110 protein-coding genes and 1 other RNA gene (2 of these 111 running past the window's edge) are annotated in these 111,174 nt (G+C 72.2%); 62 read left to right on the top strand and 49 right to left on the bottom strand.

From position 1 onward, the window contains the following. The 3 genes from GWK15_RS14085 to GWK15_RS14075 all read left to right on the top strand — a co-directional run. Positions 1-418: the 3' portion of a superoxide dismutase gene (locus GWK15_RS14085; RefSeq protein WP_168041957.1), read on the top strand. The gene continues 305 nt to the left of window position 1, outside the view; only the last 418 of its 723 coding nucleotides appear in the window; the start codon falls outside the window, past its left edge; the stop codon is at positions 416-418. A gap of 196 nt (positions 419-614) precedes the next feature. Next, positions 615-1,850: an argininosuccinate synthase gene (locus GWK15_RS14080; protein ID WP_168041956.1), complete on the top strand. Its 1,236-nt coding sequence runs from the start codon at positions 615-617 to the stop codon at positions 1,848-1,850. A 125-nt stretch (positions 1,851-1,975) separates the two neighbouring features. Further along, positions 1,976-2,422, top strand: a complete 447-nt coding sequence (locus GWK15_RS14075) for a hypothetical protein (RefSeq protein ID WP_168041955.1) — start codon at positions 1,976-1,978, stop codon at positions 2,420-2,422. A 9-nt stretch (positions 2,423-2,431) separates the two neighbouring features. On the opposite strand, the gene GWK15_RS14070 is transcribed toward GWK15_RS14075, so the two are convergent. Then, positions 2,432-3,388: a Bug family tripartite tricarboxylate transporter substrate binding protein gene (locus tag GWK15_RS14070; protein WP_168041954.1), complete on the bottom strand. Its 957-nt coding sequence runs from the start codon at positions 3,386-3,388 to the stop codon at positions 2,432-2,434. A gap of 133 nt (positions 3,389-3,521) precedes the next feature. On the opposite strand from GWK15_RS14070, the gene GWK15_RS14065 reads away from it, so the two are divergent. Then, a complete protein-coding gene (locus GWK15_RS14065; protein WP_168041953.1) occupies positions 3,522-4,091 on the top strand; it encodes a hypothetical protein in 570 nt (189 codons plus the stop codon). A gap of 14 nt (positions 4,092-4,105) precedes the next feature. Here the strand turns inward: GWK15_RS14065 and GWK15_RS14060 are convergent, their stop codons facing one another. Continuing rightward, on the bottom strand, positions 4,106-4,573 hold the full coding sequence (locus tag GWK15_RS14060; protein WP_168041952.1) for a YHS domain-containing (seleno)protein: 468 nt from the start codon (positions 4,571-4,573) through the stop codon (positions 4,106-4,108). Between the two features lie 100 nt (positions 4,574-4,673). On the opposite strand from GWK15_RS14060, the gene ffs reads away from it, so the two are divergent. From ffs to GWK15_RS14025, 7 genes are all read left to right on the top strand, one after another. Beyond that, positions 4,674-4,766: signal recognition particle sRNA small type (gene ffs, locus GWK15_RS14055), an RNA gene on the top strand. A 49-nt stretch (positions 4,767-4,815) separates the two neighbouring features. Continuing rightward, on the top strand, positions 4,816-6,750 hold the full coding sequence (locus tag GWK15_RS14050; RefSeq protein ID WP_168041951.1) for a DNA polymerase III subunit gamma/tau: 1,935 nt from the start codon (positions 4,816-4,818) through the stop codon (positions 6,748-6,750). Positions 6,751-6,769: 19 nt separating this feature from the next. Further along, positions 6,770-7,093, top strand: coding sequence for a YbaB/EbfC family nucleoid-associated protein (locus tag GWK15_RS14045; protein ID WP_168041950.1), 324 nt, complete (start codon positions 6,770-6,772; stop codon positions 7,091-7,093). Between the two features lie 64 nt (positions 7,094-7,157). Further along, a complete protein-coding gene (gene recR / locus GWK15_RS14040; protein ID WP_168041949.1) occupies positions 7,158-7,754 on the top strand; it encodes a recombination mediator RecR in 597 nt (198 codons plus the stop codon). Beyond that, complete coding sequence (locus GWK15_RS14035; RefSeq protein ID WP_338147253.1) at positions 7,754-8,851, top strand: alpha/beta fold hydrolase; 1,098 nt, start codon at positions 7,754-7,756, stop codon at positions 8,849-8,851. Before recR ends, GWK15_RS14035 begins: the two co-directional genes overlap by 1 nt. Further along, positions 8,851-11,226: a hypothetical protein gene (locus tag GWK15_RS14030; RefSeq protein WP_168041947.1), complete on the top strand. Its 2,376-nt coding sequence runs from the start codon at positions 8,851-8,853 to the stop codon at positions 11,224-11,226. The genes GWK15_RS14035 and GWK15_RS14030 overlap by 1 nt, the downstream gene beginning before the upstream one ends. Next, a complete protein-coding gene (locus tag GWK15_RS14025) occupies positions 11,223-12,131 on the top strand; it encodes a protein-L-isoaspartate O-methyltransferase family protein (RefSeq protein WP_168041946.1) in 909 nt (302 codons plus the stop codon). Before GWK15_RS14030 ends, GWK15_RS14025 begins: the two co-directional genes overlap by 4 nt. Before the next feature lie 93 nt (positions 12,132-12,224). Here GWK15_RS14025 and GWK15_RS14020 read toward each other — a convergent pair whose 3' ends face one another. Then, positions 12,225-12,437, bottom strand: coding sequence for a hypothetical protein (locus GWK15_RS14020; protein WP_168041488.1), 213 nt, complete (start codon positions 12,435-12,437; stop codon positions 12,225-12,227). Beyond that, positions 12,434-13,822, bottom strand: a complete 1,389-nt coding sequence (gene argH / locus GWK15_RS14015; RefSeq protein ID WP_168041945.1) for an argininosuccinate lyase — start codon at positions 13,820-13,822, stop codon at positions 12,434-12,436. Before argH ends, GWK15_RS14020 begins: the two co-directional genes overlap by 4 nt. Before the next feature lie 125 nt (positions 13,823-13,947). Here argH and GWK15_RS14010 point away from each other — a divergent pair, with 125 nt between their 5' ends. The 5 genes from GWK15_RS14010 to GWK15_RS13990 all read left to right on the top strand — a co-directional run bounded on the left by GWK15_RS14010 (position 13,948) and on the right by GWK15_RS13990 (position 17,840). Then, positions 13,948-14,439 carry a TlpA family protein disulfide reductase gene (locus GWK15_RS14010; protein WP_245211631.1) on the top strand — a complete coding sequence of 164 codons (492 nt, stop codon included), beginning with the start codon at positions 13,948-13,950 and terminating at the stop codon, positions 14,437-14,439. A gap of 148 nt (positions 14,440-14,587) precedes the next feature. After that, entirely contained in the window at positions 14,588-15,751 is a 1,164-nt protein-coding gene (locus GWK15_RS14005) for a hypothetical protein (RefSeq protein ID WP_168041944.1), read from the top strand. Beyond that, on the top strand, positions 15,748-16,344 hold the full coding sequence (locus GWK15_RS14000; protein WP_168041943.1) for a protein-S-isoprenylcysteine O-methyltransferase: 597 nt from the start codon (positions 15,748-15,750) through the stop codon (positions 16,342-16,344). Before GWK15_RS14005 ends, GWK15_RS14000 begins: the two co-directional genes overlap by 4 nt. A gap of 11 nt (positions 16,345-16,355) precedes the next feature. Next, a complete protein-coding gene (locus tag GWK15_RS13995) occupies positions 16,356-17,012 on the top strand; it encodes a hypothetical protein (RefSeq protein ID WP_168041942.1) in 657 nt (218 codons plus the stop codon). 117 nt (positions 17,013-17,129) lie between these two features. Further along, positions 17,130-17,840, top strand: coding sequence for a lipase family protein (locus GWK15_RS13990; RefSeq protein WP_168041941.1), 711 nt, complete (start codon positions 17,130-17,132; stop codon positions 17,838-17,840). Here the strand turns inward: GWK15_RS13990 and ccmI are convergent. The 7 genes from ccmI to GWK15_RS13955 all read right to left on the bottom strand — a co-directional run bounded on the left by ccmI (position 17,827) and on the right by GWK15_RS13955 (position 23,639). Beyond that, complete coding sequence (gene ccmI / locus GWK15_RS13985; RefSeq protein ID WP_168041940.1) at positions 17,827-18,636, bottom strand: c-type cytochrome biogenesis protein CcmI; 810 nt, start codon at positions 18,634-18,636, stop codon at positions 17,827-17,829. The genes GWK15_RS13990 and ccmI overlap by 14 nt on opposite strands. A 5-nt stretch (positions 18,637-18,641) precedes the next feature. Beyond that, complete coding sequence (locus GWK15_RS13980; RefSeq protein WP_338147252.1) at positions 18,642-19,073, bottom strand: cytochrome c-type biogenesis protein; 432 nt, start codon at positions 19,071-19,073, stop codon at positions 18,642-18,644. Positions 19,074-19,336: 263 nt separating this feature from the next. Further along, positions 19,337-19,921, bottom strand: a complete 585-nt coding sequence (locus tag GWK15_RS13975) for a DsbE family thiol:disulfide interchange protein (protein ID WP_168041939.1) — start codon at positions 19,919-19,921, stop codon at positions 19,337-19,339. Next, a complete protein-coding gene (locus GWK15_RS13970; RefSeq protein WP_168041938.1) occupies positions 19,918-21,876 on the bottom strand; it encodes a heme lyase CcmF/NrfE family subunit in 1,959 nt (652 codons plus the stop codon). Before GWK15_RS13970 ends, GWK15_RS13975 begins: the two co-directional genes overlap by 4 nt. Positions 21,877-22,141: 265 nt before the next feature. Beyond that, entirely contained in the window at positions 22,142-22,657 is a 516-nt protein-coding gene (gene ccmE, locus GWK15_RS13965; RefSeq protein WP_168041937.1) for a cytochrome c maturation protein CcmE, read from the bottom strand. A 50-nt stretch (positions 22,658-22,707) separates the two neighbouring features. Next, complete coding sequence (gene ccmD / locus GWK15_RS13960; RefSeq protein WP_168041936.1) at positions 22,708-22,851, bottom strand: heme exporter protein CcmD; 144 nt, start codon at positions 22,849-22,851, stop codon at positions 22,708-22,710. Next, entirely contained in the window at positions 22,848-23,639 is a 792-nt protein-coding gene (locus tag GWK15_RS13955; protein ID WP_245211668.1) for a heme ABC transporter permease, read from the bottom strand. The genes ccmD and GWK15_RS13955 overlap by 4 nt, the downstream gene beginning before the upstream one ends. A 130-nt stretch (positions 23,640-23,769) precedes the next feature. Here GWK15_RS13955 and GWK15_RS13950 point away from each other — a divergent pair, with 130 nt between their 5' ends. From GWK15_RS13950 to GWK15_RS13925, 6 genes are all read left to right on the top strand, one after another. After that, positions 23,770-24,051, top strand: a complete 282-nt coding sequence (locus GWK15_RS13950) for a YciI family protein (protein WP_338147251.1) — start codon at positions 23,770-23,772, stop codon at positions 24,049-24,051. A 157-nt stretch (positions 24,052-24,208) separates the two neighbouring features. Continuing rightward, complete coding sequence (locus GWK15_RS13945) at positions 24,209-24,631, top strand: EVE domain-containing protein (RefSeq protein ID WP_168041933.1); 423 nt, start codon at positions 24,209-24,211, stop codon at positions 24,629-24,631. Beyond that, entirely contained in the window at positions 24,628-24,987 is a 360-nt protein-coding gene (locus tag GWK15_RS13940) for a Rieske (2Fe-2S) protein (RefSeq protein ID WP_338147250.1), read from the top strand. The genes GWK15_RS13945 and GWK15_RS13940 overlap by 4 nt, the downstream gene beginning before the upstream one ends. Positions 24,988-25,235: 248 nt before the next feature. Continuing rightward, positions 25,236-25,607, top strand: a complete 372-nt coding sequence (locus GWK15_RS13935) for a hypothetical protein (protein ID WP_168041931.1) — start codon at positions 25,236-25,238, stop codon at positions 25,605-25,607. A gap of 175 nt (positions 25,608-25,782) precedes the next feature. Next, positions 25,783-27,714: an acetate--CoA ligase gene (gene acs, locus GWK15_RS13930; RefSeq protein WP_168041930.1), complete on the top strand. Its 1,932-nt coding sequence runs from the start codon at positions 25,783-25,785 to the stop codon at positions 27,712-27,714. Positions 27,715-27,716: 2 nt separating this feature from the next. Beyond that, positions 27,717-28,073 carry a hypothetical protein gene (locus GWK15_RS13925; RefSeq protein WP_168041929.1) on the top strand — a complete coding sequence of 119 codons (357 nt, stop codon included), beginning with the start codon at positions 27,717-27,719 and terminating at the stop codon, positions 28,071-28,073. Positions 28,074-28,085: 12 nt separating this feature from the next. Here GWK15_RS13925 and GWK15_RS13920 read toward each other — a convergent pair whose 3' ends face one another. Continuing rightward, on the bottom strand, positions 28,086-29,585 hold the full coding sequence (locus tag GWK15_RS13920) for a flavin-containing monooxygenase (RefSeq protein ID WP_168041928.1): 1,500 nt from the start codon (positions 29,583-29,585) through the stop codon (positions 28,086-28,088). A 110-nt stretch (positions 29,586-29,695) separates the two neighbouring features. Between GWK15_RS13920 and GWK15_RS13915 the strand changes: the two genes are divergently transcribed. Next, the gene (locus tag GWK15_RS13915; protein WP_168041927.1) at positions 29,696-30,889 is read left to right on the top strand and encodes an MFS transporter; all 1,194 of its coding nucleotides are present in this window, start codon (positions 29,696-29,698) and stop codon (positions 30,887-30,889) included. A 320-nt stretch (positions 30,890-31,209) separates the two neighbouring features. On the opposite strand, the gene hemW is transcribed toward GWK15_RS13915, so the two are convergent. Next, the gene (hemW, locus tag GWK15_RS13910) at positions 31,210-32,373 is read right to left on the bottom strand and encodes a radical SAM family heme chaperone HemW (protein ID WP_168041926.1); all 1,164 of its coding nucleotides are present in this window, start codon (positions 32,371-32,373) and stop codon (positions 31,210-31,212) included. A 38-nt stretch (positions 32,374-32,411) separates the two neighbouring features. Here hemW and GWK15_RS13905 point away from each other — a divergent pair, with 38 nt between their 5' ends. From GWK15_RS13905 to GWK15_RS13890, 4 genes are read left to right on the top strand one after another with little or no spacing between them, the layout of a single operon-like run. Continuing rightward, positions 32,412-32,804 carry an MAPEG family protein gene (locus GWK15_RS13905; protein ID WP_168041925.1) on the top strand — a complete coding sequence of 131 codons (393 nt, stop codon included), beginning with the start codon at positions 32,412-32,414 and terminating at the stop codon, positions 32,802-32,804. A 10-nt stretch (positions 32,805-32,814) separates the two neighbouring features. Next, positions 32,815-33,288 carry a YbaK/EbsC family protein gene (locus GWK15_RS13900; RefSeq protein ID WP_168041924.1) on the top strand — a complete coding sequence of 158 codons (474 nt, stop codon included), beginning with the start codon at positions 32,815-32,817 and terminating at the stop codon, positions 33,286-33,288. Next, on the top strand, positions 33,288-33,680 hold the full coding sequence (locus GWK15_RS13895; RefSeq protein ID WP_168041923.1) for an MAPEG family protein: 393 nt from the start codon (positions 33,288-33,290) through the stop codon (positions 33,678-33,680). The genes GWK15_RS13900 and GWK15_RS13895 overlap by 1 nt, the downstream gene beginning before the upstream one ends. A gap of 29 nt (positions 33,681-33,709) precedes the next feature. Beyond that, positions 33,710-34,090 (top strand): rhodanese-like domain-containing protein, encoded by a 381-nt coding sequence (locus GWK15_RS13890; RefSeq protein WP_168041922.1) that lies wholly within the window; start codon positions 33,710-33,712, stop codon positions 34,088-34,090. Positions 34,091-34,135: 45 nt separating this feature from the next. Here GWK15_RS13890 and GWK15_RS13885 read toward each other — a convergent pair whose 3' ends face one another. Both GWK15_RS13885 and GWK15_RS13880 read right to left on the bottom strand, forming a co-directional pair. Beyond that, on the bottom strand, positions 34,136-34,819 hold the full coding sequence (locus tag GWK15_RS13885; protein ID WP_168041921.1) for a hypothetical protein: 684 nt from the start codon (positions 34,817-34,819) through the stop codon (positions 34,136-34,138). A gap of 121 nt (positions 34,820-34,940) precedes the next feature. Continuing rightward, entirely contained in the window at positions 34,941-35,408 is a 468-nt protein-coding gene (locus GWK15_RS13880; RefSeq protein WP_209442186.1) for a MarR family winged helix-turn-helix transcriptional regulator, read from the bottom strand. 56 nt (positions 35,409-35,464) lie between these two features. Between GWK15_RS13880 and GWK15_RS13875 the strand changes: the two genes are divergently transcribed. Next, a complete protein-coding gene (locus tag GWK15_RS13875; RefSeq protein WP_168041919.1) occupies positions 35,465-36,616 on the top strand; it encodes a homogentisate 1,2-dioxygenase in 1,152 nt (383 codons plus the stop codon). A 4-nt stretch (positions 36,617-36,620) separates the two neighbouring features. Here the strand turns inward: GWK15_RS13875 and GWK15_RS13870 are convergent, their stop codons facing one another. The 7 genes from GWK15_RS13870 to GWK15_RS13840 are packed head-to-tail and all read right to left on the bottom strand — an operon-like array spanning position 36,621 to position 42,877. Further along, positions 36,621-37,223, bottom strand: a complete 603-nt coding sequence (locus GWK15_RS13870; protein WP_168041918.1) for an ABC-type transport auxiliary lipoprotein family protein — start codon at positions 37,221-37,223, stop codon at positions 36,621-36,623. Between the two features lies 1 nt (position 37,224). Then, the gene (locus GWK15_RS13865) at positions 37,225-38,274 is read right to left on the bottom strand and encodes an MlaD family protein (RefSeq protein WP_168041917.1); all 1,050 of its coding nucleotides are present in this window, start codon (positions 38,272-38,274) and stop codon (positions 37,225-37,227) included. Between the two features lies 1 nt (position 38,275). Next, positions 38,276-39,028, bottom strand: a complete 753-nt coding sequence (locus tag GWK15_RS13860) for an ABC transporter ATP-binding protein (protein WP_211844062.1) — start codon at positions 39,026-39,028, stop codon at positions 38,276-38,278. 2 nt (positions 39,029-39,030) lie between these two features. Next, positions 39,031-40,155, bottom strand: a complete 1,125-nt coding sequence (locus tag GWK15_RS13855) for an ABC transporter permease (RefSeq protein ID WP_338147249.1) — start codon at positions 40,153-40,155, stop codon at positions 39,031-39,033. A gap of 12 nt (positions 40,156-40,167) precedes the next feature. Then, positions 40,168-40,902 carry a TrmH family RNA methyltransferase gene (locus tag GWK15_RS26575; RefSeq protein WP_168041916.1) on the bottom strand — a complete coding sequence of 245 codons (735 nt, stop codon included), beginning with the start codon at positions 40,900-40,902 and terminating at the stop codon, positions 40,168-40,170. Then, the gene (locus GWK15_RS13845) at positions 40,899-41,900 is read right to left on the bottom strand and encodes an Ldh family oxidoreductase (protein ID WP_209442185.1); all 1,002 of its coding nucleotides are present in this window, start codon (positions 41,898-41,900) and stop codon (positions 40,899-40,901) included. Before GWK15_RS13845 ends, GWK15_RS26575 begins: the two co-directional genes overlap by 4 nt. Next, a complete protein-coding gene (locus GWK15_RS13840; RefSeq protein WP_168041915.1) occupies positions 41,900-42,877 on the bottom strand; it encodes a Bug family tripartite tricarboxylate transporter substrate binding protein in 978 nt (325 codons plus the stop codon). The genes GWK15_RS13845 and GWK15_RS13840 overlap by 1 nt, the downstream gene beginning before the upstream one ends. Positions 42,878-42,977: 100 nt before the next feature. On the opposite strand from GWK15_RS13840, the gene GWK15_RS13835 reads away from it, so the two are divergent. Further along, positions 42,978-44,153 carry an amidohydrolase gene (locus tag GWK15_RS13835; RefSeq protein WP_168041914.1) on the top strand — a complete coding sequence of 392 codons (1,176 nt, stop codon included), beginning with the start codon at positions 42,978-42,980 and terminating at the stop codon, positions 44,151-44,153. A 107-nt stretch (positions 44,154-44,260) separates the two neighbouring features. Here the strand turns inward: GWK15_RS13835 and GWK15_RS13830 are convergent, their stop codons facing one another. Beyond that, positions 44,261-45,436 carry a UxaA family hydrolase gene (locus GWK15_RS13830; RefSeq protein WP_168041913.1) on the bottom strand — a complete coding sequence of 392 codons (1,176 nt, stop codon included), beginning with the start codon at positions 45,434-45,436 and terminating at the stop codon, positions 44,261-44,263. A 13-nt stretch (positions 45,437-45,449) separates the two neighbouring features. Then, positions 45,450-45,734 carry a UxaA family hydrolase gene (locus GWK15_RS13825; RefSeq protein WP_168041912.1) on the bottom strand — a complete coding sequence of 95 codons (285 nt, stop codon included), beginning with the start codon at positions 45,732-45,734 and terminating at the stop codon, positions 45,450-45,452. 62 nt (positions 45,735-45,796) lie between these two features. On the opposite strand from GWK15_RS13825, the gene GWK15_RS13820 reads away from it, so the two are divergent. Further along, a complete protein-coding gene (locus GWK15_RS13820; protein ID WP_168041911.1) occupies positions 45,797-46,561 on the top strand; it encodes a GntR family transcriptional regulator in 765 nt (254 codons plus the stop codon). A 39-nt stretch (positions 46,562-46,600) separates the two neighbouring features. Next, positions 46,601-47,455 carry a branched-chain amino acid aminotransferase gene (locus tag GWK15_RS13815; RefSeq protein ID WP_168041910.1) on the top strand — a complete coding sequence of 285 codons (855 nt, stop codon included), beginning with the start codon at positions 46,601-46,603 and terminating at the stop codon, positions 47,453-47,455. 49 nt (positions 47,456-47,504) lie between these two features. Here the strand turns inward: GWK15_RS13815 and GWK15_RS13810 are convergent, their stop codons facing one another. Beyond that, positions 47,505-48,029 carry a biotin transporter BioY gene (locus GWK15_RS13810; RefSeq protein ID WP_168041909.1) on the bottom strand — a complete coding sequence of 175 codons (525 nt, stop codon included), beginning with the start codon at positions 48,027-48,029 and terminating at the stop codon, positions 47,505-47,507. A 20-nt stretch (positions 48,030-48,049) separates the two neighbouring features. Then, positions 48,050-49,249 carry a CaiB/BaiF CoA transferase family protein gene (locus GWK15_RS13805; RefSeq protein WP_168041908.1) on the bottom strand — a complete coding sequence of 400 codons (1,200 nt, stop codon included), beginning with the start codon at positions 49,247-49,249 and terminating at the stop codon, positions 48,050-48,052. 274 nt (positions 49,250-49,523) lie between these two features. Between GWK15_RS13805 and GWK15_RS13800 the strand changes: the two genes are divergently transcribed. The 4 genes from GWK15_RS13800 (at position 49,524) to GWK15_RS13785 (ending at position 53,207) form a co-directional block, all read left to right on the top strand. Then, complete coding sequence (locus GWK15_RS13800; protein ID WP_168041907.1) at positions 49,524-49,931, top strand: globin family protein; 408 nt, start codon at positions 49,524-49,526, stop codon at positions 49,929-49,931. A gap of 95 nt (positions 49,932-50,026) precedes the next feature. Further along, entirely contained in the window at positions 50,027-50,212 is a 186-nt protein-coding gene (locus GWK15_RS13795; protein WP_168041906.1) for a hypothetical protein, read from the top strand. Beyond that, positions 50,209-51,603 (top strand): amidase, encoded by a 1,395-nt coding sequence (locus tag GWK15_RS13790; RefSeq protein ID WP_168041905.1) that lies wholly within the window; start codon positions 50,209-50,211, stop codon positions 51,601-51,603. Before GWK15_RS13795 ends, GWK15_RS13790 begins: the two co-directional genes overlap by 4 nt. Continuing rightward, positions 51,600-53,207 carry a glycosyltransferase family 39 protein gene (locus GWK15_RS13785; protein WP_168041904.1) on the top strand — a complete coding sequence of 536 codons (1,608 nt, stop codon included), beginning with the start codon at positions 51,600-51,602 and terminating at the stop codon, positions 53,205-53,207. Before GWK15_RS13790 ends, GWK15_RS13785 begins: the two co-directional genes overlap by 4 nt. 184 nt (positions 53,208-53,391) lie before the next feature. Here GWK15_RS13785 and GWK15_RS13780 read toward each other — a convergent pair whose 3' ends face one another. Genes GWK15_RS13780 through GWK15_RS13765 form a run of 4 tightly spaced genes read right to left on the bottom strand, consistent with a single transcriptional unit; the run spans position 53,392 to position 58,199 of the window. Then, on the bottom strand, positions 53,392-54,735 hold the full coding sequence (locus GWK15_RS13780; RefSeq protein WP_168041903.1) for a tetratricopeptide repeat protein: 1,344 nt from the start codon (positions 54,733-54,735) through the stop codon (positions 53,392-53,394). Between the two features lie 37 nt (positions 54,736-54,772). Then, entirely contained in the window at positions 54,773-55,225 is a 453-nt protein-coding gene (gene dut / locus GWK15_RS13775; protein WP_168041902.1) for a dUTP diphosphatase, read from the bottom strand. Further along, on the bottom strand, positions 55,222-56,394 hold the full coding sequence (coaBC, locus tag GWK15_RS13770; protein WP_168041901.1) for a bifunctional phosphopantothenoylcysteine decarboxylase/phosphopantothenate--cysteine ligase CoaBC: 1,173 nt from the start codon (positions 56,392-56,394) through the stop codon (positions 55,222-55,224). Before coaBC ends, dut begins: the two co-directional genes overlap by 4 nt. A gap of 26 nt (positions 56,395-56,420) precedes the next feature. After that, positions 56,421-58,199: a hypothetical protein gene (locus GWK15_RS13765; RefSeq protein ID WP_168041900.1), complete on the bottom strand. Its 1,779-nt coding sequence runs from the start codon at positions 58,197-58,199 to the stop codon at positions 56,421-56,423. 48 nt (positions 58,200-58,247) lie between these two features. Between GWK15_RS13765 and GWK15_RS13760 the strand changes: the two genes are divergently transcribed. The 3 genes from GWK15_RS13760 to GWK15_RS13750 are packed head-to-tail and all read left to right on the top strand — an operon-like array spanning position 58,248 to position 61,106. Next, positions 58,248-59,666 (top strand): FAD-dependent oxidoreductase, encoded by a 1,419-nt coding sequence (locus tag GWK15_RS13760; RefSeq protein ID WP_168041899.1) that lies wholly within the window; start codon positions 58,248-58,250, stop codon positions 59,664-59,666. After that, complete coding sequence (locus GWK15_RS13755; protein WP_168041898.1) at positions 59,653-60,360, top strand: hypothetical protein; 708 nt, start codon at positions 59,653-59,655, stop codon at positions 60,358-60,360. The genes GWK15_RS13760 and GWK15_RS13755 overlap by 14 nt, the downstream gene beginning before the upstream one ends. Next, complete coding sequence (locus tag GWK15_RS13750) at positions 60,357-61,106, top strand: hypothetical protein (protein WP_168041897.1); 750 nt, start codon at positions 60,357-60,359, stop codon at positions 61,104-61,106. The genes GWK15_RS13755 and GWK15_RS13750 overlap by 4 nt, the downstream gene beginning before the upstream one ends. A gap of 312 nt (positions 61,107-61,418) precedes the next feature. Here the strand turns inward: GWK15_RS13750 and GWK15_RS13745 are convergent, their stop codons facing one another. Next, on the bottom strand, positions 61,419-62,120 hold the full coding sequence (locus tag GWK15_RS13745; protein ID WP_168041896.1) for a ribonuclease activity regulator RraA: 702 nt from the start codon (positions 62,118-62,120) through the stop codon (positions 61,419-61,421). Between the two features lie 158 nt (positions 62,121-62,278). On the opposite strand from GWK15_RS13745, the gene GWK15_RS13740 reads away from it, so the two are divergent. Together GWK15_RS13740 and GWK15_RS13735 are read left to right on the top strand one after the other, a co-directional pair. Continuing rightward, positions 62,279-63,514, top strand: coding sequence for a DUF2254 domain-containing protein (locus tag GWK15_RS13740; protein WP_168041895.1), 1,236 nt, complete (start codon positions 62,279-62,281; stop codon positions 63,512-63,514). A 100-nt stretch (positions 63,515-63,614) separates the two neighbouring features. Continuing rightward, a complete protein-coding gene (locus GWK15_RS13735) occupies positions 63,615-65,054 on the top strand; it encodes a DUF2252 domain-containing protein (RefSeq protein WP_168041894.1) in 1,440 nt (479 codons plus the stop codon). A gap of 6 nt (positions 65,055-65,060) precedes the next feature. On the opposite strand, the gene GWK15_RS13730 is transcribed toward GWK15_RS13735, so the two are convergent. Further along, on the bottom strand, positions 65,061-65,990 hold the full coding sequence (locus GWK15_RS13730) for a threonine/serine dehydratase (protein WP_168041893.1): 930 nt from the start codon (positions 65,988-65,990) through the stop codon (positions 65,061-65,063). Between the two features lie 127 nt (positions 65,991-66,117). On the opposite strand from GWK15_RS13730, the gene GWK15_RS13725 reads away from it, so the two are divergent. From GWK15_RS13725 to GWK15_RS13700, 6 genes are all read left to right on the top strand, one after another. Continuing rightward, positions 66,118-66,549, top strand: a complete 432-nt coding sequence (locus GWK15_RS13725; protein WP_168041892.1) for an HPr kinase/phosphorylase — start codon at positions 66,118-66,120, stop codon at positions 66,547-66,549. After that, the gene (rapZ, locus tag GWK15_RS13720; protein WP_168042115.1) at positions 66,549-67,487 is read left to right on the top strand and encodes an RNase adapter RapZ; all 939 of its coding nucleotides are present in this window, start codon (positions 66,549-66,551) and stop codon (positions 67,485-67,487) included. Before GWK15_RS13725 ends, rapZ begins: the two co-directional genes overlap by 1 nt. A gap of 5 nt (positions 67,488-67,492) precedes the next feature. Next, positions 67,493-67,927, top strand: coding sequence for a PTS sugar transporter subunit IIA (locus GWK15_RS13715; protein WP_456306856.1), 435 nt, complete (start codon positions 67,493-67,495; stop codon positions 67,925-67,927). A gap of 89 nt (positions 67,928-68,016) precedes the next feature. After that, on the top strand, positions 68,017-68,286 hold the full coding sequence (locus GWK15_RS13710) for an HPr family phosphocarrier protein (protein ID WP_209442217.1): 270 nt from the start codon (positions 68,017-68,019) through the stop codon (positions 68,284-68,286). Further along, complete coding sequence (gene ptsP / locus GWK15_RS13705) at positions 68,276-70,102, top strand: phosphoenolpyruvate--protein phosphotransferase (RefSeq protein ID WP_168041890.1); 1,827 nt, start codon at positions 68,276-68,278, stop codon at positions 70,100-70,102. The genes GWK15_RS13710 and ptsP overlap by 11 nt, the downstream gene beginning before the upstream one ends. 160 nt (positions 70,103-70,262) lie before the next feature. Then, positions 70,263-70,457: a hypothetical protein gene (locus tag GWK15_RS13700; RefSeq protein ID WP_168041889.1), complete on the top strand. Its 195-nt coding sequence runs from the start codon at positions 70,263-70,265 to the stop codon at positions 70,455-70,457. 172 nt (positions 70,458-70,629) lie between these two features. Here GWK15_RS13700 and addB read toward each other — a convergent pair whose 3' ends face one another. From addB to tsaE, 4 genes are all read right to left on the bottom strand, one after another. Beyond that, complete coding sequence (gene addB, locus GWK15_RS13695) at positions 70,630-73,656, bottom strand: double-strand break repair protein AddB (RefSeq protein WP_168041888.1); 3,027 nt, start codon at positions 73,654-73,656, stop codon at positions 70,630-70,632. Between the two features lie 263 nt (positions 73,657-73,919). Then, positions 73,920-74,648, bottom strand: a complete 729-nt coding sequence (locus GWK15_RS13690; protein WP_168041887.1) for a nucleotidyltransferase family protein — start codon at positions 74,646-74,648, stop codon at positions 73,920-73,922. Beyond that, the gene (locus GWK15_RS13685; RefSeq protein WP_168041886.1) at positions 74,645-75,634 is read right to left on the bottom strand and encodes an aminoglycoside phosphotransferase family protein; all 990 of its coding nucleotides are present in this window, start codon (positions 75,632-75,634) and stop codon (positions 74,645-74,647) included. Before GWK15_RS13685 ends, GWK15_RS13690 begins: the two co-directional genes overlap by 4 nt. Further along, entirely contained in the window at positions 75,631-76,089 is a 459-nt protein-coding gene (gene tsaE, locus GWK15_RS13680; RefSeq protein ID WP_168041885.1) for a tRNA (adenosine(37)-N6)-threonylcarbamoyltransferase complex ATPase subunit type 1 TsaE, read from the bottom strand. The genes GWK15_RS13685 and tsaE overlap by 4 nt, the downstream gene beginning before the upstream one ends. A 75-nt stretch (positions 76,090-76,164) precedes the next feature. Between tsaE and GWK15_RS13675 the strand changes: the two genes are divergently transcribed. Together GWK15_RS13675 and GWK15_RS13670 are read left to right on the top strand one after the other, a co-directional pair. After that, positions 76,165-77,184 carry an NAD(P)/FAD-dependent oxidoreductase gene (locus tag GWK15_RS13675; protein WP_168041884.1) on the top strand — a complete coding sequence of 340 codons (1,020 nt, stop codon included), beginning with the start codon at positions 76,165-76,167 and terminating at the stop codon, positions 77,182-77,184. Positions 77,185-77,270: 86 nt separating this feature from the next. Next, the gene (locus GWK15_RS13670) at positions 77,271-77,594 is read left to right on the top strand and encodes a hypothetical protein (RefSeq protein ID WP_168041883.1); all 324 of its coding nucleotides are present in this window, start codon (positions 77,271-77,273) and stop codon (positions 77,592-77,594) included. Here GWK15_RS13670 and GWK15_RS13665 read toward each other — a convergent pair. From GWK15_RS13665 to mntR, 10 genes are all read right to left on the bottom strand, one after another. Then, positions 77,591-78,487, bottom strand: coding sequence for a LysR substrate-binding domain-containing protein (locus tag GWK15_RS13665; protein WP_168041882.1), 897 nt, complete (start codon positions 78,485-78,487; stop codon positions 77,591-77,593). The two genes, GWK15_RS13670 and GWK15_RS13665, sit on opposite strands and share 4 nt — an antisense overlap. Before the next feature lie 68 nt (positions 78,488-78,555). After that, positions 78,556-79,158 carry a 2-hydroxychromene-2-carboxylate isomerase gene (locus GWK15_RS13660; protein WP_168041881.1) on the bottom strand — a complete coding sequence of 201 codons (603 nt, stop codon included), beginning with the start codon at positions 79,156-79,158 and terminating at the stop codon, positions 78,556-78,558. Between the two features lie 13 nt (positions 79,159-79,171). After that, positions 79,172-79,783 carry a LysE family translocator gene (locus GWK15_RS13655; RefSeq protein WP_168041880.1) on the bottom strand — a complete coding sequence of 204 codons (612 nt, stop codon included), beginning with the start codon at positions 79,781-79,783 and terminating at the stop codon, positions 79,172-79,174. Positions 79,784-79,786: 3 nt separating this feature from the next. Beyond that, a complete protein-coding gene (locus GWK15_RS13650) occupies positions 79,787-80,344 on the bottom strand; it encodes a pyridoxamine 5'-phosphate oxidase family protein (protein WP_168041879.1) in 558 nt (185 codons plus the stop codon). Next, positions 80,341-80,967 carry a glutathione S-transferase family protein gene (locus tag GWK15_RS13645; RefSeq protein WP_168041878.1) on the bottom strand — a complete coding sequence of 209 codons (627 nt, stop codon included), beginning with the start codon at positions 80,965-80,967 and terminating at the stop codon, positions 80,341-80,343. The genes GWK15_RS13650 and GWK15_RS13645 overlap by 4 nt, the downstream gene beginning before the upstream one ends. Then, positions 80,964-82,172, bottom strand: a complete 1,209-nt coding sequence (locus GWK15_RS13640; RefSeq protein WP_168041877.1) for an MFS transporter — start codon at positions 82,170-82,172, stop codon at positions 80,964-80,966. Before GWK15_RS13640 ends, GWK15_RS13645 begins: the two co-directional genes overlap by 4 nt. A 4-nt stretch (positions 82,173-82,176) precedes the next feature. Then, a complete protein-coding gene (locus GWK15_RS13635; protein WP_168041876.1) occupies positions 82,177-82,353 on the bottom strand; it encodes a hypothetical protein in 177 nt (58 codons plus the stop codon). A gap of 221 nt (positions 82,354-82,574) precedes the next feature. Further along, positions 82,575-83,753 (bottom strand): multidrug effflux MFS transporter, encoded by a 1,179-nt coding sequence (locus GWK15_RS13630; RefSeq protein WP_168041875.1) that lies wholly within the window; start codon positions 83,751-83,753, stop codon positions 82,575-82,577. Positions 83,754-83,938: 185 nt separating this feature from the next. Continuing rightward, positions 83,939-84,379: a MerR family transcriptional regulator gene (locus tag GWK15_RS13625; RefSeq protein WP_168041874.1), complete on the bottom strand. Its 441-nt coding sequence runs from the start codon at positions 84,377-84,379 to the stop codon at positions 83,939-83,941. Next, a complete protein-coding gene (mntR, locus tag GWK15_RS13620) occupies positions 84,376-84,828 on the bottom strand; it encodes a manganese-binding transcriptional regulator MntR (RefSeq protein WP_168041873.1) in 453 nt (150 codons plus the stop codon). Before mntR ends, GWK15_RS13625 begins: the two co-directional genes overlap by 4 nt. A gap of 81 nt (positions 84,829-84,909) precedes the next feature. On the opposite strand from mntR, the gene GWK15_RS13615 reads away from it, so the two are divergent. Beyond that, positions 84,910-86,235 (top strand): Nramp family divalent metal transporter, encoded by a 1,326-nt coding sequence (locus tag GWK15_RS13615; RefSeq protein ID WP_168041872.1) that lies wholly within the window; start codon positions 84,910-84,912, stop codon positions 86,233-86,235. A gap of 44 nt (positions 86,236-86,279) precedes the next feature. Next, positions 86,280-88,526 (top strand): heavy metal translocating P-type ATPase, encoded by a 2,247-nt coding sequence (locus tag GWK15_RS13610; RefSeq protein ID WP_168041871.1) that lies wholly within the window; start codon positions 86,280-86,282, stop codon positions 88,524-88,526. On the opposite strand, the gene GWK15_RS13605 is transcribed toward GWK15_RS13610, so the two are convergent. After that, the gene (locus GWK15_RS13605) at positions 88,492-88,950 is read right to left on the bottom strand and encodes an Lrp/AsnC ligand binding domain-containing protein (RefSeq protein WP_168041870.1); all 459 of its coding nucleotides are present in this window, start codon (positions 88,948-88,950) and stop codon (positions 88,492-88,494) included. The two genes, GWK15_RS13610 and GWK15_RS13605, sit on opposite strands and share 35 nt — an antisense overlap. 129 nt (positions 88,951-89,079) lie before the next feature. Between GWK15_RS13605 and putA the strand changes: the two genes are divergently transcribed. Beyond that, a complete protein-coding gene (gene putA / locus GWK15_RS13600; RefSeq protein WP_338147248.1) occupies positions 89,080-92,589 on the top strand; it encodes a bifunctional proline dehydrogenase/L-glutamate gamma-semialdehyde dehydrogenase PutA in 3,510 nt (1,169 codons plus the stop codon). Position 92,590: 1 nt separating this feature from the next. Here putA and GWK15_RS13595 read toward each other — a convergent pair whose 3' ends face one another. Together GWK15_RS13595 and GWK15_RS13590 are read right to left on the bottom strand one after the other, a co-directional pair. After that, positions 92,591-93,325 carry a metallophosphoesterase family protein gene (locus tag GWK15_RS13595; RefSeq protein ID WP_168041869.1) on the bottom strand — a complete coding sequence of 245 codons (735 nt, stop codon included), beginning with the start codon at positions 93,323-93,325 and terminating at the stop codon, positions 92,591-92,593. Positions 93,326-93,370: 45 nt separating this feature from the next. Further along, positions 93,371-94,045: a cyclic nucleotide-binding domain-containing protein gene (locus tag GWK15_RS13590; protein WP_168041868.1), complete on the bottom strand. Its 675-nt coding sequence runs from the start codon at positions 94,043-94,045 to the stop codon at positions 93,371-93,373. 222 nt (positions 94,046-94,267) lie between these two features. On the opposite strand from GWK15_RS13590, the gene GWK15_RS13585 reads away from it, so the two are divergent. The 11 genes from GWK15_RS13585 to GWK15_RS13535 form a co-directional block, all read left to right on the top strand. Further along, positions 94,268-97,003: a nitrate/nitrite transporter gene (locus tag GWK15_RS13585; protein ID WP_168041867.1), complete on the top strand. Its 2,736-nt coding sequence runs from the start codon at positions 94,268-94,270 to the stop codon at positions 97,001-97,003. A 19-nt stretch (positions 97,004-97,022) separates the two neighbouring features. Beyond that, positions 97,023-100,757 carry a nitrate reductase subunit alpha gene (locus tag GWK15_RS13580; RefSeq protein WP_168041866.1) on the top strand — a complete coding sequence of 1,245 codons (3,735 nt, stop codon included), beginning with the start codon at positions 97,023-97,025 and terminating at the stop codon, positions 100,755-100,757. Positions 100,758-100,762: 5 nt separating this feature from the next. Continuing rightward, the gene (gene narH / locus GWK15_RS13575; RefSeq protein ID WP_168041865.1) at positions 100,763-102,322 is read left to right on the top strand and encodes a nitrate reductase subunit beta; all 1,560 of its coding nucleotides are present in this window, start codon (positions 100,763-100,765) and stop codon (positions 102,320-102,322) included. Beyond that, complete coding sequence (gene narJ / locus GWK15_RS13570) at positions 102,319-103,026, top strand: nitrate reductase molybdenum cofactor assembly chaperone (RefSeq protein ID WP_168041864.1); 708 nt, start codon at positions 102,319-102,321, stop codon at positions 103,024-103,026. The genes narH and narJ overlap by 4 nt, the downstream gene beginning before the upstream one ends. 12 nt (positions 103,027-103,038) lie before the next feature. Beyond that, entirely contained in the window at positions 103,039-103,794 is a 756-nt protein-coding gene (gene narI, locus GWK15_RS13565; protein ID WP_168041863.1) for a respiratory nitrate reductase subunit gamma, read from the top strand. A 5-nt stretch (positions 103,795-103,799) separates the two neighbouring features. After that, the gene (locus GWK15_RS13560; RefSeq protein WP_168041862.1) at positions 103,800-104,627 is read left to right on the top strand and encodes a peptidylprolyl isomerase; all 828 of its coding nucleotides are present in this window, start codon (positions 103,800-103,802) and stop codon (positions 104,625-104,627) included. 7 nt (positions 104,628-104,634) lie between these two features. Beyond that, positions 104,635-105,177, top strand: a complete 543-nt coding sequence (locus tag GWK15_RS13555; RefSeq protein ID WP_168041861.1) for a hemerythrin domain-containing protein — start codon at positions 104,635-104,637, stop codon at positions 105,175-105,177. Positions 105,178-105,238: 61 nt separating this feature from the next. Then, positions 105,239-106,429, top strand: coding sequence for an efflux RND transporter periplasmic adaptor subunit (locus GWK15_RS13550; RefSeq protein ID WP_168041860.1), 1,191 nt, complete (start codon positions 105,239-105,241; stop codon positions 106,427-106,429). A 7-nt stretch (positions 106,430-106,436) separates the two neighbouring features. Beyond that, positions 106,437-109,592, top strand: a complete 3,156-nt coding sequence (locus GWK15_RS13545; protein WP_456306867.1) for an efflux RND transporter permease subunit — start codon at positions 106,437-106,439, stop codon at positions 109,590-109,592. A gap of 2 nt (positions 109,593-109,594) precedes the next feature. Continuing rightward, positions 109,595-111,073 carry an efflux transporter outer membrane subunit gene (locus tag GWK15_RS13540; protein ID WP_168041858.1) on the top strand — a complete coding sequence of 493 codons (1,479 nt, stop codon included), beginning with the start codon at positions 109,595-109,597 and terminating at the stop codon, positions 111,071-111,073. Continuing rightward, positions 111,070-111,174, top strand: the 5' end (the start) of a protein-coding gene (locus GWK15_RS13535; RefSeq protein ID WP_168041857.1) for a TetR/AcrR family transcriptional regulator. Its footprint extends 534 nt past the window's final position; 105 of the gene's 639 nt are visible here — the first part of the coding sequence; it begins with the start codon at positions 111,070-111,072; the stop codon falls past the right edge of the window. The genes GWK15_RS13540 and GWK15_RS13535 overlap by 4 nt, the downstream gene beginning before the upstream one ends.

The raw sequence follows: 111,174 nt of genomic DNA, 5'->3' as shown, positions 1-111,174 counted from the left end.
GGCCATCCGCAACAACGGCGGCGGCCACGCCAACCATTCCATGTTCTGGGAGATCATGGGCGGGGAAGGCGGCGAGCCGACCGGCGACCTCAAGGCCGCGATCGACCGCGACCTGGGCGGGATGGAGAAGTTCCGCACCGACTTCAACACCGCCGGCACGCGCGTTTTCGGGTCAGGCTGGGTGTTCGTCGCGGTGACGCCGGGGGGCAACCTCTCCCTGGTGTCGAAGCCCAACCAGGACACGCCGCTGATGGATGGCGGACGGGTGCTGATGGGCAACGACGTGTGGGAACACGCCTATTACCTGCGCTACCAGAACCGCCGGGCGGACTACCTGACCGCGTGGTGGAACGTGCTGAACTGGGAGAAGATCGCGGCGCGGTACGAGGCGGCGAAGAACGGGACGCTGCGCGTCTGAGGAAGGTCGGGGGAGGGGAACCTCCCCCGAGCCCCCTCCCTTCTTTGGTCACCTGGCGCCACCCCCGGCGGTCATACCAAATCGCAAAGAAGGTTGAGGGGGGTTCCGGGGGGAGAAGTTCTCTTCTCCCCCCGCCTTGCGTCCTCCGCCCCCGGGCGCCATACCCCCCCGGTTTTCCAAGACCTGGGAGCGCCCGATGCGCGTGAAGGACGTGAAGAAGGTCGTGCTCGCCTATTCCGGCGGGCTCGACACCAGCGTGATCCTCAAGTGGCTGCAGACCGCCTACGGCGCGGAGGTGGTGACCTTCACGGCCGACCTCGGCCAGGGCGAGGAACTCGGCCCGGCGCGCGACAAGGCGCTGCTGCTCGGCATCAAGCCCGAGAACATCTTCATGGACGACCTGCGCGAGACCTTCGTGAAGGACTTCGTCTTCCCGATGTTCCGCGCCAATGCGCTGTACGAGGGGATGTACCTGCTGGGCACGTCCATCGCCCGCCCGCTGATCGCCCAGCGCCAGATCGAGATCGCCGAGCAGGTCGGCGCCGACGCCGTCGCCCACGGCGCGACCGGCAAGGGCAACGACCAGGTGCGCTTCGAGCTGTCGTATTACGCGCTGAAGCCGGACATCAAGATCATCGCCCCGTGGCGCGAATGGGACCTGACCAGCCGCACCCGGCTGATCCAGTTCGCCGAGGAGCACCAGATCCCGATCGCGAAGGACAAGCGCGGCGAGGCGCCGTTCAGCGTCGACGCGAACCTCCTGCACAGCAGCTCCGAGGGCAAGATCCTCGAGGAACCGTGGGACGCGCCGGACGAGATGGTCTGGCAGCGCACCATCTCCCCGATGGACGCGAAGGACTCGGTCACCGAGATCACCATCGAGTTCGAGCGCGGCGACGCCGTCGGCATCAACGGTGAGCGCCAGTCCCCGGCCACGCTGCTGACGAAGCTGAATGCGCTCGGCAAGGAGAACGGCATCGGCCGGCTCGACCTGGTCGAGAACCGCTTCGTCGGCATGAAGTCGCGCGGCTGCTACGAGACGCCGGGCGGCACGATCCTGTATGTCGCGCACCGCGCGATGGAGTCCATCACGCTCGACCGCGAGGCCGCGCACCTGAAGGACTCGCTGATGCCGCGCTATGCCGAGATCATCTACAACGGCTTCTGGTTCGCCCCCGAGCGCCGGATGCTGCAGGCGCTGATCGACGAGAGCCAGAAGAGCGTGACCGGCACGGTTCGGCTGAAGCTCTACAAGGGCAACACCATCGTGACGGGCCGGCAGTCGCCGAACAGCCTGTATTCGATGAAGCACGTCACCTTCGAGGACGACCAGGGCGCCTACGACCAGTTCGACGCCCAGGGCTTCATCAAGCTGAACGCGCTGCGCCTGCGCCTCGGCGCCATGGCGGGCCGCCGCGGCGGCGCGCTGTAAGGACGACGCCGGGCGGGACGGCGCAGGCCGTTCCGCCCGCGGATGCTGCGTGACCGTGCCGCCGGCGCGGCGATAGCCTGCAGCGCCGGGGACCGCCCGCACCGACGGGTGCCGAGGGGGCGCGCATGGCAGATGGTTCCGACAGGCCGGGGCAGCGCCGGGCGTGGCTGCGCAGGCGTCTGCTGGTGGTGCCGCTCGGCGCGGCCGGCGCGGTGCTGGCCTGCGCGCCGCCGCCCGGTTGGACCGGCATCAACGACGCCGATCCGGCGGACGGCCCGGGTCGCGGCCGCGGCAAGGCCGCGATCACCGGCATGACGGACAACGACCCATCGGACCAGCCGGGCAAGGGGCGCGGCCTGCCCTTCAGCGGCACGTCCGACCGCGACCCGGGCGACCCGCCGCAGCATGGGCGGACGCGCCGCGCGCCGCCCTATACCGCCGTCACGGACGCTGACACCTCGGACACGCCCGGCCATGGCGTGAGCCGGATGCCGGGCACGCCGCCCTATTCGGGGATCAGCGATGGCGATCCGGGCGATGCGCCGGGACGCGGGCGCGGGCGGCGGCGCTGAGCCGCGGCGTCACCCATCCAGGCGGATGCCGGTCTCCTGCACCAGCCGCCGCACCATCTCCCCGTCGCGGCGCAGCACCGCGGCGAAGGCCTCCGCGCTGCCCGTGATCGGGTCGTTGCCGCTGGCGGCCAGGCGTTCGCGCGTCGTCGGGTCATTCGTCGCATGCGCCGCCGCGGCCTCGAAGCGGGCGATCACCTCGCGCGGCGTCGCCGCCGGGACGAAGAGGCCGTTCCACGACGTCAGGTCGAAGCCGGGGAAGCCGCTCTCGGCGATGGTGGGCAGGTCGGCCATGGTGCCGCGCCGTTCGGCCGAGGTCAGCGCGATGCCGCGCGCCCGGTTGTCGAGCACCAGCGGCCGCAGGCTGTTCGCCGTGCTGATCACCGCGTCGATGTTGCCCCCCGCGAGGTCGCGCGCCGCATCCGCCCCACCGCGATAGGGCAGGTGCTCCAGCGTGATCCCCGCCCGGTGCGCCAGCAGCGCGCCCGCCAGGTGCCCCACCGTGCCGATGCCCGGCGAACCGTAGGGAATGCCCGAGCGCCGCTTCGCCTCGGCGATGACGCCGGCGAGGTCGGTGGCGGGGAAGTCGCGCTTGACCACCAGCACGTAGGGCGCGGCCACCACCTGAGCGACCGGGGCGAAGGCGGTGGCGTAGTCGAAGGGCAGGCCGCGCTGGATCAGCGGCTGCACCACGAAGCCGAAGCTGTCGAAATACAGCGTCGTGCCGTCGGGCGGCGATGCCGCGACCACGCCCGCGCCGATCGCGCCGCCGGCGCCGGGACGGTTCTCGACCACGATGGTGGTGCCGAGGAATTCCGCCATCTTCGGCTGCAGCAGGCGCATCACCGTGTCGGATTGCCCGCCCGGGGCGAAGGGCACGACGACGCGGACCGGCCGCGACTGGGCGGCGGCGAGGCGCGGCGCGGCGAGCAGCGCGGCCCCGCCGAGCAGGATATTGCGACGGATCATGGCGGTTCTCCCGAACGGCGGCGAGCATTTGCCAGCGGCACGGAAACGGTCAAGCGCGGCCGTTTGTCCCCGCGCCGATTCCGGCGCGGCGGAAGATGCCCTACTGTCCGCGCACCGCATGACGAGGAAAGCCATGACCGCCACGACGATCCGTTCGCTCACCCTCGGCGCGCTGGCGCTGGCGGGCGTCCTGGCCGCCGCGCCGGCCGTCGCGCAATCCGTCTGCCCGGGCCGCCTGTCCGCCAACGCCTTCGCGCCGGTGCCGCGCAACGCGGCGATCGCGGTGCCCGACCGCGCCGGCACCGACAACGAGCGGCGGCTGCGCGATTCGGTCCTCGCCGCGCTGCGCACGGCCGGGCGGCAGGTGAACGCCGATGCGCCCTACATCCTGTCCTGGCGCGGCGGCATCTCGCAGGAAGGCGGCACGCAGCTCGGCTTCGGCGATACGATGCAGGACCGCACCTTCCGCGACGGGGACGACATCTCCTGGGCGCAGAACGTGCCGCGCGCGGGCGGCCGGCAGATCCCGACGCTGCGCGTCAGCGGCGTGGTGGAGCTGCGGGAGAGGTCCTCGAACCGCGTGGTGTGGACCGCGGTGCTGTCCTGCGAGCGGCACGGGACCGACGACGCCGCGCTCTTTGCCCACCTGGCCAATGCGGTCGCCCCCTGGATCGGCCAGCCGCTGGCCGGCCGGCCGTTCTGAGGCGCGGTCGAGCGCTACCGCGCCGCCAACCGGGGCCAGTTCGCGTCGGCGCGCGCGACGCGGCCGGGGATGTCGCGTTCCCAGCGGCGCTTGATCGCCTGGTCGTAGTTCAGGAACAGCCGCCCATCGACGATCCGCCAGGCCTGGGGATCGATCGGGGCGGTGTAACCCTCGCTGACCGCGAAGGCGCAGAAGCCGCCATAGGCCGGGGCGTAGCGGTCCGGATCGGCGGCGAACAGGTCCCGATTCGCCGCCGAGGCGAAGCGCCAGGTCGCCCCGCGCCAGTCATGCGTGAAGGCCGGGCTGCCCGCGATGGCGCGCCTTTCGGTGAAATAGGCGACGACATCGGTGCCGCGCACCGCGACGCCGTCCTCGGCGTTCACGGCGGGGGCTGGCGCCTGCGCCATCAACCTGGTGCCGATCGGCACGGCAAGCGTGGCGCCAGGGACCATCCAGAGCATCGTGCGGCGGCTGAGGGCCATGTGGGATCTCCTTCGATCCCGGGTTTCGCCCCCCGCCCGGACACGGTTACGGCACCCCCATTGGCGCGATGCCCCCCGGGCATGATATGGTGACCTCGGAAGGTCGGCGGCGGACGGGCTCCCCGCCAACCCGGTCAGGTCCGGAAGGAAGCAGCCGTAACGGGTTCTCGCCCGGGTCGCTTGCCGGCCTTCCACCCTTCAGCCACCCCGGCCCGGAGCGGCCGCGCCGCCCCAGGGACAGAATGGCCTCCGATCTCCTTGGCTTCCCCGCATCGAGCGACAGCGACGCGGCAGCCGAGGAAGGCCTGCCGGAGCCCCCTGCCCCCGAAGGCCCGGGCCTGTTCGGCGACCCCGCCCCGGCCGCCGCCCCGCCACCCGCCCCCGCACCGAAGCCCGTCGCCGCAGCGGCCACCGGCCCCTATCGCGTGCTGGCGCGGAAATACCGCCCGACCAATTTCGACGACCTGATCGGCCAGGAAGCCCTGGTCCGCACCCTGCGCAACGCCTTCGCCCAGGGGCGCGTGCACCACGCCTTCCTGCTGACCGGCGTGCGCGGCGTGGGCAAGACCACCACCGCGCGCATCATCGCCCGCGCGCTGAACTGCATCGGCCCGGACGGCAAGGGCGGCCCGACCGCTGACCCCTGCGGCGTCTGCCCCGAATGCCAGGCGATCCTGAAGGACCGCCACCCCGACGTGGTCGAGATGGACGCCGCATCCAACCGCGGCATCGACGACGTGCGCGAACTGCGCGAAGCCCTGCGCTTCCGCCCCGCCCAGGGACGCCAGAAGGTGTTCATCCTGGACGAGGTCCACATGCTGACCGACCAGGCCTTCAACGCGCTGCTGAAGTCGCTCGAGGAACCGCCGCCGTCGGTCACCTTCATCCTGGCGACGACGGAACTGCGGAAGGTGCCGGTCACCATCCGCAGCCGCTGCCAGACCTTCTCCCTGCGCCGCGTGCCCGTCGACATGCTGCGCGACCATTTCGGCCGCATCGCCGAGAAGGAAGCCGTCGAGGCCGAGGGCGAGGCGCTCGGCATGGTCGCGCGCGCGGCGGACGGGTCGGTGCGCGACGGGCTCTCGCTGCTCGACCAGGCGATCGGGCTTGCCGGCGGCGGCAAGGTCACGGCCGAGGGCGTGCGCGACATGCTCGGCCTCGCCGACCGCTTCATGGTCTTCGACCTGATGGAAGCGGTGATGGCCGGCGACATCGCCACCGCCATCGGCATCCTCGACCGCACGCATGAGGTCGGCGCGGATCCGCTCGCGGTGCTGCAGGACCTCGCGGAACTCACGCATCTGCTGACGCGCTTCCGCGCCGCCCCGGCGCTGAAGGACGACCTTTCCCTGCCCGAGGCCGAGCGCACGCGCGGCTCGGCGCTCGCGATGCGGCTGTCGGTGCCGACGCTCGGCCGCGCCTGGCAGATGCTGCTCAAGGGCATCGCCGAGGTGCAGCAGGAAGGCGTGGACCGCCGGGCCGCGGCCGAGATGGTGCTGATCCGCCTCGCCCACGTCTCCGACCTGCCGACGCCGGGCGAGATCGTGAAGCGGCTGATGGCCGAAGGCGGCACCGACGCCGCGCCGCGGCCCAATCCCGGCGGCGGTGGCGGCGGCCCCGCGCTGCGTGCGATGGCCGGCGGCGGCGCCGTCGCGGCGGTCGCGCCCGTCGCCGAACCCGCCCTGCCGCAGCCGCGCGAATGGCGCGAAGTGGTCGCCCTCGCCTCCGGCGTGAAGCCGCTGCTCCACGCCCACCTGCTGCACGACGTGCACCCCATCCGCGTCGCCCCGGGCCGCGTCGAGATCCGCCCGCGCCCCTCGGCACCGCGAGACCTCGCCGCGCAGCTCACCGCGCTGCTCATCGAGCGCACCGGCGCGCGCTGGACCGTCGCCATCAGCAACGAGGGCGGCGAATCGACCCTCGCCGAGCAGGGCCGCAGCGCCGAGCACGACCGCCGCGCCGCCGCGCAGTCCCACCCCCTCGTGCAGGCCATCCTCGCGGCCTTCCCGGGTGCGACGATCGAAGCGGTCCGCGACGCAACCGCCGACGATTACGGCCTGCCGCTGACCCCCGCCGCCGCCACCGCCGAACCCGACGACGGCGACGACGGCCGCGACTTCGCCCCGCCCGAGGCGGAATCCGCCTGGGACCCCGACGACCCCCCTTCCGACGACTGATGACGAGGCTGACGACCCGATGAAGAATCTCGGCAACATGCTCAAGCAGGCGCAGCAGATGCAGTCGCGCATGCAGGAAATGCAGGCGAAGCTCGAAGCGACCGAGGTCGAGGGCTCCTCCGGCGGCGGCATGGTCAAGGTGCGCCTGACCGGCAAGGGCGACCTGCGCCGCGTCTCCATCGACCCCTCCCTGATGAATGCCGACGAACGCGAGGTGCTGGAAGACCTGCTGGTCGCCGCCCACGCCGACGCGAAGCAGAAGGTCGAAGCCACCATGGCAGAGGAGATGCAGAAGGCCACCGCCGGCCTCTCCCTGCCGCCCGGCATGAAGCTGCCGTTCTGATTTCCGCCGCGCGCAGGCAGCCCCCGCCTGCGCGCGGCGAGCGCGACCTGAACGCGCGACCGCGATGATCCCGAACGACCCCATCGAGCACCTGATCACGCTGCTGTCCCGCCTGCCCGGCCTCGGCCGGCGCAGCGCGCGCCGCGCCGTGCTGCGGATGCTGATGGACCCGGCCGAACGCATGCTGCCGCTCGCGGACGCGCTGACCGCCGCCGCCGAAGCCGTCCGCCCCTGCGAGACCTGCGGCAACCTCGACGCCCATTCCCCCTGCGCGATCTGCGCCGACCGCCACCGCGACCACAAACTCGTCTGCGTCGTCGAAGGCGTGGCGGACCTCTGGGCCCTCGAACGTGCGCACGCGCACCGCGGCACCTACCACGTGCTCGGCGGCCTGCTCTCGGCCCTCGGCGGCACCGGCCCCGACGACCTCTCCATCACCCCCCTGCTCCGCCGCATCGAAGCCGAACACGTCGAGGAAGTGATCCTCGCCCTGCCCGCCACCGTCGACGGCGCCACCACCGCCCACTACCTGACCGACCGCCTGAAACCGACCGGCACCACCGTCACCCGACTGGCCCAAGGCGTGCCCATCGGCGGCGCCCTCGACGTGCTCGACGACGGCACGCTGGCGGCAGCGTTCAAGGCACGGCGGCCGCTGTGATGGGGAAGGTTGTGCCGCAGGGGGGCGCCGCCCCCCTGCACCCCCTGCCAAGGGCCGAAAGGCCCTTGGAACCCGATACTTGGGCGGTTGGAGGGAGGGGCTCGGAGCGACCGCTTGGCCCGGCGGTGCCGCGGAGCCCCTCCCTCCAACCGCCCAATTCATGGTGTCCAGAGGCCCTTAGGCATTTGGCGGGTGGGTGCGGGAGGGCAGAGCCCTCCCGCGTCGCGCCATCCCCCATCCCGCGCCGCCTCGCCCTGATCGCCGCCGCCTGTGTCCTCGCCGCGCCTGCCGTGCGCGCGGCCGAGGTCGCGCGTTGGTTCACGACGAGTGACGGGGTGCGGTTGCGGTATCTGGAGGCCGGTTCGGGGCGGATGGTGGTGTTCGTGCCGGGGTGGTGCATGCCGGCGCGGATTTTCGAGCCGCAGATCGAGGTCTTGTCGCGGCGGTGGCGGGTGGTGTCGCTCGACCCGCGTGGCCAGGGGCAGAGCGAGGTGCCGCGCGGGGGGTATGAGCCGACGCGGCGGGGGCAGGATATCCGGGACCTGTTGGCGCATCTGGGCGGGGGGCGTGTCGTGCTCGCGGGCTGGTCGCTCGGAGTGCTGGATGCGCTGTCCTATGTGGATATGGCCGGGGATGGGCGGCTCGCGGGGCTGGTGCTGATCGACAATTCGGTGGGTGAGGGCACGCCGCCGCCGGCGCGGACGCGGCCCTCGACCTTCTTCGCCAACCTGCGCCAGCGCCGGGACCAGACGGTGCGGGGCTTCGTGCGGGGAATGTACAAGACGCCGCAGGACGAGGCGTATCTCGATGAGATCTCGCGCCAGGCGCAGCGCATGCCGGTGGAGGCTTCGATCCGGCTGCTGTCGTATCCCAGGCCGCGGGAGTTCTGGCGCGAAAGTCTCTATGCCGTGCGGCGGCCGGTCTATTACGCGGTGACGCCGCGGCTGCGGAACCAGGCGGAGCTGGTTGCGCAGCGGCATCCGCAGCCGACGGTCGAGGTCTTCGACGGCGCCGGCCATGCGCTGTTCGTGGACGAGGCGGCGCGCTTCAATGCGTCCATGGAAGATTTCCTCGCACGCAAGGCGGCCTGGGCCTGATGCAATCCTTGTTTCCGCTGTTCCTGATCGCCGGCGCGGCCGTCGGCGTGGAGATCGCGCTCACCCGCTTCTTCGCCGTCGCGAGCTGGTCCGAGTATGGCTACTGGGTCATCTCGATCGCGATGACGGGGTTCGCCGTCTCGGGCGTGGTGATGGTGTTGGGGCGGGAGGCCTTCCTGCGCCATGCGCGGTTGCTGCTGCCGGGATTGCCGGTGGCGATGCTGGCGGTGGGTGGGGCGGGCTGGATCGGCGCGACGCTGAACGGGTTCAATCCGCTCGAGCTGCAGAACCCGTCGACGGCCGAGGCGCAGCTGGTGAACATCGCGCTGTATTACGCGGCGTTGTTTCCGTTCTTCTTCCTCGCGGGCCTGGCCGTGTCGCTGAACTTCGTCGTGCATGCCGGCGAGGTCGGGCGGGTCTACGGCTATGACCTGCTCGGCGCGGGCACGGGGGCGGTGCTCGCGCTGGTGCTGATGTTCGTGCTGCATCCGTTTGCGCTGGTGCCGGCGCTGCTGCCGCTGCTGGCGGTGGCGGCGATGATCTCGGGCGGGACGCGCTGGCGCATCGCGGCGCTGGTGGTGCTGGCGGGGACCGAGGCGGCGGTGCTGGGTTTCGCCGCGCCGCGGGTGAACGAGTTCAAGCCGATCTACGCGCCGCTGAACGTGCCGGACAGCCGCGTGGTGGCGGAGGTGCTCTCGCCGCGCGGCGTCTACCAGCTGCTCGACAACTTCACCGAGCGGCTGGACGTGGATGTCTCGAACAACGCGGGCACGATGGGCGTGCCGGCGCCGCCGCGGTCCTTCGGGCTGTATCGCGATGGGTCACGCATCGCCGCGCTGCCGATGGGCGCGCCGGAGGCTGCGCACGCGTCGGCGGCGCTCGATGCCGCGCCCTATGCGCTGATCGAGGGGCCGCGCGTGCTGGTGCTCGGCGGCGCGGGCGGCTTCCGGGCGGCGGAGGTGCTGCAGCTTGGCGCCGCGCATGTCACGGTGATCGAGCCCGAGCCGCTGCTGCGCCAGGCGCTGACGCAGGGCCTCGGGCCGGTGCAGCCGCTCGCGGCCGATGCGCGCGTGACAGTCTCCGCGGCGCATCCGCTGACCGCGACGGGGCGCTATGACCTGGTGGATGTGGCGGGGGATTTTCTCGGTGCCGACGACCAGAACCGCAACGTCTACACGGCCGAGGCGCTGGCGGGCTTCCTCGCGCGGCTCGAGCCGGGCGGGATGATCTCGGTTCCCGTCGGCATCCGCGAATTGCCGGTCTATGCGGTGCGCGTGCTGTCGACGGCGCGCGAGGCGCTGCGGATCGCCGGCGTGGCGGAGCCCGCGCAGCATGTCGCGGTGATCCGCAGCGCGTGGAATTTGCGCGTGCTGATCGCGCGCGAGCCCTTCGACGCCGCGCGCGTCGAGCGCCTGTCCGCCTTCGCGGCGGAACGCTCCTTCGACCTCTCCTACGCACCGGGCCTGCCCACGGAAGGGCGGGAAGTCTGGAACGACCTGCCGCCGGTCTCGCTGGAATCGAACACGGTGGAGCAGGGCGGCGACGCGCAGGACGCCGTCGCGCGGGAAGCCGCGCTGGTCCTCGCCGGCACGCCGCCCGAGGATGCCTTCGACCGTTCCCCCGTCACCGCCGACCGGCCCTGGCTGTCGCCGCTGGTGCGGCTGCCCTCGCTCGGTGCGGCGCTGGCGCGGATCGAGATCCTGCCGCAGCAGGAAATCGGCCTGCTGGTGAATGTCGCGGTGCTGGCGCAGGCGATCATCCTCGCGCTGGTGGTCTCGCTCCTGCCGCTGCTCGCGCGCGGGGCGCTGCGGGTGCCGCTGCCGGTCCTCGGCCGCGCGCTGGTCTATTTCCCGGCGCTTGGCCTCGGGTTCCTGCTGATCGAGATCGCCTTCATCGAACACGCCGCGCTGCTGCTCGGCGATCGCACCTCGGGCTTCGCGCTGGTGCTGACGACGATGCTCGTCTTCTCGGGCATCGGGGCGATGTGGGCGGGGCGCGTCGCGGCGCATGGCCGGGCGCTGCGCATCGCAGTGCTGGTCTCGGTCGGCTGCGCGCTGCTGGCGCTGTTCGGGGTGCGCGGGGCGGTGCTGGCCGCGCTCGACTGGCCCTGGGCGGTCCGCGCGGCGCTGCTGGTGGTCGCGCTGGCGCCGATCTCCCTTGCGTTGGGCTTCCCCTTCCCGCTCGGTCTCGATCGCTTCCAGAAGGAGGGGGCCGGGCTGCTGCCCTGGGCCTGGGCGCTGAACGGGGCCTTCTCGGTGGTCGCGACGCCGCTCGCGAATCTGTTAGGTCACGGGGCGGGCCTGTCCTGGCTGTTGGCGGCGGCAATCGTTTGTTACCTTGGCGCTGGAATCGCCTGGCCCAAGGAACGCCCATGACGCTCTCCCGCCGTCCCCTGCTGCTTGGCGCGCTCGGCGCGCTGGCGGCACCGCCGATCGCGCGCGCGCAGGGGAGCACTGCCTGGACGCGCGAGGCCTACCTGGCCGCGATGCGCGCCTCGGGCCGCGAGACCACCATCTCCGAGCAGAACTTCGCCGCCATCCAGGCGCGCAAGCCGGCGGCGATGCGGCGGATCGAATCCTACCTCAAGGCCCGCTTCAACGGCGAAGCCGACCCCGCCGTGCTCCGCGCCTTCGAGACGCTGCCGCGCGAATACTTCCACTGGAACTACGAAGGCCGCGCCAACGGCGCCTCCAACGCCTATGAGGCCGATCCGAAGCCCTGGGGCCTCGGCTACGGCTCGGCGCTGTCGGACTATCTCGGCCAGGCCTACATGACCCAGGCCTGCGCGCCGAAGCCCGAGCATGTGGTGCTCGAGATCGGCACCGGGTCGGGCTACCAGTCGGCGCTGCTGTCGCGCATCGTCGCGAAGCAGTACTCGATCGAGATCATCAACCCGCTCGGCAGCGCCGTGCAGCGGATCTTCGCCCCCCTCGGCTACAGCAATGTCGAGACGCGCGTCGGCGACGGCTTCTTCGGCTGGCCCGAGGTGCAGGGCGGCTTCGACACCATCATCGTGACCTGCGCCGCGCAATACGTGCCGCCGGCGCTGATCCAGCAGCTCAAGCCCGGCGGGCGGCTCGTGATCCCGATCGGGCAGCCGTTCAGGCGGGGGCAGTTCCTCTACATCTACACGAAGGACGAGGACGGGCGCGTGCGCAGCCGCAAGGATGTCGGCGTCTACTTCATCCCGATGACGGGCGCGATGATGAACCGGCCGCGGCCGGCGGGGGCGCCGAACCCCGAGCCCGCGGCACCCGCGGCACCCGCCTCGACGGATTGAGGCGGAACCGGAGGGGCGCCGCCCCTCCGGACCACCCCGCCAGAGGCCGAAAGGCCTCTGGACACCGTCACCTGGTGCCGGACTCCAACGGGGTCACCGCGGCGTCACCATCGTCGGCATCGCGGTCGGGCCGGCGCTCGGCGTCGTCGCCGGCGCCAGCGTGCCGTCCGGCCGGCGCTCCGGCGCCGGATACTGGCGCGGGTAGGTGATGGCCTCCTGCGGGCCCGGCGCGCGCACCGGGCCGACCTTGCCGCAGGCCGCCGCCAGCAGCACCAGGCCCAGCACGGCGAGCGCGGCGCGGCTCATGCGAGCTTCGCCTTCCACTCCGCCGCCATGGCCGCGACATTGGCCGGCGCCGTCCCGCCATAGGAGGTGCGCGACCGCACCGAGGCCGCGACCGACAGCACGTCGTAGACGCCTTCGTGGATGCGCGGCTCGGCCTCGCGCATCTCCTCGATGGTGAGGCCCGCGAGGTCGACGCCGAGGCCCTCGGCCTTCGCCACCAGCGCGCCGGTGACGTGGTGCGCATCGCGGAAGGGCATCTTCAGTTCGCGCACCAGCCAGTCGGCAAGGTCGGTCGCCGTCGAGAAGCCCGCGCCCGCTGCGGCGGCGAGCCGCCCGACATCCGGCTTCAGGTCGCGCACCATGCCGGCGACGGCGGCGAGCACCAGCGTCATGGTCTCGGCGGCGTCGAAGACGCCTTCCTTGTCCTCCTGCATGTCCTTGAAATAGGTCAGCGCCAGGCCCTTCATCACCGTCAGCAGCCCGACCAGCGCGCCGACCACGCGCCCGGTCTTGCCACGCACCAGCTCCGCCGCGTCCGGGTTGCGCTTCTGCGGCATGATCGAACTGCCGGTGGTGAAGGAATCCGACAGCTTCACGAACCCGAAATAGGGGTTCGTCCAGATCACGATCTCCTCGGCCAGGCGCGAGAGGTGCGTCGCGCACATCGAGCAGGCAAAGAGGAACTCGGCCGCGAAATCGCGCGACGCCACGGAATCGAGGCTGTTGCGCGTCGGCCCGTCGAAGCCGAGCGCCTTGGCCGTCATGTGCCGGTCGATCGGGAAGCCCGTGCCGGCCAGGGCGGCCGCGCCCAGCGGGCATTCGTTCATGCGCGCGCGGCAATCGCGCAGCCGCGACAGGTCGCGCGAGAGCATCTCGACATAGGCGAGGAAGTGATGGCCCAGCGTGACCGGCTGGGCCGGCTGCAGATGGGTGAAGCCCGGCATCACCGTGCCGGCATGTTCCTCGGCCCGCGCGACGAGGGCGCGCATCACGTCCTCGATCTGCCCCGACAGCCCGTCGATCGCGTCCCGCACCCACAGCCGCACGTCGAGCGCGACCTGGTCGTTGCGTGACCGCCCGGTGTGCAGGCGCTTGCCGGCGTCGCCGATCACCGCGGACAGCCGGGCCTCCACGTTCATGTGGATGTCCTCGAGCGCCTCGTCGAAGGGGAAGTCGCCCTTCTCGATCCGGGCGGCGATGTCGGTCAGCCCCCGGCGGATCGCCTCCTCGTCATCGGCGGAGATGATCCCCACATGCTTCAGCATCGCGGCATGGGCGAGCGAGCCGCGGATGTCCTGGCGCCACATCTTGCGGTCGAAGCCGATCGAGGCATTGATCGCTTCCATGATGGCGGAGGGGCCTTCCGCGAAGCGTCCGCCCCATTGCCGATTGGCGTTGCTGCTCACGTGCTTGTGCTCACCTTGGGGGGGTGTCTTTCGTGCTGGTTCCGACGCGCCGTTCCGTCCTCATGGCCGCCCCGGCGCTGGCGGCGGCGACCCTGATACAGGCGGGGCTTCCGGCCCGTCCAGCCATGGCCGCCCCCCACGGCATGAACCGGTTGCGGGAGAACGAGGCGGCGCTACCCGACCTCGCCTTCACCGACGCCGAGGGCCGGTCCAAGACCATGGCGGATTTCGCCGGACGAGGGGTGGTCATCAACCTCTGGGCGACCTGGTGCCCGCCCTGCGTGGCGGAGATGCCGGCGCTCGACCGCCTGGCCGCCGCCCTGGCGCGGGAAAACATCGATATCCTGCCGCTCTCCTCGGATCGCGGCGGGGCGCCGGTGGTGCAGGCCTTCTACGAACGGACTCAGGTCAGGAACCTGGGCGTCTGGCTGGACCCCCGCGGGGCGGCGGCGCGGGCCCTCGGCGCGCGGGGACTTCCCACGACCGTGATCGTGGACCGCGGCGGGCGGGAACGCGCGCGGCTCGAGGGCGACGCGGCCTGGGACGCGCCGGAGTTCCTCGCGCTCATCCGGCGGCTGACGGCGCGCGGGCCGGCCGAACCGCTGCGCGGGGCCTGAGGCAACCCGCCGCCTCGCGGGGCGTTGAACGGGCGGCGCACCCCCGCGCCGGATGGCCGGCGACGCGAAACACGTTGACAGAAGCCTGCTGGTCGCGAAATCGGGGCCGACCAGGATGACCAGCGCGCCCCCGACCCCTCCCTTGCCCGTGCGCCGGCGCCTCGTGCTGCACGTCCCGGGCTACGAGCCTCTCGACGCCGCCGCCCAGGCGCGACGGCTGGCGCGCACCGTCGGGCGTACCGCCACCTGCTGGGGCCTGCGGGGCGTGACCGGGCCCGCCACCGCCTCGGCGGACGGGGTGGTGCTCGCCTTCCCCGCCCGTCTCGTCGGGCCGGACTGGGAGACCGAGGCCGAGATCCGCATCCTCGACTGGCATGACCTCATCGCGCGGGACCTCGCCGTGCCGTTGCCCGCGCGGATCGGCGGCGGGCTGATCGCGCTCTGGGCGCTGCTGCTGGACGGGACGCTGGGGCGCTACGGCCGGGCGCATTGGCGCTACCTGATGTTCGTCGCCCTGCCGGTGGCGATGTTGCTCGGCGCGGTACTGGGGGGCGTCCTCGCGGCCGCGCTGGTCGGCGGCTGGGTGGGGCTCGCGGCCGGCGCCTCCGTGGCGGCGGGGCTGGTGCTTCTGGCGAACCGGCGGGCCCATCTGGGGCACCTGCTGGCCGACTGGGTCTTCGCCCGCGACCTCGCGCGCGGGACGCGCCCGGACATCGCCGCGCGCATCGGCCGCTTCGCCGCCGAGATCACCGCCGCCCGCCACCGCCGCGACGCCGAGGAGGTGGTCCTCAGCGGCCACAGCCTGGGGATGGTGCTGCTGGCCGAGGCGCTGGCGGCCTCGCTCGCGGCGGAACCGGCCCCGCCGCGCCCGGCGCCGCGGCTCGCCCTCGTCGGGCTCGGGTCCTCGCTGCTCAAGATCGCCCTGATGCCCGAGGCGACGGGCCTGCGCGCGGCGGTCGCGCGCATCGCCGCCGCGCCGGGGCTCGCCTGGCTCGAATACACCTCGCGGCGGGACCTGGTGTCCTTCCACCGCGCCGATCCGGTGGCCGTGCTGGGCCTTGCCGGGCGCGGGCCGCACATGGAACGCATCCATCCGCGCGCCATGCTCGACGCGCCGGCCTGGCGCCGCGTGCGGCGATCCATGCTGCGCGCCCACCGCATCTACGTGACGGGAAACATGCGTCGGTATTTCTACGACTGGGGAATGATCGCCTGCGGGCCGGGCGCGGTCGGACGCGACGCGGCGCCGGACCGGCTGCTCGGCGCCGATGGCGCGCTGGCCACCGCGACGGCCGGGGCGGCAGCCGCGTGACGCCGCTGATCGCGAAGCTGCTGCACGGCCTGTGCATGGTCGCCTGGTGGGTGATCCGCCGGCCCTTCGAGCGCAAGACGAAGCGCAACGTCATCACCCATGACGCGATGGACGTGCAGGAGAAGCTGTTGCTCGCGGTCTCCTTCACCGGGCTCGGCGTCATCCCGTTCATCTATATCGTCAGCGGCTTCCCGCGGTCGCTGAACCAGGATTTCTCGCCGCTCCGCGCGGTGCTCGGCCTGATGCTGTTCGTCGCGTCGCTCGGCCTGTTCTACGCGACGCACAAGGCGCTGGGCCGCAACTGGTCGGTCACGCTGAAGGTGCGGGAGGAGCACGCGCTTGTCACCGCCGGCGTCTACCGCTTCGTGCGCCACCCCATGTACACGGCCTTCTGGATGTGGGCGATCGCGCAGGCGCTGACGTTGCAGAACTGGGTCGCGGGCTTCGCCGGGATCGTGGGCTTCGGCACGCTGTATCTGTTCCGCGTCGGGCGGGAGGAAGCGCTGATGCGCGCGACCTTCGGCGCCGACTGGGACGCCTATGCCGCGCGGACGCCCCGCGTGATGCCCTTCGCGCGGCGGGGCTCGAAATGAGGGAAAGCCGGATGCGGGGGATCGGGCCTCAGGGCCGGCTGTTGCCGCGGCGTGGCATGCTGTCGGGCCTGGCCGGGCTCGCCATCGGCGGCTGCGCCCTGGGCGACGAGGACGACCCCCTGCCGGGACCGCCGCTCGGCCGCGTGCTGCTGCTGCGCGGCCTCGCCAACGTCTTCTCCACCGGGATGGACGAACTCGAGGAACGGCTGCGCGCGGCGGGCTACGACGCCACGGTGCACAACCACCTCGACTGGCGGGACGAGGCGGAGGAGACGCTGGCGCGCGCCCGCGCCGGGCAGGTGCCGCGCCCCTTCGCGGTGATCGGCCATTCGCTCGGCGCCGATGACGGCATCCGCCTCGCCGCGCGGGTCGGCCAGGCGGCGCAGATCGCCGACCTGCTCGTCACCTTCGACCCGGTGCTGGTCGGCACCGTGCCGCCGGGGCCCGCCTTCGTGCGCAACTACTACCAGACCACCGGCGTCTGGGGCCGCGGCCTGACCGCCGAACCCGGCTTCACCGGGGTGCTCGAAAACCGGGCAGTGTCGGGCGACAACCACTTCACCATCGACAAGGACCCGGAACTGCACCGCCAGGTCTTCGCGCTGCTCGAACAGCAGCGCACCCGCCTCGGCCTGCCGGCCCCGCGACAGCGGCGCCCGGCAACCTGATCCCGCGGGCGACGGACGCCCGCCTGCGGCGCGCCCGGCGTCCGAAGGCGCGATTGCCGCCACGATCCCGCCATCGCACCCAGGCAACCAGACGGCCCGTTCCGCTTTACGATTCGCATGACCGCCCCGTCCCCCATCCTGCCCCGGCGCGCCGCGCTGGCGGGCCTCCTGCTCCTCGGCGCCTGCGGGCCGACGCGGCTCGCCCCGCTCGCCGGGCCGCCGAAGGGGCGCGTCATCCTGGTGCGCGGCCTGGCCAACATGTTCTCGACCGGGCTCAACGTCATGACGGCCGAACTGCGCCAGGCCGACTACGACGCCAGCGTCCACAACCACGTCGAGGGCCGCCGCCTGGTCGAGGAGACCGTCGCCGCGGTCAACGCCGGCACCCTGCCGCGCCCGCTGGTGCTGATCGGCCATTCCTTCGGCGCCGATGAAGTGCTGCGGATGGGCGGGATGCTCGGCGCAGGGAACGTGCCCGTCGACCTCGTCATCACCTTCGATCCCACCGTGGTCGGCACCGCGCCGCGCGGGCCGAAGCGCGTGGTGAACTTCTACCAGGAACGCGACCCGCTGAGCCGCAAGGTCGAACCCGCCGCCGGCTTCGACGGCACCATCGAGAACCGGCTGGTCGAGGGCGAATCGCACCTCTCGATCGAGAAGGCGCGCTACCTGCACGCCGAGGTGCTGGCGATGATCGAGGGCATCCGCCCCGCCCCCGCCGCGCCCCCGGCCGTCACGCCGCTCATCACGGCACCACCGCCGCCGGCGCGGGCGGCGCGCCTGCCCGTGCCGCCGCGCCCGCCCGCCAGCCGCGTCAGGGCAGGCTAGACAGCCGCTGCGTCAGCATCGCCCGCCAGGGCGCATCCGCCGGCGTATCGGCCAACAGCGCCTGCCAGGCCGTCCGCGCGGCCTCCGGACGGCCGGCCTGCAGTTCCGCCAGCCCGAACAGGAACCGCAGCCGCGGGTCGTTCGGCGCCTCGCGCAGCCCGCGCTCGATCCAGGGCATCGCCGCGGCCGGGGCGTTGCGCTCGATCTCGGTCTCCGCGACCTCTCCCGCGAGGCCGGGGTCGAAGCGCGCCTCCAGCGCCGTGCGCCAGGCGGCGATCGCCGCCTCCGGCCGGCCTCGCGCCCGCTCCGCATTGCCCAGCAGCACATAGCCCTGCCAGGCCTGCTCGCTGCGCGGGTCGAGCGCGGCCAGCCTCTCCCGCAGCGTCGCGAGCAGCCTCTCGTCGCGCTCCTGCACCTCGGCGCGCATGGCATAGGTCGCCGAGGGCAGCCCCGGCGTGCCGCGCAGCAGATACAGCCCGACGCCCGCCGCCACGATCAGCGGCAGCAGCACCAGCGCGGCCATCGCCCCGCGCCCCGCCTGCGCCTCGCCCTCGGTCTGCTCGGCCGCCGCGATCAGCCGGCGCTGCACCTCGAGCGTCGCGGCCCGGTGGCCGGCCTCGTCCAGCCGCCCGACCTCCCTCTCGCGGTCGAGCTCGGCCAGCTGCGCGCGATACAGCGCCATGTCGGCCTCCCGCCGGCCGCGCGCGGCGCGCGGGCGCAGCAGCGCGGCGGCCAGCGGCATCAAGGCCGCGAGCGCGAGCAGGACCAGCGGTAGCCAGATGATGAAATCTTCCATGAGCCTCAGGCGCCGCCGCCATCCAGTTCCGCGAGACGCCGCCGCTCCGCCTCGGTCAGCGGCGGCGGCTCCACCGCACCCGCCCGCCGCCGGCGCGTCAGGATCACCGCCAGCCCACCCCCGAAGGCGATCACCGGCATCGCCCACAACAACGCCGTCACCGGATTGAAGGGCGGACGCAACAACACGAAGTCGCCATAGCGGTCATGGACGAAACGCATCACCGCCGCATCGTCGTCCCCCGCCTGCACCCTCTCCCGCACGATGCGCCGCAGGTCGCGCGCCAGGTCCGCATCGCTGTCCTCGATCGACTGGTTCTGACAGACCATGCACCGCAACTCGCGCCCGATCTGCTCGGCCCGGGACTCCAGCCCCGGATCCGCCAGGCGATCCTCCGGCCGGCCCACCGCGCCAAAGGCCGGACCGGCCAGGGCCACCAGCAGCGGGAGGCACCCGAGGATGCGGCGGAGCGGGGAGGGCCCTGCCCTCCCCGGAACCCCACCCGCCAAAGGCCTAAGGGCCTTTGGAAACCGATACATGGGTTGTCGGAGGAAGGGGCGCGGAGCAACCGAAGGGCCCGGCGCGCGCGCCATGCCCCTCCCTCCGACAGCCCATCTCATGGTGTCCAGAGGCCTTTCGGCCTCTGGTGGGGGGAGGTCCGGAGGGGGGCAAAGCCCCTCTCCGGCACCCGTCGCCATCCTCACGCGTATCTCCGCAGCAGTGGCCGCAGGTCCTTGTCCAGGACGTCGGGCGTGATCGGGCCGGCGAAGCGCCAGCGGATCAGGCCTTGGCGGTCGATCAGGTAGGTTTCGGGCACGCCGTAGAGGCCCCAGTCGATGGCGACGCGGCCGGGTTCGTCGGTGCCGAGTTTGCGGAACGGGTTGCCGTGGCGTTGCAGGAAGGCCTGCGCGTCGGCAGGCCGGTCCTTGTAGTTGATGCCGAGGATCGTCACGCCGTCGCGGGTGAGGCGCATCAGCTGCGGGTGTTCGACGACGCAGGGCACGCACCAGGACGCCCAGAAGTTCACCAGGATCGGCGCCGACAGGGGCGGGCGCAGGTCGGCCACGGTGACCGGCGGCAGCGTGCCGAGCGGCGGCAGGGTGAAGTCCGGCGGTTGGCGGCCGAGCAGGGCGGAGGGCACGCCGCGCGGATCGTATTCGCCGGTCTGCAGGCCGCGCAGCATGACCCAGAAGCCGGCCCCGGCCGCGGCGGCGAGGCCGAGCGGCGCGTAGAGCATCCAGCGGCGGCTGCGCGCGGGCGGCGGGGTGGCGGGCGTCTCGCTCATGCCGGGACCGTGGCGGCCTTGGGCGCGGGGGCCGCGACGCGCATGCGGCGGTCGGAGAGCGAGAGCATACCCCCGAAGGCCATGGCGAGCCCGCCGAACCAGATCCAGGGCGCGAAGGGGTTGTGGTGCAGGCGGAGCACCGCGGCGGTGCCGCGTTCCTCGCCGAGCACGGCATAGAGGTCGCGCAGCGCGTTGGTGTGGATGGCGGCCTCGGCCGTCGTCTGGTTGTCGACGATGAAGGTGCGGCGCTCGGGGGTCAGCACCGTCACGACCTTGCCGTCCTGCAACACCGTCACGGTGACGCGGCGCGCGCGGTAGTTCGCGCCGGTGACGTCGGAAAGCCCGTCCATGCGCCATTCATAGCCGGCGAGGCGCGTGCTCTGGCCGGGCTCGAGCTGCACCAGCGTGTCGGTCGCGACACCCATGCCGGCGACGCCGGCGATGCTGATGCCGACCGCGCCATGCGCGATGGCCGCACCCCAGGCTGCGCGCGGCAGGGCGAGCGCGCGCCGCCAGGCCTGGGCGGGCCGGCGGAACAGGCCGGTGCGGTCGGCGATGTCCGCCGCCGCGCCGATCACCAGCCAGGCGGCGAGCGTCATGCCCAGCACCGGCCACACCGGATACCCCGCGACGACGAGTGCCACGAAGCCGATCGCCAGGGCGGCGACCGCGGCCCACCACAACCGCTGCAGCGCCGCCCAGAGATCCGCGCGCTTCCACGGCAGCATCGCCCCGATGGGCATCGCGATCACCAGCGGGATCGCGAGCGGCGCCGTCGCCGTGTTGAAGAAGGGCGGCCCGACCGAGATCTTCGCCCCGGTCAGGATGTCCGCGAACATCGGCCACAGCGTGCCGGCCAGCACCACCGCCGCGATCGAGCAGAGCAGCAGGTTGTTCAGCACCAGCGCGCCCTCGCGCGAGATCGGCGCGAAGATGCCGGTGGGCGACAGCCGCGGCGCGCGCCAGGCGAACAGCGCGAAGGCACCGGCGACGTAGACCATCAGCAGCACGAGGATGAAGATGCCGCGCGACGGGTCGTTCGCGAAGGCATGCACGGAATTCAGCACGCCCGAGCGCACCAGGAAGGTGCCGAGCAGGCTCATCGCGAAGGCGAGGATCGCGAGCAGCACCGACCATACCTTCAGCGTGTCGCGCTTCTCCACCACGATCGCGGAATGCAGCAGCGCCGTGCCGGCGAGCCAGGGCAGCAGCGAGGCGTTCTCCACCGGGTCCCAGAACCAGTAGCCGCCCCAGCCGAGCTCGTAATAGGCCCACCAGGATCCCATGGTGATGCCGACCGTCAGGAAGCACCACGCACCCAGCGCCCAGGGCCGCACCCAGCGCCCCCAGGCCGCATCCACGCGCCCTTCGAGCAGTGCCGCCAGCGCAAACGCGAAGGTCACGGCATAGCCGACATAGCCGAAGTAGAGCGTCGGCGGATGCATCGCGAGACCCGGATCCTGCAGCACCGGATTGAGCCCGCGCCCGTCCATCGGCGGCGGCCAGACGCGCGTGAACGGGTTCGAGGTGAACAGGATGAACAGCAGGAAGCCGACCGCCACCCAGCCCAGCACGCCGATCACCCGCGCCTTCAGCGCCGTCGGCAGATGGCGCCCGAAGGCCGCCACCGCAGCCCCGCAGATCGACAGGATCAGCACCCACAGCACCATGGACCCCTCATGGTTCCCCCAGGTGCCGGAGAACTTGTAGATCAGCGGCTTCGCCGAATGGCTGTTGGCGACGACATTCGACACCGTCGTGTCATTCACCAGATACGCCCAGGCCAGGCAGCCGAACGCCGTCCCGATCGCCACCAGCTGCCCGAAGGCCAAGGGCCCCGCCGTCCCCATCAACCGCGCATCGCGCCGCTCGGCCCCCACGACCGGCAGCACCGACTGCACCACCGCCAGCACACAGGCCAGCGCCAGCGCGAAATGACCGAGCTCGGGGATCATGCGGGGGTGCTCCGGAGGGCGGCGGTGGCACGGGGGGCCAGCCCCCCGAACCCCCTGCCGGGAGGCGAAAGCCTCCCGGACCCTCGATTCCGATGGGCTGGGGGGCGGGAGGGGCCGAAGGGCGCGCGTATCGCCACAGGAGCGACATGCCCCTCCCACCCCCCAGCCCATTCAGGGAGGGGCCCGGGGAGCCTGTCGGCTCCCCGGCGGGGGTCCAGGGGGCAGAGCCCCCTGGTGCGACGACCGCCCACCGGCGTCACCCGCATCATCCCCCGCTCCGGCCTTCGGGCTGGCGTGGGGCGGTGTTCCAGGATGCCGCGGGTGGGGCGGCGCCTTGGGCGGGGTTCCAGTGTCCGGCGCGGCGCAGGGCGTCGGCGACTTCCGGGGGCATGTAGGTTTCGTCGTGGCGGGCGAGGACTTCGCTCGCGCGGAAGGTCCCGTCGGGCTGGAGCTTGCCGAGGGTGACGACGCCCTGGCCTTCGCGGAACAGGTCGGGAAGGACGCCGGAATAGGTCACGGTGATGGCGCTGGGGCCGTCGGTGACGCGAAAGGTGGCGGCGGGGCGTCCGTCGGTGCCGGTGTGGCGTTCGACGCTGCCGGCCTCGACCAGGCCGCCGAGGCGGAAGGCGCGTTCGCCGGGCGGCCGCTGGGCCAGCACGTCGGAGGGCGAGAGGAAGAAGACCAGGTTGTCCTGGAATGCCGTCAGCGTCAGCGCGGTGGCGGTGCCGAGGCCGAGGCCTGCGAGGAGCAGGATCATCAGCCGGCGCTTCTTGCGGGTCATGGGGTCTTATGCCTCGAAGGCCTGGACGCCCTGCGTCGACGCAGCGCAGGTCATGGGCGGTCCCCTCGCGGGTCAAGTTCCGCGAGCAGCCGCTTCGCGGCGCGGTGGCGCGCCGCGGCGCCGATCGCGAGACCGCCGAAGACCGCGAGGGTGAGCGCGTAGGAGATCGCGACGTGCCACCAGTGCAGGGTCATGCAGCGGCCCCTTCCTCGCGCCGCGCGCGGGCGAGCTGCAGGGCGCGGACGCGGCGTTCCATCACCGCCGCGCGGGTTCGGGCGAGCACCACGGCGGCAAACAGCAGCGTGAAGCCGAGCGCGCAGACCAGCAGCGGATAGAGGATGTCGACATGCATCCCCGGCGCGTTGAGCCGCGTGACCGAGGCCGGCTGGTGCAGCGTGTTCCACCAGTCGACCGAGAACTTCACGATCGGCACGTTCACGAAGCCGACCAGGGCGAGGATGGCGCCGGCCCGCGCGCCGCGTTCGGGGTCGTCGAAGGACCGCACGAGCGAGGCGTGGCCGAGCCAGAGGAAGAACAGCACCAGGACCGAGGTCAGGCGCGCGTCCCACACCCACCAGGTGCCCCACATCGGCTTGCCCCACAGGCTGCCGGTGGCCAGGCACAGCGCCGTGACGGCGGCGCCGACCGGGGAGAGTTCGCGTGCGGTGAGGTCCGCCAGCGGATGCCGCCAGATCAGCGACATGACGGACAGGACGGCGAGGCCGGTGTACCCGCCCATGGCCAGCCAGGCCATCGGGACGTGGACGTACATGATGCGGACCGTCTCGCCCTGCTGCCAGTCGGCCGGGGAAAGCACGAGCCCCCAGACCAGCCCGACGCCGAGGACCAGCAGGGCGGCGGCCCAGAGGATGGGCATGAGCCGCCCCGTCGCCCGCAGGAAGCGGCCGGGGTTGGCAAAACGATGGAGGCTCCGCCCCCCGGGGTTCGGCCGGTCGGCGGTGGCTCCGGTGCCGGCGGTCAGGCGTCCATCCACGACCCACCAATTAAGGGAAAGGCGCGGGTTATTGAAGCCATGCGCGGGCAGCGTTACGTCGGCGGGGGATCGCGATGCCCCCCTGCCGGGGCCGCAGGGGGTGGGAATGCTGTTTGCCGTGACCATCGAGGACAAGCCGGGCATGGGTGCGACGCGCCGCGCCGTGCGGGCGGCGCATATCGAATGGCTCGAGAAACACCGGGAGATGCTGGTCCTCGCCGGGCCGATCATGGACGGGGAGGGGAACTCCATCGGATCCGTCCGGGTGATCGAGGCGCCGGACCGCGCCGCGGTCGAGGCCCTGACCGAGGGTGACCCCTTCGCCAAGGCGGGCTGCTTCGGCCGCGTATCGATCAACCCCTACCGGATCGTCTTCAAGGACGGGGCCAAGGCGGAGTGACCGCCGCCACCGCCACCCACGGGCGGCCTGCCGAAGGCAGGCCGGGAGCGCACAGCGCGACCGCGCCCAGACCGGCCATGGTCGCCGACACGACATCACAGGGCGCGAAGGCAAGGCGGCCGGATGGCCGCCGCCCGCCGTCTGAGGGACAAACAGAATGACCAACTACTGGCTGGTGAAGTCCGAGCCCGACGCCTTCTCCTGGGACCAGCAGATGGCGAACGGCGTGGAGCCCTGGACGGGCGTGCGCAACCACATGGCCAAGGCGAACCTGGCCGCGATGAAGAAGGGCGATCGCGCCTTCTTCTACCATTCGAACATCGGCAAGGAGATCGTCGGCGTGGTCGAGGTGGTGCGGGAAGCCTATCCGGACCCCAGCGCCGACCCCGGCAGCCCCTGGGTCTGCGTCGACATGAAGGCGGTCGGCCCGGTGCCGAAGCCGGTGACGCTCGCCGAGATCAAGGCGGAACCGAAGCTCGAGGGCATCGCGCTGGTGCGCATGTCGCGCCTGTCGGTGATGCCGATCTCGCCGGAGCACTGGAAGGTCCTGGCGAAGATGGGCGGATGGAAGGGCAAGTGAAGCAGCAGGTGGCCGAGCGCGTGCTCTGCGCGCTCGAGGACATTCCCGACGGCCAGTCCAAGGGCTTCCCGGCCGCACCCGGGGCCTTCACCGGCCTGTTCGCGGTGCGGCGCGGGGACCGCGTCTGGGTCTACGTCAATTCCTGCCCGCATATCGGCGTGCCGCTCGACCCGGTGCCCGACCGGTTCCTCGATACGAAGAAGCAGAACATCGTCTGCTCGACGCATGGCGCGCGCTTCCGCATCGAGGACGGCTTCTGCACGAGCGGGCCCTGCTACGGAGAATCGCTCGAGGCAGTGCCCCACCGCGTCGATGCGGAAGGACGGGTGCTGGTGCCGGAGGATGCGGGGCTCTGATGGTTTGCGCGGCACCGGCCCGCTCCCCCATCCGGCCACCCATCCAGGATACTGTCGTTGGGTGGCCGGGTGGGGGAGCGGGCCGGTGCCGCCAGCGCGCAAGGCGCGCAATCCTCTCTCCGCCACCGCTTCGCCACGCCTGCCGCGGCTTCGCCGCGATCGCCTTCAAAGCACCTTGCCGATGCCCCGGCGCTGTCGCGGCCGGGCGGTCAACTCCTCCTTGCGCTCGGACCAACAAGGAGGACCAGATGCGCCAGATCTCCCGGACCACTCTTCTCGCCACCGGCCTGATGCTCGTCACCGGCGCGGCCTTCGCGCAGGGCGGGACGCAGCAGCACGCGACCGGCGGCAGCACCGCGGTCCAGGCCCAGCCGGCCACGCCGGCGACCCCTGCCGGCCCCGCGACCCACGCCACGCGCCCGGCGACCCCGGCGACGCCCGCCACCCCGGCCCAGGCGGCCCGCCCGGCCACCCCGGCCAACCCCGGCGGCGCGAGCGCCGGCACGGTCCATCGCCCGGCGACGCCGGCCGCGCCGCAGGCCGGCCGGACCACCGCGCCGCGCACCGACCAGCGCAGCCAGGCCACGCCCGCCGCGCCCGCGACGACGCGCACCAACTGACCAGCCTGCCCATCCCATCCTGAGCCTGCCCCGCCCGTCCGGCCTCTCTCCGGGCGGGCGGTTCCGTTGCGATGCTGCATTGCGTGATTGAAATCCGCGCCGCAACGAAAGTTGACCTGAATCAAACCACTGCGCCAAATCCCCGCGCAGAGAAGACTCAGGCAGGGAGGCCGCCATGGCAGACGACATCATCGCCGTGAAACCCGAGATCGCCGCGAAGGCGCGCATCGACGCCGCCAGGCGCGACGCGATGGTCACGGCCGAGGCGCGCGACCCCGAAGCCTTCTGGCGCGGCGAGATGTCCCGCATCGCCTGGATGAAGGAACCGACGAAGATCAAGGCCGTCGACTTCAACGGCGACGTCTCGATCAAGTGGTTCGAGGACGGCGTGCTGAACGCCTCGGTCTCCTGCCTCGACCGGCACCTCGCCACGCGCGGCGACCAGGTCGCGATCATCTGGGAAGGCGACGACCCCAACAGCGACGCGAAGGTCACCTATCGCGAGCTGCATGCGCGCGTCTGCAAGCTGGCGAACGCGATGCGCCGGCTCGGCGTGAAGAAGGGCGACCGCGTCTGCATCTACCTGCCGATGATCGTGGAAGCAGCCGTCGCGATGCTGGCCTGCGCGCGCGTCGGCGCGATCCATTCGATCGTCTTCGGCGGCTTCTCCCCCGACAGCCTCTCCTCCCGCATCCAGGATTCCGAGTGCACGCTGCTCATCACCGCCGATGAAGGCCGCCGCGGCGGGCGCAAGGTGCCGCTCAAGGCCAATGCGGACGAGGCGCTGCTGACCTGCCCGTCGATCCGCCACGTCGTCGTCGCGAAGAACACCGGCGGCAATGTCGAGATGATGTCCGGCCGTGACCATTGGTGGGATGCGCTGACCGGCGGCGAGGCGGCGACCTGCGAGCCCGAGCCAATGGGCGCGGAGGATCCGCTCTTCATCCTCTACACCTCGGGGTCGACCGGAAAGCCCAAGGGCGTGCTGCACACGACGGGCGGCTACATGGTCTGGGCGTCCTACACGCACCAGAACGTCTTCGACTACCGCGACGGCGAGATCTACTGGTGCACCGCCGATGTCGGCTGGGTCACCGGGCACACCTACATCGTCTACGGGCCGCTCGCGAACGGCGCGACCACCCTGATGTTCGAAGGCGTGCCGTCCTGGCCCGACAATGGCCGCTTCTGGCAGGTCTGCGCCAAGCACAAGGTCAACATCTTCTACACCGCGCCGACCGCCATCCGCGCCCTGATGCGCGACGGCGAGGGGCCGGTGAAGAAGCATGACCGCTCGGCGCTGCGCATCCTCGGGTCGGTCGGCGAGCCGATCAATCCGGAAGCCTGGCTCTGGTACTACCGCGTCGTCGGCGACGAGCGCTGCCCGATCGTCGACACCTGGTGGCAGACCGAGACGGGCGGCATCCTGATCTCCCCGCTGCCGGGCGCGGTGGCGCAGAAGCCGGGCTCGGCCACGCTGCCGCTGCCGGGCGTGAAGCCGGCGCTGGTGGACAACGAGGGCAACCTGCTGGACGGCGCGACCGAGGGGAACCTCGTGCTGCTCGACAGCTGGCCCGGCCAGATGCGCACCATCTACGGCGACCATGCCCGCTTCGGTCAGACCTACTTCTCGACCTTCAAGGGCATGTACTTCACCGGCGACGGCGCGCGCCGCGATGCCGACGGCTACTACTGGATCACCGGGCGCGTGGACGACGTGATCAACGTCGCCGGCCACCGCATGGGCACGGCCGAGGTCGAATCCGCCCTCGTCGCACACCCCGCCGTGGCGGAAGCCGCGGTCGTCGGCATGCCGCACGAGATCAAGGGCCAGGGCATCTACGCCTACGTCACGCTCAAGGCGGGCGTCGAGGCGACCGAAGTCCTGCGCAAGGAGCTCGTCGCCTGGGTCCGCAAGGAAATCGGCCCGATCGCGACCCCGGACGCCATCCAGTGGGCGCCCGGCCTGCCCAAGACGCGCTCGGGCAAGATCATGCGCCGCATCCTGCGCAAGATCGCCGCGAACGAGACGGAAGGGCTGGGGGACACCTCCACCCTCGCCGATCCGGGCGTGGTGCAGGAACTGATCGACAACAAGGTCGGCTGAGGATGATGAGCGCCGCGCGCTACAGGGACGTCTACATCGCGGGGCCCGACCTGGTGGCCCCCGTCCTGCGCGGCGCAACGCCTCCGGTGGATGGGGCACCCTACCGCATCAGCCCCTTCTTCCCGGCCTGCGGCTGCGACGTCTTCAACGTCGTCGTGGACCGCATCCGCGGCGGCGCGCTGTGCGGCCAGCAGACGGCGACGGCCTGCTGGTGCGCGCTGGTCTCACCCGGTGAGATCGCCGGGCTGATCGACGAGGTCTATGGCGCGGAGGAGGCCGAGACCATCTCCGCGCTGCGCCGCTTCGTGGAGGCGCTGCCGCGCGACTGCGCCTTCGCCCTGGTCGCGCTGGCCTTCTGAGGCGCCCCGCCGTCAGCGATAGACGAAGGCCGCGTCCTCGAGGTCGATCGCCGGGATCGCGTCCTTTTCCGCCCAGTAGTCGTGCATGTGCCGCCATTCCGGCTTGTCGCCGCTGCGCGGCAGCAGGTGGTTGCCGCGCGCGACGTAGCCCGAGGAGAATTCCTCGGGGTCGAGCCAGGGCCCGAGTTTCATCCCGGCATCCTCGGGCCGCAGCGCCACTTCCACGCGCCGTGCCTGGCGCGCCTCCATGTGGTTCAGCAGCCGGCAGACGAAATCCGCCACCATGTCCGCCCGCAGCGTCCAGGCGGCGCGGATGTAGCCGAACACCCAGGCCAGGTTCGGCACCCCGGTGAACATCAGCCCGCGATAGGTGACCGTGTCCCCGAACACCAGCGGCTTGCCGTCGATCGCGAAGTCGATGTCGCCGAGCACGTTGAGGTGGAAGCCCGTCGCGGTGACGATGATGTCCGCCTCCAGCGTCCGGCCCGACTTCAGCAGCAGGCCGGTCTCGGTGAAGGTCTCGATCTCGTCCGTCACCACCGAGGCCTCGCCCCGTGCGACGGCACGAAACAGGTCGGCATCGGGGATGAAGGCCAGGCGCTGCTGCCAGGGGCGGTAGCGCGGGGTGAAATGCGTCTCGACGTCGTAGTCCTCGCCGAGATGGCGGCGGACATCGGCGAGCAGGTCCTCCTTCACCTTCTCCGGCTCGCTGTGCGTGCGGTCGATGAAGCGCGCCTGCTCGAACAGGATCTTCCGCCGGACGATCTCGTGGATCCATTCCTCGTTGATGCCGAGCATCCGCAGCTCGTCGGCGATGTCGATGCCGTTGCGCCCGGTACGGAAATAGGTCGGCGAGCGCTGCAGCATCGTCACATGCGCAGCCGTCCCGGCCATGGCCGGCACGACGGTCGCGGCCGTGGCACCGGATCCGATCACCACCACGCGCTTCCCGCGGTAGTCGAGGTCCTCCGGCCAGGTCTGCGGATGCGCGATCACGCCGCGGAAGCGGTCCATGCCGGGCCATTGCGGCGTGTAGCCTTCCTCGTGGCGGTAATAGCCCTGGCACATCCACAGGAAGTTCGCGGTGAAGCGGGCCGTGGTGCCGTCCTTGCGCTCCGCCTCGATGGTCCAGAGGTTCGTCGCGCTGTCCCAGCGCGCGGTGCGGATGCGGTGGCCGTAGCGGATGAAGCGGTCGAGGCCGTTCTCCTCGATCACCTCGCCCATGTATTTCCTGATCTCCTCGGCCGTCGCGATGGGCGGGCCGACCCAGGGCTTGAACCGGTAGCCGAAGGTATAGAGGTCGCTGTCGGACCGGATGCCCGGGTAGCGATGCGTTCGCCAGGTGCCGCCGAAGCCGTCCTGCGCCTCGAGCACCAGGAAGGAGCGCCCCGGGCATTGCTCCTGCAGGTGGTACGCGCCGCCGATGCCGGAGATGCCGGCGCCGACGATCAGCACCTCGACATGCGCGGTGCCCGACGCGTCCCGCGCCGGATGGGTCAAGGTCTCGGCCATGGTCCGTTCCCCAGGTTCGGAGGCGAGCCTATCGACCCGCGTGCGGCGCGGCAAAGCCCTGCGGCCCGCGCGACTTGCCGCCCGCTTCGCTGCGGCGCAGCATTGTCGGCATGACACCCCCGCCCCCGGACCACGACGCGGCGGCGAGCCATGCCGGCATGCGCCGCGTGCTCGCCATGTACGGTCCCGCGGTCTTCGCCGGCGCGCTGGCCACCCGTGCCACCGACCCGGTGGTGGCGGAGATCGCGCACGACTTCGGAACGACCGCGGCCCATGCCGCGCTGCTCGGGACCGCCTACACCCTGCCCTTCGCCTTCGTGCAGCCCATCCTCGGCCCGGTCGCGGATGCGGTGGGCAAGCGGCGGGTCGTGACCGTCTGCGTCTGCCTGCTCACGCTGATGCTCGCGGCCTCCGCGGTGGCGGGGACGCTCGGCTGGCTGATGGTGGCGCGTGCCTTCTCGGGCGCCGCGGCGGGCGGGATGATGCCGCTCACGCTCGCCATCATGGCCGATGCGGTGCCGCTGAGGGACCGCCAGGTGGCGCTGTCGCGGATGCTGATCTTCGGCATCAGCGGCCAGATCGCCGGCGGGGCGATCGCCGGGCCGGTCGCCGCCCTGGCGGGGTGGCGCGGGATGCTGGTGCTCTGCACGCTGGCCGCGCTGGGCGGGGCGGTGGCGCTGATCCTGGCGAGCCGCGGCGCCACGCCCGAACCGCGCACCCATTACGACCCGGTGGTGGCGGCGAAGCGCTACCGCAGCATCCTGCAGAACCCTTCGGCGATCCCGCTCTACGCGACCGTCGCGACGGAAGGCGGGCTGGTCTTCGGGTCCTTCCCCTTCCTCGCGCCGCTGCTGATCGCGCGCGGCATCGGCGGGACCACGGAGGCGGGCCTCGCCATCGGGGCCTTCGGCGTCGGGGGCCTCGGTTATGCGGCGGTGGCGCGGCCGCTGCTGGGGCGGCTGGGGCCGGCGAATGTCGTGCGGCTCGGCGGCGCGCTGGGCTTCGTCGCGCTGTCCGGCTTCGCGCTGGCGCCGGCCCTGTGGGTGGCCGTGGGGTCCGGCTTCCTGCTCGGGATGGCGTTCTACATGATCCACAACGCGATCCAGGTGCGGGCGACGGAACTCTCCCCGCAGTTCCGCGGCAGCGCGGTGTCGCTGCACGCCTTCTCCTTCTTCAGCGGTCAGTCGCTCGGTCCGGTGCTGTTCGGGCTGGGGGCGGCGACGGTGGGGCTCGGCGTGTCGCTGGGCATCGCGGCGGTGCTGCTGCTGGGGCTGGCGCTGCTGCTGGCGCAGCGGCCGGCGTGACGGGCCGAAGGCCCTTTCAAACCCGATACCCAGTACCCGCGGTCCAGGGGGCCGCAGCCCCCTGGCGGGGTGGTGTGGAGGGGCGGCGCCCCTCCACGAACCGCCCGTCTGGAACAGAACGTGATTCCCTCGCCCGATTCGCATTTTCGGGCCCATTCCGAATCAAGCACTTGGTCCGAGTCGCGCGAACGAATCGCTGACTCCCCGCGCCCGAGTCGCGGAACAGCCTGAAATCAAGCACTTGTGGTGAGTCGGCTGGCCCGGCCACCAGGGCGTTCGCGTTCCGTCCGCGATCCCGCCCCGAGTCGCGCCCGAGTGGGTCAGCGCAGCAGGACGGGCAGCAGGGCGTCGAGGCGGAGGATCCCCTCCTCGGTCGCGCGCAGTCGTCCGGCCTCGGTCCAGGCCAGGTAGTCCTCGTCCAGCAGGGCGGCGAGCATCGCCGGGTCCACCGCCTCGGCGAAGGGCACACCCGACCGCGCCTCGATGCGCGCGGGGTCGATGCCTTCGGCGAGGCGCAGGCCCATCAGCAGCGCCTCCCGCGCGCGGTCGGCGGGGGCGAGCGCCTCCTCCTCCACCGCCGCATGGCCGTCGCGTTCGACGCGGGCGGCCCATTCCTCGGGCGCGCGATGGCGACGCGTCGCGATCATGCGGCCATCCAGCAGCACGCGCTGATGCGCGCCGGCGCCGATGCCGAGGTAATCCCCGTAGCGCCAATAGGCGAGGTTGTGGCGGCTCTCCGCGCCAGGCTTCGCGTAGTTGCTGACCTCGTAGGACCGCAGGCCGAAGCGGGCGGCTTCCTCGGCGGTGGCGAAGTACAGCCGCGCGGCGTCGTCGCCCTCGGGCAGGACGAAGTCGCCGCGGCCATGCAGCGTCGCGAACTGCGTCCCAGGCTCGATGGTGAGCTGGTAGAGCGAGAGATGATCCGCGGCGAGGGCCAGCGCCTGGCGCAGCTCGGCCCGCCAGGCGGCCTCGGCCTGGCCGGGGCGGGCGTAGATCAGGTCGAAGGACAGGCGCGGGAAGATGCCCCGCGCGGCCTCGAGCGCCGCGATCGCCTGGCCGACATCGTGCCGGCGCCCCAGGAAGCGCAGCGCGGCCTCGTCGAGCGACTGCACGCCGAGGCTCGCGCGGTTCACCCCCGCGTCGCGGAAGGCGGCGAGGCGGCTGGTCTCCACGCTGGTCGGATTGGCCTCGAGCGTCACTTCCATGTCCGGTGCCGGATCGAACAGGCGCCGTGCATCCTCGATCAGCGCCGCGGCGGTGTCGGGGGACATCAGGGAGGGCGTGCCGCCGCCGAAGAAGATGCTGGCGAGCGGGCGGCGGCCCACGCGCGCGGCCTCGTGCGCCAGTTCGCGGCGCAGGGCGGCGCCGAAGCGCGCCTCGTCCACCCGGTCGCGGACATGGGAGTTGAAGTCGCAATACGGGCACTTGGCCGCACAGAAAGGCCAGTGGATGTAGAGGGCGAGGGGCTCGGTCACGGCGGGCATATGGCGCGCCGGACCCGCCCTGTCGAACCGGAGGTCCCATGCCGCGCATCGCCGCCCTCTACGCCGCCCTGTTGCTGATGGTGTTCCTTGCGCTGACGGTGCGCGTCCTGACCCAGCGCTACCGGACGCAGGTGGTGCTGGGCACGGGCGGGGACCGGGGGCTCGAGCGCGCGGCGCGGGTCCATGCGAACTGCGCCGAATACGTGCCGATCTTCCTCGCGGCGCTGGTCGCGGCGGAACTCTGCGGCGGGCCGGCCTGGGCTCTGCACGCGGCGGGGACCGCGATGCTGGCCGGGCGCGTCATGCACGGCATCGGCATGTCGCGGGACCCGGACATCGTGCCGCTGCGCGCCGGCGGGATGATCCTGACACTGGCCGCGCTCGCCGCCGTCACGCTGCTCGCCCTCGGCGGCGGGACCGGGCTGTGGTAGCGGCGGGATCATGAGCGGATCCTCTGTCGATCGGGTGCGGGCGGCGTTGCTGGCCGCCGGCCATCCGGACACCATCCAGGCCTTCCCCGAAGGCACGCGCAGCGCGGCCGACGCCGCCGCGGCGGTCGGCTGCGACGTGGCGCAGATCGCGAAATCCATCGTCTTCCGCGCCGGGCCGCGGGCGGTGCTGGTCATCGCCTCCGGCGCCAACCGCGTGGACACCGCCAAGGTGGCCGCGGCCATCGGCCAGCCCATCAAGCGCGCCGAGGGAAGCTGGGTGCGCGACACCACGGGCTTCGCGATCGGCGGCGTCTCGCCGGTCGGGCACCTCGCTCCGCCCATCCTGCTGCTGGACGCGGAGCTGATGGCGCTGGGGGAGGTCTGGGCGGCGGCCGGTTCGCCCCAACATGTCTTCCGGACCTCGGCGGCGGAACTCGTGCGCATGACGGGTGCGGCGGTCGCGGAGGTCAAGGAAGGGACCTGATGCACGCGACCGCGCTGTGGGGCGCATTGCTCGCGCCGGTCTGCCTGTGGCTGTCGCTGCGGGTGATCGGCCTGCGGCGACGCAAGCACGTGCCCCTGGGCAGCGGCGGGGATGCGACGCTAGAGCGCGCGATCCGGGCCCAGGGGAACTTCGCCGAATACGTGCCCTTCGCGCTGGTGCTAATGGCGCTGGGGGAGGCGGGCGGCGCGCCGGTCGCCGCGGTGCACCTCGCCGGCGCGCTGCTCCTGGCCGGCCGGGTCGCGCATGGCGCCGGCATCGCCCGCGACCGCGAGGATTTCCGCTTCCGCGTCGGCGGCATGGCAGGAACCTTCCTGGCCATCATCGTCGCGGCGCTGGGCGCCCTGTTCGCCGGCCTGCGCGGTTGGGTCTAGACTTCCCGCACCACAAGGGAAGGAACGCCATGACCCTCACCGTCCAGCAGATGCTCGCCGCCGCGGAGGCCGTCGTGCCCCGCATCTCCCCCGACGAGGCCAAGGGCCTGGTCGGCCGGCCGGACGTCGTGTTCCTCGATGTGCGGGAACCGAACGAGGTCGCGGCCTCGGGCAAGGTGCCGGGCGCGCTGACCATCCCGCGCGGCCTGGTGGAATTCCGCGCCGATCCGAACTCCGCGTTGCACGACGCGAATTTCGACCGGGCGAAGACGGTCGTCGCCTATTGCGCCTCGGGCGGGCGGTCCGCGCTCGTGCTCAAGACGCTGCACGACATGGGCTACGAGAACGTCCGCAACCTCGGCGGCTTCAAGGGCTGGGTCGACGCGGGCGGCACGGTGGAGAAGCCCTGAGCCATCGCGCGGGGGGACGCAGCCCGTCCCCCCGCGGCACCCGCGCTACTGCAGCGGAACGGTGATGTTGGTGACCTCGCAGAGGTTCACGTTGCGCCGTTCCTGCGGCTGGCCGTTGTCGTAGACGAAGCGGATGTCATACATGCACGGCCCTTCCGGCAGCCGCACCGGATAGACGGCGCCGGGCGCCACCGTGTCCGCGCCGAGGCGATCCGGACCCCAGTTCTGGTCGGTGGTCAGCGAGGCATAGACCTCCATCACCGTCGCGCGGCCCTGGTTCACCAGGTTGAAGGACGGATTGCCCGTCGGGCCGGCCTGCTGCGGGCGCTGCTGCTGCTGTTGCTGCTGCGGACGCTGCCCGCCCTGCTGCTGCGCCTGCGCGCGGCTGCCGTCGAAGGCGAGCTCGGTCAGGTTGCACAGGTTGATGTTGCGGCGTTCCTCGGCCGGGCCGCCGGCGCGTTCGTAGACCACGCGCACGTCGTAGATGCATTCGCCCTGCGGCAGTCGGACCACGAAGGACCGGCCCGCCGGGATCACGTTCTGCCCCAGCCGGTCCTGGCCCCAGTTGCTGTCCGAGGAGGGCGAGGCATAGGCCTCGTAGATCGTGCGGTTGCTGCGGTTGACCAGGTTGAAGGACGGATCGCCCGTCTGCGCCTGCGCCGCGGCGCCGAGCCCGCCCCAGGCCAGCACGGCCGCCGTCGCGGCGGTCAGGAAGCGTCGCATGAACATCGGGCTCTCCCCCTTCGGTATGGCGGGCGGAGCGCCCGTCGCGTCGCGCGCAGGCTAGCCGAGGCATGCGCGCCTCGCCAACGTTCCGCCCGCGCGCGCTGTGATCCGGATGCGAAGCGCTTCAGTCCGGACCGTCGCCGGGGCCTGCGCCCATCACGGTCGCGCGATCCGCGATCGCGCGCAGCGCCGTCTCCATCGCCTCCCGCGTGCCGGGCGGCAGCGCGGCGAAGAGCTCCGTTTCCAGCGCCCGTGCGCGCGGCACGATGGCATCGAGGATGCGCCGCCCCGCGGCACTCAACGCCAACGGATCGAGCCGCCGGTCGCCGCGATGCGCGACATGGCGGATGAGGCCACGCGCCTCGAGGCCCGCCACCGCGCGGCTGACCTTCGCCTTGTCCATCCCCGTCCGCGCCCGCACCGCCGAGGCCGTCGCCGTCCCATCGGCACCGAGCACGGCGATCACGCGCCATTCCGCGATGGTCAGGCCGAATTCTTCCGCATAGCGCCGCGCGAACAGCCGCGAGACGAGGTTCGAGGCCACCGACAGCCGGTAGGGCAGGAAGGCGTCGAGGTCGAAGGCGGTTGACATTAGTTTCATCTGAAACCATCTTCCGCGCCAAGTCCAGCCCCGGAGGAACCGCCGCGATGACGCGCCAGTACATCCCCTTCCCGCGGAGCGAGGGCCTCTCCTCGAAGCAGGCGCATGCGGACCTACCCGACGGCACCTTCGAGCGCGAGATGGGCAAGGAAGGCTTCTTCGGCCCGGCGACGCACATGTATCACCGGCACCCGCCGACCGGCTGGACCTCCTGGGAAGGCCCCCTGCGCCCGCGCGCCTTCGACCTGGTGAAGATCAACGCCGCGCAGCCGAGCCCCTGGGACGCCGCCGAGATCCTGTTCAACGCCCATGTCCGCCTGCGCTTCTGGCGCGCGCCGATGAAGATGGACCACCTCGCGCGCAACGGGGACGGCGACGAGCTGCTGTTCATCCACCAGGGCGCGGGCGACCTGTTCTGCGACTACGGCCGCCTGCCCTTCCGCGCCGGCGACTACATCGTGCTGCCGCGATCGACCATGTGGCGCATGGAATGCAGCGCGCCTGTCACCGCCCTGCTGATCGAGGCGACGGGATCCACCTACCAGCTGCCGGACCGCGGCATGGTCGGCAAGCACGCCGTCTTCGACCCCGCGGTGCTGGAAACGCCGAAGCTCGACGAGGCCTTCCGGGCCCAGGCGGACGAACGGGAATGGGCGGTGCGCATCAAGCGCCGCAACGCGATCTCCACCGTGACCTATCCGTTCAATCCGCTCGACGCGGTGGGCTGGCACGGGGACCTCTCGCCGGTGAAACTGAACGTGGTGGACATCCGCCCGCTGATGTCCCACCGCTACCACCTGCCGCCGAGCGCCCACACGACCTTCGTCGCCAACCGCTTCGTGATCTGCACCTTCTGCCCGCGGCCCTTCGAGACCGATCCCGGCGCGCTGAAGGTGCCCTTCTTCCACAACAACGACGACTACGACGAGGTGCTGTTCTACCACGCGGGCGACTTCTTCAGCCGCGACAACATCCATGCCGGGATGATGACGCTGCACCCCTGCGGCTTCACCCACGGCCCGCACCCCAAGGCGCTCGGCAATGCCTTCACGCCAAAGAAGCCGGCGACGGACGAATATGCGGTGATGCTCGACACGCGCGACGCGCTCGAGATCGGGGACGCCGCGAGCGCCGTCGAATGGGGCGACTACGCCTATTCCTGGAAGGCCGCCCCGGCGCCCGCCAAGGCGGCCGAATAGCCGCTCAGGCGAAGCGCGCCAGCGCCTGCTCGAGCGAGGCGAGGGCATTGCCCAGCGCCGCGCTCATCGCCGAGGCCGCCTGTTCGGCCGTCGGTGGGCTGGTGCCGGAGGCAAGCGGCGCCGTGCCGCTGCTGACCAGCTGCCCGACCAGCACGCCGCCGTTGCGGTCGTCGACCAGCAGCAGGGTCAGCTCGGCGCGCGCGACGCCTTCCCCCTGCACCGCCGCGAGTGCGGTCAGCTCGCCTTCCAGCGTGAAGTCCGGCGCGACGCGCGATCCGGGCGCGAGGATGCCCGCGAACAACCGGGAATCGATCAGCCAGCGGCGCAGCGACTGTTCCGCGGCCTCGGCCGGCGGCGCCGCCCATTCGGCATAGAAGTCGAGGCTCTCGGTCCCGTCGGGGCGGATGGTGCGCAGGTTGCGCGTCTCGAGACCCGCGCCGGCGCGGATGGTGCGCACCAGCAGCGTGCGCCGCCCGCGCCCGGTGCGCGGCAGGCCAGGCCGGCGCGGCTCCAGCGGGAAGCGCAGCGTCTCGAGATAGGGTCGGTCCGGCAGGACCGAGCAGGCCGCGAGCAGCGGCGCGACCAGGAAGGTGCGGCGAAGGGCCATCTCAGCGGCGATCCCGGGGCGGTGGCGGCGGCGGTGCGCCAAAGAGGGACTGGGAGGGGCTGCGGCGCAGCGCCTCGGCGGTGTCGCGCAGGCTCGCCACCGTCGCGCGGAGATCGCGCAGCAGCGGGCCGAGGTCGGCCTGCGCGTCGGTGGTGGTGCCGCGGATGCTGCGCAGTGCCAGTTCCAGCGTCTGGATCACCGCCGGCAGCCGCGCGATGGACGTCCGCAGGTCGGCCGCGGCCTGGCCGATGCTCTCGACCGTGCGGGTCATCTCCGGCCCGCCGATCAGCGTCTGGGCGGATTCGCCGGCAGCGGCGATGCGGTCGGCGGCGCGGCGGATGTCGGCGATGGTCTCGGACAGCGCGGCGCCCTGGATGGCCTCGCGCAGCGTCGTCATGGTCGCCGCTGCCTCGCGCAGCGTGGTGGCGAGGTCGCCCTGCCCGCCAACCTGGTCGCGGAAGTCATTGATCAGCGCGGTGGCGGAATCGATCAGCGCGCGCAGGTCGAGGTCGGCCAGTTGCGTCATCAGCCGCTCGGCTGCGCTCGTCACCTGCGTGATGGTGGACGGGACGGAGGGGATGACTGGGTAGCGTGGGGTCCAGGGCACCTCGATCGGCGGCGCCGCGGCGGGGTCGCGCACGAAATCGACCTCGAGATAGGCGAGGCCCGTGACGCCCGAGGAAGCGACGCGCACGCGCAGCCCCGCGCGCACCGCGCTTTCGACCGAGGCGTCGCCGTAGCGCGCGGGATCCACCGCGAAGCGCACCAGCACGAGCCGCGAGGTCGGATCGTCCGGCCCGCGCATGAAGGACGAGTAGACCACGGAGACGAGGCCGAGTTCCGTCACCCGCCCCACCGGCACGCCGCGGAAGCGCACCGCCGCGCCGACATCGAGGCCGGCGATCGATTCCCGGATGTAGGTCTCGTAGGTCACCTGCTGGCCTCGCAGCGCGCCCGAGGTGAGGAACAGCACGAAGCCGACCGCGAGGCCGAGGCCGACCAGCACCAGCGTGCCGACGCGGAAGTAGAGCGAGCGCCCGGACTGGGCCATGTCAGGCGGCCTCCCGCCGGAAGAAGGCGCGCACCGTGGGGTGGGTGCTTTCCTCGCGCAGCCGCTTCGGGTCGCCCTCGGCGATCATGCCCTGCGCCTCCTTGTCGAGCATGATGCAACGGTCGCCGATCGCCAGGATGGACTGCAGCTCATGCGTCACCACAACGAAGGTGGTGCCGGTCTCGCGCGCGATCTCGACGATCAACTTGTCGAGACCGGCCGAGGTGATGGGATCGAGCCCCGCCGAGGGTTCGTCGAGGAACAGCAGCGGCGGATCGAGCGCCATGGCCCGCGCGATGCCCGCGCGCTTGGCCATGCCGCCGGAGATCTCGGCCGGCAGGCGGGCGGCCGCATCGCCGAGGCCGACCAGCCCGAGCTTGGCGCGCGCCAGCATCGACCGCGCCGGGCGCGGCAGGGCGGTATGCTCCTCGAGCGGCAGTTCCACGTTCTCGGCCAGGGTCATGCTCCCGAACAGGGCGCCGGACTGCCACATCACGCCGATCCGCCGCAACAGCGCCCGCCGCGCGTCGTCGTCCGCCTTGGCCAATTCCTCGCCCAGCAGCCAGGCGTGCCCGGCCGCGAGCGGCACCAGGCCGATCAGCGTCTTGAGCAGCGTCGACTTGCCGCAGCCCGATCCGCCGAGGATGACGAAGATCTCCCCGCGGCGGACGTCGAAGGTGACGTCCTTGAAGACGGTGCGGGCGCCGAAGCGGACCGAGAGGCCCTCGGCGCGGATGACGGGTTCCCCGGCCACGCTCAGATGCCCAGCCGGAAGAACAGCACGGCGAAGACGCCGTCCATGGCGACGATGGCGACGATGCCGCCGACCACCGCCGCGGTCGCCGCATCGCCCACCGCGCGCGGCCCGCGCCCGGCGGACAGCCCGGCGCGGCAGCCGATGCCCGCGATCACCAGGCCGAAGCAGGCCGCCTTGAACAGGCCGCCCACCAGGTCCTTCAGCGTCAGCCATTGCTGCAGCTGGGATTCGACGGCCGCCCAGGGGTAGCCGAGCGTGCCCATGATCAGCGTCATGCCCGCCAGGCCCGCGAGGTTCATCAGCAACGCCAGCACAGGCATCGAGATGGTCGCCGCGACCAGGCGCGGCAGCACCAGCATCGCCGTCGCGTCGATGCCCATCACCTTCAGCGCGTCCACCTCCTCGTTCACCGTCATGGTGCCGAGTTCCGCCGCGAAGGCCGATCCGGTGCGCCCGGCCAGCACCACGCCGGCCAGCAGCGGGCCGAGCTCGCGCAGCAGGGAGATGCCGACCAGGTTGGGCACGAAGACCTCGGCCCCGAAGCGGCGCAGCGGGATCGAGGACTGGTAGGCGAGGATGACGCCGATCAGGAAGCCGAGCAGCAGCGTCAGCGGGAAGGCCCGCGTGCCGACCTCGTCGAGGTGGCGCAGCACGTCCGACCAGCGCAGCAGCCGCGGCTTGGTCAGCACGCGCAGGGTGGTGACGATCGCCTCGCCCAGGAAGCCGATGCCCGCCTGCATGTCCCGCAGCCGGCCCACGGTGGCCCGCCCGATGGAACTGATGGGGTGGTAGGGCGGCGGCGGCCCCGGCGGCGGCGCGGCGGCGAGCGCCTTGCGGGTGCGCTCGATCACCGCGCGGACCGGCTCGGACCCGCCGCGCAGCTCGGCCTCGGGCGCGATGGCGAGCAGCAGCACCGCGCCGGCGGAATCGACGCTCTCCAACCCTGCGAGGTCGAAGGCGGTCACCGCCGGATCGGGCGCGCGGGGCCACAGGCGCGCGGCCGTCGCGGTGTCCAGCCGGCCGGAGACGGCCAGCACCGCCCCGCCGTCCCGCGCCTCGATCCGTGCGTCCGCGCCTGCGGCCATGCCATCCATGCCGTCGATTGGACCGGTCCCGCGTGTCACGGCAAGTGAATTTCAGCCCGCAAGGGCGTGGATCAAGACCGCGGCGGCGACGGAGACGTTCAGGCTCTCGACCGGGCCGGCGGCGGGCAGCGTGACCCGCAGGGCGCAGGCGGCCACCGTGGCGGGGGACAGCCCGTCCTCCTCGTTGCCCAGGACGAGGGCAACCGGCACGTCGCGGGGCAGGGCGGCAGGCGGCACGCCCCCGCGCGGCACCGCCGCGGCGGTGAGGATGCCCGGCGACATCGCCCGCAGGGCGATCGGCAGGTCGGCGGCGACGAAAAGGTCCAGCGCCTCGAGCCCGCCTTCCGAGGTTCTGAAGGCGGCATCCGACAGCCCGGCCTGGCGCGGATCCCCCGACAGCACCAGCGCGCGGCACCCGAAGAAGGCGGCCGACCGGGCGATGGCGCCGAGGTTGTGCGGATTGCCGATGCCGTCCAGCACCGGAGTCACGCGCGCGGCGCGCAGCGCCTCGGGCGGGTTGCGGGGATCGAGCGCGGGGACCGCGCGCGGCAGGGCCAGCGCGACGATGCCGCCATGGTGCTGCGTGCCCGCGATGCGCGCGAGGTCGGCGGGCTGCACCTCCCGGTAGGGCCTGCGCAGCCGGGCGAGCGCGGCGCAATGCGGCCCCGCCTCCCGCCGCCGCTCGGCCACGTAGAAGAAGCGCATCACGTCCTGGGGCCGCCGCGCGAAGACGGCGGCGACCGCGGCGGGGCCGCAATGGCGGTCGAGATCGGCGGCCCGGGTCACGCGGCGGCGAGGGCCGTCAGGCGCTGATGCAGCGCGTCGGGGATGTCGATGCCCTGCGCGGCCGCGCGGGCCGACAGCGCGTCGCGCCGGCTGCCCGGCAGGCGGACACCCTCCTCGGCGGCCATGGCGCCGAGGAAGGCCTCGATCCGATGCGCGAAGGCGTCGGCACCGGCCAGCGCGCCGGGATCGACCACCAGCAGCGCCTGGCCGAGGCGCGGCCGGTTGCCCTCGTCCTCGAAGAAGGAATCCGCCTCGAAGCCGAAGGCCGCGCCGGTCAACGCGACGCAGAGCAGTTCCACCACCATGGCAAGCAGCGCGCCCTTGGTCCCGCCCATCGCCAGCATCGCGCCCGAGAGCGCGGCCTTGGCGTCGGTGGTCGGGCGACCCTCGGCGTCGAGCGCCCAGCCCTCGGGGATCGGGCGGCCTTCCTTGGCGGCGACCATGATCTTGCCGCGCGCCACCTCGGACAGCGCCATGTCGATCACGATCGGCGGCGCGCCGCGGCGCGGGAAGGCGGCGGCGACCGGGTTGGTGCCCATCAACGGGCGGCGGCCACCCGGCACCGGCATCGCCGCCGGCGAATTGGTGAAGGCGAGCGCGACCAGGCCCTGGTCCGCCAGCCGCGCCACCGGCAGGCCCATCGCGCCAGAATGGTGGGAATTGGTCACGCCGGCGAAGGCGACGCCATGCGCCCGCGCGCGCCAGGCGGCCTCGCGTTCCGCCAGCGCGAGCGCCGGATAGGCGAGGCCGTGCCGCGCATCGACCAGCACCGCGCCGCCGCGCTCGTTCACGATGCGCGGCGTGGCGGCGCCGTCGGCGCGGCCGTTCTTCAGGAAGGCCGCGTATTGCGGCACGCGGGACAGGCCGTGGCCCGCCTGTCCTGCCGCCTCGGCGGCGGCGAGCGCACGCGCCGTCGCCGCCGCCATCTCGGGCGAAGCCCCCGCGCCGGCCAGCGCGGCGCGGGCGAGGGATTCCGCTTCGGTGAGTGACAGTCGCATCAGTCCGCGCGCAGCCCCGCTTCCTGGATCAGCCGCGCCCAGCGCGCGGTCTCCTCCGCCACATAGGCGACGGAGCGCGCGCGGTCCCAGCCCTCGACCGTGAAGCCGCCGTCGCGCGCCTTGCGCGAGACCTCGGGGTCGCGGATCGCGGCGAGCGTGTCCGTCTCGATCTTCGCCAGCAGCGGCGCCGGCACCGCGGCAGGCGCCATCATGGCGGTCCAGTTCGTCATCTCGAGCGCGGGCTGACCCGCCTCCTTCACCGTCGGAACGTCCGGCACCAGGGGATGCCGGGTGGCGGAGGTGATGGCAAGGGGGCGCAGCCGCCCGCCCTGGATCTGCGCGATGCATTCCGGCAGGTTCGAGACCATGAAGTCGAGGTTGCCGGCCGCGAGGTCGGTCACCGAAGGTGCCCCGCCGCGATAGGGCACATGGGTGATGTTGTCGCCCGCCTGCGCGACGCCGCGCACGAGCTCGAGCCCCAGATGCGGCGGCGACCCGTTGCCCGAGGACCCCGCATTCAGCCGCTGCGTGCGCGCGAGCGCGAGCAGGTCGGCGAGGCTGCGCGCCGGGCTCTTCTCCGCATTCACCACCACGACCAGCGGCAGCGAGCCGAGCACCGAGATCGTCGTGAGGTCGCGGCGGAAGTCGAAGGGCGCGTGCGGGAACAGCGTCGCGTTCACCGTATGCGTCATGGTGATGGCGAGCAGGGTGTGGCCGTCGGGCGCGCTCTTCGCCACCGCATCGGCGCCGATCAGGGCGTTGCCGCCGGCGCGGTTCTCGATGACGACCGGCTTGGCCCAGATCTCGGACAGCTTCTGCCCGACCAGGCGCGCCATGATGTCGGTCAGGCCCCCGGGCGGGAAGGGCACGATGTAGCGGACGGTGCGGTCGGGAAAGCCTGCCTGAGCGCGGGATACCGCGGGCGCGAACAGCGCCGCCGCGGGAATGCCGGCCAGGATCGTACGACGTTGGACCATATTCGCGTTCCTCCTGTTGATCTTGTTGGCAGGAACCGTAGCCCAGGACCCTTGCCACGCCCTATAGGGACGCTTTCACCATGACAGAACGGAGAAGCGCGTGACCGCTGTGGACCGGATCCGCGACTGGCAGGACGAATTCACCGCCTGGCGGCGCGACTTCCACGCCCATCCCGAACTCGGCTTCGAGGAGGTGCGCACCAGCGCCCTGGTCGCCGAGCGCCTGGCCTCCTGGGGCATCGAGGTGCATCGCGGCGTCGGCAGGACCGGCGTCGTCGGCGTGCTGCGCAACGGCAACGGCCAGGGCCGGATCGGCCTGCGCGCGGACATGGACGCGCTGCCGATGCCCGAGGCCAACACCTTCGCCCATCGCTCGACCATCGAGGGCAAGATGCATGGCTGCGGCCATGACGGGCACACCACCATCCTGCTCGCCGCCGCGCGCTACCTGGCGGAGACGAAGAACTTCGACGGCACGGTCCACTTCATCTTCCAGCCGGCCGAGGAAGGCCGCGGCGGCGCGCAGGCGATGCTGGCCGACGGGCTGTTCGAGCGCTTCCCCTGCGACGCGGTCTACGGGCTGCACAACCGCCCGGGCCTGCCGGTCGGGCAGTTCGCGATCCGCCCCGGCCCGGTGATGGCCGGCGCGGTGTTCTTCGACATCGTGGTGCAGGGCCGCGGCGGGCACGGCGCGCGGCCGGAATCGACGGTGGATCCGGTGATCGCCGGCGCGCAGATCGTCTCGGCGCTGCAGACCATCGTGTCGCGCAACGTCGGCGCGCTCGATTCCGCGGTGATCAGCGTGACCGGCTTCACCGCGGGCGAGGCCTACAACGTCATCCCCGACAGCGTCGCGCTGAAGGGCACGGTGCGCGCCTTCCGCGTCGAGACGATGCGCGTGCTCGAGGAACGGATGCGCGCCGTCGCGCAATCCGTCGCCGCCGGCTTCGGCGCCACCGCCGAGGTGACCTGGCGCGAGATCGCCGCGCCGACCATCAACACGCCCGAGGAAGCGACCGCGATGGCCGACGCCGCGGCCGCGCTGGTGGGCGAGCCGCATGTCGAGCGCAACCGTTCCCCGGTGATGGGCAGCGAGGACTTCGCCTACATGCTGCTCGAGAAGCCCGGCGCCTACATCCATGTCGGCAACGGCACGGGCGATGCGGGCGGCTGCGACGTGCACAACCCGCATTACGACTTCAACGACGCGGCGATCCCCTATGGCGCGGGGATGCTCGCGACGCTGGTGGAGCAGAAGCTGGCACGCGTCGGCTGAGACGGATCGAAGGGGGCAAAGCCCCCTTCGAGCATCCCCCACCAACGGCCCTTCGATCTGTGGCGGGGTGCGGTCCGGAGAGGGACGACGCCCCTCTCCGGCACGCGTCAGGCGCTTTCGTACAGGCGCGTGAGGCTGTATTCGCGGTGACCGAGGATCTCGGCCGCCGTGTGCTGCCCGTCCGCAGTGCGGATGATGCAGTCGAGCAGCGCCTCGCCCGCATCATCCATGTTCATCTTCCGCTGCAGGATGCCGGTCACGTCGACGTCGATGTGCTCGGACATGGTCCGCATCGTGCGCGGGTTCGCGGTCAGCTTGATGACCGGCAGGATCGGGTTGCCGATCACGTTGCCCTGGCCGGTCGGGAAGGTGTGCACCGCGAAGCCCGAGGCTGCGCAGAGCGTCACCATCTCCGCCGCGGCGGAGGACGAATCCATGAACCACAGGCCCGGATGCGTCGGCTCCTCGGCCTTGTCGAGCACGCCGTCGACCGTGCACTTCTTGCCGATCTTCTGGATGTTGCCGAGCGCCTTCTCCTCGATGGTGGTCAGGCCACCCTCGATGTTGCCCTTGGTCGGCTGGCTCTCGGACAGGTCGGAGGTCTTGTTGGCCTCGACCACCGCCTGGTAGCGGTCGAACATCCGCATGAACTGGTCGCGGATCTCGGGCGTCTTGCAGCGCGCCGCGACCAGGTGCTCGCCGCCGGTGAGTTCCGTCGTCTCGCCGAAGACCAGCGTGTTGCCGTTCTCCCAGAGCTTGTCGAAGGAATTGCCGACGGTCGGGCAGGACGCGAGGCCCGAGGTGGTGTCGGACTCGCCGCACTTGGTCGAGACCCAGAGGTCCTGCAGCGGTGCGCGCGTCTTCTTGAGCGCGGTGGCGTACTTCACCATGCGGTAGGCGGCGCGGGAAGCGTTCGCGATGGTCGCGATGTCGCCGTTCTGCTCGATGGCGAAGTACTCGACCGGCTTGCCGGTCTTGGCGATCCCCTCGGCGACCTTGCCGGCCCAGCCGAGCTCGATGCCGATCACCACCACCGCCGCGACGTTCGGGTTGCACCCGGTGCCGATGATGGTGCGGAAGTGCAGGTCGAGGTCGGCGCCGAACTGGAGGCGCCCGTAGGCGTGCGGGATGGCGATGCAGCCCTGGATGTTGCGCGCCACGCCCTCGGCCGCGGCGTTGGAGATGTCGTCCACCGGCAGGATCAGGACGTGGTTGCGCACGCCCATGCGGCCGTTGTCGCGGCGCCAGCCTTCGAAGGAGGCGTTCTTGAGGTCGATGCTCATCGTCGCGGCTCCCTTACCAGCGCTTCGTCTTGACGTTGTGCACGTGCAGGTGCTCGCCCGCGCCGATGTCCTTCACCGCGCGCCCTATGTCGACGCCATACTTGATGATGGTGTCGCCGTTGCCGATCCCCTTGATCGCCAGCTTGTGGCCGATCGGGATGTCGTTCTTCGCATCGAACTCGATCAGCTTGTCCTGGTCCATGATCCAGCCGGTGAGCTTCGTGCCCGCCTTCAGGCCCTCGACCACCACCACGCCGACGGAATCGCCTTCGTCGTGGACGACGAAATGGATCGTCATCGTTCCCTCCCTATCCATTGGGTGGCGGAAGGCTAGGCCGCGCTTGACCCACGGTCAACTAGATGAGTTATATGACTGCCGTGAACGCGGAACCGCCCCTCTGGCGCCTGATCCGGGATTCGCTGGAAGCGGCGCTGGCCGGCGGCGAGTACCCGGCCGGCACGCCCCTGCCATCCGAGGCGAAGCTCGCCGCGCGCTTCGGCTGCGCCATCGGCACGGTGCGCCGCGCGGTCGATGAGCTGGTGGCCGCCCGCGCCCTGGTGCGCCGGCAGGGCAAGGGCACCTTCGTGCCCGACATCGACGCCATGGCGCGCCCGCTGCGCGACGGCCCCGACCGCACCGCCTTCTACTTCTTCCACATCCGCGCCGAAGGCGGGGCACGCCTGCTGCCCGAGACGGAACTGCTCGACTTCCGCGCCTCGGTCCCCTGCCCGGCCTCGATCGCGCCGCATCTCGGCGTGGCGCCGCGCGCGCCGATGATCGTCGCGCGCAACCTCCAGCGCATAGGGGGGCGGCCCGTGGTGCTCGATGAGTTGTGGCTGCCGAAGGTCCTGTTCCCCGGCCTCGACCGCGCCGCCTTCGCGGGGCGGGAAGGCACGGTCTACGGCCTGTACCAGAAGGGCTTCGGCCATTCGGTGATCCGCACCGACGAACGGCTCCGGGCCGTGGCGGCGCCCACCGAGGTCGCCGCCGCCTTCGGCCTGGCGCCGGGCGCGCCCGTGCTGCGGATCCAGCGCATTGCGCTCGCGATCGGGGACCGGCCGGTGGAAATGCGCATCTCCCATGCGGACACGCGGGAGCATGAATACTTCAACACCCTTGCCTGACGTGGCACAGACACGGGGCTGACAGGGGAGAAAGCCACCATGGCCGGCGTCTACTGGTACGATGGAACCTGGTCGACCGAGGAGCCGAAGGTGCTCGGCCCGATGGACCACGCCTTCTGGCTGGGTTCGGTCATCTTCGACGGGGCGCGGGCCATCAAGGGCTGGGCGCCGGACCTCGACCGCCACTGCGCCCGCGCCGTCGCCTCGGCCAAGGCGATGCTGATGAAGCCGACCAAGACGCCCGCCGAGATCGAGGCGCTGTGCCGCGAGGGCATCCGCCGCATGGGCCCGGAGGCGGAGCTCTACGTCCGCCCGATGTTCTTCATCCGCAAGGGCCTCGGCGCCGCGCGGCCGGATCCGGACAGCACCGACTTCATCCTCGCGATCTATGACAGCCCGATCCCGAAATGGGCCGGCTTCTCGGCCGTGATGGCGCCCTTCCGCCGCCCGACGCCGGAAATGGCGCCGACCGACGCCAAGGCCGCCTGCCTCTATCCGAACGGCGCGCGCGCTTCCTCCTTCGCGGCGACCCAGGGCGCGGACAATGCGGTGATGTGCGACGCCTTCGGCCATGTCGCCGAATTCGCCAGCGCGAATCTCTGGTTCGCCAAGGACGGCAAGGTCGTCACCCCGGCGGTGAACCACACCTTCCTCAACGGCATCACCCGCCAGCGCATCATCGGCCTGTTCCGCGATGCCGGCGTGACGGTCGAGGAACGCGCGGTGAAGCCGGTGGAACTCGACACGGCGGACGAGATCTTCTCGACCGGCAACTACGCCAAGGTGCAGCCCTGCACCCGCTACAACGGCCGCGACATGCAGATCGGCCGCTTCGCGACGCAGGCGCGCGAGATGTACTGGCGCTGGATGGAAGCCCAGCCCAAGGTCGCCTGAAGCCCACGCCCCGCGCCGTGCATCACGGCGCGGGGTCGCGGCGCGCGGATCAGCCCCGCCGGGCCGCCCGCAGCACGGCGAAGGCCAGCGCGGTCTTCACCGCCGTGCCCGGCAGGAACAGCACGAAGCCGGCCATCAGCGCGCGTTCCCAACCGACGAAGCCGGCGAGCCAGGCGACACCCGGCACGAACAGCAGCAGATGCGCGGCCGCCAGCACCAACACCTGGCGTGGCCACGCGCTGCCCACCAGCCCCGCGAGCCAGGCCGCCGGCAGGAAGCCCAGCAGGTAGCCCGCCGTCGGGCCCGCCAGCACCGCGATGCCGCCCGTCGCATTTGCGAAGACGGGCAGGCCCATCGCGCCCTCGGCAAGGTAGAGCGCGACGCTCGCCGCGCCCAGGCGTGACCCGCCGAGCGCGCCCAGCAGCAGCACCGCCAGCGACTGCAGCGTCGCCGGCACCGGCCACATCGGCAGGCTGATCTGCGCGGACGCCGCGAGCACCGCGGAGCCGAGCAGCGCCATCGCGCCGAAGCGCAGCGCCGGCACGCCGCGCAGGGCGGCCGTGATCTTCGTCATCGTTCTTGTCCTTGGTTGGTTCAGGGAGAGATCGGCCCGGCCTCGCCACGCGCGACGGCGGCGAAGACCTTCTCGTTGTGCGCCCCGGCCGGGGGGCCCGGCCAGCGCACCATCTGCTGCGGGCTGACGCCGTCGAAGCGGAAGGGGGCGGCGGGATGCAGCACCTGGCCGAGCAGCGGGTCCTGCACTTCCATCACCCAGCCGCGGTCGCGGAAATGCGGGTCGTTGGCGCAGTCCGCCATGTCGAACAGGCGGGAACAGGGCACCTCGGCGGCCTCGAGGATCGCCTCGGCCGCGGCGGCCGGCTGGGTCTTCGTCCAGTCCGCGATGGCGGCGTCGAGCTCGGCGACATTCTCGCAGCGGCCGGCATTGTTGGCGAAGCGCGGATCCTCGGCCATGGCGGGCCGGCCGATCGCGGCCATCAGGCGCTTGAAGATCAGGTCGGAATTGCCCGCGATGCACAGCCACTTGCCGTCGGCGCAGGGATAGGTGTTGGTCGGCGCCGCGGTCTTGATCGCCGCCCCCTGGGGCTGCCGCACCCAGCCGAACAGGCCGTACTCCGGCAGCATGCCTTCCATCAGCGAGAAGACGCTGGACACCAGGTCGACATCGACCACGCGCCCCTTCGCCGCCGGGTCGCCCTTCACCTGCCAGCAGGCCGCGGTGACCGCCATGGCGCAGTACATCCCCGCGAGGTCGTCGCTGATCGACACGCCGCAGCGCGGCGGGGGGTATTCGGTCTGCCCCGGATTGGCCGTGAGGTGGCGCAGCCCGCCCATCGCCTCCCCGATCGCGCCGAAGGCGGGCTTGTCGCGATAGGGGCCTTCCTGCCCGTAGCCGGAGATCCGCCCGATCACGAGGCGGGGGTTCGCCTGGTGCAGCACATCGGGGCCGAGGCCAATGCGCTCGAGGTAGCCGGCGCGGAAATTCTCGATCAGCGCATCGGCGCGCTTCAGCAGCGCGGCGAGCTTCTCGCGGTCCTCGGCCTTCTTGAGGTCGAGCGTCACCGACAGCTTGTTGCGGCCATGCACGCTGAACCAGACGGCGTTGCCCTCGACGCTCGATCCCCAGCCGCGCACCGGGTCGCCGCCGGGGGGCTCGACCTTCACCACCTCGGCACCGAGGTCCGCGAGCAGCCGCGTCGCGAAGGGGGCGGCGATGTAGTGGCCGAGCTCGACGATCTTCAGCCCGGCGAGCGGGAGGTTCGGTGCCTGCGTCATGCCGCGATGCATACGCCGGAACGGGGCGGTCGGAAAATCCGCCACGGCAGCAACCCTTCGGCGAGAGCGGCTCGATCGACTCAACCCAAGGACACCAATTCGCCCGCGCAAGTCATGAGGGTCGGGCCCGCCCTCCATGCCGTGCCGCCCGCAACGCCGCACGGCGATCGCCCGGGGCAAGGCCGGACCGGGCCTGCGCCCCCTCTGTGACGATCCTTGCTGCTTTGACGCACTGCACAACGCTAGGCTCGGCGCGCGTTCGAAGGAGGCAGGCATGACCCCGGACCAGACTCGCATCGTGCAGGACACCTGGAAGCAGGTGCTGCCCATCGCGGATACCGCCGCGGACCTCTTCTACGATCGGCTCTTCGCGATCGACCCGACGTCGCGGCCGCTCTTCAAGTCGGACACGCTGCCGGAGCAGAAGCGCAAGCTCATGCTCATGCTGAACTCGGTCGTCGCGGGCCTGTCCCGCCCGGCCGAGATCGTTCCGGCCGCGGAGGCGCTCGCGCGCCGCCACGTCAACTACGGCGTGACCGCGGAACAATACGACAGCGTCGGCGCCGCGCTGCTCTGGACGCTGGAAAAGGGCCTCGGCGAGGCCTGGACGAAGGACGCCTCGGAGGCGTGGACGGCTGCCTATTCGCTGCTCTCGGGCGTGATGCGCCGCGCCGCCGCCTGACCTTCGCCACGCCGTCGCCACCGGGACGGCGCAACTTCCGCCCCCGGCCCTTTTGCGGCACCTTGCCGTGCCTGGAACCGGGGGGTCGGGAGACCATGACAGACGACGAAGCGGTGGCCCGCGCCGCGGGCCTGGGGGATGCGTGGCGCGACCGCGGCGCGGAAATCGTCGAGGCGGTCGCGCATGCGAAGCGTCTCGCCACCGCCTTTCCGCGACCGGCCGACGAACGCGCCGAGCCGATGCCCGCCTTCGCGGTCACGCCGCGCCAGGCCGCACGATGAAGCCGCTGCACGAACTGACGCTGGCCGAGGCCTCGGCCGCGATCGCGCGGCGCCGCGTCTCGCCGGTCGAATACCTCGACGCGCTGCGCGCGCGGTTCGAGGCGCTGGAGCCGCGGCTCAACACCACCATCCTGCCGCTGTGGGACGCGGCGCGGGAGGACGCGAAGAAGGCCGCGCGGCGCATCGCGCGGTCGGGGCCGCGATCCCCGATCGACGGGCTGCCGGTCGGGCTGAAGGACATCATCGACCTCGCCGGCCACCCGACCACCTGCCACTCGCGGCACCTGCTCGACAACATGAAGAGCGTGGACGCCGACGTCGTCGCGCGGCTGCGTGCGGCGGGCGCGGTGTTCCCCGTGAAACTCGCCACGCATGAATTCGCCATCGGCGGGCCCGCCTTCGACCTGCCCTTCCCGCCGGCGCGCAACCCGTGGAACACGGCGCATCATCCGGGCGGGTCGTCCTCTGGCTCGGGTTCGATCGTGGGGGCGAACATCCTTCCCGCCGCGCTCGGCACCGACACCGGCGGATCGGTGCGGCATCCGGCGAGCCATTGCGGCATCGTCGGCATGAAGCCGACCTATGGCCTCGTCTCCCGCCGCGGCGTCTTCCCCCTCGCCTATACGCTCGACCATGTCGGGCCCATGACCAAGGACGTCGCCTCCAACGCGATGCTGCTGAACGCCATCGCGGGCCATGACCCCGAGGATCCCGGCAGCGTCGCGCGCCGCACGACCAATCAGGCGCGCCACCTGCGCAAGGGGCTGAAGGGGCTGACCATCGGCTTCGTCCGCCACTTCCACGAGACCGACCAGCCCGCCACGGCCGAGGTCGCCGCCGCCCTCGAAACCGCCGCGCGCGTCATGGCGAAGGAAGGGGCGAAGGTGAGGACCGTCACCCTGCCGTCGCTGACCGAGTTCGCCGGCGTGAACCGCGCCATCCTGCTCTCCGAGGCCGCCGCCATCCACGGACGCTGGCTGCGCGAGGCGCCGGAGGGCTATTCGAACCTGACGCGCAAGCGGCTCGCCCCGGGCCTCTTCGTGCGCGCGGAGGACTACGTCCAGGCGCAGCGCCGGCGCCGCGAACTGTTCGCCGCGGTCGAGGCCGCGCTGCAGGATTGCGACCTGCTGCTCACCGCGTCGTCGATGGATCCCGCCTGCCGCATCGATGATCCCGAGGCCGTGGAGATCACCTACCCGCGCCAGGCGCGCACGCCCTTCAACGTCACCGGCCATCCGGCGCTGACGCTGATGTGCGGCCTGTCGCAGGCCGAGGGCCTGCCGCTGTCGCTGCAGCTCGTCGGCCGCTGCTTCGACGAGGCGACGGTCTATCGCGGCGCCTATGGCTACGAGCGCGCCGCGCCCTGGAAGGAGATGCGCCCGGCGCCGTGAGGCGCACTGGGCGGCACCGCATGAGCCCCGACGGCACCACCACCGAAACCCTCGCGGCCTCCACGCCCACGGTGTTACGCCGCGTCGCGGCGGGGTCGCGGATGCGGCGCGCCCTGCGCGGAGCGGCGGTGCCGCTGATCCTGCTGCTCGCGGCGGTGCTGCTGCGCGCCTTCTCCTTCGCCGCGGCGGTGATCGATTCCGACGAAGGCCTGTACATGCTGCAGGCCCGCGAATGGCTGCGCGGCAACTGGCCGCTCGATGCGGTGTGGGACATGCACCCCGTCGGCGCGCCGGCGCTCTTCGCCGCGATCATGGGGCTGCTGGGCGAGCAGATCTGGGTGCCGCGGCTGCTCGGGCTGTTGGGCACCTGGCTCACCGCCTGGGCGCTCTATGCCATGGTGCGCTTCGCCACCGCGCCGCCGGCGATCGGGCTTGCGGCGGGGCTGTTGTACCTCGCGCACACGACGCTGCTCGGCGGGCTCGCGACCAATACGGAAGTGCTCTTCGCGCCGCTGACGGCGTGGTCCATGGCGCTCGGCCTGCGCGCGGCACGCCGCGCGCTGGAGAACAACGAGGCGCCGCCCTTCCGCAAGATCCTCGCGATGGGCGTGATGATCGGCTTCGCGCTGGCGATCAAGCCGGTCGCAGTGTTCGAGGGCTGCCTCGCCTGGCTGCTGCTGGTCGGGCCGGCCTGGTGGCGCGGGCTGCTGCCGACCTCGCGCGTGCTGCTCTACGCCGCGGCCTATGCGGTGCTCTGCGCCTCGCCGACGCTGCTTTTCGGCCTGGCCTACTGGGTTCGCGGGCATCTCGAGGACTTCATCGTCGGCGCCTTCCTGGCGCCCATGCGATATGCGGGCGCGCGCGTCGGGCTGCTCGACGCCGGGCGCTACACGCTGATCGCGGCGATGATCCTGTTCTGGGCCTTCATGCTGGTGATCCCGGCGGTGGTGCGGCCGCGGGTGAAGCAGGGGCCGGTCGCGTTGCTGCGGCGCCTCGCCATCGTCTGGTTCGCCGCGGCGACGGCGGCGGTGGTGATGCCGGGCATGTACTTCCAGCACTACTACCTGATCTGGATCCCGCCGCTGTCGCTGCTCGCCGCGCTGGGCGCGCGGCGGCTGGCGCATGTGGCGCGGCCGGGCCTCGTGGTGCTGGCCTTCGCGGTCATCGTCGGCGGCGTGGCGACCGATGCCTGGCGGTCCTCGACCATACCGCGGCTCTACGCCGCGATCGGGCTGGGCTCGCCCGACCCGGTGCGGGCCGTCGCCCGCGCCGTGCGGCGGGAGATCGAGCCCGGCGAACCGATCTGGGTGGTGAACTACCATCCGGCCGTCTACGTGCTGGCCAAGGCGGGGCTCGCGACGCGCTTCGCCTTCCCCGACCAGCTCGTCGGCCGCTACTGGAGCGTCACCGGCATCGACCCGAACGAGGAGGTCGAGCGCATCCTGTCGACCAACCCGCAGGTGATCGTGGTGGACCGCGGCTGGTGGCCGAACGTGCGCCCGCGCATCGCCGCGATGGTCGACGAGGCGCTGCAGGAGAACTACGACCTCGTCGCCGCGGTGCCGGAGGAACGGGGGCCGGTGGAGATCTGGCGATTGAAATAGGGCGGGTGATGGAGGGGCGCTGCCCCTCCAAACCTCCCCGCCAAAGGCCGAAAGGCCTTTGGAAACCGATACCTGGCGCCAAGCCGGGCAGTCGCCACGCTGGAACCAAGTGATGGTTCCCAAAGGCCCTTCGGCCTTTGGCGGGGAGAGCCCGAGAGGGGCGGCGCCCCTCTCGGCAGCACGCCTAGTGCCGCACGGCCTTTGCCGCCTCCGCATACCCCGCCCGCCGCTCCGGCGCGACCGGATGCCGCCCCGCCACGCGTTCGAGCAGCATGCGCACATCCTCCGTCGCGCCGGCCTTCATCGCCGCGTCGAGGAACAACTGCTCCAGCACGTCCTGCTGCGCGTGGCTGCCGCCCATGCGGTGCATCACGGACAGAGCGGGACGCATCGCCTCCACCGCCCGCGCATGGTCGCCCTGGGCATGGGCGAGCACCGCCTCGGAGACCGGGATCGCGGCGTCGCGCAGGATCGGCGCGATGGTGCCGGGCTTCGACGCGGCCTCGCGCATCCCGTCCAGCATGCGCGCCGCGGCCTGGAAGCGCCCGGTTGCCGTCAGCGCCATCATCCAGTGCGGCAGGGTGAAGGCGGACAGGCAGTCCCCGATCCGCGCCTCGGCCTTGTCGGCGAGTTCCTCCCACCGGTTGCCGACATCGACGCCCTGGCGCCGCAGGCGGAACAGCATCGACGCCGCGTTCTGCACGTCGATGTAGAGGTCCGGCATCGCCTGGGTCAGCGCGCTGCCGAGGTTGCGGAAGCCGCGGTCGTACAGATCCAGCACCTCGTCATGCTCGCCGCGCTCGAGGTGATACATCGCGCGGTGCCACCACAGGTGATGCAGCAGGTTCGACCCGCCGTCCCAATGCTGCTCGAGCGCCTTGAGCCAGGCGATCCCCTCGCCGCGACGGCCCTGCATCTCGAGCACATGCGCCACGCCATGCGTCGCCCAGAGGTCGCCGGGATCGAGCATGACGGCGGCGCGGCCGGCTTCCTCGGCCTCGGTGTAGTGCCCGCATTCCTCATTGGCGAAGCAGCGGCAGGCGAGGATGCTGCCGAAGCCCGGCACCGCGGCCGACCAGTGCGGCCCGACCGAGTTCACTGATCGCAGCATCTGCCCTGCGCGCCCGAGCCAGAAGGCGCAGAAATGGTGCAGCCGGAAGGCGAGGATGTCGCGCGGATGCTGCGCGAGGATCGCCTCCCATGCCGCGAGCGCGCCGTCCACGTCGCCCTCGGCCCAGCGCATCAGCGCCGCGGCGTGCGCGCGCTCCCGGTCGTTGCCTGCGAAGCGCGCGGCCGCGGTCGCGGCGTCCCGTGCGCGCGGCACATGCTGCGTGTTGTAGGCGAGCATGGCGAAGGCGCCCTGCAGCACCTGGCCCATCGCCATCTCGGGGTCGAGGGCGAGCGCTGCCTTCAGCCGCAGCCCGGCATCGGCGCGATACTTCAGGTAGCCCTGCACGACATGGTCATAGGCAGCCGCGGCGGCGTCCGAGGCAGCGGTCAGGGCATGGCCCTGGGCATCGGTCGGCATGCGTTCTCCTCCCACCCTGCCGCGCGCCGCGCGGCGTTCAGCCGGTCCCGGTCGATCCGAATCCGCCGGCGCCGCGCGCGGTGTCCGGCAGTTCCGCGACCTCCCGCCAGGCGGCGCGCACCACAGGGGCGAGGACCGCCTGCGCGATGCGCATGCCGCGTTCCACCGTGAAGGGCGCGTCGCCGGCATTCATCACGATGACGCCGAGCTCCCCGCGGTAATCCTCGTCGATCGTCCCCGGGCTGTTCGGCAGCACGATGCCGTTCTTGAGCGCGAGGCCCGATCGCGGGCGCACCTGCAATTCGTAGCCGGTAGGAATGGCGATGCGCAGGCCGGTCGGCACCAGCATCCGACCGCCCGGCGGGATGACGACCGCGGACATCACTGCGGCCAGCAGGTCCATCCCCGCCGCGCCATCGGTGGCGTAGGAGGGCAGCGGCAGGTCCTGCGCGTGGGGCAGGCGGACGACGTCGATGACGGGGTTGGTCACTGCAATGCCTCCGCGATGCGCGCGGCGAGGCGGCGCGCGACCTCCTCCTTCGCCATGCGCGGCCAGTCCTCGACGCCGGCATCCGTCACCAGGTGGACGGCGTTTTCCGTGCCGCCCATCACGTCGCCCGAGACGTCGTTGGCGACGATCCAGTCGCAGCCCTTCTTGGCGCGCTTGGTCACGGCATTGGCGACGACGGATTCGGTTTCCGCCGCGAAGCCGACGACGAGGCGCGGGCGCGACGGACCCGCCGCCGAGAGCGTCGCGAGGATGTCCGGGTTCAGCGCCAGGTCGAGCGGCGGCGGCGCCTCGCCCGGCACCTTCTTCAACTTCTGGTCGGCGGCGCGCGCGGTGCGCCAGTCGGCGACCGCGGCGGCGCAGACGGCGGCATCGGCGGGCAGCGCGGCCTCGCAGGCGGCGAGCATGTCGCGCGCGGATTCGATCCGCACAACGCGCACGCCGGGCGGGTCGGGCTGCGCGACCGGGCCGCTGACCAGCGTCACCTTTGCGCCCAGCGCGGCGAGCGCGCCGGCGATGGCATGCCCCTGCTTCCCCGAGGACCGGTTGGCGATGTAGCGCACCGGGTCGATCGGCTCACGCGTCGGCCCGCTGGTGACGATCACGTGCTTCCCGGCGAGCGGGCCATCCGCCAGCACGGCGCGGATCGCCTCGCGCAGCGCGGGCGGTTCCATGAGGCGGCCGGGGCCGCTTTCCGGTTCGGCCATCGGCCCGTCATCGGGGCCCGCGACGATCACGCCGCGTGCACGAAGTGCCGCCATGTTCGCCTGCGTCGCCGGATGCGCCCACATCGCCGGGTTCATCGCGGGGGCGACCAGCACCTTCGCCCGCGTGGCGAGCAGCACGCAGGTCGCGAGGTCGTCCGTCAGCCCATGCGCCATCTTGGCCAGCAGGTCGGCCGAGGCCGGCACCACGGCGATGAGGTCGGGCCAGCGCGCCAGGCGGATATGGCCGATCTCGGCCTCCGCGGCCCAGAGGTCGTCATGCACGCGCTGCCCCGTGATGGCGGCAAGCGCTTCCTTCGTGACGAAGCGCGCGCCCCCGGCGGTCAGCACGGCCATGACCTCGTCGCCGTCGCGGCGCAGCAGGCGCGTCAGTTCCAGCGCCTTGTAGGCGGCGACCGAGCCCGAGACGATCAGCAGGATACGCATGGGGGCGGAGCCTAGCCGGCCGGGGATCAGGCCGCCACCCGGACCGCCGCGCTCTCGGGCGGCAGCAGGGCGGCAAGCGCCGCCGCCTGGGCGGCGAGCGAGGAGGCGGTGCCGGGCGCGCCGGCGGCGACGACCAGCGCGTCGCCCTCGGGCCGGATGCGGGCCTGCAGCAGCGTCGTGGCGGTCTCGGCGAGGAAGGCGAGGCGGCGGGCCTCCTCCTCCGGCATGGCGAGCCGCCGTGCCGCGCGCGCGGCCTGCACGGCGCGCAGGGCGCGCAGAAGGCGGGCGAGGTCCTCGGTCGCGGCGGCGGGCGCATCGCCTCGTAGCGCGAGCACGTCGAGCGGCCCGTCCACCGTCGCCAGCCCGATTGCCGCGACGCCGCGGCGGATCGCATCGGCCTGCGCGTCGGAGGGCGCGAGCAGCTGCCGGCGGGCGAGCGCCAGCAGCGCCGTCGCATGGTCGGCGACGGACCCGCGCGCGGCGCCGGCTTCCCGGAACACGCCCGCCTCGCGCTGCGCGGCCATCAGCGCGGCCGCGAGCGCCTCCATGCGCGGCACCAGCGTCGCCTCACCGGTGATGCGATGCAGCGCCTCGGCCGCCATGAGCGCCTGGGCGAGGTCCGCCGGCGCCGCGCCTTCCGCATCGAAGGCGATCAATGCACGTGCGGCGCCCTCGCGCAGCGCCGCGCCGCGGTCCCCGGGCGCGAGCAGGGCATGGGTCGCGAGTGCCTGCGCCACCACCGCGACGGGCGCGACGGAGGTCGCCTCCGCCCCGCGCGGCGCGGTGAGCGGGGCGGCGAGGCCGCGCAACAGCACGCGCTCCTCGCGCGCTTCCAGCGTCGCGCCGGCCGCAAGGCGTTCGGCGGCGTAGCGCGTCAGCAGCCAGTGCAGGCGGCGCTCGGCGGGACCGCTCGCCTTGACGCTGAGCAGCGGCGCCGGGCCGCAGGGACGGATGGTCAGCGACAGCGCCCGCGCCGGGGCGCGGTCCTGCCGCGCGCCATAGGCCGCGACGGGGCCTTCGTGCAGCGTGACGTTCTCGCCGTTCGGGCTCGGCACGCGGCGCGCCGCCTCGCCTTCCCCGAACACCAGCGTGCCGTAGTCCACGCCCTCCCCGGCGCTCATCCCGTCGCAGGCGGTGGTGACGCGCACGCGGTCCAGCGCGATGCCCGGCAGCGGCGCCAGCGTCACGGTCAGCGTGACGGCGGGGCTGTCGGCGCGGATCTCGTAGGCATAGCGCAGCCGCGCGAGGTCCGTCGCCGCGCCGCGCGAAAAGCGCCCCTGCCCGGCCACGACGCCTTCATGGACCAGGCGCACGCCGCGGTCGGTCGGCTCGATGGCGGCGGTCGTGATGGCGTCCTCGACATCGAGGCAATGCTTGCGGCCGCGCCAGGTGAACTCGACCAGGTTGCCCGAATGCAGCAGCGCGGGCGGCCCGTCCTCGCCGGGGAGGAACTGGCGGATCTCCCCGCGCAGCAGGTTGCCCTCGAAGCGGTGGTGCGGCGTCGCGATGCGGAAGGACCGCGGCGTCTCGTCCTCCACCGCGATCCGCGCGGGGCCGAGGCTGCGCGGCGCGCGGCCCGTGGCGGCCAGCGAGAGCAGAAGGTCGATCGCCCCCTCCGCGCCGCCGAGCAGCGGATGGGCCAGTGCCTCGGCCGCCGCGGCATTGGCCGCGACCTCGAAGCGGTTGCCGCGCGGGGCGGTGGCGAAGGCGGGGGCGAAGCCGTCCGGCAGGCGCGCCGGGGCGAGGAAGCGCGCCATGCCGCGCGCCAGCCCGTCCCGCAGCGCGTCCAGGGAGGATCCGCTCATGCCGACCGTTCTAGCCGCGCGGCGGGGCGGCGGGATAGTCTCGCGGCCATGGAGACCAAGGATGGCGGCCGGCTGATCTTCCAGTCGGAGGTGTTCCGCACGACGCGTGGCCCGCGCCGCCCGCCGACCGGCAAGGTGGTGCGGGAAGCCGCGCGCGAAGTGCCGGTCCACGCCGAATGCGACGTGCTGGTGGTCGGCGGCGGCCCGGCCGGAACGGCGGCAGCGGTCGCCGCGGCGCGGCTCGGCGCGCGCACGCTGCTGATCGAACGGCACAACCACCTGGGCGGGCTGTCCGCCGGCGGGCTCGTCATCTGGATCGACCGGATGACTGATTGGGACGGGAACCGCGTCATCCGCGGCTTCGCCGAGGAGTATCTCGCCCGGTTGCCGAAGGACGCGGTGGCGGGGCCGCCCCCGGCGCTGTGGGGCGCGCGGGACGCGTCGACGGCGGCCTGGTGGGCGGCGCGCACCGCCGCCTTCCACGGCATCGTCACCCATTCGCCGACCTGCGATCCGGAATGGATGAAGGCGACGGCGCTCGCGATGGTGCTGGACGCGGGTGCGGAGGTGCTGTTCCACGCCTGGGGCGCCGAGCCGGTGCTGATCGACGGTGCCGTACGCGGCGCGGTGTTCGAGAGCAAGCAGGGCCGCCGCGCCGTGCTCGCGAAGGTCGTCGTCGATGCGACCGGGGACGGCGATCTCTACGCCCGCGCCGGCGCCGCCTCCGACAGCGACACGGATGAGCGCGACATCCACCACTGCATCAACACCTCCTGGATGTTCGCGCATGTCGACATGCCGCGCTTTCTCGCCTGGCGGGCGGAGAAGCCGGCGGAGTTCTCGGATTTCCTCGCGCGCGGCAAGGCGGAGATCGGGTTGTTCGACAAGGCCTTCGTCTCCTGGCGCGACGACGTGGCGCTGTTCATGGGCCCGCGCCTGGCGGGCTACGACGCGACGCAGGTGGACGACCTCAGCGAGATCGAGATCCGCAGCCACCGGCTGATGCTCGAGCACCTGCGGATCTACCGCCGCGACGCGCCGGGCTTCGAGACTGCGTCGCTCATGCTCTCCGCGCCGCAGATCGGCGTGCGCCATGCGCGGCGGCTGCGCGGCGTGACCGGCGTGACGCGGGAGATGTGGGACGGGCGCGTGCATGCGGATGAGATTGGCGTCTCGCCCTCGCTCGCGCCGAAATTCGCGAATGTCTCGGTGCCCTATGGCGCGATCGTGCCGGAACGCCTCGACGGGCTGCTCGCGCCCGGGCGGCATCTCGCCTGCGATGCGACCTCGCATTCCTTCCTGCGGGAGATTCCGCAATGCTGGCTCACCGGCCATGCGGCGGGCGTGGCGGCGGCACTCGCGGCCGATGCGGGGATCGCGCCGCGCGCGGTCGATCCGCGCGCCATCCGCGCCGCGCTGCGGCGGCAGGGCGCGCATCTGCAGGCCGATGCGCATGTGGCGGCCTAGCGTGGTTGCCGCGGTGCTCATCGCAGGCACGGCGCTGGCGCAGGACGCGGCCGCGCCGCGCGTCGCGCTGGACGGGGCTCTCACGCCACTTGCCGGACCGGTCGCCATCGGTGGCGCGGGCTGGGGGCCGTTCCGCCGGATCTGCACCACCCGCGCGATGCTGCGCGCGGATGGCAGCGAGGCCGCGGGCGGCTCACCCGAATGCCTCCTCGTCACCGCGGTGCGCGAGGATCGCGGCACCTGGCATGTCACCCTGCAGACGGAGCCGCGCGGCACGGCCGCGCCCTTCGCCTACGCCGCCACGCGCGATGCCGCCGGACGCATCGGCACGGTGACGGCGATGCCGCCGGGCGGGATGGCGCCGCTGTCCGCCGCGCAGCGGCGCGAGGCCGAGGAGCGGCTCCGCCGGATGCTGCGCGCCATCGGCGTCGAGCGGATGACGATCGCCCCCGGAGGACGCGTCGCGCTGCCGATGCCGCCCGACGACACCGGCGCGGAGGGCGCGCTCGACTGCCGGCCACTGGGCGAGGGGCTCGTCGGCGGGCGGCGCGTGGTGGTCGCGTCGTGCGACCGGCAGGGCGAACCGCTCGGTGGGCAGGTGGCGATCGACGTGGCGACCGGCCTGGCACTGCGCCAGGCCCACGCGTTCACGGCACGAGCGGGACGCGGCGTGACGCGCCAGGGGCTGGAATGATGCGGATCCTGGCCCTGCTGCTGGTGCTGGCCGCGGCGCCGGCCATGGCTCAGCCCTACGCGGATTGGCGCATGGCGGCGCCGCTGCTGCCGCTCGACGCGCCCTCGCGCGCGATGCGGCAGGCGGTGACGATCGGCGGCGAGGCCTGGGGCCCGTGGCAGCGGCTCTGCCGCGAGCAGACGCTGCGCCCCGGCCGGCCGCCGCAGCGCGACTGCCTGATGGTGACGGAAGCGCGGCGCGAGGGCGACGGCGTGCGCCTGACGCTGCGGCACGAACCGACCGGCCTGCTGATCACCGCCCAGCGCGGCGTGGATGGACGCATCGGCGCCTTCGAGGCGGTGCGCGCCGATGGCACCGCGCCGCCGGACGATGCGCGGCGCGCCGCCTTGCTCGCGGCCTGGCGGGAGCAGTTCGCGACGCTGAGCCTCGAGCGCCGGCGCATCGGCCCGAACGACCAGTTCCCGCTGCCGGTGGAGGGATCGCCGCGCGGCGGCATCTGCCGGCCGGACGGCACGGCGACGATCGGCGGGCGGCCGGTGCTGGTGGCGCGCTGCGCGGTGGAACTCGCCGGCCGGCTGCGTGGCGGCGAATCCGATGCGCGCGTCGCGATCTTCGCGCGCGTGGCGATCGATGTCGCGACGGGGGTGGTCTCCGCCCAGGGCTATGCGACGCGCATCGAGACCTTCGCGGCGAACGGGCGTTCCAACGGCGTGGTGATCACCCCGTCGCGCGTCGTCCTCGAATAGCGGTCCACGCAGCAAAGCGGCCCGAGGCTTTGCCTCGGGCCGGGAGCGCAAAGCGCGACCGCGCCCAGACCATCAGCCGCGCCGGGCAGTCCCGTCCACGGCGCGCAAGCCAAGCCGGCGGATACCGGCGCCGGCGCCTGACGCACCAAGAGCATTCGGCCCGAGGCGGTGCCTCGGGCCCGGGAGCGCAAGGCGCGACCGCGCCCCACGCTTCAGCCGCGCCAGGCGGTCCAGTCCACGGCGCGCCAGCCAAGCCGGCGGATGCCGGCGCCGGCGCCTGAGGTCAAAAAACCTCTCGCCGGCGCTTGAGGCCTACTTCTTCGATTCCTCGTACCGCGCCTTCGTCTCCGCGTTCGGCGGATACAGCCCCGGCAGCGGCACGCCCTTCTCGACCTCGGTCATGATCCAGGCCTCGAGGCGCTCCTGCTCCACCGCGGCCTCGACCACCGCGTCGAGCATCGCCTGCGGGATCACCACCGCGCCATCCGCGTCGGCCACGATGATGTCGCCCGGAATGACGGTGACGCCGCCGCAGCCGATCGTCTCCTCCCAGCCCACGAAGTTCAGCGCGGCGACCGAGGCCGGGGCGACGTAGCCCTGGCAGAACACCGGCAGGCCGGCGCCGATCACGCCCGCGCCGTCGCGCAGCACGCCGTCGGTCACCAGGCCGGCGACGCCCTTCTTCGCCATGCGCGCGCAAAGGATGTCGCCGAAGATGCCGGCCGCAGTGCTGCCCATCGCGTCGGCGACGGCCACGCAGCCTTCCGGCATCGCCTCGATCGCCGCGCGGGTCGACCGGGGGGAGGACCAGGAATCGACGGTCGCGAGGTCCTCGCGCGTCGGGGTGAAGCGCAGGGTGAAGGCGGGGCCGACGATGCGCTTCGTGTTGCCCGGCACGATCGGGCGGGATCCCGCGATGTAGCAGAAGCGCACGCCCTTCTTGAGCAGGACGGTCGTCAGCGTCGCGGTGGTGACGCCCTCGAGGGCGGTCTTCTGGGCGGCGGTCAGGGCCATGGACGGTTCTCCTTCGGCGATGGGCGTGCATCGCAGGGGGCGGGCGGGCCCGCAAGGGGGCGCCGGCGCGGGGCCGGGGAGCCGGCGGCGCAGACCGGGGTGCCAGGGACCGCCGGGGATGCCATGCTGGCGCCGCACCGCGCAGGGGGAGGGCGCGCATGCCCGTCTGGCTGATCCCGATCATCTACTCCGTGACGAGCCTCATCGGCGCCGTGCTGCTGCCGCGGCTCGAGCAGGCGCTGCTGCCGGGGCTCGACCTCGGCGTCTCGCCGGGCGCGGCGCTGGCGATCCTGTCGGGGATCTCCTCGGGGATGATGGCGCTGACCGGGATCGTCTTCTCGATCGCCTTCGTCATGCTGCAGTTCAGCGCCATCAGCTACTCGCCGCGCTTCGCCGCGCGCTTCGCGCGCGACCCGATCCTCTACCATTCGCTCGGCATCTTCTTCGCGACCTTCACCTACGCCCTGGCGGCGACCGCCTGGACCGACCGGGAGGGCTCGGGGAAGGTGCTCGCCGTCTCGGCGCTCGTCGCGGTCGGGCTGCTCTTCGTCAGCATGATCGTCTTCGCCCTGCTGATGCGGCGGCTGGGGGACCTGCAGGTGACGGAGACGCTGCGCTACATCGGCGATCGCGGGCGGGAGGTGATCCGTGCCAGCCTCGCGGCGAACCCCGCCGGGGCGCGAGCGGCCGGCGGCCTGCCCGCCGATGCGCCGGTGACGCAGGTGCTGCGCCACGACGGCCCGCCCCGCTACGTCGAGCGCTACGACGTCCCGGCCCTCGTCGCGCTGGCGCGCGGCGCCGGCGGGGCGATCGAGATGGAATGCGCGGTCGGCGACATGGTGCTCGACGGATCGGTGATGCTGCAGCTGCGCGGGGCGCGCGCGCCGCTGCCCGAGCCGGAGCTGCGCCGCGCCGTGCGGCTCGGCGCGGACCGTACCTTCGAACAGGACCCGAAATATCCGCTGCGGCTGCTGGTCGACGTCGCGATCAAGGCGCTGTCGCCGGCGATCAACGACCCGACCACGGCGGTGCAGGCACTCGACCAGATCGACGACCTGCTGCGGCGCCTGGCCCGGCATCCGCTGGCGGCGGGCATCGCGACCGACGGGGAAGGCGTGCCCCGGCTGTGCTTCCCGGTCCCGGGCTGGAGCGACTACCTGGCCCTCGCCTTCGACGAGATCCGCGTCTTCGGCGCGACCTCCGTCCAGGTGCTGCGGCGGATGCGCGCCGCGCTGGCTGGGCTCGAGGAGGTGCTGGGCACCGACGAGCGCGCGGAGGAGGTGCGGCGCTACATGCGCCACATGGACGCGACCATCGCCCGGTCTGCGTTCGACGAGGAGGACCGCGACGCGGCCCGGCGGGAGGACCCCCAGGGTCTCGGACTGACGCGATAGGCTGCTTGATCCCGCGCAAGGCGCGGCCGCCATCGCCGGGCGTAGCAATGCTTTTCCAAGGACCCGTGGCGCCCCGGCGCGCGGGACGGGAGGCAGCGCCATGAAGAAGTCGTCCAAGTCGCGCAACGGATCGAAGCCCGCCACGCCGCCCCCGGCGCCGGCGGCACCCCGCGCGACCGAGGCCCATCCCCACGCGCTCGACGAACGCATGGCCGCGGGGAAGGCGCTGCGCGACCGGATCGGGCGGGATGCCCATGCCGCCTGGAAGCGCCCCGCCAACCGCTTCGACCCGGTCGCGCTGCTGCAGCAATCCGACGCCGAGCGCCTGCCCGAACTGGTCCCCATCCGCTACGGACGCATGCTGGCCTCGCCCTTCGCCTTCTACCGCGGCTCGGCGGCGATCATGGCCGCCGACCTCGCCGGCACGCCTGCCACCGACCTGCGCGTGCAGGCCTGCGGCGACTGCCACCTGATGAATTTCGGCGGCTTCGCCACGCCCGAGCGCAACATCCTCTTTGACATCAACGATTTCGACGAGACGTTGCCCGCCCCCTGGGAATGGGACGTGAAGCGGCTCACCGCCTCCTTCGTGCTGGCGGCGCGGTCGCTGACGCTGAAGGACAGCATCGGGCGGGACGCGGCGGTGGCGGCGGCGCGCAGCTACCGCAAGCGCCTGCGCGAATACGCCGCGATGCACCCGCTCGACGTCTGGTACGCTCAGGTGACGGCAGAGGACGTTCTCGACACGCTGCCAGCCTCGCGGCGTGCCCTGGTCGAGGCACGGCTCGCCAAGGCGCAGGCGGGCACGGGTTCGGAGCTCGACTTCCCGAAGCTCGCCGGGGTGGTCGGCGGGCGTACGGCGATCCGCGACACGCCGCCGCTGATCTTCCACCCCGAGGAAGCGCGCGCCCCCGAATTCGGCGCCGTGCTGGACCAGGTCTTCGCCGCCTATCGCGAGACGCTGCCGGATGACCGGCGCGTGCTGCTCGACCGCTACCGGGTGGTGGATGCGGCGATCAAGGTGGTGGGCGTCGGCAGCGTCGGGCGACGCTGCTGGATCGCGCTGCTGATGTCCGCGGGCAACGCGCCGCTGTTCCTCCAGTTCAAGGAAGCGGTCGCCTCGGTCCTCGAACCTTATGCCGGCGCCAGCAGCTATGCCCATCACGGCCGGCGCGTGGTCGAGGGGCAGCGGCTGATGCAGCCGGCCTCGGACGTCTTCCTCGGCTGGGTGACCGGGCCCAATGGCCGCGAGTTCTACGTGCGGCAGCTGCGCGACGCGAAGATCAAGCCGCTGGTCGAGACCTTCGACGCGGAGATGCTGCTGCTCTACGCGCGGATCTGCGGCTGGGCGCTCGCCCGGGCCCATGCCAAGAGCGCGGAGGTGGCGGAGATCGCGGGCTACCTCGGGTCGAGCGACCAGTTCGACGAGGCGACGGGCGACTTCGCCCTGGCCTATGCCGACCAGGCCGAGAGGGACCATGCGGCGCTCAAGGCCGCGGTGCGCCGCGGGGCAGTGACCGTGCTGCAGGAAGCCGACTGAGCGGCGTCAGCCGAGGATGCTGGCGGGGTCGCAATTCGCCCCGCAGACCAGCACGCCGACCTCGGCACCCTCGGGCGGTGCCCAGGCGCCGCTCAGCAGGGCGGCGAAGGCCGTCGCGCCGCCGGGTTCGGCCACCACGCGCAGCCGGTCCCACAGCCAGCGCTGCGCGTCGCGGATGATCTCGTCCTTCACCACGACCACCCTGGCGCCGACGCTCATCAGCACCTCGTAGGGCAGGGCGCCGACGCGCCGCGCGCCCAGGCTGTCCGCCGCGATCCCGCCCGAGGGCACGTCGACCGGCTGCCCCGCCAGCCCGGCGGCGAGCAGGGTCGGGCATTCGTCCGGCTCGGCGACCACCATGTCGAGCCGGTCCCGGTACCAGGAGGCGATGCCGCCATAGAGCCCGCCCCCGCCCGCCGCGACGATGAGGTGGGTGAGCTCCGGCGCGTCCTCCTCGAATTCCAGCCCGACGGTGCCCTGGCCGGCGAGGACCTCGGCCTGGTCGTAGGCATGGACGATCAGCGCCCCGGTCTCGGCCGCGCGGGCCTCGCTGGCGCGGCGGGCCTGGTCGTAGGCGGCCCCGCCCACCGTGAGCGTCGCGCCCGTCGCGGCGATGCGCGCGCGCTTGGCCTCGGGGGTGATCTCGGGGACGAAGATCTCCGCCTTCACCCCGAGCACCTTGGCGGCGTGGGCCACCGCGATGCCGTGGTTGCCGCCCGAGGCGGCGACGACGCCGGCCGCCGGCACGGAGGCCGACAGCATCCGGTTGAAGGCGCCGCGCGGCTTGAAGGACCCGGTGACCTGCAGCTGTTCCAGCTTGAAGGCCAGCGGGAAGCCGAGGCCGGTATCCTTCGCCGAAAGGCGGATCACCGGCGTGCGGCGGACATGGGGGGCGATGCGCGCGGCGGCGGCGCGGATGTCGTCTTGCGTGACCATGGCGGCGGAAGGTGCCCGGCCCTCCTGAGGGTGTCCATGTCCGGTTTCACGGGTCCATGAGGTCGCGCTTTGCCTGCTGCCCCATTTCTGCCATGGTCCGCCGCTCGGACGGGATGGCCGGGCTGGGATGCTGGTCCATGGGAGTTGCGCCTCGCGCGGCGGGGCGGCGGTTCTGCTGCTGGGGGCGCCGGGTGCCGGGAAGTCGGACCTCCTGCTCAGGCTGATCGGGCGGGGCTGGGATCTGGTGGCGGACGACCAGGTGGTGCTCGCGGACCGCACCGTGGGTGCGCCGCCGACGCTGAAGGGACTGCTGGAAGTAAGGGGGCTTGGGATCTTCGAGGGGCTGAAAGTGGCCGAGGGCGCGCGTCTGGCCCTGGTCGTCGAGCTGGTGGACCGGGCGGCGGTGGACCGCCTGCCGGCTCCGGCCGCCTGGATGCCGGCCGGCGTGCCGCGCATCGCGCTGCACGGCTTCGACGCCTCGGCCTGCGACAAGGTGGAACTGGCGCTTGCCGCAGCGCTCGGGCAGGCGCGGCAGCGCGCCGGGGCCTTCGCGGCATGATGGACGGCGTCCTCCCGCAGCGGCGGCAGGTGGTGCTGGTCACCGGCCTGTCCGGGGCCGGGAAGGCCTCCATCCTCCGGGTGCTCGAGGACCTGGGCTACGAGACGGTCGACAACCCTCCGCTCTCGGTGCTCGAGGCGCTGGTCGGCGACGGCGATCTGCCGCTCGCCGCCGGGGTGGACAGCCGGACGCGGGACTTCGACGCGGCGGCCGCGCTGCGGCTGCTCGAACGCCTCCGCCTCAGGCCCGACATCGCCGTCACCCTGGTCTTCGCGACCGCCGAAGCCGACGTGCTGCTGCGCCGCTACACCGAGACGCGGCGGCGCCATCCGCTCGCACCGGGCGGGCCGCTCGGCGTCTCGGTCGCCGACGGCATCGCGCGGGAGGCGGCGCTGATGGAGCCGCTGCGGGTTACCGCCGACCTGCTGGTCGACACCTCCGACCTGCCGCTCCCCGACCTCCGCCGCATGGTCGAGCGCCGCTTCGGGACCGAGGGCGGCAGCGGGATGGGCGTCTCGGTGGTCTCCTTCTCCTATGCGAAGGGGCTGCCGCGGGAGGCCGACCTCGTTTTCGACATGCGTTTCCTGCGCAACCCCCATTACGTCGACGCGCTGCGGCCGATGACCGGCCAGGACCCCGCCGTCGCCGCCTATGTCGAGGCCGATCCGGACTTCGCGCCCTTCTGGCGCTGCATGACCGAAATGCTTGGGCCGCTCTTGCCCCGCTACGCGCAGGAGGGGAAGAAGTATCTGACGATCGCGTTGGGATGCACGGGCGGGAAGCACCGGTCGGTCCTGGCGGCGGAACGTCTGGCACACCATCTACAGACGCAAGGCTGGCGCGTGGAACTGGTCCACCGCGAGCTTTCGGCCGGCGCGGCGGGATCGCGCGCCGCCGGCCGTGCACCGGGGCGGGAGGCCCTGACGCAGTCATCATGATCGGCATGGTTATCGTCACGCACGGCCGACTGGCCGAGGAGATGCGCCACGCCATGGAACACGTGGTCGGACCGCAGCAGGCGGTGGCGACGGTCTGCATCGGCCCCGACGACGACATGGACCACACACGCACCGACATCCGCCAGTCCATCGAGGCGGTGGACCAGGGCGACGGCGTCGTCGTCCTGACGGACATGTTCGGCGGCACGCCCTCGAACCTCGCCATGCAGATGGCCGGCGGCGAACGCCCGGTCGAGGTGCTGGCCGGGGTCAACCTGCCCCTGCTGGTGAAGCTGGCGAAGGTGCGCGGGACCGAACCCCTGGCCCAGGCCGTGGACCACGCGGTCGCGGCCGGGCGCAAATACATCGCGTGCGGACGGGACGTGCTGGCGGGCGCCCAGCCGGCCCCGGCCCTGCCCAACGGGAGGAGCGGCGCGTGAACGAATGGCCCGACGAGCCGGGGGCGAAGGTGGCGGGCGAACCGGCCCCGCCCGCCGACCCCTGCGGCTGCGACCCCGGGGATTCCGGGCTGGTGCTGCGGCGCAGCGTCGTCATCCGCAACAGTCGCGGCCTGCACGCCCGCGCCGCGGCCAAGCTGGTCACCACGGCCGAGCGCTTTTCCGCCTGCGTCAACGTGCTGCGCGGCGGCGAGAGCGTGCCGGCCTGCTCCATCATGGGCCTGATGATGCTGGGCGCCGGCCAGGGCGCCGAGATCATGATCGAGGCCGAAGGCTGGGACGCCAAGGAAGCGCTCGAGGCGGTCGCCGGCCTGGTCGAGGCCGGCTTCCATGAAGACTGAGGCGCCCAAGACCAAGGCCAAGGCGAAGTCGCGCGAGGTCGCCGTCCAGGGCATCGCGGTCTCCCCCGGCGTCGCGATCGGCGCGGTCTACGACACCTCCGATCCGCCGGCCGAGGCGCCGCGCCGGAACATCGGCGCCGATGCGATCGAGGACGAGCGCCAGAAGCTCGCCAACGCCGTCGCCTTCTCCCGCAAGCAGATCGGCAAGCTCAAGACGCGCATCGGCGTCCTGCCCGAGGAGGCGCAGGAGGAGATCGCGCCGCTGCTCGACGCGCATCTGATGATGCTCGGCAATTCGCGGCTGATCCGCGGCGCGCGCAAGCGCATCGAGGCCGAGCTGCTGTCCGCCGAGACCGCGGTGCTCGACGAGGCCGAGGACATCCGCGCGGCGATCCTCGCGGCCAGGGACGACGACAAGGCGGGCCTGGCGCGGCGCGCCAACGAGGTGCGCGACATCGCGCGCCGGCTGATCCGCAACCTGACGGCCACGCCCTTCCGCAGCCTCAAGGACCTGCCCGAGGGCTGCATCCTCGTCTCCGAGGAGCTGACGCCGGCCGACGCCGCGCTGCTCGACCCCGCGCGCATCGCGGGCGTGGCGACCGAGGAAGGCGGCACCGATGGGCACACCGCGATCATGCTGCGCGCCCTCGGCATCCCCGCGGTGCTCGGCGCCCATGGGCTGACCGAGACGGTCCAGCGCGGCGACCAGGTGGTGCTCGACGGCACCGGCGGCGTCGTCACGGTGCATCCCTCGGCCCTGACGCTCGCCGCGGCGAAGGACCGGCTCGCCGCCTTCGCCAAGGAACGGGCGAAGCTGTCGAAGCTGCGCCGCCTGCCCGCCGAGACCACCGATGGCGAGCTGGTGGAGCTGCTCGCGAACCTCGAGATCCCACAGGAGCTGCCGCTGATCGCGCAAGCCGGTGCGCAGGGCATCGGCCTGCTGCGCACCGAGTTCCTGTTCATGAACCGCGAGGACCTGCCCGACGAGGATGCGCAGGTCGAGGCCTACACCCAGATCGTCAGCGCCATGGAAGGCCAGCCGGTGACGATCCGCGTGCTGGACTGGGGCGGCGAGAAGGACATGGAGGCGCTGGCCGAGGGCGTCGCACCCGTCCATGCCGGGTCGAACCCCGCGCTCGGCCTGCGCGGGCTGCGGATGCTGCTCAAGCGGCCCGAATTGCTCGAGGTGCAGTTCGCCGCCGTGCTGCGCGTCGCCGCCGCGGCCGGGGACGGCGATGTGCGGCTGCTGCTGCCGATGGTCACCATCCCCGAGGAGGTGAAGCAGGCGCGCGAGATCTACGAGCGCGTCGCCCGCCGCCTGCGCCGGCGCGGGGAGAAGCTGCCCGAGAAACTGCCGCTGCTGGGTGCGATGATCGAGACGCCGGGCGCGGCGCTGGCCGCCGACGCCATCGCGCTCGAGGCCGATTTCTTCGCCATCGGGACCAACGACCTCGCCATGTACACCCTCGCGGTGGACCGGGCGGAGGCGGAGGTGGCGCACCTGTACGACCCGCTGCACCCGGCGGTGCTGCGCCTGGTGCAGTTCGCGACCGAAGCGGCGCTGCGCCTGCGCATGCCGGTGTCGATCTGCGGCGAGATGGCAGGGAACCCGCGTCTGACGCCGCTGCTGCTCGGCCTCGGCGTGCGGACCTTCTCGATGAACGCCTCCGCCCTGCCGCGGGTGAAGCAGGCGGTGCGCGCGCTCGACATCGGCGATTGCGCGCGCTTCGCGCGGCGGGTGATGGAACAGTCCGACCCCGCGCGCATCCGCGAACTGGTGGCGGGCTTCGCCGAGGGCGTCACCGAGCGCGCCTGATCGCGCTGGCACATCCCCACCTTGCCGGCCAGCGCGAAGCGAAGCCTGTAACCTGCTGCACTGAAACGTTACAGGGCGCCATGTTTCCGCCCTTCTTCCGCCCCCTGAGGGTCGCCTAGCCTGCCGAGGCTGATCGTGAGGAACAGGGGAGTGCCTCACCATGCGACCCATTCGCCGCGCTGCCGTCACCGGCCTGTTCGCGCTGTGGCTCGCGCCGCTGGGCGCGGCGGCGGCCGATCGCGCGCCAGCCGCGGGGGCGGAGGCGCGCAGCGGGATCTACGGCCCCGAACGCCCGGCCCTGGTGCGCGAGGAGGATCGCGAGGACGAGGCCGAGGCGGAGCGCGCCGAAGGATGACGGGCCGAGAGGGGCGCCGCCCCTCTCGGGCTCACCCCGCCAAAGGCCGAAAGGCCTTGGGAACCATCCCCGGGAAGACGTCCGAAGCTCGCGCCCCCTTAAGTCACGGTTTCCAAACGCCTTTCGGCGTTTGGCGGGGAGGCTTGGAGGGGCAGAGCCCCTCCAATTCGTCTCACCCCTCGCCCGTCCCCGCCGACCATTCCTCGATCCGCGCCAGGTGATCGTAATCCCCGCCCGCCGCGCTGCGCGCCGGGTGGGGCCGTGACGCGAAGGGCGCCCCCCCCAGCAGCCAGCGCGCCGCGAGGGCCATCAGCCTCTCCCGCGCCAGCGCCGCGTAGTCCTCGTCGGCCTTCATGCGCTTGACCTCGCCGGCCTGCTCGCCGCCGGTCAGGCTCCAGTAGAGCAGTTCGGCGGCCTCGCCCTGCGCGTCGGCGAAGGCGCCCTCGGCGAGCAGCCAGGCCTCGATCGGCAATTGCGGGGCCGCACCTTCCAGCAGGTCCTTCTCCCGCGGCACCGTGCCGGTCTTGTAGTCCACCACCCGCCAGCCGCCGCGGCTCAGGTGGTCCAGCCGGTCGGCGCGCGCCTCGATCTCGACCTCGCCCTCGGCCATGCGGAGCCTGGCGACGCCCTTGGTCTCGACCAGGCAGGCGAGCAGGCCGCCGCCGGCGCGCAGCCGGGCCTCCTCCTCGATGACGAAGCCACCGATGTTCGACAGGCGCGGCCCCCAGAAGGCCAGGATCCCCGGGCGGTCGGCGTGCTTGTCCAACGCCGCCGCCGCCGCGCGGTCCCAGGCGGCGCGCGCGGCGTCATGCCCGGGCCAGGCGGTGCCGAGCGCGCGCAGGAAGCCCGCCATCGCGTCATGCACCAGCGTGCCGTACTCGATGGCGCCGACATCGAGGTCGAGGTCCTTCAGCGCCGTCAGCCCCAGGACGCGCCGCGCATAGAAGGCGTAGGGATCGGCGATCAGTTGCTGCGCGTCGGACACCGTCAGGCGGCGCGGGCGCAGCTCGGCCGGCGGCGCAGGCATCGGGCGCGGCACCGGCGTCACGGTCGCGGGCGCATCCAGCGCCGCCGCCCATCCCGCCGCCGGCGAGGCCTCCAGCGCCAGCCCGCCCTGCCCCGCGAGGAAGGTATCCAGTCGCGTCAGCCAGCGCGCCTGCACCGTCGGCGCCCCGCCGCGCCGCGCGGCCGAGGACAGCACCACCTCCGGCGCCGCCGCCGCGGCATAGAGGAAATCCGCCGCGACCCGGCCGATGCGGGCCTCGGGTTCCGGCAGGCCGAATTCGCCGCGCATCGGGCGGCTCATCCACGGGCCAGGCTCGGTCGCCTGGGGCCAGACGGATTCCTCCAAGGCCCCGAGGATCACCCGGTCGAAGGATTGCAGCCGCGCTTCCAGCAGGCCGAGGATCGCGATGCGCGGATGCGGCGCGTCGCCCCGGTTCCGCACCGCGCGCAGCGACGGCGCGACCGGCCCGGCGAGCGAGGCCTCGAACAGGTCCGGCCAATCGGCCGGCGCCATGGGCGGCAGGTGCGGAAGCGCCTCGGACAGGTCGTGCAGGTGGCGGGCGAGCGGTTCGCCTTCCTCCCCGGCATAGAGCCGCAGCCCGCCCGGCAGGTCCGGCGTCGCCGCCAGCGCCTCGGCCGCCGCCATATGCGCCGCCAGCAGATCCGCCGGCGGCCGCGCCGGCGATTGCGGCAGCACGTCGAAGCCCGCGAGTGCGGCCTCCAGCGCATCGAGCAGCGCCGTCACCGACCCCGTCGCCGCACCGCGCGTCGCTGTCAGGCTCGCGCGCAATCCGGACAACCCCGGCGCCGGCCGCGGCCCGCGCAGCGCCGCGCGTTCCAGCGCCCGTGCCGCCGCCAGCCAGTCCGCGCGCTCCATCCCGCCCGCGCAGAGCGGATGCTTCAGCACCGCGAGCAGCGGCACCGGCGCGAAATCCTCCGCCACCATCCGCGCGATCAGGCGCAGGAAGGCGGCCGCCGGCGTCTCGGCCAGCGGCTCGCCCGCGGAATCGTCCGCCGTGATGCCGTGGCGCGCGAGTTCCGCCGACACCCGCCGCGCCAGGTCGCGATCCGGCGTGATCAGCGCGGCGCGCGCCTCGGGCGTTTCCATCGCCTCTCGCAGCAGCAGCGCGATGGCGGCGGCTTCCTGCTGCGCCTCCGCCGCATGCAGCCGCGTCACGCCGCGCACCGCATCGCGCCAGCGCGCCGGGTCGCGCTCGGTCCAGCTCGACAGCCCCTCTGCCGGATGCAGCGCGCGACCGAGCAGCACCGCGCGATCGCGCGGCGCCGTCGCGGGCACGCCGTCATGCCACGGCGTCAGATCCGCCGGCACCGCACCCAGCGCCTTCAGCAGTCGCGCCTGGCCCGCCAACGGGTGCGTCGGCGCCACGCGGATCGCCTCCCACAGCGCGTCATCCACCGGCTCCGGCAATCCCTGCAGCACCACATGGCCCTGCGGCGCCGCCGCCAGCACGCGCAGCAGTTCCGCCGCCGCCGGGATCGTGCCGCCCGCGCCGATGCCCGCCGCGACCGTCATCTCCGCCGGCGGATCGCGCTGCCAGGCCGCCGCCTGCGCTGCCAGCGCCTTCACGCGCCGCACGCCGATATCGAGCAGCCCGCGATCCTTCAGCCAGTCGTTCCAGTCGGTCGCGACCGCGCGCAGCACCGTCGTCGTGATCTGCCAATGCGTCGCGTGCTTCTCCGGCACCAGGCCATCCAGCCGCGCCAGCCACACCTCGGCAAAGCGTTCCGGCGGCTCGCGCTCCAGCATCGCGACATCCGCCTCCTCGAGCGCGATCTCGTCGAACAGCCGCGCCAGCTCGCCGGCCAGCAGCCAGGCCTGTTCCGGCGTCGCCGGCCCGCCCGCCCGCGTCGGAATCCGCTGCGCCATCGCCGCCAGCACCGACTGCCGCGCCAGCGGCGCCACCGCCGGCGGCAGATCGAGCAGGTCCGGCAGCGCCAGCTCCTCCGCCTCCTCCGTCGACAAGCCCGCCAGCGCCCGCATCCGCGGCAACAACAACGCCCGGCCCCCCGCCGCGCGCAGGAACGCCTCCCGCAACCCACGCGCCGCACGCCGCGTCGGCAACAACACCGTCACCCGCGCCAAGGCCTCGGCGCCGCCGGGCACCCGGTCCAGCACGCCAAGGGCCAGCGCCTCGAGGAACGGGACCTGCGGAGGGATGGCGTGGAGCGTCATGAACGGGGGAACCCGGTGCTGGCGGAGAGGGGCTTTGCCCCTCTCCGGACCTCACCCCACCAAAGGCCGAAAGGCCTTTGGAAACCGTTTGATTCACCGGGGATTTCGGGGAGGGGCATTACCGGTGCGCCCGGCGCGACGCGCATGCCATGCCCCTCCCCGAAATCCCCGATCAAGTCCTGGTGTCCAGAGGCCTTTCGGCCTCTGGCGGGTGGGGGTCCGGGGGAGGGCAGCGCCCTCCCCCGCCGCGCCGCGTCCCCCATTCAGAACAGCGCCCGCGCCAGTCCTGCCCGCAGCGTCTCTTCCGCGTGGTGCAGGTCTTCGGGCGTGGAGAGGTGGAACCAGGCGCCGTCATGGACCAGGCCGAAGAGGCGGCCGTTCTCCATCGCCTGGTTGTAGAGGCGGTTAAGGCTGAAGGCGCCGGTGGGAGCATCGGCGAAGAGGGCCGGGGAGAGGATCTGCACGCCGGCGTAGAGGTAGGGCGCGATCTCGCGCTCCTTCGGACGGCGCATGCGGCCCAGCGGATCGAGCAGGAAGTCGCCATGCCCGACGGCGCCGTCCACCTGGGTGGTGCGGACCATCAGCAGCAGCGCGTCCATCTGCTCGGGGTCGAAGGCGGCGGCGAGGCGGGTCAGCGCGGGGGTCGGGCCGTCGAGCCAGAAGGCGTCCCCGTTCACCACGGCGAAGGGTCCGGCGCCGAGGTTCGGCAGGGCGAGGGTCACGCCGCCGCCGGTCTCGAGCAGCGTGTCTTCCTTCTGCAGGGTGATGCAGGGGTCGGCGCGGAGAGACATCGCGACCGCGATCTGGTCGGCATGCCAATGCGCGTTGACCACCGCCTGCTGCACCCCGGCGGCCTGCAGCCGGTCGAGCGCATGGTCGAGCAGCGATCGCCCGTCGAGTTCGAGCAGCGGCTTGGGCCGGTCGTCGGTGAGGGGCCGCATGCGCGTGCCGAGGCCGGCGGCCAGGACCATGCCGTGGGTCAGGGTGATCATGCGGGCTCCGTCACGGCCACGGGGTTGCGGCGCAGCGCGGGCGGGACGCGCGCGTCGAGGAAGTCGCGCAGCGGGCGCGTCGCGGGGTGCTCCAGCGCGGCGGCGAGGAGGCGCCAGCAGCGCGGCCCGTGCACCAGGTAGTGCGGCTTGGAATCGCGCCGGTCGAGCCGCACCCAGAGTGCTGCGACGCGCAGGTGCCGCTGCGCGGCGCAGGCGGCCATGGCGGCGGCGAAGTCCTGGCGGTCGAGGTCGCCGCGGGCGTCGAGGTAGCGCGCGACGGCCGCGCTTCGGATCCCGGGCGCGACGTCGCGGCGCGCATCCTCGACCAGCGAGACCAGGTCGTAGGCGGGCGACCCGTGCGCGGCGTCCTGGAAGTCGATCAGCCCGGTGCGGCGTGGGCTGGGGCGCGCGGCCAGGCGCATCAGGTTGGCCGGGAAGTAGTCGCGATGGACGAAGCATCCGGCCGTCGTGAAGGGCGTGACCATCGTCGTGATGGCCTCGGCGAGCTCCGCGCGCGTCGCGGCGTCGGCCGGCGTGCCGAAGGTGGCGGGCCACCACCAGTCGAGGAAGGTCGCCGCCGTCGTCTCGGCCATGCGCGCCGCGCCCCAGGCGGGCAGGTGCGCGGGCGGCGGGGCGGCGTGCAGCGCGGCGAGCGTCTCGGCGGCTTCGAGGTAGAGCGGCAGCGCATCCTCGCCGGCATCGAGCAGCGCGGCGTGGGTGGCGTTGCCGAAATCCTCGAGCAGCAGGAAGCCGTTCGCCTCGTCGGCCGCAAGGATCGACGGCGCCGAAAGGCCGATGCCCGCGATGTGGCGCTGGACCGCGAGGAAGGGACGGACATCCTCGGGCGGCGGGGCATCCATCAGCAGCGCGGGGGCCGGGCCGCCGGTCAGCCGGGCGTATTTGCGAAAGGAGGCATCGGCCGGCAGCGGATCGATCCGCGCCGCGCCGAAGCCCGCGGCCCGCAGGAAGGCGGTCGCGTCCCTCATGCCGCCAGCGCCCCGAGCCGTTCGTCCCAGCCGGACAGGGTGACGCGCCGCGCCTCCTCCACCGCCAGCGGTTCGAGGGTCACGGTCAGCGCGCCCGCCGGCCGTTCGTTGCCGAGCCGTTCGGGCCATTCCACCAGCACGATGCCCTCCCGCGCTTCCTCCCAGCCCAGTTCGGCGAGGCCCTCGGGCCCGTCGAGGCGGTAGAGGTCGAAATGATGCGCCGGCCCCGCGGGCAGGTCGTAGGACTGGACCAGGGTGAAGGTCGGGCTCGGCACTTCCAGGGCCGGGTCCCCGGCCGCGGCGCGCAGCACGGCGCGGGCCAGTTCCGACTTCCCGGCCCCCAGCGGCCCTTCCAGCAGCACCGCATCCCCCGCGCGCAGCAGCCCGGCCAGCCGCGCGGCCAGGGCATGGGTGGAGGAAAGGTCGGGCAGGTCCAGGGTGACGGTCCGGGGCATGAAAGGGGGGTGCGGCCCGCTATGATCCTTGGGCGCTTCCGTCTATCACGCGGCCCAGGATTCGGGGGAGTGGCCATGGCGGCCGTCATCGAAACGGATGTCGCGATCATCGGCGCGGGGCCTGTGGGCCTGTTCGCCGTCTTCGAATGCGGCATGCTGCGCATGAAATCGGTGGTGATCGATGCGCTGGACGCCGTGGGCGGGCAATGCACCGCGCTCTATCCGGAAAAGCCGATCTACGACATCCCCGCGCATCCCGCGATCGCGGCGGCGGACCTGATCGGCCACCTCGAGAAGCAGATCGAGCCGTTCGCGCCGACCCTCCTGCTCGGCCGTCGGGTCGAGACGCTGGCGCGGGAGGACGGGACGATCGTGCTCGGCACCAGCGCGGGCGACACGGTGCGCTGCAAGGCGGTGGTGATCGCCGCCGGCGCCGGCGCCTTCGGCCCGAACCGCCCGCCGCTGGATGGGCTGCCGGGCTACGAAGCCTCGGGCGCCGTGCGCTACCTGGTCGCGCGGCGGGAGGAATTCCGCGGCAAGCGCGTGGTGATCGCCGGCGGCGGCGACAGCGCGGTGGATTGGGCGCTGTCGCTGAAGGACGTGGCGGCGAAGGTGACGGTGGTGCATCGCCGCCCGAAGTTCCGCGCCGCGCCGGAGACCTCGGCCCAGCTCGAAGCCGCCGCCGAACGCGGCGAGATCGAGATGGCGATCCCCTATCAGCTGCACGGGCTGAAGGGCGACGGGTCGCGGCTGGAAGCGGTCACGCTCGCCACGTTGAAGGGCGAGGAACGCGACATCCCCGCCGACCACCTGCTGGCCTTCTTCGGTCTGTCGATGGAGCTCGGCCCGATCGCGTCCTGGGGGCTGGGGCTCGACCACAACCACATCCGGGTGGAACCCGCGACCTGCGCGACGAATGTCGATGGCGTCTTCGCCATCGGCGACATCGCGACCTATCCGGGCAAGCTGAAGCTGATCCTGCAGGGCTTCAGCGAGGCGGCGATGGCCGCGCACGCCATCCATCCGCGCGTCTTCCCCGGCGAGGCGCTGCACTTCGAATACTCCACGTCGAAGGGCGTTCCCGCCGGCGGGTGATCCCGCCGGCGACGCTTCGTTAAGGCCTCCCTGCCCATGCTGCCGGCGGCGCCCCTGGTGGCGCACCCGGCGGCAGGAGGCCCCAGATGACGAACATGCCCGCGCGCGATGCGCTGCGCCCGCGCCAGGACCTTCCCGGCGCAACACCCGTCCCGACGCTCTATGCCTTCGACGAACCCTGCACGGTGCTGCTCGGCTGGCAGCGGCGCGAGGCGGTGTTGCGGATGCTGTCCACCACCCGCGCGGTGATCGGCGGCGTGACCGGGCTGCGCGAAGGCGACCGGCTGCTGCTGGTGCTGCATCGCGGCCAGGCGGTGGTGCGCGAATGCCGCGTGGCGGGTGCCTCGCTGTCCGGCATCGAGCTGGAACACTTCGGCAGCGGGATGCTGGCCGAGGCCGCGGTCGCCTAGGCCGGGACGGGCTCGCCCGCGAGTTCCCGCCGCAACCAGGCGACGAAGGTCCGACCCTCCGCCTGGCGCAGCGCGCCCGGCCGCGCGACCAGCCAATAGGCGACACCCGCCTGAACCGGTTCATCCAGCGCGACGACGCGGCCGGTCGCGAGGTCATCGGCGCAGACCGGCAGGCGCGCGAGCGCGACGCCAAGGCCCTGCGCCGCCGCATCCACCGCCATGTGCACCGTGTCGAAGCGCAGGCCGCGCGCGCGGTCCGGCGGCGGCGCGCCGCGCGCGGCGGCAAAGGCGTCCCAATCCTCCTGCGTCGAGGTGACGTGCAGCGCCGGCAGCCGAGCCAGCACCGCGGCCAGCGCCTGCCCCGCGAAGCGCGGCGCCGCGACCGGCACCAGGCGGATGTCGGACAGGTGCTGCCATTCCCCCGCACCGGAGGGTTCGCGCGCCATGCGGATGGCGAAGTCGTAGCGCCCGTCGCCGAGCTCCACCCAGCCTTGCTCGCTGCTGATGGCAACCGTCAGGCCTGGATGGTCGCGGCGCAGGCGGGGCAGGCGCGGCACCAGCCAGCGCGCAGCGAAGGTCGGCGCGGCGCTGACGCGCAGCCCCGCCTGGTGCCGCGCGCCGTCGAGGCGATCCATCACCCGCGTCAGGCCTTCGAAGGCACGGGTCGCTTCCGCGAGCAGTTCCTCGCCCGCCGGCGTCAGCGCCAGGGTGCGCGCATCGCGGCGGAACAGCGGCAGGCCGAGCCGGTCTTCCAGCGTGCGCACCGCATGGCTGACGGCGCTTGGCGTCACGCCCAACTCCCCCGCGGCGCCGGCGAAGCTGGCATGGCGGCCCGCGGCCTCGAAGAGCCGGAGCGCGGCGAGCGGCGGCAGCCTGTGCGGAAGTCTCTCCATCGCGCGCGACCGTAGCACCGGCGGCGCGGAAAGCGCCTCGCGCACAGCGCAGGGCGGGGCTGCGCGGACTACCAGGGGCCTTCGCGCAGCCAGGCCTCGACCATGGGCAGGCGGTCCTGGCCCCAGAAGGGCTCGCCGTCCACGACGATGAAGGGCGCGCCGAAGACGCCCCGGGCGATCGCGTCCTGCGTCGCGGCGCGCAAGGCGTCGCGCGCGGGCGGAGCCTCGGATTGCGCGGCGAGGCGCGCGGCCTCACCCCCGAGCGTCGCGGCGAAGGCCTGGGCGGCCGGGGCGGTGTCGAGGTCCGCCCCCTGCCCAAAGATCGCCGTCATCGCCGCGCGGGCAAAGCGGCCGGCCAGCGCCGGATCCTCCAGCGCAATGGCGTGGAACACCCGCGCGCAGGCCAGCGAGGTGCCCGGCGGCGCGAGCGGCCGCGCCAGCGCCAGCCCCTGCCGCCGCGCCACGCGCGCGAGGTCGTGCGGCACGTAATCCCGCCGCAGCGGCTGGTCGAGGATCGGCGCCATCCCCGTCGTGCGGAACACCACGCCGAGCAGGATGGCGCGCCAATCGACGCTGCGGCCATTGCGGCGCGCGAGGTCCTCGATCTGCGTCGACGCGATCCAGGCGAAGGGGGAGGCGAAGTCGAACCAGAAGGCGATCGGGGCGGTCATCGGGCGTCTCCGGTCAACGCGGCAGCAGGGCCCAGGCGGTGGTGACGACGAGCGCCGCGGCGAGCGCGAGGTTCACAGCGCGCGAGGCGACGGGATGCGCGAGCAACCGCGCCAGCGACGCGCCGACCAGCAGCCAGGCGAGGTGGATCGCCACGATCATCGCCGTCAGCGCGAGGGTCTTGGCAATTGCCTCGGCGACCGGCGGCAGGCCCTGCAGCCGGGACGCCGCGAAGACCGCTCCGATCGCGATCCAGGCCTTCGGATTGGCGGTTGCGAGCAGCAACCCGCCGACCAGCGACGGTGCGGGCACGGAAGGATCGTCGCGCGCGAGCGGCGGCGCGCGGGCGATCCGCACGGCGAGCCACAGGATGTAGAGCGCCGCGGCGGCCGTCAGCACCGGCGCGGCCTGCGGCACCGCCGCGAGCGCGGCGAAGAGCCCCGTCGCCACCGCCAGCAGCACGGCGGTGGTGCCGAGGATCAGCCCCGCCACATAGGGCATAGCCCGTCGCAACCCGAAGGCGGCGCCCACCGCGGTGACGCTGATGGTCGACGGCCCCGGGCTGCCCATCAGCGCCGCGGCGGCGAGGAGCATCGCGCCGAGCCCGGGCGGGAAGGCGGCATCCATCGGTCAGCGCCGCGGCGGCACGGCGCCGGGGGACCGCGTCGCGTTGACCGCCGGCCAGCGTTCGGCCGGGCCGGGCAGCGGGCCGGACTTGCCCGTGAGTTCCTCGACCGCGATGCGGAAGACCGTCACCTCCCCGAGCCGCGGATAGAAGCCGGGCGGGCGCTGCCAGGACGGGTCGCCGTACTTCGCCATCAGCCCGTCGAAGAAGCGGGCCTTGTCGGCCTCGGCATCCTCGATCGTCGCGGTGCCCCAGCCGATCACGCTGCGGAAGGCCATCGAGGTGTCGCAGTCGAATTCGCCATAGGGAAACACCTCCCCGGCCTCGTGCACCGCGAAGCAGACGCGCGGGCTGGCCGCCAGGTTGCGGGCGAAATGCCCCTGCGCCGAGGTGGTGTGCACGCGCATCGCCCCGTCCTCCCAGATGAAGAGGTTGGGCACGACATAGGGCACGCCATCGGCGCCGACGGTGGCGAGGTTCACGACGCGCGCGGTGGCGAGCAGCGCGGCGATGTCGTGCGGCGTCATCGCCTTGTCGGTGCGGCGCAGTGCGGGGCGGCTCATCCGCCATTCTCCCGCGCCAGGGCGCGCTGCACCGCGGGGCGCGCTGCCATGCGCGCGCCGTGGTCGGCGACGCGCGGGAAGCGCGCGGGATCGACGCCGTCCGAGGGCAGCCAGCGCGCGATGGTGTGCAGATAGCCATCCGCCAGGCTGTAGCGATCGCCGAGCACCCAGGGGCCGCGCAGCATCGTCGTCTCGATCAGGTCGAAGCAGGCGGCCATGTTCTCCGGCACCTTGCGCTGCATCGCGGTCATCGCGTCCGGGTCGTCCACCCAGCGATGCCCGCGCATCCGGTGGGCATGCGCGACATGGACCGTCGAGCAGAGATAGGCGTTGAACTCCTGCATCCGCGCGAAGGCGAAGGGGTCGTCGAAGGGCGCGAGCACGGCTTCGGGGAAGCGCTGCGCGACGTAGGTGAGCAGCGCCGGCGTCTCGGTCAGCACGCCGTCTTCGGTCACCAGCGCCGGCACGCGGCCCTTGGGGTTCACCGCGAGGAAGTCCGGCGAGCGCTGCTCGCCCGCGGCGAAGTCGACGCGCCGCGCGGTATAGTCCGCGCCGGCTTCCTCGAGCGCGATCAGCGTCGCGAGGGCGCAGGTTCCGGGGGCGACGTGGATCAGCAGGCTCATGCGGGGGCAACTCCGGGCATCGGGCGCGGACGGTCGTCCATCGGCCATTGCAGCAGGGCCGCCGTCGCGCCCACTGCCACCAGCGCCCACCAGGCCGCAGCGTAGCCGCCCGTCGCATCCAGCACGAGGCCGCCCATCCAGGCCCCCGCGAAGCCCCCCAGCTGGTGCCCGAGGAACACCACGCCGAACAGCATGTTGAACCGCGCCAGGCCGAACAGCCGCCCGATCAGCGCCGAGACCAGCGGCACCACCCCGAGCCAGGTCGCGCCCATCACCGCGGCGAAGACCAGCGTGCTCGCCGCCGAGACCGGCGCCGACAGATACGCCACGATCGCGATGGTGCGGATGGCATAGATGCCCGCGAGCAGCCGCTTCGGGCTGAAGCGCTGCCCGAGCAGCCCGAAGCCGTAGGAGCCGAAAGCGTTGCACACGCCGATCACTGCCAGCGCCTGCGCCCCCACCGCCGGGGCGAGGCCGCACAGGCCGAGGAAGCGCGGCAGGTGCGTGGTGATGAACATCAGCTGGAAGCCGCAGGCGAAGAAGGCGACCGACATCACGACGAAGCCGCGATGCGCCAGCGCCGCCCGCAGCGTCGCCCCGAGCGGCAGCGCCGGCACGCGCACCGCCGGCCCGCGCGGCGCGCCGCCGATGAAGACCGACACCGCGACCATCGCCCCGCAGGCCGCGGCGTAGCCGAGCACCGCGCCGCGCCAGCCGAAGGCGGCGATCATCACGTCGCCCGCCGGTGCGAGCACCAGGATCCCCATCGACCCCGCGCCCGAGACCAGCCCCAGCAGCGCGCTGCGCCGTTCCGGCGGCGCGGCCCGCGACACCGCGCCGAGCAGCACGCCGAACCCGGTCCCGGCGATGCCGAGCCCCGTCAGCACGCCCATGCCGAGGTCGAGCCCGATCCAGGGCGTGCGCGAGGTCGCCATCAGCAGCAGCCCCGCCGCATAGAGCACCCCGCAGCCGAGCAGCACCGGCCGCGGTCCGAAGCGATCCCCCAGCGCGCCGACGAAGGGCTGCGCCAGGCCCCAGACCAGGTTGTGTAGCGCCACCGCGAAGCCGAAGGACGCCGCGGCGACGCCAAGATCCTCCCCCACCGGGCCGAGGAACAGGCCGAAGCACTGCCGCAGCCCCATCGAGACGGACATGACCAGGGCGGCGACGATCACCACCGTGCGGAGCGACGGGCCGGCGGTCATGGGATCACCAGAAGGGGCCGTATTGCAGCAGGCGCGCCTGCTCGGTCTCGGCGCTGCGCGGGGCGGGCGGCAGGCCGACATCGCGGCGGCCCTGCGGGTCGAGTTCCTCGGCCTGGGGCATCGGCGGCGCGGCACGGAACAGACGCCGCAGCCAGGCGACGCAGGCGGAAACAACGGACATGGAAGTCAGGCCCTGGTCGGGAGGAACACACGCGTCGGCGATGGCGAACCGATGCAGGCCTCGTCGCAGGGTCTCGGGGCGGCGGGTGCGGACCGTCGCGCGGCGGCCCAAGGGCCGCGAAGGTCTGCGCGAAAAGGCCGGGACCGCCGTCATGCCGGGCGATGGTCCCGCGCAGGGCGCGGGCGGGGAACCGAGTTCTCCTCACCCGCGCTGAGCGGCCCTCACCCCGGCGGGCGCGCGGCCGGGCGCAGCGTCCCGGCGGCGAGCGCGGCGAGCGCCCCGCCCAGCATCAGCAGCGCCATCGGCCGCGGCGTGCCGTCGGCCAGCGCGCCCACCAGCGCGCTGCCGAGTGCGGCGCAGGTGAATTGCAGCGTGCCCAGCAGCGCCGAGGCGCTGCCCGCCCGCGCCGGATGCCGCGCCAGCGCGCCCACCGCCGCGTTGGGAAAGATCAGCCCCGTCGCCGCCAGCGCGATCGCCGCCGGGACGAAGACGCCCCAGATGCCGCCCCAGCCGGTGAAGGCCGCCACCAGCACGCCGCTGGCCGCGACGGCGCTGACGCGCAACGCCATCGACGGCACGCGGCGCGGCCCGAAGCGGCGCAGCAGGGTCGGGTTGAACTGCGACGCCGCGATGAAGCCCGTCGCGCTGACGGCGAAGAGCAGGCCGAAACGGCTCGCCGGAATGCCGAAATGCGCGATGTAGACGTCCGGCGCGCCGCCGATGAAGGCGAAGACCGCGAACATCGCCATCGCGCCCATCAGCGCATGGCTGATGAAGCCGCGCTCGCGCCCGATCTCGATGAAATCGGCCAGCAGCGCGATGGCGGAGCGGCGCGGGCGGCGGTCGGGCGGCAGCGTCTCGGGCAGCAGCAGCGCGGCGAGCAGGCAGGACAGCGCGCCATAGGCGACGCAGGCCCAGAAGATCATCCGCCACCCGCCGGCGCCCAGCAGCAGCCCGCCCAGCGTGGGTGCCAGGATCGGCGCCGCGCCCATCACCAGCATCAGCTTCGACATCAGCCGCGCGGCCTCGAGCCCCTCGGCCAAGTCGCGCACCATGGCGCGGGGGATCACCGCGCTCGCCGCGCCGCCGAAGGCCGCGACGCAGCGCCAGGCGGCGAGCGTCGCCATGTCGCCCGCCATGGCGCAGCCCACCGAGGCCAGGGTGTAGATCGTCGTGCCCACGATCAGCGGCCCGCGGCGGCCGAGCCGGTCCGCCAGCGTGCCCTGGACCAGCTGCCCCACGGCGAGGCCGGCGAACCAGGCCGCCAGCGTGATCTCGACGCTGCCCCGGGCGGTGCCGAGCTCGGCCTCGATGGCCGGGAAGGCCGGCAGGTACATGTCGGTGGACAGCGGCCCCACGGCGGTCAGGAAGCCGAGAAGCAAGGGTAGCCAGCGGGGCATGAAGCATCCGGTCGTGTCGGGGGGAGCCCCGGCACGGCAGGGCGGTCATTCCTGGAATGGGCACCCGCGAAGGCGGGGGCAAGGGCCGAGAGGGGCTTTGCCCCTCTCGGGCTCACCCCACCAAAGGCCGAAGGGCCTTTGGAAACCATCACGAGCTCAGGAGCGGGGCGGCGTCGCGCTCCGCCTCAATCGCGCCCGTGCCCCGGATCCGCGCAGTGCCCGTGGTCGAAATCCGCGAGCGTCTCGATGATCCGGCAATGGCCGATCGTCCCGCCCGCACATTCCTCGGCCATGCGCGCCAGTTCCGCCCGCAGCGCGGCGAGGCGCCGCATCCGCGCGTCGATCTCCCGGATCTGGTCCGTCGCCAGCCGGTGCGCGTCGCCGCAATCGGCCTCCGGATGGTCAGCGAGGTCGAGCAGCGCGCGGATCGCCTCGCTCTCGAAGCCGAGCTCCCGCGCATGGCGGATGAAGCCGAGCCGCCGCAGATGCGCCGGCCCATAGGCGCGATGCCCGCCCGCGGTCCGCGCCGCCGGCGGCAGCCAGCCTTCCTGTTCGTACCAGCGGATGGTGGTCGGCTTCACCCCCGTCGCGCGCGCCAGGTCGCCGATGGAATAGGCGGCACTCATCCCCCGGCCTTCCGCGCGGCGAGGAAGCGCTCGAAGGCCTGCAGCGCGGCTTCGCTGGCGTGGTGCTCGATGCCTTCCGCGTCCTGCTCGGCCGTCTCGGCGTCGAGGCCGACGGCGATCAGGAACCGCACCACAAGCTCGTGCCGCGCCTTGGCGGCCTGCGCCATGTCCCGCCCGGCATCGGTCAGGAACAGGCCGCGATAGGGCTTGGTCTCGACCAGCCCGTCGCGCTGCAGCCGGCCGATGGTGGCGGTGACCGTCGCCTGGGAGACGCCCATGCGCCGCGCGATGTCGACCGCCCGCGCCTCCCCGTCCGCGCGCAGCAGGTCGGCGATGAGCTCGACATAGTCCTCGGCCGTGGCGGTGCGGTCGGCCTCGCGCTGGCGGGCGAAGCGGGCCGCCTGGTCCTCGGCGGGGGGCAGGGGGCGCGGGGCGGGGGTGCGTCGCATGGGGCTGTCGGAATCCGGTCTTGAAGGCCTTGATAGCGACCCAATCACTTCTTAGCCTAGGCTAACTTTCGGAGGTCCCGCATGAACCCGCCCTCGGAGGCCGTCGCCGCCAGCCCCCCCAGCCTGCCGGAGGTGCATCGCAGCGTCGCAGTCCCGAATTCCGCGGGCTTCCTGCGCAAGCTCTTCGCCTTCATGGGGCCGGGCTACCTGGTCGCGGTCGGCTACATGGACCCGGGCAACTGGGCGACCGCGCTCGCGGGCGGGTCGGCCTTCGGCTACACGCTGCTCTCCGTCGCGCTGGTCTCCTCGCTGATGGCGATCCTGCTGCAGGCGCTCTGCGCGCGCATCGGCATCGCGACGGGCCGCGACCTCGCGCAGCTGTGCCGCGAACGCTTCCCCAAGCCGGTCGCCTATCCGCTCTGGTTCCTCGCGGAGGTGGCGATCTGCGCCACCGACCTCGCGGAGCTGATCGGCACCGCCATCGCGCTGCAGCTGCTGTTCGGCATCCCACTGATCTTCGGCGTGATGCTCACCGCGCTCGACGCCTTCCTGATCCTGTGGCTGCAGAACAAGGGCGTGCGCTGGCTGGAAGCCCTGATCTTCGGCTTCATCATGCTGATCTTCGGCTGCTTCGCGGTGCAGATCGTGCTGTCCGACCCGGTCTGGGGGGACGTGCTGCGCGGCTATGTCCCCTCCGCCACGATCGTGACGGACCAGACGCAGCTCTACATCGCCATGGGCATCCTCGGCGCCACCGTGATGCCCCACAACCTCTACCTGCACACCGCCGTGGTGCAGTCCCGCGCCTGGCAGGACGACGAGGCCGGGAAGAAGGAGGCGATCCGCTTCGCGACCATCGACAGCACCCTGGCCCTGGCGCTGGCGCTGCTGGTGAACTCGGCGATCCTGATCACCGCCGCGGCGATCTTCCATACCTCCGGCAACACCGAGGTGGCGGAGATCCAGGAAGCCTACCAGCTGATGTCGCCGCTGCTCGGCGGCACGCTGGCTGCGACGCTGTTCGCGGTCGCGTTGCTGCTGTGCGGGCTGAACGCGACGGTGACGGCGACGCTATCGGGCCAGGTGGTGATGGAAGGCTTCCTGCGCTTCCGCCTCTCCCCGGTCATGCGGCGGCTGGTGACGCGGCTGATCGCCATCGTCCCGGCGGTGATCGTCACCTGGTACTATGGCGCGTCGGGCACGGCGCAGCTGCTGATCCTGTCCCAGGTGATCCTGTCCATGCAGCTGCCCTTCGCGGTGATCCCGCTGATGATGTTCGCCTCGGACAAGGGGCGGCTCGGCGCGCTGGCGGCGCCGCGCTGGCAGCTGGTGCTGGGCTGGGCCTCCGCGGCGCTGATCGTGGCGCTGAACCTGAAGGTGCTGGGGGACGCGCTGCTCGGCGATTGAAAGGGCCTTGAACCTCCAGCGGCTGGAGGTCCCATATGCCGGGCATGGCTGCGGAATCGAGGCTGCAATGGCGGGTGGGCGGCATGGACTGCGCCGCCTGCGTCGCGAAGGTGACCAAGGCGGTCGAACGCCTGCCCGGCGTTTCCGCCGTCGAGGTCAACCTGATGGCCGAGCGGCTGTCCCTGACCCTTGCGCCCGGCACGACGCCGCCGGACGGCGTGGAACGGCAGGTCGCCGCCCTCGGCTACAGCGTGGCGCCGCTGCAGGCCGGGCAGGGGCCGCGCCATGCCGAGGCAGTCGGTGGCCACGGCCACGATCACGACCATCGTCACGACCACGACCACGGTCCTGCCGGGCACGGCCACGACCATGACGACCCCGCCGAGGCCGGCCTGCCCTGGTGGCGCACCGGCAAGGCGCGGCTGGTCTGGGTTCTGGGCGCGCTGGTGCTCGGCGCCTATGCCCTGTCCCTCGCGCTGCCGCAGCGGCTGACCGACGCGGTCTTCCTGATCGCGACGCTGGTCGCCCTGGTGCCCTTCGGGTGCCGCGCCGTCGCCCTGGCCCGCGCCGGCAGCCCCTTCAGCATCGAGACGCTGATGTGCACCGCCGCCATCGGCGCGGCGGTGATCGGCGCGGCGGAGGAAGCAGCCGTCGTCGTGCTGCTGTTCGCCGTGGGCGAGCTGCTCGAGACCGTCGCCGCGGGCCGCGCGCGGGACGGCATCCGGGCGCTGGCCGAGCTCATGCCGCGCACCGCGTTGCGCCTGCGCGCGGACGGCACCCCCGAGGAGGTGAAGCCCGAAGCCCTCGCCCCCGGCGACCTGGTGCTGGTCCGCCCCGGCGACCGCGTTCCCTGCGACGGCGTGATCGCGGAGGGCAGCTCCGCGATCGACGAAAGCCCCGTGACCGGGGAGAGCATTCCCGTCGCCCGCGGCCCCGGCGACGCGGTGGTGGCCGGCAGCATCAACGCCGACGGCGCCTTCCGCGTGCGCGTCACGCGCGCCGCGGCCGACAACACCATCGCGCGCATCATCCGCATGGTGGAGGACGCCACCGCGTCACGCGCACCGACGCAGCGCTTCATCGAACGCTTCGCCGCCTGGTGGACGCCGGGCGCGATGGCGGTGGCCTTGCTCGCGATCCTGCTGCCGCCCTTCCTGCTGGGCTGGGACTGGTGGACGAGCCTCTATCGCGGCCTGGCGGTGCTGCTGATCGCCTGCCCCTGCGCGCTGGTGATCTCGGTGCCGGCGGCCATGGCCTCGGGGTTGTCGGCCGGGGCGCGGCGCGGGCTGCTGGTGAAGGGTGGCGCGGCGCTCGAGGCGATGGGCGCGGCGCGGATCGTCGCCTTCGACAAGACGGGCACGCTGACCGCGGGCAACCCCCGCGTCACCGACATCCTCCCCGCGCCGGGCCATGCGGCGGAAGACGTGCTGGCGGACGCCGCGGCGGTCGAGCAGGGATCCGCCCATCCGCTGGCCCGGGCGATCCTGGCCGAGGCGGCAGCGCGCGGCGTGGCCGTACCGACGGCCACGAAGCAGGCGGCGATCCCGGGCCGCGCCGTGGCGGGCAGCGTCGCCGGGCGGCGCGTCAGCGTCGGCAGCCCACGCCATGCCGCGGAGCAGGGCGCGGCGCTCGGCGACCTCGCCGCCGCGATCGGGTCGCTGGAGGAAGCGGGCAAGACCATCGCCGTGGTCCTGGCCGATCGCCAGCCGGTCGGCGTCATCGCGCTGCGCGACGAACCGCGCGCGGATGCCGTGCAGGGCGTCGCGGCGCTCACGGCACTCGGGCTGCGGCCCGTCATGCTGACGGGCGACAATGGCCGCACCGGCGGCGCCATCGCCGCCGCGCTGGGCCTGGAAGCGCGGACCGAACTGCTGCCGGAGGAGAAACAGCGCGAGATCGCCGCGCTGCGGAAGGCCGGGCCGGTCATCATGGTCGGCGACGGCATCAACGACGCGCCGGCCCTCGCTGCCGCCGATGTCGGCGTGGCGATGGGCGGCGGTACCGATGTCGCGCTCGAGACCGCGGACGCCGCCGTGCTGAAGGACCGCGTGACCGGTGTCGCGGAGCTCGTCGCGCTGTCGCGCGCGACCATGTCAAATGTGAAGCAGAACGTCGCCGTGGCGGTGGGGCTGAAGGGGCTGTTCCTCGTCACCACCATGGCGGGCGTGACGGGGCTGTGGCCGGCGATCCTGGCCGACACCGGCGCGACGGTGCTGGTGACGCTGAACGCGCTGCGGCTGCTGGGCTGGCGGCCCGTCATCGCAGCAGCGGCAGGGGACCGTCGTTCTTGACCTCCTCCATCACCGCATAGGTCCGGGTTTCCTTCACGCCGGGCAGGCTCAGCAGCACCTCGCCCAGGAAGCGGCGATAGGCGCCCATGTCCTTCAGCCGTGCCTTGACCAGGTAGTCGAAGCCGCCGGCGACCATGTGGCATTCGAGGACCTCCGGCGCGCGGTTCGCCGCCTCGGCGAAGCGGGCGAAGACGTCGGGGGTGGTCTTGTCGAGCAGCACCTCGACGAAGGCGAGCAGGCCGAAGCCGAGCTTCCGGTGGTCCAGCCGCGCGCCGAAGCCGGTGACGTAGCCTTCCTTCAGCAGGCGGCGGAAGCGGTCGCTGGTGGCGGCAGGGGACAGGCCGATGCGCTCGGCGAGGTCCAGGTTCGTGATGCGTCCGTCGCGCTGGAGGATGTCCAGGATGCGCAGGTCGATCTTGTCCATGGGCGACGGTCTCTCGGATATTTTGGCATTTGGCAATCAATCCTACGGCATACAGGGCGAACTGCCGCATGCCTATTCGGCGCCGCGGGCCATAGGCTGCTCGCGCCGCCCGAGGAAGGACTGCCCGCCGTGACCGCCCCGCCCGCCCCCTTCGCCGACCTGGTCCGCGACAGCGTCCCGCGCGACGCGCTGCGCCGCGCCGTGACCGCCGCCCATCGCCGGCCGGAGCCCGACTGCCTGCCGCCGCTGATCGCCGCCGCAAGGCTGACGGCGCCGGAGCGGGACCAGGCCACGGCCCTCGCCCGCCGCCTGATCACCGCGCTGCGCGCCCATCCGCGCAAGGGCGGGGTCGAGGCGCTGGTGCAGGAATTCTCCCTCTCGAGCCAGGAGGGCGTCGCGCTGATGTGCCTCGCCGAGGCGCTGCTGCGCATCCCCGACACCGCGACGCGGGACGCGCTGATCCGCGACAAGATCGGCGGCGGGGATTGGGCGGCACATCTGGGGCATTCGCCGTCGATGTTCGTGAACGCGGCGACCTGGGGCCTGGTGATCACCGGGCGACTGACGGCGACGGGCAACGAGGCGGGCCTCGGCGCCGCGCTGACCCGGCTGATCGCCCGCGCGGGGGAACCGGTGATCCGCCGCGGCGTCGACCTCGCCATGCGCATGATGGGCGAGCAGTTCGTGACCGGCCAGACGATCGAGGAGGCGCTGGCCCGCGCCCGCGCGATGGAAGCCAAGGGCTTCCGCTATTCCTACGACATGCTCGGCGAGGCGGCGATGACGGCCGCCGACGCCGCCCGCTACCTCGCGGCCTATGAGCAGGCGATCCATGCGATCGGCACGGCCTCGGCCGGGCGCGGGATCGAGGCGGGGCCGGGGATCTCGGTGAAGCTGTCGGCGCTGCCCCCGCGCTATGCGCGCGCGCAGCGGGCGCGGGTGATGGGAGAATTGCTGCCGCGCCTCGCGCATCTCGCGCGGCTCGCGAAGCGCTACGACATCGGGCTCAACATCGATGCGGAGGAGAGCGAGCGGCTCGAGCTCTCCCTCGACCTTCTGGAAGCGCTTTGCCACGACGCGGCCCTGGCGGGCTGGGACGGCGTCGGCTTCGTCATCCAGGCCTATCAGCGCCGCGCGCCCTTCGTGGTGGACGTGGTGGTGGACATGGCCCGCCGCACCGGGCGGCGGATGATGGTGCGCCTGGTCAAGGGCGCCTATTGGGACAGCGAGATCAAGCGCGCGCAGGTGGACGGGCTGGACGACTTCCCGGTCTTCACGCGCAAGCTGCATACGGACGTGTCGTACCTCGCCTGCGCGCGGCGGCTGCTCGCGGCGCAGGATGCGGTGTTCCCGCAGTTCGCGACGCACAACGCGCAGACGCTGGCCGCCATCCACGCCATGGCGGGACCGGATGCACGCTACGAGTTCCAGTGCCTGCACGGCATGGGCGAACCGCTCTACGAGGAGGTGGTCGGCCCGGCAAAGCTGAACCGTGCCTGCCGCATCTACGCCCCCGTTGGCACGCATGAGACGCTGCTCGCCTATCTCGTGCGGCGGCTGCTGGAGAACGGGGCGAATTCCTCCTTCGTGCATCGCATCCATGATCCGGAGGTGCCGGTGGACGCGCTGCTGGAAGACCCCGTCGCGGCGGCCGAGGCGCTGGTCCCGGTCGGCCGCCCACATGACCGCATCGCCGCGCCGCCGGCGCTGTTCGGGGTGGAACGGCGCAATTCGGCGGGGCTCGACCTGGCAAACGAGGACCGGCTCGCGGCCCTGGCCGCGACGCTGGCGGCGGGCGCGGCGACACCGCTGCGGGCGGTGCCGCTGCTCGGCGACGGCGCGGCGGGCGGCGCGGCGCGCGAGGTCCGCAACCCCGCCGACCACCGCGACCTGGTCGGCCATGTGGTCGAAGCCGATGCCGCGACGGTCGACCGCGCCATCGCGCAGGCCGAGGCCGCCGCGCGCGGATGGGCCGCGACGCCGCCCGCCGCGCGCGCCGCGCTGCTGGACCGCGCCGCCGCGCTGATGGAAGCGCGCATGGACGCGCTGATCGGACCCATCGTGCGCGAGGCCGGCAAGTCCCTGCCCAACGCCATCTCCGAGGTGCGGGAGGCGGTCGACTTCCTGCGCTACTACGCGGCCGGGGTGCGCGGGCTGGACGGCGCGGTGCCGCTCGGCCCCATCGCCTGCATCTCGCCGTGGAACTTCCCCCTCGCGATCTTCACCGGCCAGGTGGCAGCGGCGCTGGCGGCGGGCAATCCGGTGCTGGCGAAGCCGGCCGAGGAAGTGCCCATCATCGGCAGCCTGGCCGTCGCCCTGCTGCGGGAGGCCGGGGTGCCGCCCGCCGTCGTGCAGCTGCTGCCGGGCGACGGCGCGGTGGGCGCGCGGCTGGTGGCTGATCCGCGCATCCAGGGCGTGATGTTCACCGGGTCGACCGAAGTGGCGCGGCTGATCAACACCGAGCTCGCGCGGCGGCTGCGCGGCCACGGCAGCCCCGTGCCGCTGGTCGCCGAAACCGGCGGGCAGAACGCGCTGGTGGTCGACAGTTCCGCGCTGCCGGAGCAGGTGGTCGCGGACGTGCTCGCCTCCGCCTTCGACAGCGCGGGGCAGCGCTGCTCGGCGCTGCGTGTCCTGTGCCTGCAGGAGGACATCGCGGATCGCGTGGTCACGATGCTGAAGGGCGCGATGGCGGAACTGACGATCGGCGTGCCGGACCGGCTGCCGGTCGATGTCGGCCCGGTCATCACGGCCGAGGCGCGCGACACCATCCTGCGCCACGTCGAGGCGATGCGCGCCAAGGGCCACGCAGTCCACGCCCTGCCGCTCCCCGAGGCCTGCGCGCACGGCACCTTCGTCGCGCCAACGCTGATCGGGATCGGTGCCATCGCCGATGTGCAGCGCGAGGTCTTCGGCCCCGTGCTGCACGTCCTGCGCTACCGGCGCGAGGAGACCGAGGCGCTGATCGCCGCCATCGCCGCCACCGGCTACGGCCTGACTTTCGGCGTGCATTCCCGCATCGACGAGACGATCGACCACCTGGTCGCCGCGGCGCCGGCCGGGAATGTTTACGTCAACCGCAACCTGATCGGCGCGGTGGTCGGCGTGCAGCCCTTCGGCGGCCATGGGCTGTCGGGCACCGGGCCGAAGGCGGGCGGGCCGCTCTACCTGCGGCGGCTCCTCTCGCGCGCCCCCGCGATGCCGCCGCCGCCGCCCGTCACGCTGCTGCCCGGCCCGGTGGGCGAGCGCAACGAATACCGGCTGGAACCGCGCGGAGAGGTGCTGTGCGTCGCCACGACCGAGGCCGGGCTGCGCGCCCAGGTCGATGCGGCGCTCGCGGCCGGGAACCGTGTGCGGCTGGTCGCCCCGGCCGCGCTGCACGACGCCCTGCCGCCCGGCCAGCGCGCCCAGGTGACGGCCGCGCCGGCGATCGGCCCCGGCCCATGGTCCGTGGCGCTGGTGGAAGGCGCGGCGCTGGCCGAGGCGTGTCCCATCATCGCCGCCCTGCCCGGCCCGCTGCGGCCGGTCCTCCGCGTCGACGCGGCGCATCCGGCGCCGCTGGAATTCCTGCTCTCCGAACGCTCCGTCAGCATCAACACCGCCGCCGCAGGCGGGAATGCGAGCCTGATGAGCCTCGAGTGAGTCAGCCCGGCATGCGGCCGGTGCGCAGGGCATGTGCCCAACCCGGCCGGCCCGCCGCCTCGGCCTCCGCCGCCGCCGCCTCGTGGTCGTAGGGGATCGCCAGCAACTCGCAGCCAAGCAGACGGCCATCCGCGATCTCGGCGATGGCGTAGCGGGCGAAGGGCGACCCGACCTCGCAGACATGCGCCGGGTCGGTGTCGTCGACATAGCCGGGGCAGCCGACGCTGCCCGGGTTCAGCACCATCGTCCCGTCCGGCAGGGTGATCAGCCCCGCCAGGTGGCTGTGGCCGCACAGCAGCAGCGTCGCCTCCAGCGCCGGCAGCCGCGCCGCCACCACCGCGGCCGGCGAAGGCCGCATCCGGCCATCCGCCACCTCCTCGAGCAGATAGGCGTTGTCGTCATCCGGTCGCGCATGGAAGGCCAGCACGCCGGGCGCCGGCGCGAGCGTCACGGGCAGGGCACCGAGCCAGGCCCGTTGCGCGGCATCGAGCCGGTCCCGCGCGAAGGCATCCGACCCGCCGGTCGTGCCTTCGGCTACCCAGCGGTCGTGGTTGCCGCGCACGGTCGGGATGCCGGCGGCGCGGATCCGTTCCACCGTCTCCCGCGGGCGCATCGGCCCGGAGGCGACGTCGCCGAGGTTGACGATGTCCCGCACGCCGCGCCGCGCAATGTCAGCGAGGACGGCGTCGAGGGCGAGGCAATTGCCGTGGATATCGGCGATGACGGCGAGGCGCATGCCCCAGCATAGGGACGCCGCGCCGCGGCGGTCACCCCCGCCGGGTCAGGGGATCAAGGCGGCGCGGTCCGGGACCACGGTGGCCCCGTCCGGCCCGCGCCGCAGCTTGCCCTTGCGCTCCAACTCGGCGAAGGCGCGGGACAGCGTCTCCGGCGTCATGCCGAGCCGCGCGGCGATGGCAGTGCGCGGCTCGGGCAGGTCCACCACGCCGGTGCCGCTCTCCTCGTCCACGCGCCGGGCGATGAAGCGGGCGAGCCGGTCCTCCGCGCTGCGCAGCTTCAGGTCGACCACCTGGTCCACCATCAGCCGCCAATGCCGCGCCAGCAGTTCGGTCGTCGCCTGGCACAGTTCGCGGGAGCGCGAGATGGTGTCGCGGAACACCTCGCCCGGGATCATCAGCACCCGGATCTCGGTCAGCGCCACCGCGGTCGCGAGGTAGGGCAGCCGCAGCACCACGGCGGCGGCGAGGCAGAGCTCGCCCGGGCCGAACAGCTCGACCATGGTCTTGCCGCGGTCGGGGACGCTTGCCTGCAGGCCGACGCGGCCCTCGAGGACCACGTGCAGGAAGTCCGGGTCGTCGCCTTCCTCAAACAGCACGGCGCCGCGCGGCAGGATCTGCGTGAAGCTCGGGCGCAGCAGGTCGGCCATCGCCGCCGGGCCGGCGGCCTGGAAGAAGGGCGATCGTTCGATCAGCGCCGTGGCACGCGATGGCTGCGGCATGACGGTTCTCCCCGGGCTTTGGACCATGAAGCGGGCGGCGCCCGGCCCTTGCGTTGATCCAGATCAATGACGTCGGCGGCACCCGTCATCGCTTCCGTTGTTTCATTTGGCGTCCGCGCGGATTTTCCTGGCGCCGCGCGTTTCGACTTGATCCTGCTCAAGCTTCCGGCGCCCTCCCCCCGTCACCTCTGCCCGTGCCGCCGCATGAGCACGGAGGACGGCATGTCCCAGTCAGCCTCGCCACCCGACCCCGGAGCGCAATCGCGCGCACTCTGGCTGTCGACCATCGCCTTCACGATCTGCTTCGCCGCCTGGACGATCTTCTCGATCATCGGCATCCAGATCAAACGCGACCTCGGCCTGACCGAGTTCCAGTTCGGCCTGCTGATCGGCACGCCGATCCTGACGGGCAGCCTGATCCGCCTCGTCCTGGGCGTCTGGACCGACCAGTATGGCGGACGGATCGTCTACACGGCGGTGATGCTCTCGGCGGCCGCGGCCACCGCGCTGCTGAGCCTCGCCTACGATTACACCACCTTCCTGATCGCGGCACTCGGCGTCGGCATCGCCGGCGGCTCCTTCGCCGTCGGCATTGCCTATGTGTCGAAGTGGTTCCCAAAGGAGAAGCAGGGCACCGCGCTCGGCATCTTCGGCGCCGGCAATGTCGGCGCGGCGGTGACCAAGTTCCTCGCGCCCTTCGTGATGGTGGCGATGGGCTGGAAGGCGGTGGCGCTGATCTGGGCCGCCGCGCTGGTCGTCATGGCGGTCGTCTTCTTCCTGTTCACGAAGGACGACCCCGACCTCGCGGCGCGCAAGGCCTCCGGCACCAAGCCGGAATCCTTCGCCGCGATGATGGAGCCGCTGAAGAACGTCCAGGTCTGGCGCTTCAGCCTCTACTACTTCTTCGTCTTCGGTGCCTTCGTCGCGCTGGCGCTCTGGCTGCCGCGCTACATCATCGAAACCTACGGCTTCGACATCAAGACCGCGGGCATGATCGGCGCGGCCTACTCGGTGCCGGCGAGCCTGTTCCGCGCCTATGGCGGGCACCTCTCGGACCGCTACGGCGCGCGGCGCGTGATGTACTGGACGCTCGGCGTCTCGGTCATCGTGACCTTCATCCTGTCCTACCCGCCGACCGACTACGTCGTGCAGGGCATCGGCGGTCCGATGCGCTTCCACCTCGAAACCGGGGTGACCGCCTTCATCGTGCTGGTCTTCGTGCTCGGCTTCTTCATGAGCCTGGGCAAGGCCGCGGTCTACAAGCACATCCCGGTCTACTACCCGAACCGCGTCGGCGCGGTGGGCGGCATCGTCGGCCTGATCGGCGGCCTCGGCGGCTTCGTGCTGCCCATGGCCTTCGGCCTGCTGAACGACCTGACCGGCATCCGGCAATCCTGCTTCATGCTGCTGTTCGCGATCAGCGCCGTGGCGCTGGTGTGGATGCACTTCGCCATCCTGCGGATGGAACGCGAAGCGGCCGCCCCGGTGCTCGAGAAGCTGCCGGCGCTGCCCGAGATGCAGCCCATCCACGGCCCGGCGCAGGAAGGCGCGCTGCGCGGCGGCGCCATCCAGGACTGGCGACCCGAGGATCCCACCTTCTGGGACGAAAAGGGCCGCGCCATCGCCAGGCGCAATCTCTGGGTCTCGATCCCCTGCCTGCTGCTCGCCTTCGCGGTGTGGATGGTCTGGTCGGTGGTGGTGGCGAAGCTGCCGCAGGTCGGCTTCCGCTTCACCACGGATGAGTTGTTCTGGCTCGCCGCACTCCCCGGCCTGTCGGGCGCGACGCTGCGCATCTTCTATTCCTTCATGCCGCCCATCTTCGGCGGGCGGCTTTGGACCACGCTCGCGACCTGGTCGCTGATCCTGCCCGCGCTCGGCATCGGCTTCGCGGTGCAGAACCCGAACACGCCCTACTGGGTGTTCCTGCTCCTCGCGCTGCTCTGCGGCTTCGGCGGCGGCAACTTCGCCTCCTCCATGGCCAACATCTCCTTCTTCTTCCCGAAGCGGGAGAAGGGCAACGCGCTCGCGCTCAACGCCGGCCTCGGCAACCTCGGCGTCAGCGTGGTGCAGTTCGTGGTCCCGATGGCGATCACCGCCGGCGTCTTCGGCTGGCTGGGCGGCGACCCGCAGGCGGTCGGCACCGGCGGCAGCCTGTGGCTGCAGAATGCCGGCTTCATCTGGGTGCCGTTCATCGCGGCTGCGGCCTTCGCCGCCTGGTTCAAGATGGACGACCTCGCCACCATGAAGGCGTCCTTCGCCGACCAGGCGGTGATCTTCCAGCGCAAGCACAACTGGATCATGTGCTTCCTCTACACCGGCACCTTCGGGTCCTTCATCGGCTACTCCGCAGGCTTCCCGCTGCTGGCCCGCACCCAGTTCCCCGAGGTGGACGCGCTGCAATACGCCTTCCTCGGGCCGCTGGTGGGCGCGCTGTCGCGCTCGCTGACCGGCTGGGTGTCGGACAAGTGGGGCGGCGGGCGCGTGACCTTCTGGGTCTTCGCGCTGATGGCCATCGGCGTCTACGGCGTCATCCACTTCCTCGGCATCAAGGGCGAGCCCGGCGCGTTCTGGGGCTTCTTCGGCTGCTTCATGCTGCTCTTCTTCGCGAGCGGCGTGGGCAACGCCTCCACCTTCCAGATGATCCCCGCGATCATGGGCAAGGAGATCGGGCGGCTGATGCCGGATGTGGACAGCATCGCGCGCCGTGCCCAGGCCGAGAAGGAAAGTGCGGCCATCATCGGCTTCACCTCCGCCATCGCGGCCTATGGCGCCTTCTTCATCCCCAAGAGCTACGGCACCTCGATCGCGATGACCGGCAGCCCGCTCGCGGCACTCTGGGGTTTCTTCATCTTCTACCTGCTGTGCATCGCCGTGACCTGGGGCGTCTACACCCGCCGCGGCGGCCTGCTGCACGACATCGAGCGCGGCCGGACCCCCGGCCCCGCCGTGAACGCCTGACCGGGAAGGAACAAAGACGATGAGCCATTTCCTGGATCGTCTGACCTACTTCAAGAAGTACGCCGGCACCTTCTCGAACGGCCACGGCGACGTGACGACCGAGAGCCGCGCCTGGGAGGACGCCTACAGGTCCCGCTGGGCGCACGACAAGATCGTGCGCTCCACCCATGGGGCGAACTGCACCGGGTCGTGCTCCTGGAAGATCTACGTCAAGGGCGGGATCGTGACGTGGGAGACGCAGCAGACCGACTATCCGCGCACGCGGCCCGGCCTGCCGAACCATGAACCGCGCGGCTGTTCGCGCGGCGCCTCCTACTCCTGGTATCTCTACAGCGCGAACCGCATCAAGTACCCGATGATGCGCAAGCGCCTGGTCCGGCTGTGGCGCGCGGCGAAGGCGCAGTACGCCGATCCGGTCGCGGCGTGGAAGTCGATCCAGGACGATCCGGCGAAGCGGAAGGAATACCAGTCGGCGCGCGGCCTCGGCGGCTTCGTGCGCGTGACCTGGGAGGAGGCAGAGGAGCTCGTCGCCGCCGCCAACGTGCATACCGTGAAGCAGCATGGGCCGGACCGCGTCATCGGCTTCTCGCCGATCCCGGCGATGTCGATGGTCTCCTACGCCGCGGGCAGCCGGTATCTCTCGCTGATCGGCGGCGTCTGCATGTCCTTCTACGACTGGTACTGCGACCTGCCCCCGTCCTCGCCGCAGACCTGGGGCGAGCAGACCGACGTTCCTGAATCCGCCGACTGGTACAATGCCGGCTTCATCATGATGTGGGGGTCCAACGTGCCGCAGACGCGCACGCCGGACGCGCACTTCATGGCCGAGGCCCGCTACCGCGGCACCAAGGTGGTGACCGTCACGCCCGACTATTCCGAGGCGTCGAAGTTCGCCGACCTGTGGCTGCACCCGAAGCAGGGCACCGATGCCGCGCTCGCGCTGGCGATGGGCCATGTGATCCTGTCCGAGTGGCACGCGAAGGGACGCGGCGACTATTTCCTCGACTACTGCCGCCGCTATTCCGACATGCCGATGCTGGTCATGCTGACCGAGAAGGACGGGCGCCTGGTGCCCGACCGGCAGCTGCGCGCGTCGGATCTCGTCGGCAATGCGGGCGAGGCCAACAACCCGGATTGGAAGACCATCGCGATCGATGACGCCACGGGCAATCTCTACGTCCCGACGGGTTCGATCGGCTTCCGCTGGGGCGAGCAGGGCAAGTGGAACCTCGAGGGCCGCGACGCCAAGACGCTGGAGGCGGTGACGCCGCGCCTGTCGCTGCAAGGTGACCAGACGGCGGCCGTGACCTTCCCGTATTTCGGCGATGGCGCGACGGCCTTCTTCAACCCGACTCAGCTTGGCGACACCGTCACGCATGAGGTGCCGGTGAAGTCGGTCGCGCTCGCGGACGGCAGCACCGCGAAGGTCGCCACCGTCTATGACCTGTTCCTCGCCAACTACGGCGTGGCGCGTGACGGTTCCACGAACTACGACACGATGGCCCCCTATACGCCGGCCTGGGCCGAGGCCGTCTGCGGCGTGCCGCGCCAGCAGATCGTCACCGTGGCGCGGGAATTCGCCGACAACGCCGAGAAGACCAAGGGCAAGTCCATGGTCATCCTCGGGGCGGCGCTGAACCACTGGTACCACTCGGACATGAACTACCGCGGCATCATCAACCTGTTGGTGATGTGCGGCTGCATCGGCCAGTCGGGCGGCGGCTGGGCGCATTATGTGGGCCAGGAGAAGCTGCGCCCGCAATCGGGCTGGATCCCGGTGGCCTTCGCGACCGACTGGGCCCGCCCGCCGCGGCAGCAGAACTCGACCTCCTTCTGGTACGCGCACACCGACCAGTGGCGCTACGAGACGGTGCAGGTGAAGGACATCCTCTCGCCCACCGCTCCGAAGGCGCTGACCGGCACGCTGATCGACTTCAACATCCGTGCCGAGCGGATGGGCTGGCTGCCCTCCGCGCCGCAGCTCGCGCGCAATCCGCTGACCATCGCCGCGGAAGCCGAGGCCGTCGGCATGCCGGTGCCGCAGTACGTGGCGCAGTCGCTGATGTCCGGCACGCTCGAGATGTCCTGCGAGGACCCCGACCATCCCGCGAACTGGCCGCGCAACCTGTTCGTGTGGCGGTCGAACCTGCTCGGCTCCTCGGGCAAGGGGCACGAGTATTTCCTCAAGCACCTGCTCGGCACGCAGCACGGCGTGCAGGGCAAGGACCTCGGCGAGCAGGGTGCCGCGAAACCCGAGGAAGCCGCCTGGCATGACGAGGCGCCGAAGGGCAAGCTCGACCTGCTGGTGACGCTCGACTTCCGCATGAGCACCACCTGCATGTACTCCGACATCGTGCTGCCGACGGCCACCTGGTACGAGAAGCACGACCTCAACACCTCGGATATGCACCCCTTCATCCACCCGCTCTCGGCCGCGGTGGATCCGGCGTGGGAGAGCCGCACCGACTGGGCGATCTTCCGGGGCATCGCGAAGCGCTTCTCGGCGCTCTGCAACGGTCATCTCGGCAAGGAGAAGGACACCGTCCTGACCCCGCTGATGCATGACAGCCCAGCCGAGCTCGGCCAGACGCACCTGGTGAAGGAATGGAAGAAGGGCGACGTCGAGCCCATCCCCGGCAAGACCATGCCGGCGGTGACGGTGGTCGAGCGCGACTACCCGAACACCCATGCCCGCTTCACCTCGCTCGGTCCGCTGATGGACAAGCTGGGCAACAACGGCAAGGGCATGGCCTGGAAGACCGGGCACGAGGTGGAGTTCCTCCGCCACCTCAACGGCGAGGTCGAGGTCCCCGGCGTCGAGGGCAAGCTGGCGAAGATGGAATCCGACATCGACGCCTGCGAGACGCTGATGCACCTGGCGCCGGAGACCAACGGCCATGTCGCCGTGAAGGCGTGGGAGGCGCTCGGCAAGTTCACCGGGCGCGACCACACGCACCTCGCGCTTCCGAAGGAACACGAGGCGATCCGCTTCCGCGACGTGCAGGCGCAGCCGCGCAAGATCATCTCCTCGCCGATCTGGTCGGGGCTGGAGAGCGAGGATGTCTGCTACAACGCCGGCTACACCAACGTGCATGAGCTCATCCCCTGGCGGACCCTGACGGGCCGACAGCAGCTGTATCAGGATCACCCGTGGATGCTCGCCTTCGGGGAGGCGCTGTGCCTCTACCGCCCGCCGGTCGACCTGCGGGCCACGGGGCCGATGCATGGCGTGAAGCCGAACGGCAACAAGGAGATCGCGCTCAACTTCATCACCCCGCACCAGAAGTGGGGCATCCACAGCGTCTACACGGACAACCTGCTGATGCTCACCCTCTCGCGCGGCGGGCCGATCGTCTGGCTGTCCGAGGTCGACGCGGCGGACGCCGGCATCGAGGACAACGACTGGATCGAGGCGTTCAACACCAACGGTGCGCTCTGCGCCCGCGCGGTCGTCTCCCAGCGCGTCCCGAAGGGGATGGTCATGATGTACCACGCGCAGGAGAAGATCGTGAACGTCCCGGGCAGCGAGATCACGCATGCCCGCGGCGGCATCCACAACTCGGTCACGCGCTGCACGATCAAGCCGACGCACATGATCGGCGGCTACGCGCAGCTCGCCTACGGCTTCAACTACTACGGCACGATCGGCACCAACCGCGACGAGTTCGTGCTCGTGCGGAAGATGGCGAATGTCGAGTGGCTGGACGGGCCGCGGGTGACACCCCAGGCGGCTGACCTCAAGGCGGCGGAGTAACGGCCATGAAGATCCGCGCTCAGATCGCGATGGTCCTGAACCTGGACAAGTGCATCGGCTGCCACACCTGCTCCGTCACCTGCAAGCAGGTGTGGACCAGCCGCGAGGGCGTCGAATACGCCTGGTTCAACAACGTGGAGACCAAGCCCGGCATCGGCTATCCGAAGGACTGGGAGAACCAGGACAAGTGGAAGGGCGGCTGGACGCGCAAGCGCAACGGCAAGATCCAGCCCAAGATCGGCGGCAAGTGGCGGATCCTGGCGAACATCTTCGCCAATCCGAACCTGCCGGAGATCGACGACTACTACGAGCCCTTCACCTTCGACTACACGCACCTGCAGACGGCGCCTGAATCGGAAGCGATGCCGGTCGCGCGGCCCGTCTCGCTCATCACCGGCGAGCGGATGGAGATCAAGTGGGGCCCGAACTGGGAGGAGATCCTGGGCACGGAGTTCCGCAAGCGCTCCGCCGACCGCAACTTCGAGGGCATCCAGAAGCAGATCTACGGGCAGTTCGAGAACACCTTCATGTTCTACCTGCCGCGGCTCTGCGAGCACTGCCTCAACCCGGCCTGCGTCGCCTCCTGCCCCTCGGGGTCGATCTACAAGCGCGAGGAGGACGGCATCGTCCTCATCGACCAGGAGAAGTGCCGCGGCTGGCGCATGTGCGTCTCCGCCTGCCCCTACAAGAAGATCTACTACAACTGGCAGTCCGGTAAGGCCGAGAAGTGCATCTTCTGCTACCCGCGCATCGAGGCGGGCGAGCCGACCGTGTGCTCCGAGACCTGCGTCGGCCGCATCCGCTACCTCGGCGTGCTGCTCTATGATGCCGACCGCATCGAGGAAGCGGCGTCGGTCGAGAACGACCAGCAGCTCTATCGCAGCCAGCTCGACATCTTCTGCGACCCGCACGACCCCAAGGTGATCGAGCAGGCACGCAAGGATGGCGTGCCGGAAGCCTGGCTGGAAGCGGCGCGCAAGAGCCCGGCGCACAAGATGTGCATCGACTGGCAGATCGCCTTCCCGCTGCACCCCGAATACCGCACGCTGCCGATGGTCTGGTACGTGCCGCCGCTCTCGCCCGTGCAGTCGGCGGTCGAGGCCGGCCATGTCGGCTGGAAGGACGGGCTGCCGGACATCTCCTCGCTGCGCATCCCGGTGAAGTACCTCGCCAACCTGCTGACGGCGGGCGCGGAAACCCCGATCGTGCTCGCGCTGCAGCGCATGATGGCGATGCGCATGCACATGCGCGCGCGCACCGTCGAGAACCGCGACGACATGGAGATCCTGGAGAAGGTCGGCCTGACCAAGGAGCAGGTGGACGACATGTACCAGACGCTGGCGATCGCGAATTACGAGGATCGCTACGTCATCCCGACCACCCACCGCGAGTACGCCGAGAACGCCTTCGACCTGAAGTCGTCCTGCGGCTTCTCCTTCGGCCAGGGCTGCTACGACGGCCGCACGGTGGGCAACCTGTTCAGCGCCTCCGGCCCCTCGGCCGGGCGCATGGCGCCGCCCCGCATCCGCGAGGCGGAAGACGCGAAGAAGGAGGCCGCGAAGTGAACACGCGCCTCGCCATCCTCTCGACCCTGCTGCGCTATCCGGACGAGGCGCTGCGCTCCGACCTGCCGGACGTGCTGTCCTCGATCGCCACGGCGGGCTTCGCCGACCGCGACCGCCGCGCGCTCGAACGGCTCGCGCGCCGGCTCGCGGCCGGCGACCCGCTCGACCGGCAGGAGGATTTCGTGCGGCTCTTCGACCGAGGCCGCTCGACCAGCCTGCATCTCTTCGAACACGTCCATGGCGACACCCGGAACCGCGGCCCGGCCATGGTGGAACTGGTCGCGATCTACGACGCGAACGGCTTCGCCATGTCGGGGAATGAGCTGCCGGACTACCTGCCGCTCGTGCTCGAATTCTGCGCGGTCGCGCCGGCGGAAACGGCGGCGAACCTGCTCTCCCAGGCCGGGCCGCTGCTGCAGCAGATCCACGCGAAGCTGCTCTCGCGCGGGCTGCCGTCGTCCCGCGGCTATGCCGCGGTGCTCGCCGCCGTGCTGTCGGAGGTACGGCTCGCCCCCACCACCCTGCCGACCGACGCGCAGGACCAGGCGGACGAGGACGACCTCGCCGCCATCGATGCCGCCTACGAGGACCAGCCCGTGGTCTTCGGGCCGGAATCCGACCCCGACCAGCAAGGCGCCCGCGCCAAGGTCGCCGCCATGATCCAGCGCCTGCGCTCCGTGCGCCAGGCCGCCGCCAAGCATTGAAGGAGAGCCGCGATGTCCGCCCTCTGGAACGGCTTCACCGACTACCTGCACACCTTCCTCTTCGGCATCTATCCCTACATCTGCGCCGGCGTCTTCTTCATCGGCAGCCTGATCCGCTTCGACCGCGACCAGTACACCTGGCGCTCGGGATCCTCGCAGCTGCTGCGTGCGAAGCAGTTCCGCATCGGGTCGAACCTGTTTCACCTCGGCATCCTGTTCATCTTCTTCGGCCACCTGGTGGGCCTGCTGACGCCGCATGCGCTCTATGAGCACTTCATCACCGTGCAGCAGAAGCAGGTGCTCGCCATCACCGCTGGCGGCATCGCCGGCTTCTTCTGCTTCATCGGCCTGTCGCTGCTGCTGCACCGGCGCCTCTTCGACGAGCGGATCCGCCGCACCTCGACCACCATCGACATCGTCATCCTGGCGATGCTGTGGGTGCAGCTCTGCCTCGGCATCATCACGCTGCCCTTCTCGATCGGGCATCGCGACGGCGGGATGATGCTGCAGCTCTCGGCCTGGGCGCAGCACATCGTCACCTTCCGCGGCGGTGCCGCCGAGTATGTGCGCGGGGCGGATTGGGTGTTCCAGCTGCACATGGTCATGGGCATGACGCTGTTCCTGCTCACGCCCTTCTCGCGCCTGGTGCACATCTTCTCCGCACCCGTCTGGTACCTCGGGCGCAACTGGCAGATCGTCCGCCGCCGCGGCGGCGCGACCGCCCGGCCCGGCCCCGTCGCCGCGCCGCATGCCGGTCCGGCGGAGTAGGCGCCATGGCCGTGCACTTTCACGCCCCGCCGGAACGCCCCGCCGAACCCGCGCGGCAGGGCCCGGACCTGCCCGAACAGGACATCCTGGTCGACGGCACCCCCATCACGGCGCGCGAGGTCGCCGCCGAGATGCAGCACCACCCCGCCGACACCGCCGAGGCCGCCTGGAATGCCGCGGCGCAGGCGCTGGTCATCCGCCGCCTGCTGCAGGATGCGGCGGCCGCGCGTGGCCTCGATCCCGAGGATGACGGCGCGCTCGACGCGCTGCTCGAGGCCGAGATCACCGTCCCTGCGCTCGACGAGGCCGCTGCGCGCCGCTGGCATGCCGCCCATCCCGAACGCTTCGGCGCCCCGGACCTCTGGGAGGCGAGCCACATCCTCATCGCCGCCGACCCCGAGGACGAAGCCGAACGCGTCGCCGCCCTGGCACGCGCCGAGGAGATCCTCGCCCAGGTCCAGGCCGACCCGGACAGCCTGCCCGCCTTGGCGCGCCTGCACTCGGCCTGCCCCTCGCGCGACCAGGGCGGCCATCTCGGCCAGGTCGCGCGCGGCAGCACCGTGCCGGAGTTCGAGACCGTCCTCGCGAGCCTCTCGCCCGGCCAGGTCTGCCCGGTCGTGGTGAAGTCCCGCTACGGGATGCATGTGGTGCAGCTGCACGCCCACGCGCCGGCCACGCGCACGCCCTACGAGGCGGTGGCCGACCGGGTCGCCGCCGACCTCCGCGCCCAGGCCTGGCGCGCCGCCGTGCGGCAATACATCGCGGTGCTCGCCGGGCGCGCGCGGATCGAAGGCTTCGACTTCGCCGCGGCCGACGGGCCGCTGGTGCAGTAGGACGGCCATGCGCCGGCGCGGCGCGGAGTTCGGGCCACTGGATGCCGGGCTCCTCGCCGATCCGCTCGCCTTCCTGAGCGCGGAGCACGCACGCCAGCGGGCGCTGCTGCGCCACCTCGAACGGGTGGCGCGGGCGCCCGGGGCACCCGGGACCGTCGCCCTGGCGCGGGCGCTGGCCGGCTGGCTGGGCGGGGAACTCCCCCGCCACCTCGCCGCCGAGGCGCACTGCCTCCATCCCCGCCTGGCGCCGGCCGACCGGGCCAGTGCGCTCGCCCGCCTGGACCGCCTGCTGCAGGCCGCGCGCGAGGACCGGGAGGCGGTGCTGGCCGGGCTGCGCCTCGTCGCCGCGCATCACCCGCCCCTGCCGGGCTTCGGCGCCGCGGTGCTGCGCTTCGCCGAGGCGCTGCGGCGCCTGCTCGCCTTCGAGGAATCCGACATCCTGCCGATCGCGCGCCAGGCGCTCGCGCCCGATGACCTCGCCGAGGTCGGGGCCGAGATTGCGCGGCGAACGGTCGGTATCGATTTGTTGCAGCGCAGCAAGCCGGATTGACGGCCGACAAGAAACTTGTCAGTTTCCAAAATGAAAACCGACGAGTTTCCTTCGAGGCCCCATGCCCCACCGGACCCTTCCCGCCCGTCGCGGCGCCCTGCTGGCCGGCCTGCTCCTCCTCGCCGCCTGTGACCAGGGCCCCGGCGCGGGCGCCGCCAATGCCGCGCCCACGCCTCCGCCGCCGCCCTCCGTCACGGTGGTGACGCTGCGGCGCCAGGCGGTGCCGATGACCACCGTGCTGCCGGGCCGCACCAGCGCCTTCCGCGTCGCCGAGGTCCGCCCCCAGGTCGGCGGCGTGCTGCGCGAACGCCTGTTCACCGAAGGGCAGGAGGTGACCGCCGGCCAGCCGCTCTTCCGCATCGACCCCGCCCCCTTCCAGGCGGCGCTCGAGACCGCGGAGGCCGCGCTCGCCCGCGCCAAGGCCTCCGCCGACCAGGCGCAAACGACGGTCAACCGCTACCGCCCGCTGGTCGGCGCGCGCGCCGTCAGCCAGCAGGATTTCGACACCGCCGAGGCCGCGCTGCGCCAGGCCCAGGCGGATGTCGCCTCGGCCCAGGCAGCGGTCGACACGGCGCGGATCAACCTCGGCTACACGGTGGTGAACTCGCCGATCGCCGGGCGCACCGGGCGATCCTCCGTCACCGTCGGCGCGCTGGTCACGGCGAGCCAGGCCAATGCGCTCGTCACCGTCACGCAGCTCGACCCGATCTATGTCGACCTGACCCAGCCGAGTGCCGCGCTGCTGCGCCAGCGTCGTGACATTGCCGAAGGCGTGCTGCGGCGCGATTCCGCCGACCGCGCCTCCGCCGCGCTGATCCTGGAGGACGGGACCGAATACGCCCATCGCGGGGAGATCCAGTTCTCCGAGGTGATCGTCGACCAGGGCACCGGCTCGGTCACGCTGCGCGCGGTCTTCCCCAACCCGGACGGCCTGCTGATGCCGGGGATGTTCGTGCGCGCCCGGGTCGAGGAAGGCGTGGTCGACCAGGCGCTGCTGGTGCCGCAGCAGGCGGTGCAGCGCACCCCGCGCGGCGAGCCCATGGCCTATGTCGTGAACGCCGAGGGCGTGGTCGAGCAGCGCATCCTGCAGGCGGGCCGCGCCGTCGGCACGAACTGGCTGGTCTCGGCCGGCCTCAATCCAGGCGACCGCGTGGTGACGGAAGGCGTGCTGCGCATCCGCCCGGGCGCCCGCGTGAACGCCACCGAGGCTGCGGCCACCGCCGAGGCCACCCCCGCCCGCACCGGCGGCTGATCGAGGCATCCCCATGGCCCGCTTCTTCATCGACCGCCCGGTCTTCGCCTGGGTGATCGCCATCGCGATCATGCTCGCCGGCCTGCTGTCCCTGCGCACCCTGCCGGTCGCGCAGTATCCCTCCATCGCGCCGCCGGCGATCTCGATCCAGGTCAGCTACCCCGGCGCCTCGGCCGAGACGGTGCAGTCCACCGTCGTGCAGGTGATCGAGCAGCAGCTGAGCGGCATCGACAACCTGCTCTATTTCGCCTCGAACGCGGCGAAGGACGGAAGTGCGACCATCACCCTCACCTTCGCCCAGGGTACCAACCCCGACACGGCGCAGGTGCAGGTGCAGAACAAGGTGCAGCTCGCCGTGCCGCGCCTGCCGCTGACCGTGCAGCAGCAGGGCATCCGCGTCGCCAAGGCGACCAACAACTTCCTGCTGGTGGTGGGCTTCGTCTCCGCCGACGGGCGGATGAGCAACTTCGACATCTCCGACTTCGTCGTCACCAACATCCAGGACCCGATCAGCCGCACGCCGGGCGTCGGCGACTACCAGGTCTTCGGCGCGCAATACGCGATGCGCATCTGGCTCGATCCCGCGAAGCTGGTGAACTACGGGCTGACGCCGGGCGACGTGGCGAATGCCGTCCGGGCGCAGAACGTCCAGGTCGCGAGCGGCGAGATGGGCGCCCTGCCCGCGGTCGACGGCCAGCAGCTCAACGCCACCGTCATCGGCCCGTCCTACCTGACCTCGCCCGAGGCCTTCGGTTCCATCCTGCTGCGCGTGCAGACGGACGGCGCCCAGGTCCGCCTGCGCGACGTCGCGCGCGTCGAGGTCGGTGCCGAGAACTACGCCGTCAGCGCCCTCTACAACGGCCGCCCGGCGGCGGGCATCGGCATCAAGCTCGCCTCGGGCGCCAATGCGCTCGACACCGCGAATGCGGTGCGCGCGACGATCGACAGCCTGCGCCCGCTGCTGCCCCAGGGGCTCGAGGTCATCTACCCCTACGACACCACCCCCTTCGTGAAGCTTTCGATCGAGAGCGTGATCCACACGCTGTTCGAGGCCGTGGTGCTGGTCTTCCTGGTGATGCTGCTGTTCCTGCAGAACATCCGCGCGACGCTGATCCCCACCATCGCCGTGCCGGTGGTGCTGCTGGGGACCTTCGCCGCGCTCCAGGCGGCGGGCTTCACCATCAACACCCTGACCATGTTCGGCATGGTGCTGGCCATCGGCCTGCTGGTCGACGACGCCATCGTGGTGGTCGAGAACGTCGAGCGCGTGATGGCCGAGGAGCATCTCTCGCCCCTCGAGGCCACGCGCAGGTCGATGGACCAGATCACTGGCGCGCTGATCGGCATCGGCCTGGTGCTCGCCGCGGTCTTCCTGCCGATGGCCTTCTTCGGCGGGTCGACCGGCGTCATCTACCGCCAGTTCTCCATCACCATCGCGACCGCGATGGCGCTGTCGGTCTTCACCGCCATCTTCTTCACCCCCGCGCTCTGCGCCACGCTGCTGAAGCCGCACAAGCCGGGCCAGTCGCAGAAGGGCTTCGCCGGCCGGTTCAATCGCGGCTTCGCGCGCCTCACCGGCGGCTACACCCGCTTCGTCGGCGCCAGCCTGCGCCGCCCGCTGCGGATGCTGGTGATCTACGGCGCGCTGCTCGGCGCGCTCGGCTTCGGCTTCCTGCGCCTGCCCGGCGGCTTCCTGCCGGACGAGGACCAGGGCATCAGCTTCGTCCAGGTGGTCACGCCGCCCGGCGCGACGGCGGGCCGCACCCAGGCCGCGCTCGACCAGGTCACCCGCTACCTGCTCGAGGAAGAACGCGACACCGTCGCCTCGGTCTTCTCGCTGAACGGCTTCAACTTCAGCGGCCGCGGCCAGAATGCCGGCATGGCCTTCGTGCGGCTGCGCGACTGGGGGGACCGCCCCGGCGCGGCCCAGCGCGTGCAGGCGCTGAACGGGCGCATCATGGCTCGCTTCGGCGGCTACCGCGACGCGATGATCTTCGCCTTCGCCCCGCCCGCCATCACCGAACTCGGCAACGCGACCGGCTTCACCTTCCAGCTGCTCGACCAGTCGGGCCTCGGCCATGCGGCGCTGATGGATGCGCGCAACCAGTTGCTCGGCCTTGCGGCGCAGAGCCCCGTCCTGATGGCCGTGCGCCCCAACGGGTTGAACGACGAGGCGCAGTTCCGCCTCATCATCGACTGGGAACGCGCCAGCGCGCTTGGCCTGACGGTCAACGACATCAACACCACCCTCGCCACCGCCTGGGGTGCCACCTACGTCAACGACTTCATGGACCGCGGCCGCGTGAAGCGCGTCTACCTGCAGGGTGAGGCCGCCGCGCGGATGCTGCCCGGCGACCTCGACCGCTGGTTCGTGCGCAACGCCGCGGGGCAGATGGTGCCCTTCTCCGCCTTCGGGCGGACCGAATGGGCCAATGGTTCCCCGCGGCTCGAGCGCTTCAACGGCATCGCCTCGCGCGAGATCGCCGGCGCCCCCGCCCAGGGCCGCACCACCGGCGAGGCGATGGCCGAGATGCAGCGCCTGATGCAGCAACTCCCGCCCGGCTTCGGTTACGCTTGGTCCGGGCTGTCCTACGAGGAACGGCAATCCTCGGGCCAGGCGCCCGTGCTCTACGCCATCTCGCTGCTGGTGGTCTTCCTCTGCCTCGCGGCGCTGTATGAGAGTTGGTCGATCCCGGCGGCGGTGATGATGGTCGTGCCGCTCGGCGTGCTGGGGGCGGTCGCCGCCTCCCTCGCGCGCGGGCTGTCCAACGATATCTATTTCCAGGTCGGCCTGCTGACGACGATCGGCCTGTCGGCCAAGAACGCCATCCTCATCGTCGAGTTCGCCAAGGAGAACTTCGACAAGGGCATGGGGCTGGTGGAAGCGGCGATCGATGCCGCGCGGCAGCGCCTGCGGCCGATCGTCATGACCTCGCTCGCCTTCGGGCTCGGGGTGGTGCCGCTCGCCATCGCGACCGGCGCCGGCGCGGGCGGGCAGAACGCCATCGGCATCGGCGTGCTGGGCGGCGTCGCGGCGGGCACGCTGCTCGCCATCGCCTTCGTGCCGATCTTCTTCCTGGTGGTGCTGCGCCTGTTCCGCACGCGGCGGCGCCACGCCCCCGAAGCATCCCCGCCGGCCCCGGTGCTGCAGGCCGGAGAGTGACCATGACCCGACTGCCCGCCCTGTCCCTCGCGCTGCTGCTGACCGCCGGCTGCAGCCTGATCCCCGACACCCCCGCGACCAGCCCCGGCGTGCCCGCCGCCTGGCCGGAGGGTCCCGCCTATCGCAGCACCGCGGCCGCCGCGCCGGCCGATCCGGGCCGCGAGGCCGACTCCATCGGCTGGCGCGACGCCTTCGCCGATCCGCGCCTGCAGCGCGCCATCGAGACGGCGCTGGCCAACAACCGCGACCTGCGCATCGCCGTGCAGAACGTCGCGCTGGCCGAGGCGCAGTACCGCGTCCAGCGCGCCGACCTGTTTCCGCACGTCGGCGCCACGGGATCCTTCGACGCCAGCCGCACGCCGCTGCCCGTCGCCTCCTCCTCGGTGCCGATCGACGCCGCCGCCGGCATCACCCGACGCATCTACGGCGCCGGCATCGGCTTCAGCACCTATGAGATCGACCTTTTCGGCCGCGTCCGCAGCCTGAGCTCGGCGGCCTTCGAGCGCTACCTCAGCTACGGCGAGACGCGTCGCGCCGCGCAGATCAGCCTGATCGCGCAGGTGGCCAATGCCTGGCTCGCCATCGCGGCGGACGAGGAAGCGCTCGACCTGACCCGGCGGACGCTGGCGAACCAGCAGGAAGCCCTCGCCATCACCCGCGCCGCCTTCCAGGGCGGCACAGCGACGGAAGTCGCGCTGCGCCAGGCCCAGACCTCGGTCGAGACGGCCCGCGCGGGGCTCGAGCGCTACACCCGGCTGAAGGCGCAGGACGTGAATGCGCTGGCGCTGCTGCTCGGCGCGCCGGTCCCGCAGGAGATCCTGCCCGCCTCGCTCTCCTCGGTCGGCCGCGCGGTGGCCGAGGTGCCCGCCGGCGTCTCCTCCGCTGTGCTGCTGCGCCGACCGGACGTGCTGGCGGCCGAGCGCAACCTCGCGGCCGCCAATGCCGAGATCGGCGCCGCCCGCGCCGCCTTCTTCCCCAGCATCACTCTGACGGCCAATGCCGGCACGGCGAGCGCGGGGCTGAACCAGCTGTTCGGCGCCGGCAGCGGGTCCTGGACCTTCGCACCGCAGATCAACCTGCCGATCTTCAATGCCGGGCAGCTGCAGGGCAGCCTCGATGCCGCGCGCATCCGCACCGACATCCAGGTCGCGACCTACGAACGCACCGTCCAGGCCGCCTTCCAGGAGGTCTCGGACGCGCTCGCCGCCCGTGGGACATATGACCGGCAGATCGCCGCCGAACGCGCCCTGGTCGGCGCCTACCAGGAGGCCTACCGGCTCTCCCTGCTGCGCTTCCGCGCCGGGCTCGACAACTACCAGGCCTCGCTCGACTCCCAGCGCCAACTCTTCCAGGCGCAACAGGAACTCATCGCCCTCGAATTGCAGCGGCAGCAGAACCGGGTTTCGCTGTATCGTGCCCTCGGCGGGGGCTGGCAGGAGCGGAGCGGGACCATGGCGCGGGCGGGATCCGGGGCATCATGAGCGAGGTGGCGGAGGCCGCCCCGCGGCGCCGCCTGTCCGAGGCGGATCGCGATCGCCTGCTGCGGTCGGCGGCGCACGGCATCTTCCTGCGCGACGGCTAC

The organism is Neoroseomonas oryzicola, from assembly GCF_012163135.1.
GTDB lineage: Bacteria > Pseudomonadota > Alphaproteobacteria > Acetobacterales > Acetobacteraceae > Neoroseomonas > Neoroseomonas oryzicola.
This window is presented reverse-complemented; position numbering and strand designations above follow the sequence as displayed.

Coding starts and splice junctions, on each gene's coding strand:
- GWK15_RS14080 (WP_168041956.1), top strand. CDS start 615: ATGCGCGTGAAGGACGTGAAGAAGGTCGTGCTCGCCTATTCCGGCGGG.
- GWK15_RS14075 (WP_168041955.1), top strand. CDS start 1,976: ATGGCAGATGGTTCCGACAGGCCGGGGCAGCGCCGGGCGTGGCTGCGC.
- GWK15_RS14070 (WP_168041954.1), bottom strand. CDS start 3,388: ATGATCCGTCGCAATATCCTGCTCGGCGGGGCCGCGCTGCTCGCCGCG.
- GWK15_RS14065 (WP_168041953.1), top strand. CDS start 3,522: ATGACCGCCACGACGATCCGTTCGCTCACCCTCGGCGCGCTGGCGCTG.
- GWK15_RS14060 (WP_168041952.1), bottom strand. CDS start 4,573: ATGGCCCTCAGCCGCCGCACGATGCTCTGGATGGTCCCTGGCGCCACG.
- GWK15_RS14050 (WP_168041951.1), top strand. CDS start 4,816: ATGGCCTCCGATCTCCTTGGCTTCCCCGCATCGAGCGACAGCGACGCG.
- GWK15_RS14045 (WP_168041950.1), top strand. CDS start 6,770: ATGAAGAATCTCGGCAACATGCTCAAGCAGGCGCAGCAGATGCAGTCG.
- recR (WP_168041949.1), top strand. CDS start 7,158: ATGATCCCGAACGACCCCATCGAGCACCTGATCACGCTGCTGTCCCGC.
- GWK15_RS14035 (WP_338147253.1), top strand. CDS start 7,754: ATGGGGAAGGTTGTGCCGCAGGGGGGCGCCGCCCCCCTGCACCCCCTG.
- GWK15_RS14030 (WP_168041947.1), top strand. CDS start 8,851: ATGCAATCCTTGTTTCCGCTGTTCCTGATCGCCGGCGCGGCCGTCGGC.
- GWK15_RS14025 (WP_168041946.1), top strand. CDS start 11,223: ATGACGCTCTCCCGCCGTCCCCTGCTGCTTGGCGCGCTCGGCGCGCTG.
- GWK15_RS14020 (WP_168041488.1), bottom strand. CDS start 12,437: ATGAGCCGCGCCGCGCTCGCCGTGCTGGGCCTGGTGCTGCTGGCGGCG.
- GWK15_RS14010 (WP_245211631.1), top strand. CDS start 13,948: ATGGCCGCCCCCCACGGCATGAACCGGTTGCGGGAGAACGAGGCGGCG.
- GWK15_RS13995 (WP_168041942.1), top strand. CDS start 16,356: ATGCGGGGGATCGGGCCTCAGGGCCGGCTGTTGCCGCGGCGTGGCATG.
- GWK15_RS13990 (WP_168041941.1), top strand. CDS start 17,130: ATGACCGCCCCGTCCCCCATCCTGCCCCGGCGCGCCGCGCTGGCGGGC.
- ccmI (WP_168041940.1), bottom strand. CDS start 18,636: ATGGAAGATTTCATCATCTGGCTACCGCTGGTCCTGCTCGCGCTCGCG.
- GWK15_RS13975 (WP_168041939.1), bottom strand. CDS start 19,921: ATGAGCGAGACGCCCGCCACCCCGCCGCCCGCGCGCAGCCGCCGCTGG.
- GWK15_RS13970 (WP_168041938.1), bottom strand. CDS start 21,876: ATGATCCCCGAGCTCGGTCATTTCGCGCTGGCGCTGGCCTGTGTGCTG.
- ccmE (WP_168041937.1), bottom strand. CDS start 22,657: ATGACCCGCAAGAAGCGCCGGCTGATGATCCTGCTCCTCGCAGGCCTC.
- ccmD (WP_168041936.1), bottom strand. CDS start 22,851: ATGACCCTGCACTGGTGGCACGTCGCGATCTCCTACGCGCTCACCCTC.
- GWK15_RS13945 (WP_168041933.1), top strand. CDS start 24,209: ATGACCAACTACTGGCTGGTGAAGTCCGAGCCCGACGCCTTCTCCTGG.
- GWK15_RS13935 (WP_168041931.1), top strand. CDS start 25,236: ATGCGCCAGATCTCCCGGACCACTCTTCTCGCCACCGGCCTGATGCTC.
- acs (WP_168041930.1), top strand. CDS start 25,783: ATGGCAGACGACATCATCGCCGTGAAACCCGAGATCGCCGCGAAGGCG.
- GWK15_RS13925 (WP_168041929.1), top strand. CDS start 27,717: ATGATGAGCGCCGCGCGCTACAGGGACGTCTACATCGCGGGGCCCGAC.
- GWK15_RS13920 (WP_168041928.1), bottom strand. CDS start 29,585: ATGGCCGAGACCTTGACCCATCCGGCGCGGGACGCGTCGGGCACCGCG.
- GWK15_RS13915 (WP_168041927.1), top strand. CDS start 29,696: ATGACACCCCCGCCCCCGGACCACGACGCGGCGGCGAGCCATGCCGGC.
- hemW (WP_168041926.1), bottom strand. CDS start 32,373: ATGCCCGCCGTGACCGAGCCCCTCGCCCTCTACATCCACTGGCCTTTC.
- GWK15_RS13905 (WP_168041925.1), top strand. CDS start 32,412: ATGCCGCGCATCGCCGCCCTCTACGCCGCCCTGTTGCTGATGGTGTTC.
- GWK15_RS13900 (WP_168041924.1), top strand. CDS start 32,815: ATGAGCGGATCCTCTGTCGATCGGGTGCGGGCGGCGTTGCTGGCCGCC.
- GWK15_RS13895 (WP_168041923.1), top strand. CDS start 33,288: ATGCACGCGACCGCGCTGTGGGGCGCATTGCTCGCGCCGGTCTGCCTG.
- GWK15_RS13890 (WP_168041922.1), top strand. CDS start 33,710: ATGACCCTCACCGTCCAGCAGATGCTCGCCGCCGCGGAGGCCGTCGTG.
- GWK15_RS13885 (WP_168041921.1), bottom strand. CDS start 34,819: ATGTTCATGCGACGCTTCCTGACCGCCGCGACGGCGGCCGTGCTGGCC.
- GWK15_RS13880 (WP_209442186.1), bottom strand. CDS start 35,408: ATGTCAACCGCCTTCGACCTCGACGCCTTCCTGCCCTACCGGCTGTCG.
- GWK15_RS13875 (WP_168041919.1), top strand. CDS start 35,465: ATGACGCGCCAGTACATCCCCTTCCCGCGGAGCGAGGGCCTCTCCTCG.
- GWK15_RS13870 (WP_168041918.1), bottom strand. CDS start 37,223: ATGGCCCTTCGCCGCACCTTCCTGGTCGCGCCGCTGCTCGCGGCCTGC.
- GWK15_RS13865 (WP_168041917.1), bottom strand. CDS start 38,274: ATGGCCCAGTCCGGGCGCTCGCTCTACTTCCGCGTCGGCACGCTGGTG.
- GWK15_RS13845 (WP_209442185.1), bottom strand. CDS start 41,900: ATGCGACTGTCACTCACCGAAGCGGAATCCCTCGCCCGCGCCGCGCTG.
- GWK15_RS13840 (WP_168041915.1), bottom strand. CDS start 42,877: ATGGTCCAACGTCGTACGATCCTGGCCGGCATTCCCGCGGCGGCGCTG.
- GWK15_RS13830 (WP_168041913.1), bottom strand. CDS start 45,436: ATGAGCATCGACCTCAAGAACGCCTCCTTCGAAGGCTGGCGCCGCGAC.
- GWK15_RS13825 (WP_168041912.1), bottom strand. CDS start 45,734: ATGACGATCCATTTCGTCGTCCACGACGAAGGCGATTCCGTCGGCGTG.
- GWK15_RS13820 (WP_168041911.1), top strand. CDS start 45,797: ATGAGTTATATGACTGCCGTGAACGCGGAACCGCCCCTCTGGCGCCTG.
- GWK15_RS13815 (WP_168041910.1), top strand. CDS start 46,601: ATGGCCGGCGTCTACTGGTACGATGGAACCTGGTCGACCGAGGAGCCG.
- GWK15_RS13810 (WP_168041909.1), bottom strand. CDS start 48,029: ATGACGAAGATCACGGCCGCCCTGCGCGGCGTGCCGGCGCTGCGCTTC.
- GWK15_RS13805 (WP_168041908.1), bottom strand. CDS start 49,249: ATGACGCAGGCACCGAACCTCCCGCTCGCCGGGCTGAAGATCGTCGAG.
- GWK15_RS13800 (WP_168041907.1), top strand. CDS start 49,524: ATGACCCCGGACCAGACTCGCATCGTGCAGGACACCTGGAAGCAGGTG.
- GWK15_RS13795 (WP_168041906.1), top strand. CDS start 50,027: ATGACAGACGACGAAGCGGTGGCCCGCGCCGCGGGCCTGGGGGATGCG.
- GWK15_RS13790 (WP_168041905.1), top strand. CDS start 50,209: ATGAAGCCGCTGCACGAACTGACGCTGGCCGAGGCCTCGGCCGCGATC.
- GWK15_RS13780 (WP_168041903.1), bottom strand. CDS start 54,735: ATGCCGACCGATGCCCAGGGCCATGCCCTGACCGCTGCCTCGGACGCC.
- coaBC (WP_168041901.1), bottom strand. CDS start 56,394: ATGCGTATCCTGCTGATCGTCTCGGGCTCGGTCGCCGCCTACAAGGCG.
- GWK15_RS13765 (WP_168041900.1), bottom strand. CDS start 58,199: ATGAGCGGATCCTCCCTGGACGCGCTGCGGGACGGGCTGGCGCGCGGC.
- GWK15_RS13760 (WP_168041899.1), top strand. CDS start 58,248: ATGGAGACCAAGGATGGCGGCCGGCTGATCTTCCAGTCGGAGGTGTTC.
- GWK15_RS13755 (WP_168041898.1), top strand. CDS start 59,653: ATGTGGCGGCCTAGCGTGGTTGCCGCGGTGCTCATCGCAGGCACGGCG.
- GWK15_RS13750 (WP_168041897.1), top strand. CDS start 60,357: ATGATGCGGATCCTGGCCCTGCTGCTGGTGCTGGCCGCGGCGCCGGCC.
- GWK15_RS13745 (WP_168041896.1), bottom strand. CDS start 62,120: ATGGCCCTGACCGCCGCCCAGAAGACCGCCCTCGAGGGCGTCACCACC.
- GWK15_RS13740 (WP_168041895.1), top strand. CDS start 62,279: ATGCCCGTCTGGCTGATCCCGATCATCTACTCCGTGACGAGCCTCATC.
- GWK15_RS13735 (WP_168041894.1), top strand. CDS start 63,615: ATGAAGAAGTCGTCCAAGTCGCGCAACGGATCGAAGCCCGCCACGCCG.
- GWK15_RS13730 (WP_168041893.1), bottom strand. CDS start 65,990: ATGGTCACGCAAGACGACATCCGCGCCGCCGCCGCGCGCATCGCCCCC.
- GWK15_RS13725 (WP_168041892.1), top strand. CDS start 66,118: ATGCTGGTCCATGGGAGTTGCGCCTCGCGCGGCGGGGCGGCGGTTCTG.
- rapZ (WP_168042115.1), top strand. CDS start 66,549: ATGGACGGCGTCCTCCCGCAGCGGCGGCAGGTGGTGCTGGTCACCGGC.
- GWK15_RS13715 (WP_456306856.1), top strand. CDS start 67,493: ATGGTTATCGTCACGCACGGCCGACTGGCCGAGGAGATGCGCCACGCC.
- ptsP (WP_168041890.1), top strand. CDS start 68,276: ATGAAGACTGAGGCGCCCAAGACCAAGGCCAAGGCGAAGTCGCGCGAG.
- GWK15_RS13700 (WP_168041889.1), top strand. CDS start 70,263: ATGCGACCCATTCGCCGCGCTGCCGTCACCGGCCTGTTCGCGCTGTGG.
- addB (WP_168041888.1), bottom strand. CDS start 73,656: ATGACGCTCCACGCCATCCCTCCGCAGGTCCCGTTCCTCGAGGCGCTG.
- GWK15_RS13690 (WP_168041887.1), bottom strand. CDS start 74,648: ATGATCACCCTGACCCACGGCATGGTCCTGGCCGCCGGCCTCGGCACG.
- GWK15_RS13685 (WP_168041886.1), bottom strand. CDS start 75,634: ATGAGGGACGCGACCGCCTTCCTGCGGGCCGCGGGCTTCGGCGCGGCG.
- tsaE (WP_168041885.1), bottom strand. CDS start 76,089: ATGCCCCGGACCGTCACCCTGGACCTGCCCGACCTTTCCTCCACCCAT.
- GWK15_RS13675 (WP_168041884.1), top strand. CDS start 76,165: ATGGCGGCCGTCATCGAAACGGATGTCGCGATCATCGGCGCGGGGCCT.
- GWK15_RS13670 (WP_168041883.1), top strand. CDS start 77,271: ATGACGAACATGCCCGCGCGCGATGCGCTGCGCCCGCGCCAGGACCTT.
- GWK15_RS13665 (WP_168041882.1), bottom strand. CDS start 78,487: ATGGAGAGACTTCCGCACAGGCTGCCGCCGCTCGCCGCGCTCCGGCTC.
- GWK15_RS13660 (WP_168041881.1), bottom strand. CDS start 79,158: ATGACCGCCCCGATCGCCTTCTGGTTCGACTTCGCCTCCCCCTTCGCC.
- GWK15_RS13655 (WP_168041880.1), bottom strand. CDS start 79,783: ATGGATGCCGCCTTCCCGCCCGGGCTCGGCGCGATGCTCCTCGCCGCC.
- GWK15_RS13650 (WP_168041879.1), bottom strand. CDS start 80,344: ATGAGCCGCCCCGCACTGCGCCGCACCGACAAGGCGATGACGCCGCAC.
- GWK15_RS13645 (WP_168041878.1), bottom strand. CDS start 80,967: ATGAGCCTGCTGATCCACGTCGCCCCCGGAACCTGCGCCCTCGCGACG.
- GWK15_RS13640 (WP_168041877.1), bottom strand. CDS start 82,172: ATGACCGCCGGCCCGTCGCTCCGCACGGTGGTGATCGTCGCCGCCCTG.
- GWK15_RS13635 (WP_168041876.1), bottom strand. CDS start 82,353: ATGTCCGTTGTTTCCGCCTGCGTCGCCTGGCTGCGGCGTCTGTTCCGT.
- GWK15_RS13630 (WP_168041875.1), bottom strand. CDS start 83,753: ATGCCCCGCTGGCTACCCTTGCTTCTCGGCTTCCTGACCGCCGTGGGG.
- GWK15_RS13625 (WP_168041874.1), bottom strand. CDS start 84,379: ATGAGTGCCGCCTATTCCATCGGCGACCTGGCGCGCGCGACGGGGGTG.
- mntR (WP_168041873.1), bottom strand. CDS start 84,828: ATGCGACGCACCCCCGCCCCGCGCCCCCTGCCCCCCGCCGAGGACCAG.
- GWK15_RS13615 (WP_168041872.1), top strand. CDS start 84,910: ATGAACCCGCCCTCGGAGGCCGTCGCCGCCAGCCCCCCCAGCCTGCCG.
- GWK15_RS13610 (WP_168041871.1), top strand. CDS start 86,280: ATGGCTGCGGAATCGAGGCTGCAATGGCGGGTGGGCGGCATGGACTGC.
- GWK15_RS13605 (WP_168041870.1), bottom strand. CDS start 88,950: ATGGACAAGATCGACCTGCGCATCCTGGACATCCTCCAGCGCGACGGA.
- GWK15_RS13595 (WP_168041869.1), bottom strand. CDS start 93,325: ATGCGCCTCGCCGTCATCGCCGATATCCACGGCAATTGCCTCGCCCTC.
- GWK15_RS13590 (WP_168041868.1), bottom strand. CDS start 94,045: ATGCCGCAGCCATCGCGTGCCACGGCGCTGATCGAACGATCGCCCTTC.
- GWK15_RS13585 (WP_168041867.1), top strand. CDS start 94,268: ATGTCCCAGTCAGCCTCGCCACCCGACCCCGGAGCGCAATCGCGCGCA.
- GWK15_RS13580 (WP_168041866.1), top strand. CDS start 97,023: ATGAGCCATTTCCTGGATCGTCTGACCTACTTCAAGAAGTACGCCGGC.
- narH (WP_168041865.1), top strand. CDS start 100,763: ATGAAGATCCGCGCTCAGATCGCGATGGTCCTGAACCTGGACAAGTGC.
- narI (WP_168041863.1), top strand. CDS start 103,039: ATGTCCGCCCTCTGGAACGGCTTCACCGACTACCTGCACACCTTCCTC.
- GWK15_RS13560 (WP_168041862.1), top strand. CDS start 103,800: ATGGCCGTGCACTTTCACGCCCCGCCGGAACGCCCCGCCGAACCCGCG.
- GWK15_RS13555 (WP_168041861.1), top strand. CDS start 104,635: ATGCGCCGGCGCGGCGCGGAGTTCGGGCCACTGGATGCCGGGCTCCTC.
- GWK15_RS13550 (WP_168041860.1), top strand. CDS start 105,239: ATGCCCCACCGGACCCTTCCCGCCCGTCGCGGCGCCCTGCTGGCCGGC.
- GWK15_RS13540 (WP_168041858.1), top strand. CDS start 109,595: ATGACCCGACTGCCCGCCCTGTCCCTCGCGCTGCTGCTGACCGCCGGC.